This is a genomic window from Aeromonas sp. 603404, assembly GCF_049171775.1.
Classification (GTDB): Bacteria; Pseudomonadota; Gammaproteobacteria; order Enterobacterales; family Aeromonadaceae; genus Aeromonas; species Aeromonas veronii_A.
The window spans coordinates 1-94,683 of sequence record NZ_JAAKPE010000017.1; the positions used below are offsets into that span (position 1 = coordinate 1).

The 94,683-nt window shown below is 59.2% G+C and carries 85 protein-coding genes, 4 tRNA genes and 1 riboswitch; of the genes, 50 read left to right on the forward strand and 39 right to left on the reverse strand.

Annotation, left to right across the window (positions count from 1 at the left end):
- Positions 1 to 493 precede the first annotated feature (493 nt).
- Positions 494 to 2,338, reverse strand: coding sequence for a signal peptide peptidase SppA (gene sppA, locus G5306_RS18300; protein WP_421313388.1), 1,845 nt, complete (start codon positions 2,336 to 2,338; stop codon positions 494 to 496).
- Positions 2,339 to 2,546: 208 nt separating this feature from the next.
- Here sppA and G5306_RS18305 point away from each other — a divergent pair, with 208 nt between their 5' ends.
- On the forward strand, positions 2,547 to 4,574 hold the full coding sequence (locus tag G5306_RS18305) for an FAD-dependent oxidoreductase (protein WP_421313390.1): 2,028 nt from the start codon (positions 2,547 to 2,549) through the stop codon (positions 4,572 to 4,574).
- Between the two features lie 114 nt (positions 4,575 to 4,688).
- Complete coding sequence (locus G5306_RS18310) at positions 4,689 to 5,237, forward strand: NAD(P)H nitroreductase (protein WP_042080611.1); 549 nt, start codon at positions 4,689 to 4,691, stop codon at positions 5,235 to 5,237.
- 382 nt (positions 5,238 to 5,619) lie between these two features.
- Here G5306_RS18310 and G5306_RS18315 read toward each other — a convergent pair whose 3' ends face one another.
- From G5306_RS18315 to G5306_RS18330, 4 genes are all read right to left on the reverse strand, one after another.
- A complete protein-coding gene (locus G5306_RS18315; protein WP_149153512.1) occupies positions 5,620 to 6,174 on the reverse strand; it encodes a sugar O-acetyltransferase in 555 nt (184 codons plus the stop codon).
- Between the two features lie 66 nt (positions 6,175 to 6,240).
- On the reverse strand, positions 6,241 to 7,218 hold the full coding sequence (locus G5306_RS18320) for a D-2-hydroxyacid dehydrogenase family protein (RefSeq protein WP_421313393.1): 978 nt from the start codon (positions 7,216 to 7,218) through the stop codon (positions 6,241 to 6,243).
- A 201-nt stretch (positions 7,219 to 7,419) separates the two neighbouring features.
- Complete coding sequence (prmA, locus tag G5306_RS18325) at positions 7,420 to 8,298, reverse strand: 50S ribosomal protein L11 methyltransferase (RefSeq protein WP_088870043.1); 879 nt, start codon at positions 8,296 to 8,298, stop codon at positions 7,420 to 7,422.
- Positions 8,299 to 8,835: 537 nt separating this feature from the next.
- Positions 8,836 to 9,852: a zinc-binding alcohol dehydrogenase family protein gene (locus G5306_RS18330; protein WP_421313395.1), complete on the reverse strand. Its 1,017-nt coding sequence runs from the start codon at positions 9,850 to 9,852 to the stop codon at positions 8,836 to 8,838.
- A 100-nt stretch (positions 9,853 to 9,952) separates the two neighbouring features.
- Here G5306_RS18330 and G5306_RS18335 point away from each other — a divergent pair, with 100 nt between their 5' ends.
- Positions 9,953 to 10,825 carry a LysR family transcriptional regulator gene (locus G5306_RS18335; RefSeq protein WP_005338917.1) on the forward strand — a complete coding sequence of 291 codons (873 nt, stop codon included), beginning with the start codon at positions 9,953 to 9,955 and terminating at the stop codon, positions 10,823 to 10,825.
- Position 10,826: 1 nt separating this feature from the next.
- On the opposite strand, the gene G5306_RS18340 is transcribed toward G5306_RS18335, so the two are convergent.
- From G5306_RS18340 to acs, 7 genes are all read right to left on the reverse strand, one after another.
- Positions 10,827 to 12,254, reverse strand: coding sequence for a PTS transporter subunit EIIC (locus tag G5306_RS18340; protein WP_421313397.1), 1,428 nt, complete (start codon positions 12,252 to 12,254; stop codon positions 10,827 to 10,829).
- Between the two features lie 89 nt (positions 12,255 to 12,343).
- Complete coding sequence (gene panF, locus G5306_RS18345) at positions 12,344 to 13,801, reverse strand: sodium/pantothenate symporter (protein ID WP_421213166.1); 1,458 nt, start codon at positions 13,799 to 13,801, stop codon at positions 12,344 to 12,346.
- Positions 13,791 to 14,054 (reverse strand): DUF997 family protein, encoded by a 264-nt coding sequence (locus tag G5306_RS18350; protein WP_254204220.1) that lies wholly within the window; start codon positions 14,052 to 14,054, stop codon positions 13,791 to 13,793. Before G5306_RS18350 ends, panF begins: the two co-directional genes overlap by 11 nt.
- Before the next feature lie 207 nt (positions 14,055 to 14,261).
- Entirely contained in the window at positions 14,262 to 15,602 is a 1,341-nt protein-coding gene (gene accC, locus G5306_RS18355; protein WP_216951972.1) for an acetyl-CoA carboxylase biotin carboxylase subunit, read from the reverse strand.
- A gap of 15 nt (positions 15,603 to 15,617) precedes the next feature.
- On the reverse strand, positions 15,618 to 16,073 hold the full coding sequence (accB, locus tag G5306_RS18360; protein WP_216951971.1) for an acetyl-CoA carboxylase biotin carboxyl carrier protein: 456 nt from the start codon (positions 16,071 to 16,073) through the stop codon (positions 15,618 to 15,620).
- A gap of 36 nt (positions 16,074 to 16,109) precedes the next feature.
- Positions 16,110 to 16,559 carry a type II 3-dehydroquinate dehydratase gene (gene aroQ, locus G5306_RS18365; protein ID WP_139743401.1) on the reverse strand — a complete coding sequence of 150 codons (450 nt, stop codon included), beginning with the start codon at positions 16,557 to 16,559 and terminating at the stop codon, positions 16,110 to 16,112.
- A 288-nt stretch (positions 16,560 to 16,847) separates the two neighbouring features.
- On the reverse strand, positions 16,848 to 18,794 hold the full coding sequence (acs, locus tag G5306_RS18370; protein ID WP_421313399.1) for an acetate--CoA ligase: 1,947 nt from the start codon (positions 18,792 to 18,794) through the stop codon (positions 16,848 to 16,850).
- Between the two features lie 169 nt (positions 18,795 to 18,963).
- Here acs and G5306_RS18375 point away from each other — a divergent pair, with 169 nt between their 5' ends.
- Together G5306_RS18375 and G5306_RS18380 are read left to right on the forward strand one after the other, a co-directional pair.
- Positions 18,964 to 19,242: a hypothetical protein gene (locus G5306_RS18375; RefSeq protein WP_216951969.1), complete on the forward strand. Its 279-nt coding sequence runs from the start codon at positions 18,964 to 18,966 to the stop codon at positions 19,240 to 19,242.
- Positions 19,243 to 19,519: 277 nt separating this feature from the next.
- Positions 19,520 to 19,753: a hypothetical protein gene (locus G5306_RS18380; protein WP_216951968.1), complete on the forward strand. Its 234-nt coding sequence runs from the start codon at positions 19,520 to 19,522 to the stop codon at positions 19,751 to 19,753.
- On the opposite strand, the gene G5306_RS18385 is transcribed toward G5306_RS18380, so the two are convergent.
- The 6 genes from G5306_RS18385 to torC form a co-directional block, all read right to left on the reverse strand.
- Complete coding sequence (locus tag G5306_RS18385) at positions 19,743 to 20,366, reverse strand: hypothetical protein (protein ID WP_421172939.1); 624 nt, start codon at positions 20,364 to 20,366, stop codon at positions 19,743 to 19,745. The genes G5306_RS18380 and G5306_RS18385 overlap by 11 nt on opposite strands.
- Positions 20,356 to 21,495 carry a hypothetical protein gene (locus G5306_RS18390; protein ID WP_421313401.1) on the reverse strand — a complete coding sequence of 380 codons (1,140 nt, stop codon included), beginning with the start codon at positions 21,493 to 21,495 and terminating at the stop codon, positions 20,356 to 20,358. The genes G5306_RS18385 and G5306_RS18390 overlap by 11 nt, the downstream gene beginning before the upstream one ends.
- A gap of 170 nt (positions 21,496 to 21,665) precedes the next feature.
- A complete protein-coding gene (locus G5306_RS18395) occupies positions 21,666 to 22,034 on the reverse strand; it encodes a hypothetical protein (RefSeq protein WP_227341296.1) in 369 nt (122 codons plus the stop codon).
- Positions 22,035 to 22,041: 7 nt separating this feature from the next.
- Complete coding sequence (gene torD, locus G5306_RS18400) at positions 22,042 to 22,710, reverse strand: molecular chaperone TorD (RefSeq protein ID WP_058057287.1); 669 nt, start codon at positions 22,708 to 22,710, stop codon at positions 22,042 to 22,044.
- 99 nt (positions 22,711 to 22,809) lie between these two features.
- Complete coding sequence (torA, locus tag G5306_RS18405; RefSeq protein WP_421313403.1) at positions 22,810 to 25,302, reverse strand: trimethylamine-N-oxide reductase TorA; 2,493 nt, start codon at positions 25,300 to 25,302, stop codon at positions 22,810 to 22,812.
- Between the two features lie 27 nt (positions 25,303 to 25,329).
- Positions 25,330 to 26,496 (reverse strand): pentaheme c-type cytochrome TorC, encoded by a 1,167-nt coding sequence (gene torC / locus G5306_RS18410; RefSeq protein WP_421313405.1) that lies wholly within the window; start codon positions 26,494 to 26,496, stop codon positions 25,330 to 25,332.
- Positions 26,497 to 26,641: 145 nt separating this feature from the next.
- Between torC and torR the strand changes: the two genes are divergently transcribed.
- Complete coding sequence (gene torR / locus G5306_RS18415; protein WP_042080622.1) at positions 26,642 to 27,355, forward strand: two-component system response regulator TorR; 714 nt, start codon at positions 26,642 to 26,644, stop codon at positions 27,353 to 27,355.
- Positions 27,356 to 27,391: 36 nt separating this feature from the next.
- On the opposite strand, the gene G5306_RS18420 is transcribed toward torR, so the two are convergent.
- Both G5306_RS18420 and torT read right to left on the reverse strand, forming a co-directional pair.
- Complete coding sequence (locus G5306_RS18420; protein WP_421313407.1) at positions 27,392 to 27,796, reverse strand: GFA family protein; 405 nt, start codon at positions 27,794 to 27,796, stop codon at positions 27,392 to 27,394.
- Between the two features lie 37 nt (positions 27,797 to 27,833).
- Entirely contained in the window at positions 27,834 to 28,880 is a 1,047-nt protein-coding gene (gene torT, locus G5306_RS18425) for a TMAO reductase system periplasmic protein TorT (RefSeq protein ID WP_421313409.1), read from the reverse strand.
- A 70-nt stretch (positions 28,881 to 28,950) separates the two neighbouring features.
- Here torT and torS point away from each other — a divergent pair, with 70 nt between their 5' ends.
- Entirely contained in the window at positions 28,951 to 31,776 is a 2,826-nt protein-coding gene (gene torS, locus G5306_RS18430) for a TMAO reductase system sensor histidine kinase/response regulator TorS (RefSeq protein WP_421313410.1), read from the forward strand.
- Positions 31,777 to 31,827: 51 nt separating this feature from the next.
- Here torS and G5306_RS18435 read toward each other — a convergent pair whose 3' ends face one another.
- On the reverse strand, positions 31,828 to 32,112 hold the full coding sequence (locus G5306_RS18435; RefSeq protein ID WP_421313411.1) for a hypothetical protein: 285 nt from the start codon (positions 32,110 to 32,112) through the stop codon (positions 31,828 to 31,830).
- A gap of 324 nt (positions 32,113 to 32,436) precedes the next feature.
- Here G5306_RS18435 and glyA point away from each other — a divergent pair, with 324 nt between their 5' ends.
- The 13 genes from glyA to G5306_RS18500 all read left to right on the forward strand — a co-directional run bounded on the left by glyA (position 32,437) and on the right by G5306_RS18500 (position 45,934).
- Complete coding sequence (gene glyA / locus G5306_RS18440; RefSeq protein ID WP_005338884.1) at positions 32,437 to 33,690, forward strand: serine hydroxymethyltransferase; 1,254 nt, start codon at positions 32,437 to 32,439, stop codon at positions 33,688 to 33,690.
- Positions 33,691 to 33,840: 150 nt separating this feature from the next.
- Positions 33,841 to 34,290, forward strand: coding sequence for a transcriptional regulator NrdR (nrdR, locus tag G5306_RS18445; RefSeq protein ID WP_005338880.1), 450 nt, complete (start codon positions 33,841 to 33,843; stop codon positions 34,288 to 34,290).
- A 97-nt stretch (positions 34,291 to 34,387) separates the two neighbouring features.
- The gene (gene ribD / locus G5306_RS18450; protein WP_005343507.1) at positions 34,388 to 35,497 is read left to right on the forward strand and encodes a bifunctional diaminohydroxyphosphoribosylaminopyrimidine deaminase/5-amino-6-(5-phosphoribosylamino)uracil reductase RibD; all 1,110 of its coding nucleotides are present in this window, start codon (positions 34,388 to 34,390) and stop codon (positions 35,495 to 35,497) included.
- Positions 35,498 to 35,552: 55 nt separating this feature from the next.
- Positions 35,553 to 36,206 (forward strand): riboflavin synthase, encoded by a 654-nt coding sequence (locus G5306_RS18455; protein WP_005349507.1) that lies wholly within the window; start codon positions 35,553 to 35,555, stop codon positions 36,204 to 36,206.
- A gap of 149 nt (positions 36,207 to 36,355) precedes the next feature.
- A complete protein-coding gene (gene ribBA / locus G5306_RS18460) occupies positions 36,356 to 37,465 on the forward strand; it encodes a bifunctional 3,4-dihydroxy-2-butanone-4-phosphate synthase/GTP cyclohydrolase II (RefSeq protein ID WP_421313412.1) in 1,110 nt (369 codons plus the stop codon).
- 203 nt (positions 37,466 to 37,668) lie between these two features.
- Complete coding sequence (gene ribE, locus G5306_RS18465; RefSeq protein WP_005338866.1) at positions 37,669 to 38,139, forward strand: 6,7-dimethyl-8-ribityllumazine synthase; 471 nt, start codon at positions 37,669 to 37,671, stop codon at positions 38,137 to 38,139.
- 14 nt (positions 38,140 to 38,153) lie between these two features.
- Positions 38,154 to 38,567, forward strand: a complete 414-nt coding sequence (nusB, locus tag G5306_RS18470; protein ID WP_005343514.1) for a transcription antitermination factor NusB — start codon at positions 38,154 to 38,156, stop codon at positions 38,565 to 38,567.
- Positions 38,568 to 38,624: 57 nt separating this feature from the next.
- Positions 38,625 to 39,584: a thiamine-phosphate kinase gene (gene thiL, locus G5306_RS18475; RefSeq protein ID WP_026034998.1), complete on the forward strand. Its 960-nt coding sequence runs from the start codon at positions 38,625 to 38,627 to the stop codon at positions 39,582 to 39,584.
- Positions 39,581 to 40,075 carry a phosphatidylglycerophosphatase A gene (locus G5306_RS18480; RefSeq protein WP_368226847.1) on the forward strand — a complete coding sequence of 165 codons (495 nt, stop codon included), beginning with the start codon at positions 39,581 to 39,583 and terminating at the stop codon, positions 40,073 to 40,075. Before thiL ends, G5306_RS18480 begins: the two co-directional genes overlap by 4 nt.
- A gap of 487 nt (positions 40,076 to 40,562) precedes the next feature.
- The gene (locus G5306_RS18485) at positions 40,563 to 42,287 is read left to right on the forward strand and encodes a dipeptide ABC transporter ATP-binding protein (protein WP_203119592.1); all 1,725 of its coding nucleotides are present in this window, start codon (positions 40,563 to 40,565) and stop codon (positions 42,285 to 42,287) included.
- 70 nt (positions 42,288 to 42,357) lie between these two features.
- On the forward strand, positions 42,358 to 43,914 hold the full coding sequence (locus G5306_RS18490) for an ABC transporter substrate-binding protein (protein ID WP_106842304.1): 1,557 nt from the start codon (positions 42,358 to 42,360) through the stop codon (positions 43,912 to 43,914).
- A gap of 99 nt (positions 43,915 to 44,013) precedes the next feature.
- Positions 44,014 to 44,988 (forward strand): ABC transporter permease, encoded by a 975-nt coding sequence (locus G5306_RS18495; RefSeq protein ID WP_005349514.1) that lies wholly within the window; start codon positions 44,014 to 44,016, stop codon positions 44,986 to 44,988.
- A 4-nt stretch (positions 44,989 to 44,992) separates the two neighbouring features.
- Positions 44,993 to 45,934, forward strand: a complete 942-nt coding sequence (locus G5306_RS18500) for an ABC transporter permease (protein ID WP_019445927.1) — start codon at positions 44,993 to 44,995, stop codon at positions 45,932 to 45,934.
- A gap of 209 nt (positions 45,935 to 46,143) precedes the next feature.
- Here the strand turns inward: G5306_RS18500 and dxs are convergent, their stop codons facing one another.
- Genes dxs through xseB form a run of 3 tightly spaced genes read right to left on the reverse strand, consistent with a single transcriptional unit; the run spans position 46,144 to position 49,176 of the window.
- Positions 46,144 to 48,012 carry a 1-deoxy-D-xylulose-5-phosphate synthase gene (dxs, locus tag G5306_RS18505; protein ID WP_421205879.1) on the reverse strand — a complete coding sequence of 623 codons (1,869 nt, stop codon included), beginning with the start codon at positions 48,010 to 48,012 and terminating at the stop codon, positions 46,144 to 46,146.
- A 21-nt stretch (positions 48,013 to 48,033) separates the two neighbouring features.
- Positions 48,034 to 48,924, reverse strand: coding sequence for a (2E,6E)-farnesyl diphosphate synthase (ispA, locus tag G5306_RS18510; protein WP_216951956.1), 891 nt, complete (start codon positions 48,922 to 48,924; stop codon positions 48,034 to 48,036).
- Complete coding sequence (xseB, locus tag G5306_RS18515; protein ID WP_216951955.1) at positions 48,925 to 49,176, reverse strand: exodeoxyribonuclease VII small subunit; 252 nt, start codon at positions 49,174 to 49,176, stop codon at positions 48,925 to 48,927. It abuts the gene before it with no gap.
- Between the two features lie 210 nt (positions 49,177 to 49,386).
- On the opposite strand from xseB, the gene pomA reads away from it, so the two are divergent.
- The 3 genes from pomA (at position 49,387) to greA (ending at position 51,679) form a co-directional block, all read left to right on the forward strand.
- Positions 49,387 to 50,145, forward strand: a complete 759-nt coding sequence (gene pomA / locus G5306_RS18520) for a flagellar motor protein PomA (RefSeq protein ID WP_216951954.1) — start codon at positions 49,387 to 49,389, stop codon at positions 50,143 to 50,145.
- A gap of 8 nt (positions 50,146 to 50,153) precedes the next feature.
- A complete protein-coding gene (locus G5306_RS18525; RefSeq protein ID WP_216951953.1) occupies positions 50,154 to 51,047 on the forward strand; it encodes a flagellar motor protein MotB in 894 nt (297 codons plus the stop codon).
- A gap of 155 nt (positions 51,048 to 51,202) precedes the next feature.
- Entirely contained in the window at positions 51,203 to 51,679 is a 477-nt protein-coding gene (greA, locus tag G5306_RS18530) for a transcription elongation factor GreA (protein WP_216951952.1), read from the forward strand.
- A 54-nt stretch (positions 51,680 to 51,733) separates the two neighbouring features.
- Here the strand turns inward: greA and G5306_RS18535 are convergent, their stop codons facing one another.
- Together G5306_RS18535 and yhbY are read right to left on the reverse strand one after the other, a co-directional pair.
- Positions 51,734 to 52,318, reverse strand: coding sequence for a PilZ domain-containing protein (locus tag G5306_RS18535; protein WP_421258724.1), 585 nt, complete (start codon positions 52,316 to 52,318; stop codon positions 51,734 to 51,736).
- Between the two features lie 103 nt (positions 52,319 to 52,421).
- Positions 52,422 to 52,718 carry a ribosome assembly RNA-binding protein YhbY gene (gene yhbY / locus G5306_RS18540; protein WP_033114153.1) on the reverse strand — a complete coding sequence of 99 codons (297 nt, stop codon included), beginning with the start codon at positions 52,716 to 52,718 and terminating at the stop codon, positions 52,422 to 52,424.
- A 97-nt stretch (positions 52,719 to 52,815) separates the two neighbouring features.
- Between yhbY and rlmE the strand changes: the two genes are divergently transcribed.
- The 15 genes from rlmE (at position 52,816) to pnp (ending at position 68,217) form a co-directional block, all read left to right on the forward strand.
- A complete protein-coding gene (gene rlmE / locus G5306_RS18545) occupies positions 52,816 to 53,445 on the forward strand; it encodes a 23S rRNA (uridine(2552)-2'-O)-methyltransferase RlmE (protein WP_216951950.1) in 630 nt (209 codons plus the stop codon).
- A 45-nt stretch (positions 53,446 to 53,490) separates the two neighbouring features.
- Positions 53,491 to 55,437 (forward strand): ATP-dependent zinc metalloprotease FtsH, encoded by a 1,947-nt coding sequence (gene ftsH / locus G5306_RS18550; protein WP_421313414.1) that lies wholly within the window; start codon positions 53,491 to 53,493, stop codon positions 55,435 to 55,437.
- Between the two features lie 59 nt (positions 55,438 to 55,496).
- Entirely contained in the window at positions 55,497 to 56,342 is an 846-nt protein-coding gene (folP, locus tag G5306_RS18555) for a dihydropteroate synthase (RefSeq protein WP_421209897.1), read from the forward strand.
- 15 nt (positions 56,343 to 56,357) lie between these two features.
- Positions 56,358 to 57,692: a phosphoglucosamine mutase gene (glmM, locus tag G5306_RS18560; RefSeq protein WP_139434790.1), complete on the forward strand. Its 1,335-nt coding sequence runs from the start codon at positions 56,358 to 56,360 to the stop codon at positions 57,690 to 57,692.
- 131 nt (positions 57,693 to 57,823) lie between these two features.
- Positions 57,824 to 58,588 carry a triose-phosphate isomerase gene (tpiA, locus tag G5306_RS18565; protein ID WP_043822828.1) on the forward strand — a complete coding sequence of 255 codons (765 nt, stop codon included), beginning with the start codon at positions 57,824 to 57,826 and terminating at the stop codon, positions 58,586 to 58,588.
- The gene (gene secG, locus G5306_RS18570) at positions 58,589 to 58,915 is read left to right on the forward strand and encodes a preprotein translocase subunit SecG (RefSeq protein WP_421313416.1); all 327 of its coding nucleotides are present in this window, start codon (positions 58,589 to 58,591) and stop codon (positions 58,913 to 58,915) included.
- Between the two features lie 7 nt (positions 58,916 to 58,922).
- Positions 58,923 to 59,007, forward strand: a tRNA-Leu gene (locus tag G5306_RS18575).
- 92 nt (positions 59,008 to 59,099) lie between these two features.
- A tRNA-Met gene (locus tag G5306_RS18580) sits at positions 59,100 to 59,176 on the forward strand.
- A 166-nt stretch (positions 59,177 to 59,342) separates the two neighbouring features.
- Positions 59,343 to 59,801 carry a ribosome maturation factor RimP gene (gene rimP, locus G5306_RS18585; RefSeq protein WP_005338809.1) on the forward strand — a complete coding sequence of 153 codons (459 nt, stop codon included), beginning with the start codon at positions 59,343 to 59,345 and terminating at the stop codon, positions 59,799 to 59,801.
- 14 nt (positions 59,802 to 59,815) lie between these two features.
- On the forward strand, positions 59,816 to 61,315 hold the full coding sequence (nusA, locus tag G5306_RS18590) for a transcription termination factor NusA (protein WP_216979372.1): 1,500 nt from the start codon (positions 59,816 to 59,818) through the stop codon (positions 61,313 to 61,315).
- A gap of 24 nt (positions 61,316 to 61,339) precedes the next feature.
- Positions 61,340 to 64,045: a translation initiation factor IF-2 gene (gene infB / locus G5306_RS18595; protein ID WP_216951946.1), complete on the forward strand. Its 2,706-nt coding sequence runs from the start codon at positions 61,340 to 61,342 to the stop codon at positions 64,043 to 64,045.
- 55 nt (positions 64,046 to 64,100) lie between these two features.
- Complete coding sequence (gene rbfA / locus G5306_RS18600) at positions 64,101 to 64,538, forward strand: 30S ribosome-binding factor RbfA (RefSeq protein WP_005338799.1); 438 nt, start codon at positions 64,101 to 64,103, stop codon at positions 64,536 to 64,538.
- Position 64,539: 1 nt separating this feature from the next.
- Entirely contained in the window at positions 64,540 to 65,490 is a 951-nt protein-coding gene (gene truB, locus G5306_RS18605; RefSeq protein WP_245094887.1) for a tRNA pseudouridine(55) synthase TruB, read from the forward strand.
- A 146-nt stretch (positions 65,491 to 65,636) separates the two neighbouring features.
- Positions 65,637 to 65,906 (forward strand): 30S ribosomal protein S15, encoded by a 270-nt coding sequence (gene rpsO / locus G5306_RS18610; RefSeq protein WP_216979371.1) that lies wholly within the window; start codon positions 65,637 to 65,639, stop codon positions 65,904 to 65,906.
- Positions 65,907 to 66,075: 169 nt separating this feature from the next.
- Positions 66,076 to 68,217, forward strand: a complete 2,142-nt coding sequence (gene pnp, locus G5306_RS18615; protein WP_216979370.1) for a polyribonucleotide nucleotidyltransferase — start codon at positions 66,076 to 66,078, stop codon at positions 68,215 to 68,217.
- 226 nt (positions 68,218 to 68,443) lie between these two features.
- On the opposite strand, the gene G5306_RS18620 is transcribed toward pnp, so the two are convergent.
- The gene (locus tag G5306_RS18620) at positions 68,444 to 69,532 is read right to left on the reverse strand and encodes a ketoacyl-ACP synthase III (protein WP_216979369.1); all 1,089 of its coding nucleotides are present in this window, start codon (positions 69,530 to 69,532) and stop codon (positions 68,444 to 68,446) included.
- Positions 69,533 to 69,757: 225 nt separating this feature from the next.
- Between G5306_RS18620 and G5306_RS18625 the strand changes: the two genes are divergently transcribed.
- The 3 genes from G5306_RS18625 (at position 69,758) to G5306_RS18635 (ending at position 73,392) form a co-directional block, all read left to right on the forward strand.
- On the forward strand, positions 69,758 to 70,699 hold the full coding sequence (locus G5306_RS18625) for a LysR family transcriptional regulator (RefSeq protein WP_115522808.1): 942 nt from the start codon (positions 69,758 to 69,760) through the stop codon (positions 70,697 to 70,699).
- Between the two features lie 127 nt (positions 70,700 to 70,826).
- The gene (locus tag G5306_RS18630; RefSeq protein WP_058057313.1) at positions 70,827 to 71,435 is read left to right on the forward strand and encodes a LysE family translocator; all 609 of its coding nucleotides are present in this window, start codon (positions 70,827 to 70,829) and stop codon (positions 71,433 to 71,435) included.
- A 97-nt stretch (positions 71,436 to 71,532) separates the two neighbouring features.
- The gene (locus tag G5306_RS18635) at positions 71,533 to 73,392 is read left to right on the forward strand and encodes a peptidase U32 family protein (RefSeq protein WP_421313419.1); all 1,860 of its coding nucleotides are present in this window, start codon (positions 71,533 to 71,535) and stop codon (positions 73,390 to 73,392) included.
- 68 nt (positions 73,393 to 73,460) lie between these two features.
- Here the strand turns inward: G5306_RS18635 and G5306_RS18640 are convergent, their stop codons facing one another.
- Both G5306_RS18640 and G5306_RS18645 read right to left on the reverse strand, forming a co-directional pair.
- Positions 73,461 to 73,934 carry a methylated-DNA--[protein]-cysteine S-methyltransferase gene (locus tag G5306_RS18640; RefSeq protein WP_139461154.1) on the reverse strand — a complete coding sequence of 158 codons (474 nt, stop codon included), beginning with the start codon at positions 73,932 to 73,934 and terminating at the stop codon, positions 73,461 to 73,463.
- Positions 73,931 to 75,469, reverse strand: coding sequence for an AlkA N-terminal domain-containing protein (locus G5306_RS18645; protein WP_421313420.1), 1,539 nt, complete (start codon positions 75,467 to 75,469; stop codon positions 73,931 to 73,933). The genes G5306_RS18640 and G5306_RS18645 overlap by 4 nt, the downstream gene beginning before the upstream one ends.
- 401 nt (positions 75,470 to 75,870) lie before the next feature.
- Between G5306_RS18645 and G5306_RS18650 the strand changes: the two genes are divergently transcribed.
- From G5306_RS18650 to G5306_RS18675, 6 genes are all read left to right on the forward strand, one after another.
- Positions 75,871 to 76,260 (forward strand): type IV pilin protein, encoded by a 390-nt coding sequence (locus G5306_RS18650; protein WP_042054203.1) that lies wholly within the window; start codon positions 75,871 to 75,873, stop codon positions 76,258 to 76,260.
- Position 76,261: 1 nt separating this feature from the next.
- Positions 76,262 to 76,681 carry a GspH/FimT family pseudopilin gene (locus G5306_RS18655; protein ID WP_421313422.1) on the forward strand — a complete coding sequence of 140 codons (420 nt, stop codon included), beginning with the start codon at positions 76,262 to 76,264 and terminating at the stop codon, positions 76,679 to 76,681.
- A complete protein-coding gene (locus G5306_RS18660) occupies positions 76,678 to 77,070 on the forward strand; it encodes a type IV pilus modification PilV family protein (protein ID WP_005343576.1) in 393 nt (130 codons plus the stop codon). The genes G5306_RS18655 and G5306_RS18660 overlap by 4 nt, the downstream gene beginning before the upstream one ends.
- A complete protein-coding gene (locus G5306_RS18665) occupies positions 77,064 to 77,624 on the forward strand; it encodes a PilW family protein (RefSeq protein ID WP_421205892.1) in 561 nt (186 codons plus the stop codon). Before G5306_RS18660 ends, G5306_RS18665 begins: the two co-directional genes overlap by 7 nt.
- Positions 77,621 to 79,252, forward strand: coding sequence for a DUF7305 domain-containing protein (locus G5306_RS18670; protein WP_421313423.1), 1,632 nt, complete (start codon positions 77,621 to 77,623; stop codon positions 79,250 to 79,252). The genes G5306_RS18665 and G5306_RS18670 overlap by 4 nt, the downstream gene beginning before the upstream one ends.
- A 94-nt stretch (positions 79,253 to 79,346) precedes the next feature.
- Complete coding sequence (locus G5306_RS18675) at positions 79,347 to 79,748, forward strand: VOC family protein (RefSeq protein ID WP_139405739.1); 402 nt, start codon at positions 79,347 to 79,349, stop codon at positions 79,746 to 79,748.
- A gap of 131 nt (positions 79,749 to 79,879) precedes the next feature.
- On the opposite strand, the gene G5306_RS18680 is transcribed toward G5306_RS18675, so the two are convergent.
- From G5306_RS18680 to G5306_RS18695, 4 genes are all read right to left on the reverse strand, one after another.
- A complete protein-coding gene (locus G5306_RS18680; RefSeq protein ID WP_421205894.1) occupies positions 79,880 to 81,358 on the reverse strand; it encodes a carboxypeptidase M32 in 1,479 nt (492 codons plus the stop codon).
- A gap of 138 nt (positions 81,359 to 81,496) precedes the next feature.
- Positions 81,497 to 82,078 (reverse strand): DNA endonuclease SmrA, encoded by a 582-nt coding sequence (gene smrA / locus G5306_RS18685; RefSeq protein ID WP_421313426.1) that lies wholly within the window; start codon positions 82,076 to 82,078, stop codon positions 81,497 to 81,499.
- A gap of 189 nt (positions 82,079 to 82,267) precedes the next feature.
- Positions 82,268 to 82,447, reverse strand: a complete 180-nt coding sequence (locus G5306_RS18690) for a DUF3149 domain-containing protein (protein ID WP_005338733.1) — start codon at positions 82,445 to 82,447, stop codon at positions 82,268 to 82,270.
- Between the two features lie 121 nt (positions 82,448 to 82,568).
- Positions 82,569 to 83,471, reverse strand: a complete 903-nt coding sequence (locus G5306_RS18695) for a TraB/GumN family protein (RefSeq protein ID WP_421313428.1) — start codon at positions 83,469 to 83,471, stop codon at positions 82,569 to 82,571.
- An 88-nt stretch (positions 83,472 to 83,559) separates the two neighbouring features.
- On the opposite strand from G5306_RS18695, the gene G5306_RS18700 reads away from it, so the two are divergent.
- Positions 83,560 to 83,892 (forward strand): DUF1904 family protein, encoded by a 333-nt coding sequence (locus tag G5306_RS18700; RefSeq protein WP_021230350.1) that lies wholly within the window; start codon positions 83,560 to 83,562, stop codon positions 83,890 to 83,892.
- 91 nt (positions 83,893 to 83,983) lie between these two features.
- Here the strand turns inward: G5306_RS18700 and G5306_RS18705 are convergent, their stop codons facing one another.
- The 5 genes from G5306_RS18705 to G5306_RS18725 form a co-directional block, all read right to left on the reverse strand.
- Entirely contained in the window at positions 83,984 to 84,811 is an 828-nt protein-coding gene (locus G5306_RS18705; RefSeq protein ID WP_167556711.1) for an SDR family oxidoreductase, read from the reverse strand.
- Between the two features lie 141 nt (positions 84,812 to 84,952).
- Complete coding sequence (locus G5306_RS18710) at positions 84,953 to 86,401, reverse strand: OprD family outer membrane porin (protein ID WP_204481162.1); 1,449 nt, start codon at positions 86,399 to 86,401, stop codon at positions 84,953 to 84,955.
- 497 nt (positions 86,402 to 86,898) lie between these two features.
- Positions 86,899 to 88,836 carry a methyl-accepting chemotaxis protein gene (locus G5306_RS18715; protein WP_421172960.1) on the reverse strand — a complete coding sequence of 646 codons (1,938 nt, stop codon included), beginning with the start codon at positions 88,834 to 88,836 and terminating at the stop codon, positions 86,899 to 86,901.
- A gap of 105 nt (positions 88,837 to 88,941) precedes the next feature.
- Positions 88,942 to 89,826, reverse strand: coding sequence for a DMT family transporter (locus G5306_RS18720; RefSeq protein ID WP_421313430.1), 885 nt, complete (start codon positions 89,824 to 89,826; stop codon positions 88,942 to 88,944).
- 207 nt (positions 89,827 to 90,033) lie between these two features.
- Positions 90,034 to 90,110, reverse strand: a tRNA-Arg gene (locus tag G5306_RS18725).
- 456 nt (positions 90,111 to 90,566) lie between these two features.
- Positions 90,567 to 90,654, forward strand: a riboswitch (cyclic di-GMP riboswitch).
- Between the two features lie 98 nt (positions 90,655 to 90,752).
- Here G5306_RS18725 and G5306_RS18730 point away from each other — a divergent pair.
- On the forward strand, positions 90,753 to 93,350 hold the full coding sequence (locus G5306_RS18730; RefSeq protein WP_421313432.1) for a glycosyl hydrolase family 18 protein: 2,598 nt from the start codon (positions 90,753 to 90,755) through the stop codon (positions 93,348 to 93,350).
- A gap of 876 nt (positions 93,351 to 94,226) precedes the next feature.
- On the opposite strand, the gene G5306_RS18735 is transcribed toward G5306_RS18730, so the two are convergent.
- Positions 94,227 to 94,562 carry a hypothetical protein gene (locus G5306_RS18735; protein ID WP_266134150.1) on the reverse strand — a complete coding sequence of 112 codons (336 nt, stop codon included), beginning with the start codon at positions 94,560 to 94,562 and terminating at the stop codon, positions 94,227 to 94,229.
- Positions 94,563 to 94,607: 45 nt separating this feature from the next.
- Here G5306_RS18735 and G5306_RS18740 point away from each other — a divergent pair.
- Positions 94,608 to 94,683, forward strand: a tRNA-Ala gene (locus tag G5306_RS18740).

Sequence of the window (94,683 nt, forward strand, 5' to 3'; positions counted from 1 at the left end):
TGCTGGCAACTGAGCTCGCCTTTTTCAATCTGCTCGACCAGTGCCAGTTTAAAAGTCAGTGAGTAATCGCGCTGTGTCCGTTTCACACCTTGTCCCATCGGGTTCTCCATGTATTGGGGGGGAAAGGTGTAAACCATATTCAGGACGGGACACAGGAGAAAAAAGAGGGCCGCCCATGGGGTTAATGCCGATGAGTCAATGGCTGTTCGACCATTCTCGGGCTAATAGCAGGAGTGAACCTTGTCGCGGCTGAAGTAAAAAGAGAAGTAGTTATCGATGTTGAGCAGGCGGTGCTCTTGGGGGCTGAAAGAGTCAAGGGGGTCATCTCGACGTCAAGCGGCTGGAGGCTTTGCGCAAGGCGCAGTCCGTGCATTGACCATGTCGATATGAGGTCAACCCCTTGGCTTGGGCCCAGGGGCTCTCATCACGCTGAACGGCGACCATTATGGTCGCCGTTTTTCTGGGCTCGAGTCAGCGTTTTACCCAGGCAGAATCACTGCACACAGACCGGGCAGAAGGCGTAGGTGCCTTGTGGGTCGTTGAAGCGGGTGAGCGGGTCGAGACTGCGGTTCACTTCCACCAAGGCCTTGCCAAAGCCGGCTGGCAGCCAGCTTTGCAACTGGGGGGCTAGCACTTGGGCACTGCTGTCAAACAGCTGACGCAGGAACTTGTCCTTGGTGGACTCCTCCTGCTCTATGGGGGTCACCTGCCACTCTTTGAGGTTGGCCAGCTCGGCGGCGGCCTTGATGGCGTCATCCAGATTGCCGAACTCGTCCACCAGACCCAGGGCCTTGGCATCTTCGCCAGTCCAGACACGACCTTCGGCCGCTTTTTCGGCCTCTTCCGGGCTCAGACCACGGCCCTTGCTCACCAGACCGATGAAGCGCTGGTAGGTATCTTCCACGCTCAGCTGGATTGCCTGACCGACGTGATCCGGCAGGGCGCGGGTCGGGCCGACGCCGACGTAATCTGTGGTGCCAACCCCGTCGGTATGCACGCCGAACTGGGCCAACGCCTTGTCGATGGTGGCAAACATGCCGAACACCCCGATGGAGCCGGTGAGGGTGGTCGGGGAGGCGAAGATCTTGTCCGCATCGGCGGAGATCCAGTAGCCACCGGAGGCGGCATAGCTGCCCATGGAGACCACTACCGGTTTGCCTGCCTGTTTCAGGGCCAGCAGCTCGGCGCGGATCTGCTCGGCGGCGAAGGCGCTGCCGCCCGGGCTGTCGACCCGCAGGACCACTGCTTTGACCTTGTCATCGCGGCGAGCATCGGCCAGCAGGTCGGAGAGGCTATCACCGCCGATGGTGCCGGCAGGCTGGACGCCATCCATGATGGCGCCGCTGGCGACCACCAGACCCACCTCATCCTTGCCGCTCCGGGGATATTGTTCCGGAATGGCAGCCAGATACTCTTTCAGGCCGACCCCTTTCCAGCCGTGGTCGTCCGCTTCACCCACCTCTTTAATGACCGCCTGGGTCATCTCGTCGCGGGTGGCCAGCTGATCCACCAGACCGTTGTCGAGGGCGTAGTTGGCGGCATTGCCACCGGCTTTGCGCAGCAGCTCGAGGAAGCGATCCTTGCCTGGCGCGACCGCCTCGGGTTCGATCTCCCGCTGCTCGGCTACGTCAGCCACATATGATTGCCACAGCTGATCCAGCCAGCGCTGGTTTGCTTCTTTGCTCTCGGGGGACATCTCGTCGCGGGTATAGGGTTCGACGAAGGATTTGTAGGTACCGACCTTGAATACATGCGGGGTGATGTTGAGCTTCTCCAGCGCCGACTTGAAATAGGTCTGGTAGACCCCAAGCCCCTCGATCACCACGGCGCCACTCTGGTTGAGCAGCACGTGATCGGCGTGGGCCGCCAGCAGGTATTGCCCCTGAGTGTAGAAGTCGGCCATGGCGATCACCGGTTTGCCGCTCTCCCGGAAGGAGTCGATGGCACTCGCCACCTCCTGCAGTTTGGTGAAGTTGGCTCCCTGCAGTCCTTGCGGCTTGATCACCAGCGCCTTGATGCGCTCGTCATCCTTGGCACTCTTGATGGCCCACAGCAGGTCGGAGAGAACGATCTCGCTCGGCTGCTCGTCGCTGCTGTCCATCTGGCGCAGCAGTTGTACGGTGGGATCGGTCTGGGAGCGTTGCTCCACCAGCACGCCGTTGAGATTGAGGGTTAGCGCCCCTTCGATGGGCGCCTTGGGGGCCTCTTTCTGGCTGACGCTGAAGACGATGACCAGCACTACGATGAGAAACAGCAGATTGACCAGCATCAGCCGGGTGAAATTGAGCAGGCGCCACAGGCTGCGGAACAACCAACCCAGACCTTTGAAAATAGACATAGTCGCGTTATCGCCCTGTTAATGGGTAGAGAAGAGCCATTATTAACCAGTTGCGGGCGAAATTGCCATTTCCGACTGGCGGATCCCGCCTATCTTCGTTCAGGGCACGGCTGTTCGCTGAAAATTTGTCCAAACATTTGTTTGAAAAAGAATTTTCGATTCTTTACTCTAGCCTCAGTTTGATAACAAAAAATTAACTGGAGGCATCGTGAGCCGCTATCCGACCCTGCTGACCCCGCTCGACCTTGGTTTTACCCAGCTGCGCAACCGCGTCTTGATGGGCTCCATGCACACCGGCCTCGAAGAGGAGAAGGGCGGTTTTGACAAGCTGGCCGCCTTTTATGCCGAGCGCGCCCGTGGTGGCGTTGGCCTTATCGTCACCGGCGGCATTGCCCCCAATCTGCGCGGTCGGCTGGTACCTCACGGCTCTCAGTTGAGCTTCCCTTGGCAGGTGAGCAAGCACAAGAAGGTGACCAGCGCCGTGCATCAGGAGGGGGGCAAGATAGCGCTGCAGATCCTCCATGCCGGTCGCTACGCCTACCATCCGTTCAGTCTGGCGCCGAGCGCCCTCAAGGCCCCCATCTCCCCGTTCAAGCCGCGCGCCATGAGCGAGCGGCAGATCCGCGGCACCATTCGCGACTTTGCTGCCACCGCTGCGTTGGCTAAGGCGGCCGGTTATGACGGTGTCGAGGTGATGGGCTCGGAAGGCTATCTCATCAACCAGTTCATCTGCGAGCGTACCAACAAACGTAGCGATGGCTGGGGCGGCAGCAGCGAAAACCGGATGCGCTTCCCGGTGGAGATTGTCCGCGCTATCCGCGAGCGGGTCGGCACCGACTTCATCATTATCTTCCGCCTCTCCATGCTGGATCTGGTGGAGCAGGGGTCGACCCTGGAAGAGGTGATTGCCCTTGGCAAAGCGCTGGAAGCGGTGGGGGTGACCCTGATCAACACCGGCATCGGTTGGCACGAAGCGCGTATTCCTACCATCGCCACCAGCGTGCCGCGCGGCGCCTTCAGCTGGGTGACCGCCGAGCTGAAAAAACACCTCAAGGTGCCGCTTATCACCACCAACCGGATCAACACCCCGGAGGTGGCCGAGCGGATTCTGGCGGGGGGCGAGGCGGATATGGTCTCCATGGCGCGCCCCTTCCTGGCGGATCCCGAATTTGTCATCAAGGCGGCCGAGAATCGGGCGGACGAGATCAACACCTGCATCGCCTGCAACCAGGCTTGCCTTGACCATGTGTTCAAGCAGAAGCGCGCCTCCTGTCTGGTCAATCCTCGCGCCTGTTTCGAGACCGAGTTGACCTTTGGCCGCGTGCCCCAGCCCAAAAAGCTGGCGGTGGTGGGGGCGGGCCCGGCCGGGCTGGCATTTGCTTGCTACGCTGCCGAGCGCGGTCATCAGGTGTGCCTGTTCGATCAGGCCAGCGAAATCGGCGGCCAGTTCAACTTCGCCAAGCAGATCCCGGGCAAGGAGGAGTTTCACGAAACCCTGCGCTACTTCGCCAAACGGCTGGAGAAGTGCGGCGTCGAGCTCTATCTGGGCCAGCGCCAGAGTGCCGAGAGCCTGCTCAGCGGCGGTTTTGACGAGGTGATTCTCGCTACCGGTATTCGTCCGCGCACCCCCAATATTCCGGGCATCGAACATCCCAAGGTGATGAGTTATCTCGATGTATTGCGGGATCACAAACCGGTCGGCCAGAAGGTGGCGGTGATCGGCGCTGGCGGCATCGGTTTCGATGTGGCTGAGTATCTGGTAGAGAAGAAGGTGGAGATGGATGCCGATGGGCACCGTGATCACTGGCTCAAGGAGTGGGGCATCGACAAACAGCTTGGCGAGCGCGGTGGCCTCACGGCTCCTGAAATCGACGCCCCCGAGCGCCAGATCTGGCTGCTCCAGCGCAAGGAGAGCAAGGTGGGTGACGGACTTGGCAAGACCACCGGCTGGATCCACCGTACCGTGCTCAAGAACCGCAAGGTGCAGATGCTCTCCGGGGTGCAATATCTGGGGATCGATGACGAGGGCTTGCACATTCAGGTGGGCGAGACCAAGCAGTGTCTGCCGGTGGATCAGGTTATCGTCTGCGCCGGGCAGGAGCCCCTTAAAGAACTGCAGGCCGGGTTGCAGGCGGCAGGCAAGCCGGTGCATATCATCGGCGGAGCCGACGTGGCTGCCGAGCTGGATGCCAAGCGCGCCATCCGGCAAGGGGCCGAGCTGGCAGCGATCATCTAGCAAGCAGCGTCCTCTTGTCCTTTATAGTGCGATAAACCCCTGAGCCTCAGGGGTTTTCTTCATTCGGTGCTGTGCTAAGGTAGCGCCATCATTGCCCCAGAGAAGGAATTGCCCATGGATGCCCTCACCCTGTTGCTCAATCGCCACTCCTGTGGCCGTCTCGCCGATCCCGCCCCGAGCGGTGAGGTGCTCGACAATATCCTCAAGGCGGGCCTGCGTGCGCCGGATCACGGCACCCTGACCCCCTGGCAGTTCATTCTGTTTGAAGGGGAGGGGCGTGAGCGGCTGGGCAAGCTGCTGGCCGAGGCGGCCCGTGCCCGTGGCGAAGATGAAGAGAGCATCAAGAAGTGCAGCGAAGCGCCGCTGCGGGCGCCCTTGATCGTCGCCGTGGCAACCCGTTATCAGGATCACCCCAAGGTGCCGAAACTGGAGCAGGAGCTCTCTGCAGGTTGTGCCCTGATGGCGATGCAGATGGCGGCGCAGGCGCAGGGCTTCAACGGCATCTGGCGCTCCGGCTGGTTTATCTTCGATGAGCAGATCAACAAAGGATTGGGACTGGCGGCAGAGGATCAGCTGGTGGGTTTCCTCTACCTCGGCACCCCCATGCTGGAAGCGCGTAAACTGCGCGAGCTGCCGCTCGATGAGTTTGTCCGCCGTTTCTGACTTTTCGGCCACGTTGCGGTTGAGAGAAGCAAAGCCTCGAGAAATCGGGGCTTTTCTGTTTAACCGTGAATAGTAACCAGAGAAATTGGGGAAAATAAATGGCTCAAAGAGGCTTCGCGCGCCATAGCAGGTAATTATTTAAATAGTGCGATGTACCTCGCAATCCTGTGGTATTTCACTATGTAAAACGTTTGCGCATTCGCTAATATCTCCCTGCCAGTTTAGAAGGGCACTCCTTCTAATTTTTCTGCGATGAGAGTCGCAATTCCGTAGCACCTTTTAACAGCCCAACGTCTTCGTGACATTGGGCTTTATTTTTTTATGGGGTGTCGGGGCTGTTGTGAGTTGATGGCGGTATCGGCATACAACCCGGTTGGCTGCCTTATGCCCTGTTTGTGGCTGGCAGGATCCGGGCCGGGTTGCCGACTACCCGAGCACCGGCCGGTACATCTTTGGTGACTACGGCACCCGCGCCGACGATCGCCTCCCGCCCTATGGTGACGCCGGGCAGCAAGATGGCGCCGCCCCCAATCCAGACCTTGTCTTCAATGGTGACCGGCAGCGCCGTCTCTGTGCCCTGAATCCGTTCGTCGGCCTCCAGCGCATGGGCTGCGGTATAGATCTGCACGTTTGGCCCAATCATCACATGGGCGCCGATGCGAATGGGGGCATTGTCCAGCAGGGTCGCTCCCATATTGATGTAGGAGTCCTTGCCCAGGTGGATGTGGCGGCCATAGGTGCAGTAGAGGGGCGGGCAGATGAAGGCATTCTCTGCCAGTTCGCCAATCAGCTCCGCCAGTAGTGCCCGCTGCTCTGTCTCCTCTTCCGCCAGATTGAAACGGCGATAGCGCCGTGCCGCCTCCCGGCGCAACTGGGCCAGCTCGGGTGTCATGCAGTTGTACGGTTGGCTGCTAATCATCTTCTGGTATTCGCTCATGAAGGTTGCTTTCCTTTATCTGCCAGGGATTTGGATATTGGCGCCAATACGACAGAAGTAACGTGATCACCCACCCGATACGGGCAGAACCAGGTTGGCAGGTTTGCCTTCGGCAAAGGCCAGCACATTCTCGAACGCCACGCGAAAGTAGAGTTCGTAGCTGTTTTGCTCCACATAGCCGAGATGAGGCGTTGCCAATACATTGGGCAGGCGCAGCAGGGGCTCGCTTTCCTGTGTCGCCGGCTCGATGTCAAATACATCGAGCGCGGCCCGTTTTCCAGGATGGGTACTTAGCTCTGCATAGAGGGCGCCCGGCTCGATAAGTTCGGCACGGCTGGTATTGACCAGCAGAGAGTCAACTTTCATGCGGGCCAGATCTGCGCGGGTAACAGCGCCGCGGGTTGTCTCGCTCAGGCGCAGATGCAGCGTGAGGATATCGGCTTGACTGAAGAGAGCCTCCTTGCTGGAGGCGCAGGCATAGCCATCCAGCTCGGCCTGCCTGCGCGAAGCCTCACTGCCCCATATCAGTACCGACATGCCAAATGCCTTGCCATAGCGGGCGATCCGCTGGCCTATCTTGCCGTAGCCCCAGATGCCGAGCGTCAGCCCATGCAGTGTGCGTCCCAAACCGAGGTCACCAGATTGCTGCCATTGGCCTTGGCTTAACGCCTGGCTGTAAGCAGGTATATGGCGGGAGGCTGCCATGATGAGCGCCCAGCAGAGCTCGGCGGGAGCAATAGGGCTGCCGATCCCTTCTGCCACGGCAACGTCGTACTGTTGGCATAGTGCCGGGTCGATATGCTGGCTGATTTTGCCGGTCTGGCTGATGAGTTTAAGGGTGGGAAGCTGTATCAGCAGCTGTTCGTCGATGCGGGTACGCTCGCGGGTCAGCACCAGTGCTTCCATTCCTTCCAGCAGGGCGGCAAGGCGCGTTGTATCGGGTTCGCTCTGGTTGAGGATGGTGACGTCATGACCCGCCAGCAGGGCAAAGCAGGGGAGGTGGCGCACCTGATCCTGATAGTCATCCAGAATGGCAATCCGCATAAGAAATCCTTCTCGGTTGCGTTGGCTCGGACCGCTATCTTACCGGAATAAAGGTGTCTGTTGTTTTCAAACGAATACAATCAGAAGGGAGGGCGATCATGCCCATGTCCACGGACCGGGAATAGCCCGGCAGGCCAAAACAATCAGGGCCCCCGAATGGGAGCCCTGATGGCATGAGGTTGGCGTCTATGTTGCCCGCGCTTAGCCGTGCTTGCGGCCGGAGAGGCGGCACCACTCCTCCTTGACAGCGGTCGGGTCCATCTCGAACCACTGGCCGTAGATGGTTTCCAGCTCCGGTGCCTGGCTCTCCAGCACGCCAGAGAGAGCCATCAGGCTGCCCGGCTTGCCGTGGCCGGCGATAAGTGGAGCCAGTTCGCGCAGCGGGCCGGCCAGGATGTTGGCGACCACCACGTCCGCTTCGACATCTTGCGGCTGGTCGGCTGGCAGATAGAGCTCAATCTGGTCGGCGACGCCGTTGCGCGCGGCGTTGTCGCGGCTGGCCTGAATGGCTTGCGGGTCGATGTCGATGCCGATGACGCGGGCAGCACCCAGTTTCAGGGCGGCGATGCCGAGAATGCCGGAGCCGCAACCAAAGTCGACCACGGTTTTACCGCTCAGATCCAGCCCGTCCAGCCACTGCAGGCAGAGGGCGGTGGTGGGGTGGGTACCGGTACCGAAGGCCAGGCCCGGATCCAGCATCACGTTAACTGCATCGGGGTTCGGCACATCGCGCCAGCTCGGGCAGATCCAGAGGCGCTCGCCAAACTGCATGGGGTGGAAGTGATCCATCCACTCGCGCACCCAGTCCTTGTCTTCCAGCTGCTCGACCTTGTAGCCGACATTTTCGCCGAAGATCTGCTGGAAAAAGGCGATGGTGGGAGCCGGGTCGGTTTCGGCATCGAACAGCCCCATCACTTCGGTCTCGCCCCAGAGCGGGGTTTCACCGGGCATGGGTTCGTAGACGGGCACATCCTTGGCATCCATAAAGGTCACCGCCTGGGCTCCACGCCCCAGCAGCATGTTGCTCACCTTGTCTGCGGTCTTGGCAGTGGCGTTGATTCGAATTTGTATCCAGGGCATGGCGTCGACTCTTCATAAATGTGAAACCGCGAGATTCTACCATCATGGGGCAGTGCTGTCGTGGTTTGCCCATGACGTGGAGGGATTCGGGGGCTTTTGCCGGATTGGCACGGTTCCTGTATCGCTCTATGCAGGCGAAGACGACCGTTTTTCGCTGAACGCTTTGCTCAAGTTCCGTCATCTTTCACTGCCACCCTCGGGTGGCATTTTTTTATCTGCACTTGTTTGCCTGGTAAACAGTCTGCCAGACAAAAAAAGAGCAAGGTCGGCACCTTGCTCAAGGACGGGCTGACGCCGTTTTGGCGCATTCATGCTGCTGTTGGCACGCCAGATGCAAAGACTAGATTGTCCTGCATAAGGATATGTGTGTGATTGTTACCCCAATGTTCAGGTATTCAGGCCATTTCTCGCGAAATGGCCTCTTTTTTGGCTGATTGTCGGACGTTGGCCTACCACAGGCAGTCATGAGTGCCGCTGGTTGTGCCCGTTTGGGGCATCTCCTTGGTGAACTTATCCCATCATGGTGCGTTTGAGGGCTTAGTTGGCAAAGTCGCTCATGTCGATCACCAGCTTGCCAACCATACGGCCCGCTTCCACCTCGGCATGGGCCTGAGCCAGCGTGATCGGGGTCAGCGACGGGATGGTTCTGGTCAGGGTGGTCTGCAATACCCCTTCATCGACCAGTGCCGCCACCCGGCCGAGCAGGCGGTGCTGTTCGATCATGTCCGGCGTCTGGAACAGGGAGCGGGTGAACATGAACTCCTGGCTGAAGGTGACGCTCTTGCTCTTGAGCAGGGAGAGATCCCACGGCTCGCTCGATTCGGCGATGGTGCAGATATGGCCAAACGGGCGGATCAGCCCTGCCATGGTGGCCCAGTGTTCGGCGGTGGCGTTGGTGCAGAAGATGGCATCGACCTGGGTGATGCCAAGGGCGGTCAGCTCCTCCTGCAACTTGTGGTGGTTTACGACCTGATGGGCGCCCATCTCGAGGCACCACTCGCGGCTCTCGGGGCGGGAGGCGGTAGCAATCACCTCCATGTCGGTGAGCTGGCGGGCCAGCTGGATGGCGATGGAACCCACGCCACCGGCGCCGCCGATGATCAGCAGTTTGCCACGGCTCTCGCGGGTAAGAGCGAAGCGCTCGAACAGGGTCTCCCAGGCGGTGATGGCGGTGAGCGGCAGGGCGGCGGCCTCCACATCGCTCAAGCTGGTGGGGGCGATCGCGGCGATGCGCTCATCCACCAGTTGCAGGGCGCTGTTGCTGCCCGGGCGGCTGATGTCGCCGGCATACCAGACTCGGTCGCCCGCCTTGAACAGGGTGACTTCGCTGCCGGTGGCGATCACTTCCCCCACCGCATCCCAGCCCAGCACCCGGGGCGAGCTTTCAATTTTGGCCTTGGGGGAGCGCACCTTGGTATCTACCGGATTGACGGAGGTGGCAGTAACCCGGACCAGCAGATCCCGCGGACCCGGAACCGGATCTGGCAGGTTGGCTGCGATAAAGCAGTCGGGGTGGTCGCTTGGCAGATAGTGAGTCAGGGCAATGGCTTTCATGGTTTTTCCTTTCAAATCGCTGTGTTCGGGATTGCCACTCACTCTAGTCTGGTTGATTATCAAGATTAAGATGGGTAATCGGTAAAGACTGTTTGAATATATGAACAATGTCGATCTGGAGTTGATGGGACTGTTTGCCACTGTGGTGGAGCAGGGAAGCTTTACCCGGGCCGCCGAGCTGCTCGGTATGCCCAAGTCGTCGGTGAGTCAGAAGATCTCGCGGCTCGAATCCCAGCTCGGGGTGCGGCTGTTGCAGCGCACCACCCGCAGGTTGAGCCTGACCCCGCAGGGGGAACTCTATGTGGAGCACTGTCAGGGGCTGCTGGCACTGGCCCGCAGTGCCAATCTGGCGATGGCACGGCTGCGCTCGGCCCCGGCGGGGCGGGTGCGGATCACCGCCCCCGAGGCGACCGGCACCCTGCTGCTTGGCCGGATCCTCGCCGAGTTTCGCGCCCTCTATCCCGAGGTGGTGCTGGAACTGACCCTGAGCGATGAACAGCTCGATCTGGTGGGGGAAGGTTATGATTTGGCGCTGCGGGCGGCGCCGCTGAAAGACTCCAGCCTCATCTGCCGGCGTATCGGTGAGGTGGCGCGCCATCTGGTGGCGGCGCCCGCCTATCTGGCGGCCCACGGCATGCCACAACAGTTGAGCGAGCTGGGCCGTTATGCCTGTCTGGTGCACTCGGCCATGCCGGTGTGGCCATTGCAGGAGGGGGGCTGGCGGCCGCAGGGAGCCTGTGTCAGCAACAGCTTGCTGGCGCTGCGGGAGATGGCGCTTCATGACGGGGGGATTGCCCTGTTGCCCCACCATGTCTGTGAAGGGGATTTGGCGGCGGGGCGGCTGCAGAAGGTGTTGCCGGATCAGCCCATTCCGGCCAACCCGTTTTACCTTATCTATCCGAGCCGGGAGCATCTGGCCCCCGCCCTGCGCACCCTGATGGATTTCGTGGCCGAGCGGTTGCCGTTCGCCTGAGTTACCAGCTGCTCTGACTGGCCGACTCCTGATTGGGTTTGAGGCCGAGGGGGACCGACTGGCGCTCCGCCAGCATGCGGATCTGCCCTTCAATCAGGCTGGCGCTGGGGCCCAGCACCAGCACCAGCTGGTGGTCGTTGAGCTGGATCCAGGAGAAGCAGCCCAGGCCCAGCAGGCGAGATTCATCCACCAGTGAAATATCGCGCACCCGCAGGCTGAGACGGGTGATACAGACACTCATCGCCACCAGATTGTCCATCCCGCCCAGTACCTTGAGATACTGGATCGCCAGCATCTGCGGGTCTGAGGGGGCAACGCTGGCAAGGCGCGGATGCTCCACTGCGATGGGCTTGCTCGGCATGCTGAGGGGGGCGCGCTCCAGCAGTTGATAGAACAGCAGGGTGTAGGCGACGAAAAACAGGATACCGACCGGAATGAGCCAGAAGCTGTGCTCCCCAGCCTGATAGCTCAGCACCAGATCCAGCAGACCGGCGGAGAAGTAACTGCCCACCTTGATCCCCAGCCCGCTACAGACAGCGAGCGACAGCCCGGTCAGCAGGGCGTGGGCGAGAAACAGCCAGGGGGCGGTAAAGGCGAACAGAAATTCGATAGGCTCTGTGATCCCCACCAGTGCCGAGGTGAGCGCAAGGGTGAGCAGCAGCCCGCCCTGCGGCAGCCGCTGCATCCGTTGGCGGTGCAGCCAGATGGCAAAACAGGCGCCCGGCAGGCCGAACATGATGATGGGGTAGAGACCGGCCACATACCCTTCATGAAGGGGCTGGGCGGTGGCCAGCGCCTGCAGGTTGCTCTCGCCAAGGCCGATGACGCTGCCCAGCACCTGATGGAGCCCGAGCGGGATCAGCAGCCGGTTGAGGGTGCCGTAGCAGAAAGCGCCAAACGGCGTGGTAAGCAGCTCGGAGGTGAGCAGGGTCAGCCCGCGCTCCAGTGGCGGCCACAGCAGCGAGAGGGGGATGGCGATCAGCAGGCAGGCCAAGGCCGACACCAGCAGGCTGGGAAACTCCCCCCTGGCGATCTGCAGCCAGCGGGGCAGGGTTTGCTGGTGAACCCAGGGATAGATAATGGCGGTGGTGAGTCCCGCCAGCAGGCCGCAGATCATGTCGGCGTGCAGGTTGGGGGCTAGCGTATTGAAAGCTGTGCTGAGCAGCAGGAAGTTGACTGCCCCCGCCAGCGTCTGCCCGCCCAGCTCTTGCCGACTCAGGCCAAAGGCGATCGCCACCGCATAGATAAGCGGCATCTGGCTGAAGATCGCCTGACCGGTGAGGGAGAGCACCGCCAAATCGAGCACGTCGGGTTGCCCAAGCCGGTATATCAGCGCCGCCATCGGCAAGATGGAGACGGGCAGCAGCAGGGCATAACCGAGCCGCTGCAGGGCTTGAGTAACGACTTGTCGAGTGGCTTTAACGGGCATACAGCGGCTACGTTCTGTGACTTGGCGCACAGTTTAACCGGAAAACACCTATTTGGGGATAGTTTTGGAACCCCTAATTTATATTTTTATTATTTCTGCCCGAAAAGCTCGCGCACTTCCCGCGAGGGCGGTGTCGTCAGCAGGCTGACCGTGATAAAGACCACCAGTGCCAGCGTGAGGCTTGGCACGATGGCGTGCAGGCCAGCCAGCTTGATCCCCCACTGACTGAGTACCCCATAGCTGACGATGCCGCTGACCATGCTGGCCAGTGCGCCCGGGCCGTTGGCCCGTGACCAGTAGAGACCGAGCACCAGCGGCCAGAGGAACACCGCTTGCAATCCGCCGAAGGCGAGCAGGTTGAGCCAGATGATCATCTCGGGCGGTTGCAGCGCCGCCAGCAGCACCAAAGTGCCGAGGATCAGGGTGCAGAGCAGGGATAGGCGGGGGATGCGCACCTCCAGCTTCTCCTGCTTTGGACTCAGATAGTTGAGGTAGAGATCTTTCACCAGAGTGGCGGAAGCCTGGATCAGCTGGGAGTCGATGGTGGACATGATGGCCGCCATCGGCGCCGCCAGAAAGACCCCGGCCAGCCAGGGGGGCAGCACTTCCATCATCAAGGAGGGCATGATCTTGTCCGGGCTGTCCATGCCCGGCAGGATGGCGCGGCCGAGGGCGCCCGCCAGATGCATGCCAAACATCAGCAGTGCGCTGACCACGGTGCCGATCAGAATGCCGCGATGGAGCGCCTTGCTGTCGCGATAGCCAAAGCAGCGCAGCGCCGAGTGGGGCAGCCCCACCACCCCGACACAGACCAGGATCCAGAAGCTCAACATAAAGGGCTGGGTCAGCATGTCGCCTGCCCCTTGCGGGCTCACCAGCTTGGGATCGATCTCCCTTAGCTGGTGGATAAGGTTTGGCAAGCCGTCACCGGCAATCAGAATTCCTGCCAGCAGGGCGCCGGTGCCGATCAGCATGATGATCCCCTGCAGCGCATCGGTCATCACCACGGCGCGGAAGCCGCCGATGATGGTGTAGAGCAGCACACAGCTGGCAAACAGCATCAACCCCTGCTGGTAGGAGAGCCCGGTGGCGGTCTCCAGCAGGCGGGCGCCGCCGATAAATTGCACCACCATAGTCGCGATAAAGGCGAGGATGATAGTAACGGAGCCGAGGATCACCACCGCCTTGCTCTGATAGCGGGCCCACAGCATGTCGTTGATGGTCACCGCATTGACCCGGCGGGCGATGATGGCGAACTTCTTGCCAAGCACCCCCAGGGTGAGCCAGACGGTGGGCAGCTGGATCATCGCCAGCAACACCCAGCCCAGACCGATCTTGTAGGCCGCGCCCGGCCCACCGATAAAGGAGGAGGCCGAGGTGTAGGTGGCCACTAGCGTCATCGCCAGCACCAGCCCGCCCATGCTGCGGTTGCCGATGAAGTACTCCTGCACGAAGTTGCCTTGCGCGCGATGGCGGCTGGCCCAGAAACCCACCCCCAGCACCAGCACCAGATAGATGACGAGCGGCAGCATCAACTCAAGATTCATGGGATGACTCCTTGCCGGAAGGGGCGGGGGTATCGAGGGGGATATCCACAAACAGTCGATCCACCATCAAGGCACATAGTGCGATGAACAGCAGTGGCATCGCCACGCAACTGAGCAGGAACCAAAGGGGAATGTCCCAGCATTCGATCTCTTCCGGGATCAGATAAGCCGTGCCATACCAGGCAAGAAAATAGAGTAGGGTCAGCAGCAGGCAGAAAGCTGCTTCCCGGCGGGCGAGAGCAAAACGGTTCACCTTGGCCTCCGACAATTTTGAGGGGCGCAAGGATAACAAAAAAGGGCCATGTCGCCATGGCCCTTTTTCAGCAGAGGCTCCTTGCGGAGCAGACTTCCACCGGAAGTCCGGTCTCTATCAGAGATCCTTACAGACCCAACTTCTTGTGCAGATAGTGGGCGTTGGTACTGCCACCGTGCAATGTCATCGGGTCTCTATCAGCGATCCTTACAGACCTAACTTCTTGTGCAGGTAGTGGATATTAGTGCCACCGTGCTGGAAGTTTTCGTCTTTCATGATCTCTTTTTGCAGCGGTACGTTGGTCTTGATCCCTTCCACCACCAGCTCGTCCAGTGCATGGCGCATGCGGGCGATGGCAATGTCACGATTCTCGCCGTAGCAGATCAGCTTGCCGATCATCGAATCGTAGTGGGGAGGTACCTTGTAACCGGCATAAATGTGGGAGTCCCAACGCACGCCCAGACCACCCGGCGCGTGAAAGCGCTGCACCAGACCCGGAGAGGGCATGAAGGTGGCCGGATCTTCGGCGTTGATCCGGCACTCGATGGCATGGCCACGGATGCGGATATCCTGCTGGGTGATCGACAGGGGCTGACCGGCGGCGATGCGCAGCTGCTCCTTGATCAGATCGATACCGGTGACCATCTCGGTGACCGGATGCTCAACCTGGATACGGGTGTTCATTTCGATGAAATAGAACTCGCCGTTCTCGTACAGGAACTCGAAAGTACCCGCACCGCGGTAGCCGATCTCGATACAGGCGCGCACACAGCGCTCGCCGATGAACTTGCGCATTTCGGCGGTGATGCCGGGTGCCGGCGCCTCTTCCACCACTTTCTGGTGGCGACGCTGCATGGAGCAGTCACGCTCGCCCAGATAGAGGGCGTTGCCCTGGCCGTCTGCCAACACCTGAATTTCAATGTGGCGCGGGTTTTCCAGGTACTTCTCCATGTAGACCATGTCGTTCTTGAAGAACTGGCCTGCTTCGGATTTGGTTAGGGCAATGGCGGAGGCTAGCTCGGCCTCGCTGCGTACCACGCGCATGCCACGACCACCGCCGCCACCGGCAGCCTTGATGATCACCGGATAGCCGATGCGCTTGGCAATAGCGGCATTGCGCTTGGTGTCGTTGTCCACCGGACCGTCAGAGCCCGGTACACACGGTACGCCTGCCTTCTTCATCGCTTCGATGGCGGAGACTTTGTCACCCATCAGGCGGATGGTCTCGGCGCGCGGGCCGATGAAGATGAAGCCGGATTTTTCGACCACTTCGGCAAAATCGGCGTTCTCGGAAAGGAAGCCGTAACCCGGGTGGATGGCCACGGCACCGGTCACCTCGGCGGCGGCGATGATGGCCGGAACGTTGAGGTAGGAGTCGGTACTGGCTGGTTTGCCGATACAGATGGATTCGTCGGCCAGCAGCACATGTTTGAGCTCCCGGTCGGCGGTGGAGTGAACTGCCACTGTCTTGATCCCGAGCTCTTTGCAGGCGCGCAGGATCCGCAGGGCAATTTCACCGCGGTTGGCGATGACTACTTTGTCCAACATGGGTGGCGATTTCCCTTATTCGATGATGAACAGCGGCTCGTCAAATTCGACGGCCTGACCATTTTCAACCAGGATCGCTTTGATCACACCGGCCTTGTCAGACTCGATTTGGTTCATCATTTTCATGGCTTCGACGATGCACAGGGTATCGCCGACATTGACTTGCTGACCCACTTCCACGAACGGCTTGGCTTCCGGGCTGGAGGAGCGGTAGAAGGAGCCAACCATGGGAGAGCGCATCAGGTGACCGCTCGGTGCGGCATCTGCGGCCGGCGCAGCGGCAACCGGGGCGGCGGCTGGAGCGGCAACCGGAGCGGCTGCTTGCTGCATGATCATCTGCGGTGCGGCAGTGACCTGGCCTGCGAAGTTGCGGCTGATGCGAACGGACTCTTCACCTTCGGAGATCTCCAGTTCGGCGATGCCGGACTCTTCAACCAGTTCAATCAGCTTCTTGATTTTGCGGATATCCATTAGCATTCTCTTTCTTCTTTATCTGATCAGTGATTATCAAGCCGCGTGCAGATGGCGCACGGCCGCGGTTAAAGCGAATTGATAGCCATCGGCCCCCAGACCACAAATGACCCCTTTGGCGACATCAGACAGATAGGAGTGATGACGAAACGGCTCCCTGGCATGAACGTTTGACAGGTGAACCTCGATAAAGGGGATGGCGACACCCAGCAGCGCATCGCGGATGGCGACGCTGGTGTGGGTGAAGGCGGCCGGATTGATGATGATGAAATCCACCTGACCCATGGCCTGATGGATGCGGCTGACCAACTCATGTTCGGCGTTGGATTGCAGATGTTCCAGAGTGACACCGAGTTCGCTGGCGTTGAGCTTCAGATCGGCGACGATCTCATCGAGCGTCTTGCTGCCGTAGATACCCGGTTCCCGTTTGCCCAGCAGATTCAGGTTTGGACCGTTGAGCAGGAGAATTCGGCGATGTTGCGACATATTGAGTGCATCCTCGATGATCATGCTGCTATCTGTCAGCTATCTTGTGGACTACCTGAAATCTAGCCATTTTCTGCGCAAATCGGTGTGCCCTGGCACACAGATTTCGCAATTATATTGATTTCGTGAAAATTAGCAGCATTTTACTGGTCTAATCTCTACATCTGGCTATTTATTGAGCGTCACCTCCCTGTGCGCCCAGTTTCAGCCGCTCAGGCCGTTTGTACCGCTGTAGAAACAGCAAAGCCGGCACAGGGCCGGCTTTGTTGAGCAACAAACGAAGCGGGATCAGGCTGCTTCCGACTTCTCGCGGATGAGTTTGTCTACTACCCCCGGATCCGCCAGGGTGGAGATATCCCCCAGGCTGTCGGTCTCGCCGGTGGCGATCTTGCGCAAGATGCGGCGCATGATCTTGCCGGAACGGGTCTTCGGCAGCCCCTCCGCCCAGTGAATGACATCTGGCGTGGCGATGGCGCCAATCTCCTTGCGCACCCACTCCTTCACCTCTTTATGCAGCTCGCGGCTTGGCTCTTCCCCGGCGATCAGGGTGACATAGGCATAGATACCCTGACCCTTGATCTCGTGGGGCACCCCCACCACCGCCGCTTCAGCGATCTTGGGATGGGCCACCAGCGCCGATTCAATTTCGGCGGTACCCATGCGGTGGCCGGAGACGTTCAGTACATCATCCACCCGACCGGTGATCCAGTAGTAGCCGTCCTCGTCGCGACGGGCACCGTCGCCGGTGAAGTAGCGGCCCGGGAAGGTGGAGAAGTAGGTCTGCTCGAAGCGCTCGTGATCGCCGAATACGGTGCGCATCTGGCCCGGCCAGGAGTCGGTGATCACCAGGTTACCCTCGGTGGCCCCCTCCAGCGGTTCGCCCATGTTGTCCACCAGCGCCGGTTGCACCCCGAAGAAGGGACGGGTAGCAGAGCCCGGTTTCAGGTCGGTAACGCCGGGCAGCGGGCTAATCAGGATGCCGCCGGTCTCGGTCTGCCACCAGGTATCGACGATGGGGCAGCGCTCATCGCCAATGGTGCGGTAGTACCACTCCCATGCTTCCGGGTTGATGGGCTCACCTACCGAGCCCATGATGCGCAGGCTCTGGCGCGACGTGCCGGTGACCGCTTCGTTACCCTTGGCCATCAGGGCGCGGATGGCGGTGGGGGCGGTATAGAGGATGGTGACCTGGTGCTTGTCCACCACCTGACTCATGCGGTTGGTGGCCGGGTAGTTGGGCACCCCTTCGAACATGATGGTGGTGGCACCGTTGGCGAGCGGCCCGTAGACCAGATAGGAGTGACCAGTGACCCAGCCCACATCGGCGGTACACCAGTAGATATCCTCTTCGTGGTAGTCGAACACATATTTGAAGGTGAGGGTGGCGTAGACCAGATAGCCACCGGTAGTGTGCAGCACCCCTTTGGGTTTGCCGGTGGAGCCGGAGGTATAGAGGATAAAGAGCGGATCTTCGGCGTTCATCGCCTCGGGCGGGCAGTCGCTGCTGACGGCGGCGGTCGCTTCATGCCACCAGATGTCGCGGTGGTTGTGCCAGGCGACATTGCCGCCGGTGCGCTTGAGCACGATCACCTTGTTGACCTGGGTTTCCGGGTTGGTGAGCGCTTCATCCACATTCTTCTTGAGCGGCACCGGACGGCCACCGCGCAGACCCTCGTCGGCGGTGATCACGATGCGCGAGCCCGAGTCGATGATGCGGCCAGCCAGCGCTTCCGGCGAGAAGCCGCCGAATACGATGCTGTGTACCGCGCCGATGCGGGTACAGGCCAGCATGGCGATGGCGGCTTCGGGCACCATGGGCATATAGAGGCAGACCACATCGCCGCGGTGAACCCCTTGTGCTTTCAATACGTTGGCAAACTTGCACACTTCGCTGTGCAACTCGCGGTAGGTGAGTTTGCGATCTTCGGCAGGATTGTCCCCTTCCCAGATGATGGCGACCTTGTCACCCCGTTCGGCGAGATGGCGATCGAGACAGTTGGCCGAGACGTTGAGCTGGCCATCTTCAAACCATTTGATGGAGACATGGCCCGGATCGTAGGAGGTGTTTTTGACCTTGCTATAGGGTTTCATCCAGTCGAGAATTTTTCCCTGCTCTCCCCAGAAGGTATCGGGATCCTCGATGGAGGCCTGATACATGGCGGCGTAGTCGCCCTTGTCGAGCAGTGCATTGCTGCTGATGTGGGGTTTGACCGGGTAGACCTTGCTCTCGCTCATCACTCACTCCTTTGAATACATACTTTTAATAATTAAGTAACAACTTATACCTTTGGCTGATGGGGGCAATTAGACTTTTGGATAGACAGCAACATTTGGTTACAGGGTAATGGGTGACACTCAGGTGGTGAGTGGGTAAAAAGGAGGACTTTGATGGATGGAGGTAGTTATGTTCTCTCTATTGCTCTGTGCATCCCTCTGGCAGTTTGATGTGCCTGTACTGGCAGACAAGCCCCCCAAAGAGTTTGCGATTACGCATCAGGAGCCGTCACAGACCGTGCGGGATCGGGTTGCCGATCAGCTTGGCAACGCATGGCAGGCAAAAAAACCGGGGGCCAAATTTTCCCTCAGTGAGCCTGGATCCCGTTACTCTGGCGACTCACCGCTCACACGCATGCTCAATGAGCGGGATGATGGTGGTGTTCCCACCCTGACGTTTGGCAGATAGTCATATCTATCGCCAGGGGATTTTCCCCTGCGGCACCAATGACATCATCATCCTTTGATGAACGCAGTCGACCTGACGTTGCGTACCAATAGATAATCCCTTTTTCCCCTGTTAAGGGCTTCTGGGCACAGATGTTCAGCCTGAGTTGCAAGCCCTTGCTACCGTGGTCCTTTTGACATCCCGAGAGAGCGTTATGTCGCTAACAGGGGATGTTTATCATGCGCGATCAGAGCGTTAGTGCTTGAGCTGTGCGGCTTGCTGGCAAAGAGGGCTGACGATGATTGACTCTGTTGTAATGGAATTTGGCAACATGGTTGGCATGTTGCCATTTGGTCAGGAAACCTGGAGTGCGCAGCAACAGGATATCCCCCTGATTGCAGGAAGCAGTTGCATTGTAGAGCCTAATGATGCGATGGGTTTGACTGTCTGTGCGTTTTCATTTGGCTGGACCCAAGATAGGTGGGCGCTGGTAAACGTGGAAGTTGCCTGTGGTGTGAGTGTTACCAGCTGAAGCGATAGCTCAGGGTCAGGTTCACGACTGGTTGCCAATCGCAACCCTGTATGAGCCACTGCTTGGCACCCGCTTCTGCGTCGAGTTGCCACTTTTGCCAAGCCCAGCTGTGCTCCAGGGTTAGCCCCCAGTCTCGCCAACCTTCATGAGCATCATAAGCAGCCATGTGGGCCTGACTGCCCCGGGTCAGCCAGAGGTTGAGGGAGAGCCCGGCCGGCAGCGGCAGGCTGTGCTCCATGTACCAGAGCTGGCCATAACGGCCAGTGAGGTCGACGAGCTGGGACAACGTCAATTGATGGTCATCATCCAGCTGCCATCCCAGGCGCCACATAGCACTGAAACGGGTACTATCAACCACTGGCATGGATCCGACTCCCAAGGCGATAAAACTCTTTTCATAGAGAGGTAGTGCCAGCCCGGCACTGCTTCCGTTAGTGAAAAGGAGCCCAACCTGGGTCTCCCGTTCATAACCCCACCAGAGTTGGCTGTGCTGGGTTGCGTTACTACTGGCCTGGTTACTGTCCAGTTGCCAGCTGCTGCCGAGTAACAACTCCTTTGCTTGCAATGGTAGCGTTACCAGTATTAGCAGCGACAGCCAATACTTATTTGCCATATAGCCGCGCCCAGTCCCGATCCTGATGCATTCCCATCAGATGACAGATGATGCCGGAGCGCTGGAAAGCATAAATCAGCAGTACGCTGGCGGTGCAGAGCAACATGATAAGGCCAAAGCTGTTGGGCAGTATGGTGCCCTGACGGGCGGTCCACCACAGTAGCAAGGGGCCCCACAGGTGCACGAAGATGCTCTTGTGGAAGATGAAGACGGTCAGCGAGTACATGCCGATCCAGTTGAGTGGTCGCCAGCAGAGACGGATATTGTGTTGGTGTAGCCAGAGCACGGTACCGATCACCAGAAACTCCATACCCCAGATCCCGGCTCGGCCGATCATGTCCAGCGCCAGTTCGTGTTCGTTGGCGTAGATGTCGTTGAGCTCGACCGTGCTTGTCTCGCCGAACATGAGATAGATGGCCAGCGCCACCAGCGACAGCGTCAGTACCAGACGGTTGAGGCGATCTCGCCATTGTGGGCGCTGATGCCAGCACCAGCCATAGAGAAAGCCGAAACAGCCACTGGCCATGAAGAGGTCGAGACGGGCATCCAGCTCATAGTCGGGGTGAACGTGCAGCTTCATCCAGCTGTCGATATGGCCGAGCAGATCCTGTACGCCGAGTTGATCCAGTAGCAGGCTTAGAAGGGTCAGCAGGAGCATGCCGCGGATGCCGAACCAGGCATACACCATGGAGAAGAGCGCCAGCAGGCACATCCAGAGCATGACCGGGTAGAATGAGATGGCCTCGCCGAAGTTGGGGGCGATGACCAACCCTTCGACATAGAGCATCAGTATGATGCTGGTAAACAGGGCCAGCTTGCTGCCCAGCTGCGGCTTGAAGCTGGCCTGATCGCGGCGGCTCAGGTTGAATGCGGCCAAGGCCAGGTAGATCTGGCTGACCCAGGGGATTAACCAGGCTGATGCGTGTGCTGTCAGCTGATCCATGGGGAGCAGGTGTCCCGCCATTGCCTTGTGTGATACATAGAAGCTGTCCCACAAGGCATGTTCCCGATTGAAGAAATCGATGTACCAGTAGTTGAGGTAACCGGTGTAGTGCTCAAAAACGGCCATGAAGATGACAAGCCCGCGCAACAGATCGAGGCCTGTGATGCGCGCATCCTGGGGAGGCATACGATTGCTCCTGTGTAGTGTGGCGAAAGGAGCGGCACTATATCGGCTTTTGTAAAACTGAACGGGAGCTGAATGTAAGCAAATATTACGGGGTGCTGTACCGATGTGCTTGTAATCGCTGGGAAGTGCCTGACCTGGCTGTCATGATTTGCAATATTATTGGCTGTTTTTTAGCCTTTCTCTCGGCCAAATGCTTGAATACCGCGCACAAATACCAGCCAGCCGAGCAGATGGAAGGGGAGGGCGAGCAGATAGAGCAGCAGGAAGTGCGACTCGCTGCCACTGCTGTTGATGAAGTCGATCCAGGCGGCCAGCAGCGCCAGCATGCCGGCAATCTGGAAGCGGCGGCGCAACACCACCTCGACGCCGAGATTGGCAAGGTAGAGGGTGAGCAGGATGCCGGCAAAGCCGGTGAGCTGGGCGGTGCCGTAGAGCTCGCGATCCGGGTTGAACAGCAGCGCGATCAGGGGAGTAATGCCCTGATCCAGCGGGATCAGGGCCAGCAGCCAGCATGCAATCAGAAGCAGGGCTGTCTTCATCGCGGCCTCAGTCGGCAGACGGTGCCGGTTTGACCAGAGAGAGGTAGTTGGCATCCATCTTGAGGAAGACCCCCAGCAGACGGGCACTGGCGCCGTAGAAGCCAAACCGGTCGGCGGCGCGACAGGCGCTTTCGAACTTGTCAAACCAGCCCAGCAGATGACCGTGCAGCAGTGCTTCCTGCTCGTCGAGCCAGCGTTCCCGCTCGGCTGCACTCTTGGCTTCCGCCGCACGGATGATGAGATTGCCCATCAGATCCAGCTCGATGGCCAGATGATCCGCAGGCTCTTTGTATTTGTCGCTGACATTGATACCAAGGCGATCGAGGCGGGCCTGCATCTCGGCCATCGGGGCCTGCATCAGCAGCTTGGCCTCGCCGCGGTAGAGCGATTCGTAGGGCAGGGCGCCCTGTTTGGGATCCACCAGAAACAGGCCGGCGAAGTCGGCGGCCAGTTCCAGCTGGCGATCCGGGCGCACCAGCAGGCGGGCGATGGCATCGTTGAGCTCGGCCACGGCTTCGCGCATCGGATCCAGGGTGGAGAGGCTTTTCAGGAAGCTTCGCACATCATAGGTGTCATATTCGGCGATCTGCTCATCACTGAGTTCGGCGGCGAACAGGGTGGAGAACCACCAGTAGAGTTCGGCCCGGCGTTCGCTGGTAGCCATAAATTCCTGCATTTTTCCTCCGTGGATGGCAATCGGGAGCCTTGATGGCTCCCGATTCTAACGACTTTAAAAATAAAGGAAACTCAAGGGGGCGTTTTCGTCCCTCCGTGGTCAGAGTGCCGGGAACATGGGGTCGATGCCCTTGGCCGATTCAGGCGCGCCGAAGGCGGTGACAGCAGGTGCCTGTCCGCGGAATTTCTCGATCTCCACCAGCGCGGTGTGGGCCGTGGTGGCCTGCGCCAGGCTGGAGGAGCCGATGTCGGCGGTCAGCACGTTGGGATCGCCGTAGGTACAGAGAGTGCCCACCTTGCCACCCTCTTGCGGACCATACCAGGCTCCTTCCTGAATGCGCACCACGCCGGGAGCGTAATCATCGCTCACCACCAGCCCGGCCAATACCTGACCGCGTCCGTTGAACACCCGTACCAGATCGCCGTCCTTGAGGCCGCGGGATTTGGCGTCCTGCGGATTCATGTAGACAGGCTCGCGCCCCTGCACCGTGTAGGTGGCGCGGTAGTTGTCGGAGGAGCAGAGCTGGCTGTGCAGCCGCTTGTCCGGGTGGCAGGATTGCAGGTGCAGCGGGTACTGTTTGCTGCCCGGCCCGCCGTGGGAGCGCTCGTAGGGTTCAATCCAGACCGGGTGGCCCGGGCAATCCCCATAGCCGTAGTCGGCGATGGTCTTGGAGTAGATCTCGATAAGGCCGGACGGTGTACCGAGGGGTTCCAGATCCGGCTCCTGACGGAACGACTCGTGGCGCACCCAGGGTTGGCCCGCCGGGAAGGTGACGAAGCCCTCGCCGTGCCAGAACTGGCTGAAACGGGGCAGACGAATGCCGATGCCGCGACCCTGCAGGCGGGCGTCGTCATAGATGCTCTGGATCCACTCCAGCTTGCTCTTGCCGCCGGTGAACTCGGCCTCACGACCGAAGCGACGGCAAAGATCGGCGAAGATGTCGTAGTCATCGCGCGCCTCGAACAGCGGCTCTACCACCTTGTACATGGCCAGAATGCCCGCGTTGGAGTGGGAGCCCCACTGCTCGATGTCATCCCGCTCATAGGTGGTGGTGGCGGGCAGCACGATATCGGCGAAGCGGCAGCTGGCGGTCCACTGGTGATCGATGCTGACCACGGTTTCCAGCTTGCGCCAGGCCGCGACCATCTTGTTGCGATCCTGCTGGTGGTGGAACGGGTTGTTGCCGCAGAACACCGCCATCTTCATGTGGGGGTAGGTGATGGTCTGGCCGTTGAAGGCGATCTGCTTGCCCGGATTGAGGATGCAGTCGACGAAGCGGGCCACCGGAATGTATTTGGAGTAGCCCTTCCAGTCGCCGTCATGGAGTGGTTTAACGCCGGGAATGACCGAGCTGAAACCTGACATGATAGGGCCGCTGGAGGTGATGGTGCCCGCCCCGTTGTAGTGCCAGCCAAAGCCGTAACCGCCCCCCGGCAGGCCGATCTGGCCAATCATCGAGGCCAGTACCACCAGCATCCAGGCGTACTGTTCGCCGTGGTGCATGCGCTGTACACACCAGCCGCCGATAAGCTGGGTACGGCCGCTGCTCATGGTGCGGGCCAGCTCGCGGATGGTTTCGGCTGGTACGCCACAGATGGCGGCGGCCCACTCTGCGTCCTTCACCTGACCATCGCTGGTGCCCAGCAGGTAGGGCAGGAACTTGTCAAAACCGGTGGTGTAGTCTTTCAGGAACTTCTCGTCGTGGCGCTTCTCGCTGTAGAGGGTGTGGGCGATACCCAGCATTAGCGGCACGTCGGTTTGCGGATTCAGGGTCACCTGATCGCAATTGAGGTACTTCTGGGTCTTGGATTTGACCGGATCGACACTGATCACCCGGATCTCGCCCTTGGCCACCTTCTCTTTCAGCTGCGCCCAGTAGTCGTAGACGCTGTGATCCGGCACCAGCCAGCCCACCTGCAGGTTCTTGATGGGATCTGAGCCCCAGATAACGATGGTCTTGCTGTGTTCCAGCACCAGCGGCCAGGAGGTCTGCTGCTCGTACACCTCCATGGCGCCCGCCACGTGGGGCAGGATCACCTGGGCGGCACCGGTGGAGTAGTCACCGGCCTTGGCCAGATAGGTGCCGTGCAGGTTCATGGCACGCCCCAACATGGCGCCAGCAGAGTGCAGCTTGCCCACTGACTGCCAGCCGGAGTGGCCGGCATAGAGGGCGCTCGGGCCATAGGTTTTCTGCACCCGCTCCAGCTCGTGATAGAAAAAATCGAGCGCCTGAGACCAGGTGACCCGCACGAAGCGGTTCTGGCCGCGTTCGCTGGTGTTGGACTGGTGCCCCTTGCGCAGCCAGTCCAGCCGCACCATGGGGTAGCGGATGCGGGAGGGGTTGTAGACCACTTCACTCAAGGCCTTGAGCATGTCGGTGGGGTGCTTGTCGTGCTCGAACGGCAGGGTCTCGACCCAGCGGCCATCGACCACCCGGGCACGGAAGGCGCCCCAGTGGGAGCCGGACTGCACCAGTTTTTCGCCGGACTCGGCGGCCATCACGGCGCGACCGAGCAGGGAGGGGCCGATCAGGGCAGAGGCACCGCTGGCCAGCAAGCCACCCAGAAAACCACGACGGGAAATATTGATCATCTTGTTATTCCTCTTTCGAATCCGGACTTAGTGGCTGCCCTGACCACCGGTATCGGCGGCATGGTTTTGCAGGTATTTGAGCAGGGTGCGTTCCTCTTCCTTGCTCAGGCGATAGTAGGCAGACATCGCCTTGAGTCCCGAAATCCAGCCGTTGGCAGTGAAGTGAGCGGGATCCGGCGCGCCGTGGCAGGAGTTGCAGGTGGATTTGTACATCTCGCCGGCGTAATCCCAGATTGGCTTGAGCGAGGACTCAAAGCCCTTGCCATCGACCCAGGCCTGCACCTGAACCTTCTCCCACTTGATATGGGTGGTGCTGTCGGTCTCCTGTTTGAGCACTTTCTCGCTCGCTTTCAGTTCGTCACGGATGGTGGCGACGAAGACCCGCTTGCCCATGTATTCGCTCAGCACCCGGCCCTTGCCATCGCTCTCGCGCCACCCTTCGATGGTTACCTTGAGGCGATCGCCGCTGCGGTCTACGACGTCGATGCGGGAGGCGGGCAGCAGTTTGCCGACCGGGTCGCTGCTCTGTTCGCTGGCGTAGAGATCTTTTTCACCCAGGTTGTAGAGGGTCTCGGTGGCTGGCGCCTCTTGCGCGTGGTTGATCAGGGTGGCGTAAGTGGCCCGGAAGCCGCCCGCCATGTTGGGCAGTTCGTGGGCGATGCCTTTGTGGCACTCGATGCAGTTCATGTTCTTCGCCGCCGCATCTTTCATCGCCAGCGCTGCCGCCTGGGACTGCTTGGCGTGATCCATGTTGTCGTAGCTGTGGCAGGACTTGCAGGTCTTGGAGTTCTGGCTGCTCATCCGCGCCCACACCTTCTCGGCCAGATGCAGGCGCCGGTCCTCGAACTTCTCCTGGGTGTCGATGCTGTGGCCTATGTACTCCTGATAGAGGTCGTTGGCCGCCTCCATCTTGCGGGCCACCTTGCCGACGAAATCTTTCGGCTGATGACAGTCGGTACAGACCGCCTGTACCCCTGAGGCATTCTTGAAGTGGATGGACTCCTTGTACTCCGGATAGACGGTGTCTTTCATGGAGTGGCAGGAGATACAGAATTCGAGGCTGCTGGTTTTCTCAAAGCCATAGTGCAGGCCGACGGTGCCCGCGAGGGTGACGCCGACGCCCACCAGAAGCAGCGCCAGTACCGACCAGCGACGGCTGGGGGTGCGCAGGAAGTGCCACAGTTTTTTCATCATGCTCTCTCACATCACTTTTTTGATGGGAGCCATGATAGGGAGGCGTTGTGAACAGAGCTGCCGCCACAAATTAATGAAATAGGGGTATTTATGACAAAATGTGAATAGAATAATCCTCCCTTGTCGACCATCGTGAACCCTGCCCATGAGCTACCACATTCTGGTTGTTGAAGATGATGCGGTTACCCGCGAGAAGCTGACCGGCTATTTCGAGCGGGAGGGCTATCGGGTGACGGCGGTCGAAAACGGCCAGGAGATGCGCGCCGTGCTGGCGGAACAGACGGTCGATCTGGTGATGCTGGATATCAACCTGCCGGGAGAAGATGGTCTGCTGCTGACCCGTGAACTGCGGGCGCGCAGCACGGTGGGGATCATTCTGGTCACCGGCCGCAGTGATGCGGTGGACCGGATTGTCGGCCTCGAGATGGGGGCCGATGACTATGTCACCAAGCCGTTCGAGCTACGGGAGTTGCTGGTGCGGGTCAAGAATCTGCTGTGGCGGATCTCGCTGGCGGCCGCCGCGCCGAGCGAGCCTGCGGTGGCTGACGATGCGGTGCGCTTTGGCCCTTGGCGTTTTGACATCCCCCGTCGCCAGCTCAGCAAGGACGGAGTGCCGGTGCGTCTGACCAAGGCGGAATATGAAGTGCTGGTGGCCTTTGTCGCCCATGCCGGGCGGGTGCTCAGTCGGGAGCGGATCCTGACCCTTATCAGCCATCGCGGCGATGGCCCGAGCGATCGCACCATAGACGTGTTGATCCGGCGGCTGCGCGGCAAGATGGAAGCGGATCCGCGGGATCCCCAGCTGTTTGTCACCGTCCATGGTGAAGGCTATCTGTTTGCCGGCGAGATAGCCTCCTGACCCCGTTGCGGCGGCCTTGACCTGTTTGACCGGGTATCAGACCGGCGGGCGGGTATCAAATTGCGGGCAGTCGTCGCCAATTTGGTGCCAAGGCGCCTTGGAGCCGACAAAGATGTGAAACGTGGGCCGCTGGCTCGGCACATCGTCCAGTACCCCGAGGCGCAGGTTGATCTTGCCGCTGCTGCTCTTCTGGCTGAACAGGCTGGAGCCACAGTGACGACAGAAGGCCAGGGTGGTCTCTGCCGATTTGCGGTAGCGGCCGATGGCCTCTTCTCCCTTCACTATGGTGACCTGGTTGCCATCCAGTCCGCCGACCGAGGCGTAATCTCCCCCTGAAAACTTGCGGCATTCGCTGCAGTGGCAGTTTCCCATATAGTCGAACTGATCCGGCAGGGTCAGGGCGACGGCGCCGCACAGGCAGCTGGCATGTAACTCTTTCATCTCTTCTCCTTGAGTGGGCTGATCGGATTTGGAACGGCTATTCGACCCGATAGACGGGACGAAAAGCGCCATCCGAGAGGGAATCGGCGGGGTCGGCCAGCGGCGCAGACAGCGTCAGAATGGGTGGCCCCATCACCCGCGGACACTGTTCGGCACTGGCATCAGGGTGTTGCAGCAGGCAGACCGCCTGAGCGACAGCAAGGCGCCCCTGCAGCCGCATCTGATCGCTGTTGGCGGCGAGGATCTTGCCCCGGCGCAGGCCCCGCTGTACCCCGTGGCTGAAGTAGGTGCTCAGCACCTGGGGCCTGTCGAGATGGCGCTGCGCAAGCTCGTTGACCGCCACTTCGGCGGCGATGGCGCCCCCCACCAGATAGTCGAGGTCGGGATAGCGGGCCAGCGTCTGCTGCACCAGCGTGCGCTGGATTTCCCGGCTGTTGTCGCCGCGCTCGGTGGTGACCAGCTTGATGGCGCTCCCCTTGATGGCGTCGGCAAAGCCCGGCTCGACGAAGTTGTTGCCGCCACTCGCCTGCGGGCCGGGGAAGAGGGCAACCGAGACCGGTTTGCTGCCAGCGGGGTGACGCTGCGCCAGCCAGTGGCCGATTTGCCAGCCCATCTGGTACCAGGAGACCCCCACCTTGGCCTGCACCAGACCGCTGGGCAGATCGTTGACCAGACCAAAGAGCGGCAGCGGCGTGGCCTCGATGGCCTCGCGCAAGCCCTGATAGCTCACCGCGCCGAGCAAGATGGCGTCGCTCCCTTCCTGCACGCAGCGCTGCAACTGCTGGCGCTGCTCGGCGAGGGCTCCGTAACCCCCCGCTTCGTGGATCTGCAACTTGACTCCCAGCCGCTTCGCCTCGTCCACCATGCCCTGATTGACCGAAAGCCAGTAGGCGTCGCGCAGATGGGGGTAGAGGGCACAGAGGGTCAGCGGTTTGGTTGCCGCAGCGGGTTCCGGCCACTGCTGGCGCAGCGGCTGGCCGCTGAATTCGCCGCCGGGCCAGATATCGACCGCAAAGGCGAGGGCGGCGCGAGGCAGCGTGAGCAACCACATGAGCAACAACGGGGAGAGATAGACGCTTCGCATGGCCAGGGGTTTTGTTAAAGTGTTGGACCATATTATCCGGTCAAAGCCGACCACAACCAAGGGACTTCCCGTGAGAATCTTTTCCGGCCTGGGTGGCAAGTTGCTGCTGGCTTTCTCCTTGATGGCATTACTCACACTGAGTGCCTCCCTGCTGGGTTGGGTGGGGCTTAGCCATCTGCGCCAGCTGGAGCAAGGAGTGCAGCAGACTCTGGCCGATCAGGAGCTGGCCCGCACGCTCTCTCGCCTCAGCGGCGAGATCCAGAGCGCGTCGCGGCTGCTGGCCACCGCAACCAGTGAGCAGGAGCGGGAGCATCAGGGACGCTTGCTCACTCTGCAGGGACAACAGCTGCAGCAGGTGCTGGCGCAACTTGGTCGTGGGCAGGGTTCAACAAGCCTCGATCAGCTCAGTCAGAGCATCATCGGCAATCTGGGTCAGCAGGGCTGGCTGGTGGGGGAGCGGTTGACCCTGATGGCGCAGGGTGAGGCGCAGCGGGCCCGTCTGGTGGCGGCGGCCGGGCAGATCGCCGAGCTGGCGCGCAGCCAGATGGAGAACGCCGAAACCGTGATGGTGGCGGGGTTGGGTTCCCTCTACCAACAGCAAGGTGCGCAGGCGGCCCGGACGCTGGACCGCCTGCTGGAGCAGGACCTCGACTGGCTGGAGCAGATGACCGAGCTGCGCCATCGCACCCTGATGCAGCAGCAGCGCCTCGAGGAGATGTGGCGCAGTGAACGGCAGGAACAGTTGCAAACGCTATTGCAAGAGGGGCAGTGGGAGCTGGCCATCTTGCAACTGCGGGCCGGGGCTGTGACCGATCCGGCTCGCCGGCAGGCGGTGGAGCAGGCGCTGACCGTGCTGGCGCAGAGCGACAAGCTGGTGCAACTGCGCAGCGACTGGCTCGGCAAGGGGGAGGCGCTGCGGGTGCTGGCCAATGCCAACGAAGCCCTGATGAGCAGCCTCAACCAGCAGGTCGGTGAGCTGGTCAGCCGTGCCCGCGATTCGCTGGGGCAGAGCCAGCAGGCGTTAAGCCAGCGCCTCAGGCTGCTGGAGCAGGCGCTGATGGGCATTGGCCTGCTCACCCTGCTACTGCTGATGCTGCTGATGTGGCGCATGGTCTACGGCCGGATCGTCTGGCCGCTGCAACGGGCGGTGGCGGGGATGAGCCGGTTGGCGCGCGGGGATCTGGCCCCCCTTGAGCCGATCGCCAGCACCGGGCGCGATGAGCTGGCGGAGCTGGGCCGGGCCTTGCAGGTGTTTCGTGACAATGCGGTTGAGCTGGGCCGTTATCAGCGCGAGCTGGAGTCGCGGGTCGAGGAGCGCACTGGCCAGCTCAGCCACGCCAACGAGCGGCTCAATGAGGAGGTGGAGAAGCAGCGGCAGGCCCGTGCCGAGGCCGAGCAGGCCAACCGGGCCAAGTCGGTGTTTCTCGCCACCATGAGTCACGAGATCCGCACCCCCATGAACGGCATTCTCGGGGGCCTGACGCTGCTGGAAGATACCCACCTGAGCGATACCCAGCAGCGCTATCTGGCCGCCATCGAACACAGCGGCGAATCCCTGCTGGAGATCCTCAACGACATTCTCGACTACTCCAAGATCGAGGCGGGCCATGTGGAGGCGCGCCGTGAGCCCTTCCCCCTGTTCCAGCTGGTGGATGAGCTCAGCGCGTTGTTTCGGCCAAAGGCTGCGGCCAAGGGGGTCACTCTGGCGCTGGAATATGCGCCCGGGCTGGCGCCTGTGGTCGAGGGGGATCTGGGCAAGCTGCGGCAAGTGCTCGGCAACTTGCTCGGCAATGCGGTCAAGTTTACCGCCCGTGGCCAGATTACCCTGACGGTGGCGCCTCTTGCCTGCCAAGGCCCTTGCGCCGAACCCTGCATCCTGTTTGTGGTGCGCGATACCGGCCCCGGCATTCCGGCCGATGAGCAGGAGGCGGTGTTCGAGGCGTTTCGCCAGCGCAAGCGCGATATGGGCCATCAGGGCGGCACCGGGTTGGGACTGGCGATCAGCCGCAAGCTGGTGGACGCCATGGGGGGCGAGCTGATCCTTGTCAGCGAACCGGGCAAGGGGTGTGAATTCAGCTTCAGCCTGCCGTTGCAGCGCTCGAGTGCCCAGCTGCCCGCCGAGGCGCAGCCGCTGCACCTTGGCCAATCCCGCGACATCCTGCTGGTGGAGGATAACGAGATCAATCGGCTGGTGGCGCACGGCATGCTGACCCGCCTCGGTCATCGCGTCACTCTGGCGGAGGATGGTCGCAGTGCGCTGGCGCTGGTGACTGCGCGTCCCTTCGAGCTGGCGCTGCTCGATATCAATCTGCCCGATATGGACGGCATGACCCTGCGCGAGGATCTGGCCGCCATCAGCGAGGAGATGCATGAGCGGTCGCTGCCCGCCATCGCCATCTCGGCCCAGATGTATCCAGAGGATATCCGCGACTGCCTTGCCGCCGGGTTTGTCGATTTTGTCGGCAAGCCGGTGCGGCTGGCGGTGCTGGCGAACGCCATCGATCAGCTGTTTCGGCAAGAGGGCGCCTCTATCGAGCCGCAGGTGCAATTATCTGCAGCCGCGCCCTCGACTAACCAGCCCGAGTGGGCCAATCCGGTGCTGGATGCCGATCTGCCCCTGCTCGGCATGGTGCGGATTCGCCAGCTGGTCGCGCTGTTTGAGTCGCAAGGGCGGGTGTTGGTGGATGAGTTGGCTCAGGGGGAGGGAAGTGAGCAACGTCAGCTGGCGCACAAGCTCAAGGGGAGTGCGCTGGCGCTGGGGTTGACCGAATTGGCCAGCCACTGTGCGGCTCTTGAGGCGGGGGGCGGTGAGGCTGCGACAATAGGGACTCAATTTGACGCGGCGGTGAGCGGGTTGCAGCAGTGGCTGGCGGCCAACAGGGATGCGCCGTTCTGATCCCTGCTGGCGATGTACAACGTTCAGAGGGGGTGGCCAGCCCCTGCGCCGTTATTCGATCTCCCGAAACAGCACCTGCTTGCACTTGGCACAGAACCATTCCCGGCGAAAATCGGTCAGGTGCACCATGCCCACCTCCAGCAACTCGTGGTGGCCGCAGTGATAACAGAAGATGATGTCGCCATCGACTGATTCAGGGTGGACCGCCAGATATTCGGCTTTAGTGGGGAGCTGCTCCCACGAGGTGGTGGGGACATGCTTGCGTTGGCTGGTGTAGTAGACCCAGTAGAACAGAAAAAAGACAGCCAGGATCACGAATGTCAGCAGATGGTCCATCTTGAACTCCTCCGGTTAGGTGCAGCCCCTCGGATGCATGGCTGCAATCAGCTCCATCATCATTAAATTTGTTTCGAATGAATATGTTACAGGATGGATAAAGAGGGCGTTGTGATCCCCTTCGGGTTTTGCCCGCCCGCCGCGAGATGAAAAATGTGCCGTTTGGCGGAGCGACCAGGGTATTGAACGGGGAGGGCATCTTGCTTTTTACAACATAAATTCAACATTTTTTTAGGTGGTTGGACTGTCTCTTTGATCCAGCTCACGTTACAATGCCCGCGCCCACTTCACCTAACGCGCAAACGATTTTCAGGAGAGAAACGGATGTTGAAACGTGACATGACCATCGCCAATTATGATCCGCAATTGTGGCAGGCCATCACAGACGAAACCCGTCGTCAGGAAGAGCATATCGAGCTGATTGCGTCTGAGAACTACACCAGCCCCCGTGTCATGGAAGCCCAGGGCTCCCAGCTGACCAACAAGTACGCCGAAGGTTACCCCTCCAAGCGTTACTACGGTGGTTGCGAGTATGTGGATGTGGTCGAAACCCTGGCCATCGAGCGCGCCAAAGAGCTGTTCGGTGCCACCTACGCCAACGTGCAGCCGCACTCCGGCTCCCAGGCCAACAGCGCCGTTTACATGGCTCTGCTGCAGCCGGGCGACACCGTACTGGGCATGAACCTGGCCCACGGCGGTCACCTGACCCACGGCTCTCCGGTCAACTTCTCCGGCAAGCTTTACAACATCGTGCCTTACGGTATCGATGAGTCCGGCAAGATCGACTACGACGACATGGAACGTCAGGCTGTCGAGCACAAGCCGAAGATGATGATCGGCGGCTTCTCTGCCTACTCCGGCATCGTTGACTGGGCCCGCATGCGCGAAATCGCCGACAAGGTCGGTGCCTACCTGTTCGTCGACATGGCTCACGTGGCTGGTCTGATTGCCGCTGGCGTCTACCCGAACCCGGTTCCCCACGCTCACGTGGTCACCTCCACCACCCACAAGACCCTGGCCGGTCCGCGCGGTGGTCTGATCCTCTCCGCCGCTGACGACGAGGAGCTCTACAAGAAGCTCAACTCTGCCGTCTTCCCGGGTGGCCAGGGTGGCCCGCTGATGCACGTCATCGCCGGTAAAGCCGTTGCCTTCAAAGAGGCGCTGGAGCCGGAGTTCAAGACCTATCAGGCTCAGGTCGTGAAAAACGCCAAGGCGATGGCTGCGACCTTTATCGAGCGCGGTTACAAGATCGTCTCCGGCGGTACCGACAACCACCTGATGCTGGTTGATCTGATCGGCCGCGAGCTGACCGGTAAGGATGCTGACGCTGCGCTGGGTAAAGCCAACATCACCGTCAACAAGAACTCCGTGCCCAATGACCCGCGCTCCCCGTTCGTCACCTCCGGTGTGCGGATCGGTACCCCGGCCATCACCCGCCGCGGTTTCAAGGAAGCCGAGTCCATCGAGCTGACCCACTGGATCTGCGACGTACTGGACAACCACGACAACGATGCCGTGCTGGCCACCGTACGCGAGAAGGTGCTGGATATCTGCCGCCGCTTCCCGGTCTATGGCTGATAAGTCAGACCATCCGGTTTGAGACCAATGCCACCTGCGGGTGGCATTGTTTTTTCTGGCTTTTACCGGTTTTGGATGGCCGTGCTACACTGGCCGACCTAGATCCTGGCCCGCCGGGCCGGTCCCTGTTCCATTAACGCCGGAGGTCCGATGCATTGCCCATTCTGTAGTGCGGTTGATACCAAGGTGATCGATTCCCGTCTGGTGGCCGAAGGCCATCAGGTGCGCCGCCGTCGTGAGTGTCTGCTCTGTCACGAGCGTTTTACCACCTTCGAGATGGCCGAGCTGGTGATGCCCCGCGTCATCAAGTCCAACGGTTCCCGCGAGCCGTTCAATGAAGACAAGCTGCGCGCCGGCATCCTGCGGGCGCTGGAGAAGCGGCCGGTGAGCATGGAGGCCATCGAAAAGGCGGTCAACCATATCAAATCCCGCCTGCGTGCCACCGGCGAGCGTGAAGTCGCCTCCGAGCTGGTAGGCAATCTGGTGATGGATGAGCTCAAGAGTCTGGACAAGGTGGCCTATATCCGCTTTGCCTCCGTCTATCGCAGCTTCGAAGATATTCGCGAGTTCGGCGAAGAGATTGCCAAGCTGGAGAAGTAAACCGCCATTCTCACCCATGTTGCCGCGTCCGATTACGCTGCGCTAATCGAACCTACGATACTGCGTAAAGCCGAGATGTGTTGTCAAAGGAGCCCGAATGTTTAGTCAAGATGATTACCAATGGATGAGTCGGGCCCTCGAACTGGCCCGCCGCGGCCGCTACACCACGGCCCCCAACCCCTGCGTCGGCGCCGTGCTGGTCAAAGATGGCGTGGTGGTTGGCGAAGGGTGGCATCAGAAGGCGGGCGAGCCCCATGCCGAGGTTTACGCCCTGCGCGCCGCCGGTGACAACGCCCGTGGCGCTACCGCCTATGTAACCCTCGAACCCTGCTCCCATCACGGTCGTACTCCCCCCTGCGCCGAGGCGCTGATCAACGCCGGCGTGGCCCGGGTGGTGGCGGCCATGGTCGATCCCAATCCCCAGGTGGGCGGACGTGGCCTGCGGATGCTCTCCGAAGCGGGGATCAAGACAGATTTCGGCCTGCTGGCGAGCGAAGCCGAGGCGCTCAACCCGGGCTTTTTCAAGCGGATGCGTACCGCCTTCCCGCGGGTGACCGTCAAGCTGGGGGCCAGCCTCGATGGCCGCACCGCCATGGCGAGCGGCGAGAGTCAGTGGATCACCTCCCCGGATGCGCGCCGTGACGTGCAGCGGCTGCGGGCCCGCCACGATGCGGTGCTCTCCAGCGCCGAAACCGTGCTGGCCGATGGCGCTTCCCTGACCGTGCGCTGGGACGAGCTGCCCCCCTCGGTCAAGGCGAGCTACCCCAAAGAGACCCTGCGCCAGCCGCTGCGGGTCATCGTCGATTCGCAAAACCGCCTCACACCCGACTTGCCGCTGTTCCAGAGCGAGAGCCCGGTGCTGCTGGCCCGTCACAAGGCGTCCGGCGAGTGGCCCGAGTGGGTGCAGCAGTTGGAGCTGCCGCTGCTGGATGGCAAGCTGGATCTGGTCAGCCTGTTCATGTTGCTGGCCAAACAGAACGTCAACTCGGTGCTGGTCGAGGCGGGCCCGCGGCTCTGCGGCGCTCTGCTGGAAAAAGGGCTGGTGGATGAGCTGGTGCTCTATCAGGCTCCCAAACTGATGGGTGACGAAGGGCGCGGCCTGTTCCATCTGCCGGGTCTGACCCGGCTGTTCCAGGCCCCCAAGCTTGCCATCAAGGATGTGCGCATGGTGGGGCCGGATATTCGCATTACCGCCAAAATAGCCTGATTTATCAATGTTCAAGGGGGCATAATCAGTCCCCGTCATCAGCAAGGTGATCTGCATGTTTACCGGAATTATCGAAGCGGTGGGAACCCTGGCCGAGCTGCGCCGTCAGGGCGATGACATGGCCCTCACCGTCCACGCACCAGGTCTGGATTTTAGCGACGTCAAACTGGGCGACTCCATCGCCACCAACGGCGTCTGCCTCACCGTGGTGGCGCTGGGCGACAAGAGTTATACCGCCGACGTGTCGCTGGAAACCCTCTCCCGTACCGGTTTTGCCGCCGCCAGAGTGGGCGATCGGGTCAACCTCGAGAAGGCGCTGATGCCCACCTCCCGCCTCGGCGGCCATCTGGTCTCCGGCCATGTGGATGGGGTAGGGGAGGTGAAAAGCGTCTCCAGCAGCGGCCGCGCCATCGAGTACTGGATCAAGGCGCCGGGGGAACTCTCCCGCTATATCGCCGAGAAGGGCTCCATTGCGGTGGATGGCATCAGCCTCACCGTCAACGCGGTGCAGGGGGACCTTTTCCGCCTGACGATCGTGCCCCACACCGCGCAGGAGACCACTATTGCCAGCTGGAAGCCGGGTCACAAGGTCAACCTCGAGGTCGATCAGATCGCCCGTTATCTGGAGCGGCTGATGATGGGAAAAAGTCAGGAGAGCAGCGCCTCGACCCTGACCATGGAGACGCTGGCCAAGGCCGGTTTTCTCTGACGGTGTGCGCTGAGTCTGGCCACCAAAACGATTTTCTGTGATCCCGCTCTGATTGAAATGGAGCCGCTAGCCCCAATCTAGAGCAACATACACACGCATTTGCGTTGAGCCTGCGGGCTCAACCCCCAAGCACACTGATGGAGTAGCCCATGGCGCTGAGCACAACCCAGGAAATCATTGCCGATATCAAGGCTGGCAAGATGGTGATCCTGATGGATGACGAAGACAGGGAGAACGAAGGGGACCTCATCATGGCCGCCTCCTGCGTCCGTCCGGAGGATATCAACTTCATGGCCCGCTACGGCCGTGGCCTCATCTGCCTGACATTGACCCGGGATCGCTGCAAGCAATTGGCGCTGCCGCTGATGGTGGATCGCAACAATGCCCAGTTCTCCACCGCTTTTACCGTCTCCATCGAGGCGGCGGAAGGGGTGACCACTGGTATCTCAGCCGCCGATCGTGCGGTGACCGTGCAGGCGGCAGTGGCGCCCAATGCCAAGGCAGCCGATCTGGTGCAGCCGGGCCACATCTTCCCGCTGATGGCGCAGGATGGCGGCGTGCTGACCCGTGCCGGCCACACCGAAGCGGGCTGCGATCTGGCCCGTCTGGCCGGTTTCGAGCCTGCCGCCGTCATCGTCGAGATCCTCAACGAAGATGGCACCATGGCGCGCCGTCCGGATCTGGAGCTGTTCGCCGAGGAGCACGGCATCAAGCTTGGCACCATCGCCGACCTTATCGAGTACCGCAACCAGCACGAGACCACGGTCGAGAAGGTGGCCGAGTGCAAGCTGCCCACCGAGTTTGGCGAGTTTGACCTCATCACCTTCCGCGACACCATCGACAATCAGGTTCACTTCGCCCTGAAAAAGGGTGAGGTGCAGGCTGATCAGCCGACCCTGGTGCGCGTCCACCTGCACGATGTGCTGAGCGATCTGCTGCTGACCGACCGCCATGCAGCACGCAGCTGGCCGCTGCCTAAATCCATGGCCCGCATCGCTGACGAAGGCGGCGTGCTGGTGATCTTGGGAGCGGAAGCACACGGCGCCGAGCTGCTGGCCCGGGTCAAGGGCTTTGAAGCCGCTGACAAGGGACTGGCACCGGAAGGGGCCAGATGGCAGGGCACCTCGCGCCGGGTGGGTGTCGGTTCCCAGATCCTCAAGGCGCTCGGCGTGAGCAAGATGCGCCTGTTGAGCTCGCCGAAGAAGTACCATGCCCTCGGCGGTTTCGGTCTGGAAGTGGTTGAGTACGTCGGCGAGTAAAGCTCTACCAGAGAAGAACCATCCCCTTCCGGGTGGCTTCGGTCTGGAAGTCGTGGAATTTACCGGCGAGTAAGTGCGCCGGACTGGTTAAATCGCGATCATGGCCGTCTATTGCGGCCATGGTTTTTGTCGTGGGTCTGTTGTGCTAGAATGTGCGCACTTTTGACTCCGGCCCTTTTGATTGCACAGATACAGGATTTCCAATGAAGGTTATCGAAGGAAATATCGCCGCTCCTGAGGCGCGCGTTGCTATTGTTGTTGCCCGTTTCAACAGCTTCATCAACGACAGTCTGGTGAACGGTGCGGTGGACGTACTGAAGCGTCAAGGTCAAGTGCAGGACAGCAACCTGACACTGGTAAAAGTGCCGGGCGCGGTTGAAATGCCATTGGTCATCAAGAAGCTGGCCAAGAGTGGTCAATACGACGCCATCGTGGCGGTCGGTACTGTCATCCGTGGCGGCACCTATCACTTCGACCTGGTGGCAAACGAGAACAGCAAGGGCATGGCCCAGGTAATGATGGAATATGAAATTCCCGTTGCCTTCGGTGTGTTGACCACTGAAAACATTGAACAAGCCATCGAGCGTGCAGGTACCAAGGCGGGTAACAAGGGTGCAGAGGCTGCACTGGCAGCGCTCGAAATGATCAACGTCCTGAAAGAACTGGACGTGTAACGAGGAGAAGTACATTGAAACCGTCTGAGCGCCGTAAAGCCCGCCATTGCGCCACCCAGGCCATCTACCAGTGGCAGATGACCAAGGCTAACGTGGGTGACATCGAAGAGCAGTTCAAGATCGATCAGGACACCAAGGGTGTAGACCTGAACTATTTCCGCGATCTGCTGTTCGGGGTAGCCCTCCACTGCAGCGAGCTGGACAAGGTGTTTGCACCTTTCCTCTCCCGTCCGCTGGAAGAAGTGGACATGGTGGACAAGGCGATCCTGCGTCTGGCGACCTACGAGCTGACCCGTCGTGATGATGTACCGCCGCGCGTGGTCATCAACGAAGCGATCGAGCTGGCCAAAGCTTTTGCTGCCGATGACAGCCACAAGTTTGTCAACGGTGTACTGGACAAGGTGATCAAATCGCTGAACAAGCGTTGATCCTGCTGTCCGTCAGCATCTAAGAGAGGAGCCAGCTTATTGCTGGCTTTTTACTGTATGGGTGAATTTGAGCTGATTGATAAGTACTTCAAGGTTCCCCACGCCCGCAAGGACGTGGTGATGGGCCCTGGAGATGACTGTGCCCTGCTGACCCTGCCCCCCGATACCCAGCTGGCGGTGAGCACCGACACTCTGGTGAGCGGCGTACACTTCTTTCCCGACATGGATCCGGTGGATCTCGGCTACAAGGCGCTGGCGGTCAATCTCTCCGATCTCGCCGCCATGGGTGCCGAGCCACGCTGGGTGTCGCTGGCGCTGACCCTGCCTGCCATCAACGAAGGTTGGGTTGCCGGTTTTGCCGAAGGGTTTCTGGAGCTGGCCGAGTACTACAACGTGGCGCTGGTGGGCGGAGACATGACCCGCGGGCCGCTCTCCATCACCATCTCGGTGAAGGGGTCGGTGCCTGCCGGTCGCGCCCTGATGCGCAGCGGCGCCAAAGCCGGTGACGGCATCTATGTGACCGGCACTTTGGGAGATGCCGCGCTGGCGCTTTCCCACCTGCTGGGCAAACGCACCCTCAACGAGAACCAGCTGGCAGCTGTGCTGCCACGGCTCGACCACCCCCATCCCCGCATTCTGGCCGGTCAGGCGCTGCGCGGGCTGGCGGGTAGTGCGCTGGATCTCTCCGACGGTCTGGCATCAGATCTCGGCCATATCCTCAAGGCCTCCGGCGTGCGTGCCCAGATCGATCTCGATCTGCTGCCGCTCTCGCCGGTGTTGCAGGATGCGGTGAGCGAGCAGGAGGCGTGGCAACTGGCGCTGGCCGGTGGCGATGACTACGAGCTCTGCTTCACCGTACCGGAGGAGCACCGCGGCGCGCTCGATACGGCGCTGGCCCACAGCGGGGTCAAGTTCAGCCGCATCGGCCGCATCGTGGCGGGCGAGCCGGGCATCGACTACCTGCGTGGCGACCAAGCGGTCGAGCTGCAACTGAAAGGGTGGGATCACTTCGCATGAGTTTGTTCAGGATAAAGCCCGAGCTGACACGACTGGATCTGAAAAATCCGCTTCATTTTTTGGCGGTGGGGTTTGGTTCCGGCCTCAGCCCCAAGGCGCCGGGCACCATGGGCACCCTGGCGGCCATTCCGCTCTACCTGCTGGTGAGTGGGCTGCCGACCTATTGGTTTATCGCCTTGCTGGCGGTGGGTTTTGTTGTGGGGATCCGTATCTGCCAGAGCGCCACCGATGCCATCGGCGTGCCGGATCACGGCGCCATCGTCTGGGACGAGGTGATCGGCTTTGGCGTTACCATGATCGCAGCGCCAGCCGGTTGGGAGTGGGTGGTGGCGGGCTTTGCGCTGTTCCGGTTGTTTGATGTGCTCAAGCCCTGGCCCATCTCCTGGTTTGATCGCCGGATCCACGGTGGCCTGGGCATCATGCTGGACGATCTGATCGCCGGCCTGTTCGCTCTGTTTTGTATGCAATTACTGGCATTCTGGCTCGGTTGAGAGCCATCTTCCGGGGGATGACCGTTCTGGCATCCCCCGATTTATATCTGCTTAATTTTCATTCATCGGCATATGCTGCCGTTTATCATCCATTTCACATAAATATTCACTACTCATTCGGGGCTGGTGATTGTTTTGGAAATAGTGATAAATGCTGCTTGTTGCGTTGTTGTTGAAATTAAAGTAATGATACCAATAGATGTACGGACGCACCGGCCATTTGTGTGATGAAAATCATCATTTATCTCTGCCGAATTGGTGGTTATCTGCACAAAACATTGCGGAATTGTATAACTCAATCATTTACACCCGTGGTCAAACCGTCTAAGTTACTCGCGGGTTATTCCAAAAAAATGCAAAAAACCCGCCCGGATCGCTGGTTTCGCTGCCTCATGGATTGAGCAAATATTGCCCAAGGTAACAACCGGCATCTGCGGCTGATTTACGGACGAATTATTTGGGACGGATGTCCCCCGCAGAGGTAAACATGTCCTTGCTCGAAGTAAAGAACTTGCGGATCGAGTACCCCTCCCGCTACGGGGTGCTGGCCGCGGTGAAGGATCTCTCTTTCTCTATCGAAAAGGGTGAGATTGTCGGGGTGGTCGGTGAATCCGGCGCCGGCAAGTCCACCATCGGCAACGCCGTTATCGACCTCCTGAGCCCGCCGGGTCGCATCGCCCGTGGCGATATCTATCTCAATGGCGAGCTCATCTCCGGCAAGAGCCAGAACGAGATGCGGGCCATCCGTGGCTCCCGTATCGGGTTCATCTTCCAGGACCCCATGACCTCCCTCAACCCGCTGTTCACCGTTGAGCATCAGTTGGTGGAGACCATTCTGGCCAATACCGATCTCTCTCGCGAGGCCGCTTTTGCCAAGGCGCTGGAGCTGATGGGGGCGGTGGGTATTCCGCAGCCGGAGCTGCGCATCAAACAGTATCCGCACCAGTTCTCCGGTGGCATGCGTCAGCGGGTGGTTATCGCCATCGCGCTCTCCTGCGATCCGGAGCTGATCATCGCCGATGAGCCGACTACGGCGCTGGATGTCTCCATTCAGGATCAGATCCTCCAGCTTATCCGCGCCCTCTGCAAAGAGCGTCAGGTGGGCTGCATGCTGGTGACCCACGACATGGGCGTGGTCTCCAACGTTACCGACAAGGTGGCGGTGATGTATCGCGGCGATCTGGTGGAGTTCGGCCTGACCGAACAGGTGTTGGGCAGCCCCAATCACCCCTATACCCGCAGCCTCATCTCGGCGGTCCCCCGTTCCGATGTGAAGCTGGTGCGCTTCCCGCTGGTCTCCTATATCGAGGATGCCAGTGCGCCGGATACCAATATCGACCTCAAGACTCACTGGCTCGGCCAGAGTCAGGACGAGCGAGCCTATGAAGGGGCGCTGTTGCGGGTGGAGAACGTCGATCTGAAGTTCGTCACCAAGGACTCCATCTTCCCGAGCCGCCGCCAGTATGTACGCGCCTGCAACAACATCAGCTTCGAGATCTTCGAAGGGGAGACCTTCGGTCTGGTGGGGGAGTCCGGCTCCGGCAAATCGACCATTGCCCGCGCCATCACCGGTCTCTATCCGCCTGATACCGGCAAGATTTTCTTCGAGGGGATCGATCTGACCGCTCTCAAGAGCGAGCGCGAACGTCGCCCGCTGCGTCGCCAGATGCAGATGGTGTTCCAGAACCCCTATTCGTCGATGAACCCGCGGATGAAGGTGCGCGACATCATTGCCGAGCCGATCCGCTTCCATCAGCTGGCGAGCAGCGAGAGCCAGATCGAGGGGATTGTCGGCGATCTGCTGGATCACGTGGGTCTTGGCCGTGGTGCTGGCCTCAAGTATCCCCACGAGTTCTCCGGCGGTCAGCGCCAGCGTATCTCCATTGCCCGCGCATTGGCCACTCGCCCGCGCTTCCTTATCTGTGACGAGCCGACCTCGGCGCTGGATGTGTCGGTGCAGGCCCAGATCCTCAACCTGCTCAAGGATCTGCAGCAGGAGCTCAAGCTCACCATGCTGTTTATCAGCCACGATCTGCCGGTGATCCGCCAGATGTGCGACCGCATCGGGGTGATGCAGCACGGTAATCTGGTGGAGGTGGCCGAGACCGAGAAACTCTTTACCAATGCCGAGCATGAGTACAGCCGCAAGCTGATCTCCCTCATGCCGGAGTTCAAGGGAATGTCCCGCGAGGGGCTGGAAATCGCAAGCTAGGAGAGCGCCGGTGCGCCGGTCTGCTTGTCAAAAAAAGTGTCATAAGAAAGCCAAAAGCATGGAGAACAAGATGAAGAAAGGATTGTCCAAGATTGCCCTGGCGCTGTTTGCCGCCGGTTTCGCCTTCAGTGTCTCAGCCGCTGATATCAAGGTGGGTGTCGCCTCTGACGCCACTTCGCTGGATCCGCAGGAGCAGCTCTCCGGTCAGACCCTGGAGATGTCGCACCTGGTATTCGATCCCCTGATGCGTTACACCCAGGACCTGCAGTTCGAGCCCCGTCTGGCCGAGAAGTATGAGCGTATTGACGACAAGACCGTCCGCTTCCACCTGCGCAAAGGGGTCAAGTTCCACTCCGGTAACGACTTCACCGCAGACGACGTGGTGTGGACCGTCAACCGCCTGAAATCCTCCGTCGACTTCAAGGCGATCTTCGATCCCATCAGCGAAGTGAAGAAAGTCGATGACTACACCGTCGATCTGATTACCGCCAAGCCGTTCCCGCTGGTGCTGCAGACCGTCACCTACATCTTCCCGATGGACTCCAAGTTCTACACCGGCAAAACCGAAGCGGGCAAAGACAAGGCCGAGATCGTCAAAAACGGCGACTCCTATGCCTCTACCCACGTCTCCGGTACTGGCCCGTTCACCGTCAAGTTCCGCGAGCAGGGCGTGAAGCTGGATTATGCCCGCAACGCCAACTACTGGGATAAAGCTTCCAAGGGTAACGTCGAGAACCTGACCGTGGTGCCGATCAAGGAAGATGCGACCCGTGTTGCAGCCCTGTTGGGTGGCGACGTGGACATGATCTATCCGGTTGCGCCGAACGATCTGGAGCGTGTGAAGAATGGCAAGGACTCCCAGCTGGTCACCCTGTCCGGTACCCGTGCCATCATCATCGAGCTGAACCAGAACACCAACCCGGCGCTGAAAGACAAGCGCGTGCGTCAGGCGATCAACTACGCCATCAACCAGGTGGGCATCGTCGAGAAGATTAACAAGGGCTTCGGTACCCCTGCTGGTCAGCTGAGCCCGAAAGGCTATGCCGGTCATAACGAGGCGCTGGTGCCCCAGTATGATCTGGCCAAGGCCAAGGAGCTGATGAAAGAGGCCGGTTACGAGAAAGGCTTCAAGATGACCTTCATCTCCCCGGCTGCCCGCTACGTCAACGACGTCAAGATTGCCCAAGCTGTTTCCGCCATGCTGGCCAAGATCAACATCAAGGTGGATCTGAAGACCATGCCGGTGGCCCAGTACTGGCCGGAGTTTGACAAGTGCGCCGCTGACATGCAGCTGATTGGCTGGCACTCCGATACTGAAGATACCGCGAACTTCTTCGAGTTCCTGACCTTCACCAAGGATGCCAAGACCGGTATGGGCCAGTACAACTGCGCCGGTTATGCCAACGCCGAAGCTGACAAGATGGTGATGGATGCCAATGCCGAGACCGATCCGGCCAAGCGTGCCGAGATGCTGAAGAAGGTCGAAGCCATGCTGATCGAAGATGCTGCCTATGTGCCGTTGCACTGGGAAGATCTGGCCTATGGCGCCAAGAAGAACGTCGACATCAAGCCGGTGGTCAACGTGATGAACTTCCCTTACCTGGGTGACCTGGTGGTCAGCAAGTAAGAGAACGTCGCAAGGAAGGACGGGGCGGGGTGGTCAGCTGGCCACTCCGCCCACTAACAGAAGCCTGTGCCACGACACAGGCCACGTAGAAGGACAAGCATGTTTACATTCCTGCTGAAACGGTTCTATCAGGCCGTGATAGTGATGTTCGTCATCAGCCTGGTCGCCTTCTCCATCCAGGATAACCTGGGTGACCCGTTGCGCGAGCTGGTGGGACAATCCGTCTCCGAAGCCCAGCGTCACGAGTTGCGCGAGAAGATGGGCCTTAACGATCCCTTCCTCATCAAATACAGCCGCTTTCTGAAAAATGCGGTGCATGGGGATTTGGGCACCTCCTATTTCTTCAAGCGACCCGCTCTCGAGGTGATCCTCGACAAGCTGGTGGCTACCCTTGAGCTGGTGTTTGCCGCCGCGCTCATCATCGTGGTGGTCTCCATTCCACTCGGTGTCTATTCGGCGATCCGCCCGCGCAGCATTCCCACCAAGATCATCATGGCGGGGAGCAGTATCGGCATTTCGATCCCGGTGTTCCTGACCGCCATCATGCTGATGTATCTCTTCTCCATCCAGCTGGGCTGGCTGCCGGCCTATGGCCGCGGCGAGACCCGTAACCTGCTGGGCTGGGAGTCGGGCTTCTTCACCTGGGATGGCATCCTGCACCTGATCCTGCCGGCGGTGTCGCTCTCTTCCATCATGCTGCCGCTGTTTATCCGGCTGGTGCGCTCCGAGATGCTGGAGCAGCTCTCCTCCGAGTACGTCAAATTCGCCCGCGCCAAAGGGCTGGATAACAACAAGGTCTACTATCAGCACGCCCTCAAAAACACCATGCTGCCGGTCATTACCGTCGGCGGGGTGCAGATCGGCACTATGGTGGCCTACACCATTCTGACCGAGAGTGTGTTCCAGTGGCCGGGTACCGGCTTCCTGTTTCTTGAAGCGATCCACAGGGTCGATACCCCGCTGATCACCGCCTACGTCATCTTCGTGGGATTGATCTTCGTGGTGACCAATACCCTGGTCGACCTGCTCTACGGGTTGATCAACCCGACCGTTAACCTGACTGCCAAGGGGTAAGCGCATGACTAATGCTGTAACTGCAAGCCCAAGCCGTTGGGCACGATTCAAGAACTCTGACATCGTCTACTACTTCCTGCGGGACAAGGTAGCCATGTTCAGCTTTGCGGTGTTTGTGGTGTTCGTGCTGGCGGCGCTGCTGGCGCCCTGGCTCGCTCCGCACAACGTCTATGACCAGACCAGTTTTGATCTGATGGATGCCGAGTTGCCCCCCTCCTGGCTCGAAGGCGGCGAGGAGCGCTTCTGGCTCGGTACCGACAACCAGGGGCGGGATATCTGGAGCACCATCCTCTATGGCGCCCGTATCTCCCTCACTATCGGTCTGTTTGCGGTGGCGCTGCAGCTGGTGCTCGGTATCGTCATCGGTCTGATTGCCGGTTACTTCGGTGGCCGCATCGACAACCTGCTGATGCGCTTTGCCGATGTGCAGTTGTCGTTCTCCACCATGATGGTGGCGATCATCATCTCCGCCATCTTTCAGGCAACCTTTGGCTCCGAGTTCTACTCGAAGTTCGCCATCATGATGCTGGTGGTGATCATCGGTATCGCCGAGTGGCCGCAGTATGCCCGTACCGTGCGCGCCTCTGTGCTGGCGGAGAAGAAGAAGGAGTATGTGGAAGCAGCCAAGGTGATGGGATTCCGCGCCCCGCGCATCATGTTCCGCCACATTCTGCCCAACTGTTTGTCGCCCATTCTGGTGATCTCCACCGTGCAGGTGGCCAACGCCATCATGAGCGAGGCGGCACTCTCCTTCCTCGGTCTGGGAATGCCGGTTGATCAGCCCTCGCTCGGTTCGCTTATCAGCGTCGGCTTCAACTACATCTTCTCCGGTTCCTGGTGGATCACCGCCTTCCCGGGAATCTGTCTGGTGGTGCTGGTGCTGGTCATCAATCTGCTGGGTGACTGGCTGCGGGATGTGTTTAACCCCAAGATCTACAAAGGTTGATAACCTGCGCAAGAACTTACTGCGAGGCCGTGATCAAGGCTCATGTGCTGCTCGGAATCCTCATGTATTCACATATACTCCGGTTCCTGCGCTGCTCTTTACCTTGTTGACGGACTTCTCGCAACAGTTCTTGAACAGGTTCTAGATTATGAAGAACAAGAAGGGCGCCAGTGAGGCGCCCTTCTTTTGCTTGATAGCTTTAAGCGTTATCAGGCTTTCAGCCAGCTTTCGATACTGCGCTGGATGCCTGCATCGTCCAGACCAAGTAGGGCATAGATCTCCTGCTGGGTACCCTGTTCCACGAAGCGATCCGGCAAGCCGAGGTTGAGTACCGGCTTGCACTGTTTATTGCGCATCAGCAGCTCGTTCACCGCCGAACCGGCGCCGCCCATGATAGCGTTGTCTTCGATGGTGACGAAGTGATCGTGGCTGGCCGCCAGCGACAGCACCAGCGCCTCATCCATCGGTTTGACAAAGCGCATGTCCACCAGGGTGGCATCCAGCGCTTCGGCGGCCGTTTTCGCGTGGTGCAGCAGGGTGCCAAAGGCCAGAATAGCGGTACCCTTGCCCTCTCGCAGGATACGTCCCTTGCCGAGCTCCAGTGCCTGCATCTCTGACGAGATGGGGGAATCGCTCAGACTGCTGCCGCGGGGGTAACGCACGGCGACAGGGCCTTGCTGAAGATAGCCGGTATAGAGCATCTGGCGGCACTCGTTCTCGTCAGATGGCGTCATCACCACCATGTTGGGCACGGTGCGCAGGAAGCTGATGTCGAACGCTCCCTGATGGGTCGGGCCGTCGGCGCCCACCAGACCGGCCCGGTCGATGGCGAATAGCACCGGCAGATCTTGCAGCGCCACGTCGTGGATCACCTGATCGTAGGCGCGCTGCAGAAAGCTCGAATAGATGGCCACCACTGGCTTCTTGTCGGCGATGGCAAGACCGGCAGCGAACGTGACTGCATGTTGCTCGGCAATGGCCACATCGAAGTAGCGATCCGGATACTGCTGGCTGAATTTCACCAGACCGGAGCCTTCGCGCATGGCAGGGGTGATGCCGACCAGCTTCTCGTCTTTGGCGGCCATGTCGCACAGCCATTGGCCAAAGATGGCGGAGAAGGTGGGTTTGGCGGCGCTCGCTTTCGGCAGGGAACACTCGTCAGGATTGAACTTGGGCACAGCGTGATAACCGATGGGGTCTTTCTCCGCCGGCTCGTAACCCTTGCCCTTCTTGGTTTTGACGTGCAGCAACTGCGGACCCTTGAGATTGCGCATGTTGCGCAGGGTCTCGACCAGCGCTTCTATATCGTGACCGTCGATGGGGCCGATGTAGTTGAAGCCGAACTCCTCGAACAGGGTGCCGGGCACCACCATCCCCTTGAGGTGCTCTTCGGCCCGCTTGGCCAGCTCCTTGACCGGCGGCAGACCGGCCAGCACCTTCTTGCCGCCTTCGCGGATGGTGGTGTAGAGCTTGCCGGACATGACCCGGGCCAGATGGTTGTTGAGCGCCCCGACATTCTCGGAGATGGACATCTCGTTGTCGTTGAGGATCACCAGCATGTCTTTATGGACATCGCCGGCGTGGTTGAGCGCTTCAAAGGCCATCCCTGCGGTAATGGCACCATCACCAATTACCGCTACCACCTTGCGACCCAGCCCTTCACTCTCGGCGGCGACCGCCATACCGAGCGCCGCACCAATGGAGGTGCTGGAGTGGCCGACGGAGAGCACGTCGTACTCGCTCTCGCCGCGCCAGGGGAAGGGGTGCAGGCCATCTTTCTGCCGGATGGTGTGGATCTGGTCACGGCGCCCGGTCAGGATCTTGTGGGGATAGGCCTGATGGCCCACATCCCAGATCAGCCGATCGAACGGGGTGTTGTAGACGTAGTGCAGGGCCACGGTCAGTTCGACCGTGCCGAGACCGGAGGCAAAGTGTCCGCTGGAGCGGCTGACAGAGCGCAGCAGATATTCGCGCAGCTCGTTGCACAGCACCGGCAGCCGATCTTTGGGCAAGGAACGCAGCTCGACCGGAGTGTCCGCGAGGGCCAGGTTGGGGAAATTGCTAATATCAACGCTCATATTGTTACTGTTATCCAGCGTTTAGTGGGTTCGCTCGATGATGTAATCGGCAAACGCTTCCAGAATGTCGGTATTGTAGGGCAAGGATTGCAGGGCTGTTAAGGCTTTCCCATGCAGTTCGCGAGCCAGCTCACGGGCATTTTCGAGTCCGAGCAGGGCCGGATAGGTACTTTTCTCCAGCGCCAGGTCAGAACCTTGCGGCTTGCCCAGGGTGGCGGTATCACCTGTGATGTCGAGGATGTCATCCTGCACCTGAAAGGCGAGGCCAATCGCGGCGGCATAGGTTTGCAGGGCAATCAGGGTTGCGTCATCGACATCGGCTTTGCACAGGGCGCCGAGCGCCACGGCGCACTCAATCAGCGCACCGGTCTTGTGGCGGTGTACCTGCTCCAGTTCGGCAAGCGTGATCTGGCGCCCTTCAGCCTGCAGGTCCAGTGCCTGACCACCACACATACCCAGATAGCCGGAGGCGCGGGCGAGGGTACTCAGCATCCGCACCCGGTTGGCCATCAAGGAGTCGGGCATGGGGTGATCGGCCAGAATGGAGAACGCCAGCGTCTGCAGCGCATCACCGGCCAGAATGGCGGTGCCTTCATCGAATGCCTTGTGAACGGTCGGCTGGCCGCGACGCAAGTCGTCGTCATCCATGGCGGGCAGATCGTCGTGCAGCAGTGAGTAGGCATGGATGCACTCCACGGCAGCCGCAGGGCCGTCCAGCAGGTCGCTCTTTACGCCCAGCATTTCGCCGACCGCGTAGACCAGAAACGGGCGAACCCGCTTGCCGCCCAGCAGCAGGCCATATTTCATGGCATCACGCAGACGAGGCGCCATGGGTGGCAAAGCTTCAAGTTTTGCCAACAGGCAGTCATCAATACGCTGGCGATGCTGACGGGAAAAATGGACCAGTGCCACTCACTCGTCTCCTTGTTCTGGCTGGAAGGGGGTCAGCTGATCACTGCCATCGGCCTTGCTCAGCAGGATCTGGATCTTCTGCTCGGCTTGCTCCAGCTTTTGTTGGCCAGCCCGCACCAGATGGATTCCCTGCTCGAACTGTTTGAGGGCCTCCTCCAGCGGTAGGGAACCTTGCTCCAGCTGATGAACGATGGTTTCCAGCTCTTCGAGAGTGGCGTCAAAACTCAGACGGTCGATTTTTTTACTGGCCATGTCCATCCTCGGGAATTGAAAAAACGGCTTATATTAACATCGACCGCCCACCGGGGGGAGGCTGAAAAACGCTGCCTCCTCAAACTCTCGATAAACTGGCCGATAATGAACCATGATTCTCAGTGGATGCATGCTTGCCGCTTGGGTCGCAATAGCAGAAAATTCAACAAACTATAATTGGGCATAAGAACCGGTGACAGGAGTAGGGACGTGGATCTAGGCAGTCTGATAGGGATAGTGCTGGGTTTCGGGGTGGTGGTGTACGGCATGCTGCTGGGGGGCCCCATGAGCATGTACGTCGACATGCCATCGGTCTACATCACCGTATTGGGCTCCATCTTCATCGCCATGATGAAGTTCAACCTAGGCCAGTTTCTGATGGCGTTTAAGGTCGCTGGTAAAGCTTTTATGTACAAGGGCGACAAGCTGGAAGACCTCATAGTTAAAGCCGTTGAGCTTGCCGATGCCGCCCGTAAAGGCGGATTTCTGGCGCTTGAAGCGGCCGAGATTCCCAATCCCTTCATGAAAAAAGGGATCGATATGCTGGTGGATGGCCATGATGCCGATGTAGTGCGCGCAGTGATGGAAAAGGATATCGAGTTGACTGCCGAACGTCACGTCATTGCGATCAAGGTGTTCCGTACCCTTGGGGATCTTGGCCCGGCGATGGGGATGATCGGTACGCTGGTGGGTCTGGTGGCCATGTTGGCCAATATGAGTGATCCCAAATCTATCGGTCCTGCCATGGCTGTAGCCCTCTTGACCACTCTGTATGGTGCGATCGAAGCCAACATGCTGGCCATCCCGATAGCCGACAAGCTGGAACTGCGAAGCGGCGAAGAGCGACTTAGCCGTTCGCTGATCCTCGATGCCATCATGGGGATCCAGGATGGCCAAAACCCGCGGGTGATCCAGTCCATGCTGCAGAACTATCTGAACCAGTCCAAACGCAACAACGGCAGTGAGTAGGGAGCCCTATGTCTGATTGCAAATGCCCGCCTCCCGGCCTGCCCGGTTATATGGGGACCTTCGCCGACCTCATGTCGCTGCTGATGTGCTTTTTCGTGTTGTTGCTCTCCTTTGCCGAGATGGATGTGCAGAAGTTCAAGCAGATTGCGGGGTCCATGGAGAAGGCATTCGGGGTCCAGAATATCCTTGAGGTGAAAGATATTCCGAAGGGAACTTCTGTCATTGCCCAGGAGTTCCGTCCTGGCCGCCCAGAGCCAACCCCGATTGATACCGTGATGCAGCAGACCATGGACATGACCCAGACCGAGCTGGATTTTTTGCCCGGTGAGGCCGAGCAGGCAGGTGGTCAGGACAAGAGTGATGGCAAGCAGACGGGGGGGGACACAGCTCAGGATGCTCAGAAGGCGCAGCAGCAGTCCAATACCCTGGCAAAGGCGCTGGCCGAGCAGATGAAAGATCAGATCCAGGATGGTGCCATCGAAATCGAGGCGTTGGGACAGCAGATTATTATCCGGATCAGGGAAAAAGCCTCCTTCCCGGCTGGCTCGGCGTTTCTGCAACCCCAGTTCTGGCCGGTTATTCGCAAGGTCGCGACCCTGCTCAAGGATGTACCGGGTGAAATCACCATATCCGGCCACACCGACAACGTGGCGACCGAGGACGAGCTGTTTCAGTCCAACTGGGAGCTTTCGTCCCAGCGAGCAGTGGCTGTGGCACACCAGATGATCAAGGTCCCAGGATTTGATCAGGGACGCTTGATTGTGCAGGGGATGGCCGATTCCCAACCATTGGTGCCCAACAATACTCCCGAGAATCGCCGGATGAACCGACGGGTAGAGATCGCTATCATGCAGGGCAAACCGACCATTTCCTCTCCTATTTCGGTACCGGAAGGAAAGTAATATTTCTTGGAGCAACAGATAAAGCGGGATCTGCATCAGGGGGCCGACATGGATTTTGTGTTGGCTTCATATTAAGATGCGCCATCCGAACCGAGTGCTGCGGCGTCCTGACAGATAGCCGCAGCTTCTATTTTCAAGCAACCCAGGTTTCGACTATGAATCATACTCCGATGACTGTTCGCGGCGCTGAGAAGCTGCGCGAAGAGCTCGAATATCTCAAGACCGAGCTTCGTCCCCAGATTATCGAAGCGATTGCTGAAGCCCGTGAGCACGGTGATCTGAAAGAGAATGCCGAATACCATGCCGCCCGTGAGCAGCAGGGGTTCTGTGAAGGCCGCATTCAGGAAATTGAAGCCAAGCTCTCCAATGCCCAGGTGATCGATGTCACCAAGATGACCAACAATGGTCGCATCATCTTTGGTGCCACCGTGACCCTGCTCAAGAGCGAAACAGAGGAAGAGGTTATCTACCGCATCGTGGGTGACGATGAGGCTGACATCAAGCAGAACCTTATCTCTGTCAACTCTCCGATTGCCCGCGCTCTGATTGGCAAGGAAGTGGACGATGTGGCGCTCGTCAAGACGCCCGCAGGTGATGTGGAGTACGAAATCCTGGACGTTGCCTACATCTGATGTAGTTAATGCGGGATGAGACGGGGGAGCACTTGCTCCCCTGTTTGTTGCGCTTCAGGCTGGTTGGTAAGCGTCGTTGAAGGTGTCCTGATGGCGCTGAAACAGCCAGTGACGAAGTCGCTCTATGTTTGCCTCGCTCATCTGGAAACTGAGTGCCCAAGTTGCACGGTCTGCATTAGATTTGACCCGTCTCACCAGCCTGGCCTGCAAGGGAAATGGCGCCTCTGTGGCGATCTGCAGAGTTCCCTGCAAGGTAGTATCCGCCATCATATCTGTGGGCAGATCTTCCACGATGAGGCCATTGAGCGAAAGGCTCAGCACTTGGAGTACTCCATGAGCTGTTTGCAGTGTCGCTTTCTGGGCAAGTCTCCAAGCTCTTGGCTGGGCAAACCCCAGCTCCCGGATCACTGGCGCAGCGAGCCGAGGCTCGACAAAGCCATCTTCTCTCTGGATAAAGGTGAGGGGGAATCGCAACTGATGGCCTGCATAGCGGGCTTCCAATACCAGCTGTTCGGCTTTTTGCAGCAAGCCAAGCATGGGGTTGTCGAGATGTCCGCTCAGAAGGTGGGTCGCCTCCGAGCATCCCAGCTCCCGCAACATGGTCAGTTCATCGTCGGTCAGAATAGGATGGTGAGCCATGGCGCGTGTCCGAAACTATTCATCGCAGGTTAAGGGCTTGGCGACTACTGTGGCAAGCGACTCGGGAAGAAGTGAAATAAGGAAAGAGCAATGCTCTTTCCTTTTACTTGCGAGGCAGCTGGATTTTGGGTTCGTTGGCCTGACGATAGATGGTCAGCACATGACCCATGCTCTGTACTTTTACAGAGCCTGTTTCACGGACGATGGCATCCATAACCAGTTGTTTCATCTCGCGATCTTCAGAGGCAACCTTAACCTTGATCAGCTCGTGATGGTTCAGCGCCAGATCGATCTCCGCCAGTACACCTTCGGTCAGACCGTGCTGACCCAGCAGGACGACAGGCTTGAGGCTGTGGGCAAGGCCCTTGAGGTACTGTTTCTGTTTATTGTTGAGAATCATCGCAATTTCTTCATAAGTCAGGGTTGAAAGGGGCGTATTCTACCCCCACTTAGCCCTTAATACTAATAACCCTTGTGGTTTTTTAAAGCCGATTATCATGACCCAGAAAAAACGTTCCGCCAGCTCCACCCGCTGGTTAAAAGAACATTTCGACGATCAATACGTCAAAAAAGCCCAGAAATTGGGGCTGCGTTCCCGTGCTGTTTTCAAGATCGACGAGATCCAGGGCAAAGACCGCCTGTTGAAAAATGGCATGACGGTAGTGGATTTGGGGGCTGCCCCCGGCGGCTGGTCCCAATTCGCGGTCGAGCAGGTTGGCGAATCGGGTCGGGTCATCGCCTGCGATATTCTGCCTATGGATCCCATTGCCGGTGTCGATTTCCTGCAGGGGGACTTTCGGGAGGAAACTGTACTCGGTGCCTTGCTGGAGCGAGTCGGACCCGACAAGGTCGATGTCGTGATGTCCGACATGGCCCCCAACATGAGCGGCACCCAGCAGGTGGATCAGGCTCGTGCCATGTATCTGGTCGAGTTGGCTCTGGACATGTGTCATCAGGTATTGCGCAGTGACGGCAGTTTTGTGGTGAAGGTGTTTCAGGGGGAGGGCTTTGATGCCTATCTGAATGAAATTCGGAAACTTTTCTCCGCCGTTAAAATTCGTAAACCAGACTCATCCCGCGCCAGATCACGGGAAGTCTACATTGTGGCTACCGGTTTTAAACTGTAGTACCCTAACCTTCATCGTTAACTGTCAGTCTGCGAGGTTACTGATTTGAGTGACATGGCGAAAAACTTAATCCTGTGGCTGGTCATCGCCGTCGTATTGATGTCGGTGTTCAATAGCTTCAGCCCCAGCGATACCATCAGTCGCCAGCTGGACTATTCCAGCTTCGTTAAAGAGGTGACCCAAGATCAGATCCGTGAAGTGCGGATGGACGGTAAGGTCATTAATGGCGTCAAGCGTACTGGTGAACGATTCACCACCATCATCCCGGCGCCGGATCCCCAGCTGCTCAACGATATGCTCAATCACAACGTCAAGGTGATGGGCGAGAAGCCGGAAGAGCCGTCTTTGCTGACCTCTATCTTCATCTCCTGGTTCCCGATGTTGCTGCTGATCGGTGTCTGGGTCTTCTTCATGCGTCAGATGCAGGGCGGCGGTGGCAAAGGCGCCATGTCGTTTGGCAAGAGCAAGGCTCGCCTGATGAGTGAAGATCAGATCAAGACTACCTTTGCCGATGTAGCTGGTTGCGATGAAGCCAAGGAAGAGGTGAAGGAGCTGGTCGACTATCTGCGCGACCCGAGCAAATTCCAGAAACTGGGTGGCAAGATCCCGACTGGCGTACTGCTGGTAGGTCCTCCCGGTACCGGTAAAACCCTGCTGGCCAAGGCCATTGCGGGTGAGGCCAAGGTGCCCTTCTTCACCATCTCGGGTTCTGATTTCGTGGAGATGTTCGTGGGTGTCGGTGCCTCCCGGGTACGTGACATGTTCGAGCAGGCCAAGAAATCCTCCCCCTGCATCATCTTCATCGATGAAATTGATGCGGTCGGTCGCCAGCGTGGCGCCGGTCTGGGCGGTGGTCACGATGAGCGTGAGCAGACCCTTAACCAGATGCTGGTCGAGATGGATGGCTTTGAAGGCAATGAAGGCATCATCGTCATCGCTGCCACCAACCGTCCTGACGTACTGGATCCGGCACTACTGCGTCCGGGCCGTTTCGACCGTCAGGTTGTGGTCGGTCTGCCGGATGTCCGTGGTCGCGAGCAGATCCTGAAAGTGCACATGCGCAAAGTTCCGTTGGCGGATGACGTCAATCCGGCGCTGATTGCCCGTGGTACACCCGGTTTCTCCGGTGCGGATTTGGCCAACCTGGTCAACGAAGCTGCCCTCTTCTCTGCTCGCGAAAGTCGCCGAGTAGTCTCCATGGCTGAGTTCGAAAAGGCCAAGGACAAGATCATGATGGGTGCGGAACGTCGCTCCATGGTGATGAAAGAGTCCGAGAAGGAGATGACTGCGTATCATGAAGCCGGTCACGCCATTATCGGTCGCGTGGTTCCGGATCATGATCCCGTTTACAAGGTCTCCATTATTCCGCGTGGCCGTGCGCTGGGTGTGACCATGTACCTGCCTGAGCAGGATCGCTGGAGCCACTCCAAGCAGCATCTGGAGTCGATGATCTCCAGCCTGTATGGCGGTCGTCTGGCGGAAGAGTTGATCTACGGTGCCGAGAAGGTCTCGACCGGCGCGTCCAACGACATCGAGCGAGCCACCGAGATTGCACGCAAGATGGTGACCCAGTGGGGTATGTCCGAGCGTCTCGGCCCGATGCTTTATGCGGAAGAAGATGGCGAGGTGTTCCTCGGTCGCAGCATGGCCAAGGCCAAGCACATGTCCGACGACACTGCGCGCATCATCGATGCTGAGGTGAAGCAGGTCATTGATCGCAACTACGACCGCGCCAAGCAGATCCTGCTGGATAACATGGATGTACTGCACAGCATGAAAGATGCGTTGATGAAGTATGAAACCATCGACGCCAAACAGATCGATGATCTGATGGCGCGTCGCGAGGTTCGTGCTCCGAGCAACTGGCATGACGAGCACGGTGATACCCCGCAAGGCGGTTCCACCGTGGCTGCCGAGGCCAAGCCTGCCGATGAGGCTGCACCGGTGGCGGATGTCACTATCGACAAAGCCAACGACGCTCCGGCCAAATAATCGTGACTCTCCAAACCCCGGGCTTGCCCGGGGTTTTTCTTTATCAGATGGACGTGAAAATGCAGTTAACCAGCAAGGGGCTTAGCCTCTCTCTCGATCGTCCCCATGTGATGGGGATCCTCAATGTGACGCCCGACTCCTTCTCCGATGGCGGTAATTTCAACCAGTTTGAACGGGCAATGGCTCATGCGCGCCAGATGGTCTCTGACGGTGCGACCCTCATTGACATCGGTGGCGAGTCAACCCGCCCTGGTGCGCCCGATGTGAGCGAGCAGGAGGAGCTGGACAGGGTCATTCCTGTCGTGGAGCAGATGGCCCGTGAGCTGGATGTGATGATCTCCCTCGATACCTCCAAAGCGGCTGTGATGCGGGAGGGTTGCAAGGCGGGAGCCCATCTGATCAACGATGTGCGGGCACTGCAAGAACCTGGAGCACTGCAAGCCGCGGCCGAAGCGCGGGTTCCGGTCTGTCTGATGCATATGCAGGGGCAGCCGCGAACGATGCAGGTCGAGCCGCACTATGACGACCTGATCGGGGAGGTACGCGCCTTCTTTGATGAGCGTATTGCGGCTTGTCTGGCGGTCGGGATCCGTCGTGAAGAGCTGTTGCTGGATCCGGGATATGGCTTTGGCAAGACCCTTGCACACAACTATCGGTTGTTGGCGGCTCAAAAGGAACTACTTGATTATGACCTGCCGCTATTGGTGGGGATGTCGCGAAAGTCTATGATAGGCAACTTGCTGGGCCGTCCGGTGGATGAGCGTCTGGCGGGCAGTCTGGCATGCGCCCTTATCGGTATGCAGCATGGGGCTCGCATCATCAGGGTACACGATGTAAGGGAGACCATGGACGCATTGCGCGTCGGTTGGCTGGCAATGACGGGACAAGATTTTATTTCCAGATAATAAAGAGAACAGACAATGGCAAGAAAGTATTTCGGTACCGATGGTGTGCGCGGCAAGGTTGGCGAATACCCGATCACCCCTGATTTTGTAATGAAATTGGGTTGGGCTGCCGGCAAGGTGCTCTCCAAGAAGGGCACCAAAAAGGTGCTGATTGGCAAAGATACCCGCATCTCCGGTTACATGCTGGAATCCGCGCTGGAAGCGGGGCTCTCCGCGGCAGGCCTTAAAGCCATTCTGATGGGGCCCATGCCCACGCCGGCGGTTGCCTACCTGACTCGCACTTTCCGTGCCGAGGCCGGCATCGTCATCAGCGCTTCCCACAACCCCTTCTACGACAACGGCATCAAGTTCTTCTCCGCCGATGGCACCAAGCTGCCCGATGATGTCGAGCTGGCTATCGAAGCCGAGCTGGATCACGAGCTCAAGTGTGTCGAGTCTGCCGAACTTGGCAAAGCGGTGCGCATTGATGATGCTGCCGGTCGCTATATCGAATTTTGCAAGAGCACCTTCCCCTCCCACATGAATCTGGATGGGGTGAAAATGGTGGTCGACTGTGGCCACGGCGCTACTTACCACATTGCGCCGTCGGTTTTCCGCGAGCTGGGTGCTGAAGTGATCACAATGGGCTGTGCCCCGGATGGTCTCAACATCAACGATGGTGTCGGCTCGACTGCGCCTGACGCACTGGTTGCCAAGGTGCTGGAGTGCAAGGCCGATCTGGGGGTTGCCTTTGATGGCGATGGTGACCGTCTGATCATGGTCGACCATACCGGCTATCTCATCGACGGTGATGAAGTGCTCTATATCATCGCGCGCGATGCTCTGCGCAATGGTCGCCTCAAAGGCGGTGTCGTCGGCACTCTGATGGCCAACATGGGTCTGGAGCTGGCGCTGCAAACCCTGGGCATTCCGTTTGCCCGTGCCAAGGTGGGTGACCGCTATGTGCTGGAGATGATGGAAGAGAAGGGCTGGCGCATCGGTGGCGAGAACTCCGGCCACATTATCTGTCTTGATCAAACCACTACGGGTGATGGCATCGTAGCCGCTTTGCAGGTGCTCACTGCCATGCGCAGTGCCGAGATGCCGCTTGCCAAGCTGCGCTCCGGCATGAACAAGTTCCCGCAGGTACTGGTGAATGTTCGTTTTGCCGAAGGCAAGGATCCGCTGGCCGCTGATGCTGTCATGGCTGAGGTTGCCAAGGTGGAACAGGAGCTGGCTGGTCGTGGTCGCGTACTGTTGCGTAAATCAGGTACCGAACCGCTGATCCGGGTCATGGTCGAAGGGGAGCATGAACAGCAGGTGCGTGACATGGCTCAGCGCATCGCCAAGCAGGTTGAATCGGCGTTTTAATGAACAACCAGGGCGGCTTTTTAGCCGCCCTGGTTGTATCTTGTTCAAACGATTCAAAAATTTAAAAATAGCACTTGTCAGCTGAGCATCCTCTGGATATTATCAGCCCCGCTTTCGCAAGGGAGTTGCCGATGGGACATCGCAAGCCGTTTGTAGCAGCCAACTGGAAGTTGCACGGTAGTAGGTCGCAGTTAGAGCAGTTTACGAGTCAATGCCTAAACGGCGTTGACGGAAAAGTAGATGTGGTTCTCTGTCCTTCCCATGTGCATCTCGACTTTAGCGCTTCACTGCTCAACGAGCAGAAAGTAATAAAGTTGGGGGCTCAGAATGTGAGTCAGCACGCTACTGGCGCTTACACTGGAGAAATCTCGTGTCAGATGCTGGTTGAGGCAGGGTGTCGTTACGTATTGGTAGGGCACTCCGAGCGCAGGCGTCTCTTTGGTGAGACCAGTTTTATCGTCGCAGAGAAATTTGCGGCAGCCAGAGCGGCAGGCTTGATTCCCATCCTCTGTTTAGGTGAATCAGGTGCGGCTAGGCAGGCGAGAAGAGCCTTCGAGGTGATCGCTGAAGAGCTGGATATCGTCATAGAGAAAAATGGCGCGATGGCTTTCGATAATGCTATCATCGCCTACGAGCCGATTTGGGCTGTAGGTACAGGTAAATGCGCCACACCCGAGCAGGCACAAGAGGTTCATTCCTTTATACGTGGTCGCTTGGCGGAGGATACTCCGGTAATAGGTGAGAAAGTTAGAATCATCTATGGTGGGAGCGTAACGCCGAGCAACGCGAGAGATTTGTTTGCACAGCCCGACATTGATGGCGGACTGATTGGCGGAGCAAGCCTCGATAGCGATGCGTTTTTAGGAATTGTTGAAGCGGCAAAGGGTGCAAGTTAAATGTACGAGATTCTTTTAGTCGTTTATCTGCTGGTTTCACTGGCTCTGATTGGTCTGGTGATGATTCAGCAAGGTAAAGGGGCTGATATGGGCGCCTCCTTCGGCGCAGGGGCATCGAACACAGTATTCGGCTCCGGTGGTTCAGGCAGTTTCCTGACCCGAACAACAGCAATCTTGGCTACTCTGTTTTTCGTTATCAGCCTAGTGCTCGGATCTATGTCCAGCAACAAGGTCAAGCAGGGTAGTGAGTGGGAGAATCTGCAACAAACCCAACAGGTTGAGCAGACCAAATTGCCAGTGAAGAAAGATACTGACGTTCCCGAGTAAGAGTTTTGCCGTGGTGGTGGAATTGGTAGACACGCTATCTTGAGGGGGTAGTGCTCTAGGGTGTGCGGGTTCGAGTCCCGCCCACGGCACCAATTAAGCAGTGAGCTCGGGAAACCGAGTTTATTATAGCCAGTCAGTCTTGTATCGAGAGAGTGAAGTGGCTATAATCTCGCACGATTTCGGACGCGGGGTGGAGCAGCATGGTAGCTCGTCGGGCTCATAACCCGAAGGTCGTCGGTTCAAATCCGGCCCCCGCAACCAAATTTCACGCATTTCCTACGCTCAGGAAGGCGGTCGCTGCGAGGCGACAATCAGGGTAAAGCGCCAAGCCCCGATTTGACATCGGGGCTTTTTGTTATGTGCAATTTACTCTGAATCGATATCTATCTGGGCTTTATGCCCTTTTTTTGTTTTTCGGAGGGTGACTTTGGCTACGTTGGAACAACGTTTGACCGATCTGCTCGAGGCTCCGGTCGTTGCCTTGGGTTTTGAACTTTGGGGTATTGAGTTTATCCGCGCGGGTAAACACTCCACCTTGCGTGTCTATATCGACGGCGAGCAGGGTGTGACTGTCGAGAACTGTGCTGAGGTCAGCCATCAGGTTGGCGCCATCATGGACGTCGAAGATCCCATCACCGAGGAGTACTACCTCGAGGTATCCTCCCCAGGCCTGGATCGTCCCCTGTTCAAGGTTGCCCATTTCGAAAAATACGTTGGCCAAGAGGCGGCGGTAACGCTTCGGATGGCAACAAACAACCGCCGCAAGTTCAAAGGCGTAATCAAAGCTGTGCAAGGCGACATGATCACCCTGACAGTAGATGGTAAGGACGACGTGTTGGCTTTCACCAATATCCAAAAAGCGAACATAGTGCCGAACTTTGGTTAACGAGGCTATCGGATATGAATAAAGAGATTTTGCTGGTCGTTGACGCAGTATCCAACGAGAAAGCGGTACCCCGCGAGAAGATCTTCCAGGCTCTGGAAACCGCGCTGGCGACTGCGACCAAGAAGAAATATGAAGGCGAGATTGAAGTTCGGGTCGAAATCGATCGCAAGACCGGTGACTACGACACTTATCGCCGCTGGCTGGTAATCGCAGATCAAGCCGCGATGGAGAACCCTTACGCCGAGATTACCCTGGAAGCTGCTCAGATTGATCAGCCGGATATCCAGGTCGGTGAATATGTTGAAGACCAGATCGACTCTGTCACCTTCGACCGTATCACTACCCAGACCGCCAAGCAGGTTATCGTGCAGAAAGTGCGCGAAGCGGAGCGTTCACAAGTAGTTGATCAGTTTAAAGATAAAGAAGGCACCATCATCAGTGGTGTGGTCAAGAAGAGCAACCGCGACAACGTCATTCTGGATCTGGGCAGCAATGCTGAAGCCGTGATCTTCCGTGATGACATGCTGCCGCGTGAAACCTTCCGCCCGGGCGACCGTGTCCGTGGCCTGCTCTACGCAGTACGTCCAGAAGCCCGTGGTTCCCAGCTGTTTGTCAGCCGTTCCAGCCCGGACTTCCTGAAAGAGCTGTTCCGTATCGAAGTACCGGAGATCGGCGAAGAGATGATCGAAATCATGGGCGCTGCCCGTGACCCGGGTTCCCGCGCCAAGATTGCGGTGAAGACCAACGATCGTCGTATCGACCCGATCGGTGCCTGTATCGGTATGCGTGGTGCCCGTGTGCAAGCTGTCTCCGCAGAGCTGAGCGGTGAGCGTGCAGACATCGTGCTGTACGATGACAACCCGGCCCAGTACGTGATCAATGCCATGGCACCTGCCGATGTGGCCTCCATCATAGTTGATGAAGACAACCACACCATGGATATCGCCGTGGAAGCTGCCAACCTGGCCCAGGCCATCGGTCGCAATGGTCAGAACGTGCGTCTGGCCTCCCAGCTGACCGGTTGGGAGCTGAACGTGATGACCGTTGAGGACATGCGTGCCAAGCACCAGGCCGAGAACGACCGCATCATGAACCTGTTCACCAGCACCCTGGATATCGATGACGATTTCGCCGGTCTGCTGATGGAAGAGGGCTTCTCGACCCTGGAAGAGATCGCCTTCGTACCGGTCAACGAGTTGCTGGCTATCGACGGTCTGGATGAAGACATGGTCGAAGAGCTGCGCAAGCGTGCCAAAGATGCCCTGACTACCCAGGCGCTGGCCAAAGAGGAGTCCTTTGATGGCGTCGAGCCGTCCGAAGAGCTGCTCAATCTGAACGGTCTGAGTCGTGAACTGGCATACGCTCTGGCGGGCCGCGGCGTGGGCACCCTGGAAGATTTGGCTGAGCAAGGTATTGATGACCTTGCTGGTATTGAAGGGCTGACTGCCGAGAAGGCGGGTGAGCTCATTATGGCTGCTCGCAATATCTGTTGGTTCGGAGAAGAGCAGTCTTAAGTAAGATCAAACGGAGGAAAATGAATGGCAGAAGTATCAGTCAAACAACTTGCCACTGACATCGACACACCGGTTGATCGTCTTCTCCAGCAGTTTGTCGATGCCGGTATCAGCAAGAGCAAGGCCGACGACATGGTCAGCGAGTCTGAAAAGCAGACTCTGCTGGCACACCTGAAGAAACAGCATGGAGGTGACGAGGTCGCCGCTCCTGCCCGCATGACTTTGCAGCGCAAGACCAAGAGCACCATCAGTGTTCAGGGAACCGGCGGCAAGAACAAAGAAGTGCAGGTGGAAGTTCGCAAATCTCGCACCTATGTAAGACGCTCGGCGCTGGAAGAAGAACAGCGTCAGGCGGAAGCCGAGGAAAAAGCGCGTTTGGAAGCAGAAGAAAAAGCTCGTCGCGAAGCCGAAGAGAAGGCTCGCCTCGACGCTGAAGAGAAGGCTCGCCGTGAGGCTGAGCAGGCTCGTCGTGAAGCTGAGGAAAAGGCGCGGATCGAGGCACAACAAAAGGCTCGACAGGCTCAACAGCCCGCCAAAGCAGCCAGTAGCACAGCTCAGCAAGAGGCAGAAAAGATGGCCAAGCGCGAAGCAGAAGAACTGAAGCGCCAACAGGAACAGACAGCTTTGAAAAAAGCTGAAGAACTCGCCGCGAAGAAAGCCGAAGAGGCTCGCATCATGGCGGAACAGAACGCAGCCCGCTGGGCTGAAGAAGAAGCCGCTCGTGCAAAAGAGAGCAGCGATTATCACCTGACTACCAACAAGCATGCGCAAGCTGCAGAAGACGAGCTGGATCGCAAAGAAGAGACCAGCCGCCGTACTGCCGCCGCCGCTGTCAAGGCCCCGAAAAAGGCGGGTCGTCGCGATGATGATCGCAATGATCGCAATTCCCGTGATCCGCGTGCCCGTAAAGGCAAACGTGGCAAGGTCGCTACCCCGAACGCCATGAAGCATGGCTTCAACAAGCCGGCTGCCGTGGTGAACCGCGACGTTGTCATCGGCGAGACCATCACAGTGGCCGAGCTGGCCAACAAGATGGCCGTCAAGGGAGTTGAAGTCATCAAGGCGATGATGAAGATGGGTGCCATGGCCACCATCAACCAGGTGATTGACCAGGAGACCGCTCAGCTGGTCGCCGAGGAGATGGGTCACAAGGTTGTGCTGCGTCGTGAGAACGAGCTGGAAGAGGCGGTACTGTCCGATCGTGACGAGACCTCCGAAGCCAAGCCCCGTGCACCGGTCGTGACCATCATGGGTCACGTTGACCACGGCAAGACCTCGCTGCTGGACTACATTCGTAAAGCCAAGGTTGCTGCTGGCGAGGCCGGTGGTATTACCCAGCATATCGGTGCTTACCACGTTCAGACAGATAGCGGCATGATCACCTTCCTGGATACTCCGGGTCACGCGGCGTTTACCTCCATGCGTGCTCGCGGTGCCAAGGCGACCGACATCGTTGTTCTGGTCGTTGCTGCTGACGACGGCGTGATGCCGCAAACCATCGAAGCTATCCAGCACGCCAAGGCTGCCGGTGTGCCGCTGGTTGTGGCAGTCAACAAGATCGACAAGCCGGAAGCGGATCCGGATCGCGTCAAGACCGAGTTGGCTCGTTACAACGTCATGTCCGAAGATTGGGGTGGAGACTGCCAGTTCGTGCACGTATCTGCCAAGTCCGGTCAGGGTATCGACGATCTGCTGGAAGCCATCCTGATCCAGGCTGAAGTACTGGAGCTGAAAGCGGTGGTTGACGGTATGGCCAACGGCGTCGTGATCGAATCCTTCCTGGATAAAGGTCGTGGTCCGGTTGCTACCGTACTGGTACAAGAAGGTACCCTGCGTCAGGGCGACATCGTTCTGTGTGGTCTCGAGTACGGCCGTGTTCGCGCCATGCGTGACGAACTGGGTCGCGAGATCAAGGAAGCGGGTCCGTCCCTGCCTGTGGAAATCCTGGGTCTCTCCGGCGTTCCCTCTGCCGGTGACGAAGCCACCGTTGTCCGTGACGAGAAGAAAGCCCGTGAAGTGGCGCTCTACCGTCAAGGCAAGTTCCGTGAAGTCAAGCTGGCTCGCCAGCAGAAGGCCAAGCTGGAAAACATGTTCGCTAACATGACCGAGGGCGAAGTGTCCGAAGTGAACGTGGTGATCAAGGCCGACGTACAAGGTTCTGTGGAAGCGATCTGCGATGCGCTGGTCAAACTCTCCACCGACGAAGTGAAGGTGAAGATCGTGGGTTCCGGCGTAGGTGGTATCACCGAAACCGACGCGACCCTGGCTGCCGCTTCCAGCGCCATCCTGGTTGGTTTCAACGTCCGTGCCGACGCGTCTGCGCGCAAGGTTATCGAATCCGAGAGCCTGGATCTGCGTTACTACTCCGTCATCTATGACCTGATCGACGAAGTGAAGCAGGCCATGAGCGGCAAGCTGGCCCCAGAGTATCGTCAGGAGATCATCGGTCTGGCTGAAGTGCGTAGCGTCTTCAAGTCTCCGAAGTTCGGCGCCGTTGCCGGCTGTATGGTTACCGAAGGTGTGGTCAAGCGTTCCAACCGTATCCGCGTTCTGCGTGACAACGTGGTTATCTATGAAGGCGAGCTGGAATCCCTGCGCCGCTTCAAGGATGACGTCAACGAAGTTCGCAACGGCTACGAGTGTGGTATCGCGGTCAAGAACTACAACGACGTGCGCGAAGGCGACCAGATCGAAGTTTACGAGACTGTTGAAATCCAACGGACTCTGTAAGCCGAGAGTTAGACAAAATAGGGGGCCGCGGCCCCCTTTTATCGCAGGATAGAATATGGCCAGAGAATTCAGCCGGACCCGTCGGGTCGGACAGCAGATCCAGCGTGAAATCGCGCTGATCCTGCAGCGCGAGGTGAAAGACCCGCGCATCGGCATGGTGACCGTTTCCGATGTGGAAGTGTCCCGTGACCTCAACTATGCCAAAATTTACGTCACCTTCTTGCAGCTGGAAAATGATGCCGAGCGCATCAAGGAAGGCTTGCAGGGTCTGACCGAAGCAGCCGGATATATCCGTAGTCTGCTGGGCAGTGCCATGCGTCTGCGCGTGGTGCCCGAGCTGCGTTTCTACTACGACCAGACCCTGGTCGAGGGGATGCGTCTCTCCAACCTGGTGACCAACACTGTGCGTGAAGACAAGCGCCGCATGGCCGAATCCGGCCGTGACGAAGAAGCTGAATCCGCACCGGATGACACGACTGAGGATAAAGCCTGAGATGACCCGAAGACGTCGTTTCAAGGGCCGTGATGTGCACGGCATTCTGCTGCTGGACAAGCCGACCGGCCTGACCTCCAACGATGTGTTGCAGAAGGTCAAGCGGATTTACAACGCTGCCAAGGCCGGTCATACCGGGGCGCTGGATCCGCTGGCGACCGGCATGCTGCCGATTTGCCTCGGTGAGGCCACCAAGTTCTCCCAGTATCTGCTGGAAGCGGACAAGCGCTATGAGGTGACCGCCAAACTGGGCGAGCGCACCAACACCAGCGACTCCGATGGTGAGGTGGTCTCCACCCGTCCGGTGAACGTGGCTGTCGGTACCCTGATTGAGGCGCTGGACCAGTTCCGCGGCCCCATCATGCAGGTGCCGTCCATGTACTCCGCGCTCAAGCACAACGGCCGTCCGCTCTACGAATATGCCCGCGAAGGTATCGAGATTGAGCGTGAAGCCCGTCCCATCACCGTATTCGAGCTCAAACTGCTGAGTTTCGAAGGTGATGAAGTGCGCCTTGAAGTGCACTGCAGCAAGGGCACCTATATCCGCTCTCTGGTGGATGATCTGGGTGAAGTGCTGGGTTGTGGCGCCCACGTGACCCAGTTGCGCCGTACCCAGGTGGCCAGCTATCCGTACGAGCGGATGCTGACTCTGGAGCAGCTCGAGTGTATTTTCGAGCAGGCCAAGGCCGAGAGCATCCCGCCGCGCGAGCAGCTGGATCCCCTGTTGCTGCCGATGGATACTGCCGTGGCAAGCTTGCCCGAGGTGAACATGCTGGCTGTTGTGGCTGCCTATGTGAATCAGGGCCAGGCCGTGCAGGTGGCGGGTGCGCCGCACAGCGGTCAGGTTCGTATGACGGTCGGCCCGGAGCGCGAGTTCATCGGGGTTGGCGAGATTGATGATGATGGCCGCGTCGCCCCCAAGCGACTGGTACGTTATCACGACGAGGAGTGATCCTCAGGCGGTATCGGCGTGCTCTTTCCCTCTCTCGCTTCTTTCTCGTTGCGAAAATGGGCAGGGACGATTATCATACCGCCCTCATTTCACGGCTGAATTAGAGATTGGCTGTGAACCTTTAAACACTCTACTGGAGTAATACCATGTCTCTAAATGCTGAGATCAAAGCTCAAATCGTTGCCGAGCACGCTCGTGGCGCCAACGACACCGGTTCCCCCGAAGTGCAAGTTGCCCTGCTGACTGCCCAGATCAACCATCTGCAAGGTCACTTCAAAGAGCACTCCAAGGACCACCACGGTCGTCGCGGTCTGCTGCGCATGGTTTCCCAGCGTCGTAAGCTGCTGGACTACCTGAAGCGTAAAGATTCCGAGCGTTATGCTGCTCTGATCGCCAAGCTGGGTCTGCGTCGTTAATCGACCATCAGATTTCGCGAAAAGGGGAACCTCCGGGTTCCCCTTTTTTATTGCTCTTTAGCGGCTTGTTGCCATCCTCACAGAATTTGTGTCGCCGCTTACCTTTTGCATCGAATCAAGTATACTTGTGCGCGAATTTAAAGAGCCAAATTGTAAAAAGGAAATTCACGTGAATCCTATTGTTAAGTCATTCCAGTACGGTCAACACACCGTCACACTGGAAACCGGTGTGATGGCCCGTCAAGCCACTGCGGCCGTTATGGTCAGCATGGACGATACCTGTGTATTTGTGACCGTCGTAGGCAAGAAAGAGGCCGATCACGGCCGTGATTTCTTCCCGCTGACCGTCAACTACCAGGAGCGTACCTATGCTGCTGGTCGTATCCCGGGTGGTTTCTTCCGTCGTGAAGGCCGTCCGAGCGAAGGCGAGACCCTCATCTCCCGTCTGATCGACCGTCCAATTCGTCCGTTGTTCCCGGAAGGCTTCTTCAATGAGGTTCAGGTGGTTGCCACCGTCATGTCCGTGAATCCGGCAGTCTCCCCCGATATCGTTGCCATGATCGGCGCCTCTGCTGCGCTGGCCATCTCCGGCATTCCGTTTGGCGGCCCGATCGGTGCTGCTCGCGTGGGTTACATGAACGGTCAGTATGTGCTGAACCCGACCACCACCGAACTGCCACAGAGCGATCTGGATCTGGTTGTTGCCGGTACTGCCAACGCCGTACTGATGGTTGAGTCCGAAGCGGCCATCCTCTCCGAAGAGGTGATGCTGGGCGCCGTGGTATACGGTCACGAGCAGATGCAGACCGTTATCAACGCCATCAACGAATTTGCCGCTGCCGTCGGCACCAAGCCGTGGGACTGGACTCCGCCTGTCGTCAACGAAGCGCTGAAAGCCAAGGTTGCCGAGCTGGCGAGCGCCGAGCTGGGTGAAGCCTACCGCATCACCGAGAAGGCTGTTCGTTACGAAACCATCGCGGCCATCAAGGGTCGTGTGGTTGAGCAAGTTATCGCTTCCGGCGTGGAAGAAGATGCCAAGAAGATCGGCGAAGAGTTCCACAGCCTGGAAAGCCGCATCGTTCGTGGCCGCGTAGTGCGTGGTGAGCCGCGTATCGATGGTCGCGATCCGGAAATGATCCGTGCCCTGTCTGTCGCTACCGGCGTATTGCCCCGTGCTCACGGTTCTGCCCTGTTCACTCGTGGTGAAACCCAGGCTATGGTCGTTGCGACCCTGGGTACCGAGCGTGACGCCCAGAACATCGACGAGCTGACCGGCAACCGTGCCGATCGCTTCATGCTACACTACAACTTCCCGCCATACTGCGTCGGTGAGACCGGCATGATGGGTAGCCCGAAGCGTCGTGAAATCGGTCACGGCCGTCTGGCCAAGCGCGGCGTTGCTGCCGTGATGCCGAGTGCTGCTGAGTTCCCGTACGTGGTGCGCGTGGTGTCTGAAATCACTGAATCCAACGGCTCCTCCTCCATGGCGTCTGTCTGTGGTTCCTCTCTGGCGCTGATGGATGCCGGTGTGCCGATCAAGGCTTCCGTCGCCGGTATCGCCATGGGTCTGGTGAAGGAAGAAGAAGGTTTCGTCGTGCTGTCCGACATTCTGGGTGACGAAGATCACCTGGGCGACATGGACTTCAAAGTAGCCGGTACCACCGAAGGTGTGACCGCGCTGCAAATGGACATCAAGATCGAAGGCATCACCAAAGAGATCATGGAGATTGCGCTGAAGCAAGCTCGTGGTGCTCGTCTGCACATCCTGAAAGTGATGGATGAAGCAATCCAGGCTCCCCGTGCCCAGATCTCCGATTTCGCACCGCGTATCCACACCATCAAGATCAATCCTGAGAAGATCAAGGACGTGATCGGTAAGGGTGGTTCCGTGATCCGTGCGCTGACCGAAGAGACCGGCACCAACATCGAGTTGGATGATGACGGTACTGTACGTATCTCCGCTGTGGCCAACGAAGCTGCCATGGAAGCGATCCGTCGCATTGAGGCCATCACCGCCGAGATCGAAGTGAACCGCATCTATGAAGGTAAAGTTGTCCGTCTGGCCGATTTCGGTGCATTCGTCAACATCCTGCCGGGCAAAGATGGTCTGGTACACATCTCCCAGATCACCGATGCTCGCGTTCAGAACGTGGCTGACCACCTGACTATCGGTGACGTGGTCAAGGTGAAGGTACTGGAAGTGGACCGTCAGGGCCGCGTACGTCTCTCCATCAAGGAAGCGAACGCTCCGACTGATGCAGCCCCGGCTGCTGATGCTCCGGTTGCTGCCGAAGCGCCTGCCGCAGAGTAATCTGTCCTCCTGAACCGGATTCTCCGGTTGCAGTAAAAAGTCCGGCGCCCTTTGGGGCGCCGGACTTTTTTATGCGCTCAGGCTCATCACGCCGAAGTTGGCTCTCTGCTCAGGATGTGGTGGGCATTGCCGGAGCCTCAAGAGGTCAGGTTAGAAAAGTGTTGCGAAGGGGGAGGGAGAACGGTGTGGGAGAAAGGAGCCTGAGGATTCAGGCTCCTGATAAGGATCAGGCCTCGTTGGCGTGGGCCTTCTGACACCCTTCGACGGCGTGAGCAATCAGTTCCAGTGCGCTCTGGTCGCACGGTGGCAACTCGGCCTCGCACTTGTTGATAGGGGTAACACGATCGCCCCACTTGATGATGGCTGCGCCCCAGGTCAGGCCGGCACCGAAGGCGGCAGTCAGCAGATAGGAATTCGGCTTGACGCGCCCCTGCTCCAGCGCTTCGCACAGGGCGATAGGTACGGTAGCGGCGGAGGTGTTGCCGTAGTTTTCGATGTTGACCATCACCTTCTCCATCGGCGCATTCATCCGTTTGGCGAGGGTCTCGATGATGCGGATATTGGCCTGGTGCGGCACGATCAGGTCGACCTGCTCCGGCGCAATACCGGCCTGCGCCAGCACAGTGCTGGTGGCCTCACCCATGCCGCGCACAGCACGTTTGAAGATCTCCGGCCCTTCGAAGTTGAAGGTGAACAGGCCATCGATATCGGCAAAACGCACCCGGTCGGTACCGAAGTTCGGTACATGCAGGATCTCCCGCGCTTCGCTGTCGCAACCCAGCTTGTTGGCGATCAGGCCACACTCCTGCTCGCTTGCCTCTATCACCACGGCACCGGCACCATCGCCAAACAGTACGGCGGTATCGCGGCGTGCCCAGTCCAGCAGGTAGGTGAGGCGCTCGGCGCCAATCACCAGCACCTTCTTCATCATGCCAGCCTGCACCAGCGAGGTAGCGACGGAGAGGGAGTAGACGAAACCGGTGCAGGCCGCGTTGAGGTCAAACACGGCGGCGTTGACGGCGCCCAGCTTCTTTTGCACCGCAGAGGCGGCACTTGGCAGCAGGTTGTCCGGGGTGGCGGTGGCCAGGATGATGCCATCGAGATCGCTGGCTTCCAGACCGGCGCAGGCCAGTGCGCGGCGACCGGCCAGGGTGGCGAGATCCGAGGTGCTGACATGGGAGATCCGGCGGGCCTTGATGCCGGTGCGCGGATAGATCCACTCGTCTGATGTATCCATGATGGTGCTGAGGTCGTCGTTGGTCAGCACGGAGGGAGGCAGGCATTTGCCCCAGCCGGTGATATTGGCGTATTTCATCTTGTTACCGCTTCTCAAGTGGATCGCCCGCGGGCGGAAAATCGTGCAATTATGCCGTACGAGACAACCACTGTCATCTTGTGGTCATGGTTATGTGCAGGGGGCTCAGCTGTGCCATCTGGTCGCAAAGGGCTGCAACGCGCGGAACATGGCTGGAAATTTTGCTTAAAACGCGGGACTCATCTGCCCTAAGATAGGCGTTTCACCACCGATGAGGGTATCTCCTTGCTCAGAGCCAATCTCAACTTGTTGCCGACCCTCAAGGTGCTGCTGGAGACCCGCAATATCAGCCGCGCCGCCGAGCTGTTGCACCTGAGTCAGCCCTCCATCAGCAAGCAGCTTGCCCAGTTGCGCAGCGAGTTTGATGACGAGTTGCTGGTGCGGGAGGGGCAACGCTGGCTGCTGACGCCACGGGCCGAACTGTTGGCCGCCCAGCTGGCGGATTCTCTCGGTGCGCTGGAGCGGCTCTACGAGGCGCCCGGATTTGACCCGAGCCGCTGCGAGCGGGTATTTCGGCTCGCCTCCTCCGATTATGTGGCCCAGCATATCCTGCCCGATATCTGTGCCGCGCTCGCCAAAGAGGCGCCGTTGGCGGCGCTGGAGTACAGCCTGTGGGACAAGCGTCAGCTGCCGCAGTTGTGGCAGTCCGAGCTGGATCTGGTCTCCACCATCACCGAGCAGGTACCGGATCAGATCCGTGGTCTGCATCAGGGGGAAGATCGGCTGGCGGTGTTGATGGGACGTCACCACCCGCTGGCGGGCAAGGCGCTGAGTCTCGATGACTATCTCGCCTGGCCTCACCTGCAGGTGAGCGGGGGAGGCGACAAGGACAGCCCGGTGGAGCAGGTGTTGGCGCCGCAGGGACTGAGTCGGCGCTGGTTTGCCAGAGTTCCCTTCTTTCAGGCGGCAGTGGAGGTGTTGCTGCGCACCGATTGCCTGATGACCACCCCGGCCCATATCGCCTGGCAGCTCTCCTGTGGCCATGAGCTCACCTTTGTCGATCTGCCCTTTGCTACCCGCGACCAGCAGTATCATCTGCTGTGGCATCAGCGCCACCATCAGGATCCAGCCCACCGCTGGTTTCGCGAGCTGGCCTACCCCTTCCTGCGGGATCATCTGCAACGCACCGTTGGCGAGAGTCGCAAGCTGCTCGATCTCGGCGGTTAGCCGCAGTCGGTTGTGTGGCGTTATAGCCATTGGTTATGGAATCTATTCATAACTTTCACTACTGGCATAATGGCTCAGCCCGTACCCTGAGTGCAGGTCATCATATCGAGCACAAAAGAGGAAAAGCATGGAACTGACGAGTTGGCTGGCACTGGCCGCAATCTGCGTGATGGGGGCCATCAGCCCGGGGCCGAGTCTGGCGCTGATCATCCGCAACACGGTGCAGGGCGGGCAGGGGCATGGCGTCGCTACTGCGCTTGGCCACGGCCTCGGGGTTGGTATCTATGCGCTGGTCACGGCGCTCGGCCTTTCCATTTTGATCACCCAGACACCGATCCTGTTTGATCTGATCCGCTACGGCGGCGCCGCGTTTCTTGCCTGGCTCGGGGTGAAAGCCCTGCTGGCAAAACCAGCCAGTGACGAAGGGAATGAAGAGGTACATCAGTTGCGCGGTCGGCAAGGGGCCTTTGAAGGTTTTATGGTTGCCTTCCTTAACCCCCAGCTGGCGGTTTTCTTCATCGCCCTGTTCAGCCAGTTTGTGCGGGCCGATACCGGCTGGAGCGAAGGGGGCATCATGATGCTCACCGCGGGCGGGATCGATGCCGTCTGGTACGTGCTGGTGGCGCTGGTGCTCTCCCGCGGGCCGGTGCTGGCGTGGCTTAAAGCCAAATCCTTTGTGATCGATAAGGTGAGCGGCCTGGTGCTGCTCGGGCTGGCACTCAAGGTGGTTATCTAATCCTGCATTTTGCGGATACCTTAAGCGGGATCAAGGCACGCAGGCGGTGAATGGGCTAGAGTAGCGCCCATTTGCTGTCCGCCCTGATCCCGAGACCATGCACCAGAACAAGCACCCGTTAAGCCACAACAACCGGTTGGAGCTTCTGGCTCCGGCCAAGAACCTCGCCTACGGCATCGAAGCCATCAACCATGGTGCCGATGCCGTCTACATGGGCGGCCCTGCCTTTGGCGCCCGCAGCGCGGCGGGCAACACCATCGAAGATATCGAAGCGCTGGCGCGCCACGCCCACCGTTTCGGCGCCCAGGTCTTTGTCGCCTTCAACACCCTGCTGCACGATCATGAGCTGGAGCAGGCCCGGCGGCTGACCCACCAAATCTATGAAGCAGGAGCAGATGCGCTCATCGTGCAGGATATGGGGCTGCTGGCGTTGGATTTGCCACCCATCGCGCTTCATGCCAGTACCCAGACCGACAACCGCACGCCGGAGAAGGTGAAGTTTCTGCAGGATGTGGGTTTCTCTCAGGTGGTGCTGGCGCGCGAACTGTCTCTTGCGCAGATCCGCGAGATCAGCGCGGCGACCAATGTGCAGCTGGAGTTCTTTATCCACGGCGCGCTCTGTGTCTCCTACAGCGGCCAGTGCAATATCAGCCATGCCCGTACCGGCCGCAGCGCCAACCGTGGCGAGTGTGCCCAGCTCTGCCGTCTGCCCTGCTCGCTGCAAAAGCCGGACGGTGAAGTGCTGGTGGCCGACAGCCACCTGCTGTCCCTCAAGGATATGGATCAGACAGACAACCTGGAGGCCTTGATCGAGGCGGGGATCCGCTCCTTCAAGATTGAAGGGCGACTCAAGGGGCTCGACTACGTCAAAAACGTTACCGCCTGGTATCGCCAGAAGCTGGACGCCATTCTCGATAGTCGCTCCGATCTGGTGGCTGCCTCTGCTGGCCGTTGCAGCTACAGCTTCACGCCTGACCCCAAAAAGAGCTTCAACCGCGGCAGCACCGATTACTTCCTCCATGGTCGCCAGCAGGGGATCGACTCCACCAAAAGCCCGAAATATGTGGGCGAACCGCTGGGGCGTGTCACCAAGGTGACCCGTGACGGCATCGAGATTGATGGCAAACAGGTCACCCTCAACAACGGCGACGGTTTGGGCTTCTTCAAGCCGAATAACGAGCTGGTGGGGATGCGTCTCAACAAAGTCGAAGGTAAGCAGTTACTCCTGTCAGAACGCATGCCGGGGCTGAAGGTGGGGACAGAAATCTACCGCAACCACGATCAGGCGTTCAGCAAGATGCTGGAGAAGGCGAGCGCGGATCGCCGTATCCGGGTCGATATGGTGCTGGCAGAGTGCGATGAGGGCGTGAGCCTCACGCTCACCGACGAGCAGGGCATCAGTGCCGTGGTGACGCTTCCCTGTGACAAACAACCTGCCGACAATCCGGAGCGGGCGCTGCAACAGGCGCGGGATCAACTTGGCAAGCTCGGCAATACCCTGTTTGTGGCGCGCAAGATTGAGTTGGCATTCACTCACCCGCTATTTATCGCCGCATCACAGCTCAATGGCTTGCGCCGGGATGGCATCGCTGCGCTGGAGGCCGCACGCGTGGCCAGCTACCAGCGCCCCGAGCGACGTATCGCCCTGCGGGATATCAACTATCCCCAGCACCGTCTCTCCTACCTTGGCAATGTGCTAAACAGCGCGGCCGAGCAGTTCTTCCGCGAACACGGGGTGGAGCGGATTGCTCCCGCCTATGAGGCGAACAAGGAGGAGCGGGAAGTGGTGCTGATGATCACCAAGCACTGCATCCGCTACAGCCAGAACCTCTGTCCGAACGAGGTGCCAGGTCTCAAGGCCGAGCCGCTGGAACTCAAGATGGGTAAAGACTCCTTCCGCCTGCGTTTTGACTGTAACCGCTGCGAAATGCATGTGATGGGCAGCCTGAAACGCTGATCAATGAGCCCCTTTCTCCATCTGGAAAAGGGGCAATTTTTTATCGCAGGTGCTCTACTCAGACTCCTTTAATTGCCCCTCTCCAGCGCCAGCAGTGCTTTTTTAATCTCCAATCCCCCCGCATAGCCGGTCAGGCTGCCGTTTTGGCCGATCACCCGATGGCAGGGGACGATGATCGAGAGCGGATTGCGGCCATTCGCCGCGCCCACTGCCCGCACCGCATCGGGTTTGCCGATGGTGCGAGCGATATCGCTGTAGCTGCGGGTCTCGCCGTAGGGGATGTCGCACAACGCTTGCCATACCGCCTGCTGAAAGGCGGTGCCACGGGCGGCAAGGGGCAGGGAGAAGCGCTGCAAGCGACCGGCAAAATAGGCGTCAAATTCGGCGAGGAAGGGAGCCAGCGCTTCGTGATCTTGCTGCCAGCCACTCATATCGGGCAGTGCCCGCAGGCCCGCCACAAAGTCCACGTGCACCAGACCGGATTCATTGATGGCGACCAGCAGATCGCCGCAGCGGGTCGGCAGAATATCGTAGCGGATCATGGTGTTATCTCCTGTTGTTGGGTATCTGGCTGTTGTTCGTTGCCAGTGGCACGGAGCAGCAAATCGGGCGCTTCGCTCATGGCGTGCCACAGCCAGCTGGCCGCATAGCTGCGCCACGGTTGCCAGGCGGCGCTTTGCGCCAACACCTCTTTCACCGGCAGCTTGGCCCCGCCTCCGAGCGCCTTTTGCAGCACCAGATCGGAGGTGGGGAAGGCATCGGTATCTAGCCCGCAGCGCAGCCGCCAGTAAGAGACCGTCCAGGGGCCTATGCCCGGCAGCGCCAGCAACTGCTCGTCACTGGCTGTCGTGAGGGTCAGCTCGCCACTGGCCAGCGCCTGTGCCACGCCGCGCAGGGTGCGAATGCGACTGCCGGGCATGCCGATGCCGTCGAGATCGAGTTCGCACAACTGGGCGGGGGTCGGTAGTTGCGCCACCCCGAATTGCGCCTCGGTGCGGGCCACCAGTCGCCCGAGTATGGTGATGGCTCCCTTGACCGACACCTGCTGGCCGACGATGGCGCGCAGCATCACCTCGTATTCGTCCCAGCCACCCGGCAGCCGTACACCGGGCCAGCGCGCCTGCAAGCGGGCGAGCAGCGGGTCCTGACCGAGCAGATCACCGATCCGCTGCATGTCGGCATCGAGATCCCACATCCGGCGCACCCGATAGAGCAGATCGGGCAGTGCTGCGAGCGGCAGATCATGGACGGTAAGCTGCAGGCTATGCCCCTTGCCCTGCGCGATACGCACCAACGCGACCTGATCACCGACCCGGTAGCGCCGCTCATACACCTCACCATCCACCTGCTCCAGCCCGGGGATCGCCCGGAGCCGATAGAACGCCAGCATGGCCGCCACGTCATATGGGGGGTGGTAGGGCAGTTGCAGTGTCAGGGTTGCGCCGCGCGGCTGCGCGCTCATGTGCTCTGGCGCATGATCCTCTTGTTGGCGCAGGTTTCGCGGGGCCAGTCCGTAGGCGTTGAGCCAGGCGTCATTGAAGCGGCGGATGCTGGCAAATCCGGCGGCAAACGCGATGTCTGTGATGGGGAGCCGGGTTTCGGTCAGCAGCCGTTTCGCGAGCAGCAGGCGGCGCGTCTGCTCCACCTGTTTTGGTGAGGCGCCGAGATGTTGCTCGAACTGGCGGCGTAGCGTGCGTTCGCTGATCCCGGCCTCAGTGGCGAGTTCAGCGAGCGTGCCCTCCGCCAGCTCGCCGCGATCGATGCGTGCCAGCAGATGTGCCAGTTCAACCGGCAGATCGCCACGGGCGGCGGGGGCCAGCTCAGGGCGGCAGCGCAGGCAGGGTCGCAGCCCATACTGCTCGGCGGCCGCGGCGCTTTGGAAGTAGCGCACATTGTGCTCGTGCGGTGGCCGTGCCGGGCAGACAGGCCGGCAGTAGATGCCGGTCGAGAGCACGCCGGTAAAGAAGCGGCCATCGAAGCGAGCATCGCGGGCGAGCCGTGCGGCGTGACACTGCTCGCGGCTGAGGGTGTTGATCACCTCATCCGGTGACGACTCAGGGCTGTGCTTTGCATTCATGGTGTTGGCAGCTTTGCTGGAATAGATGGCAAGAGAGTAAGGGGGCGCGGAGGCCGTTACTAGCCAGAAACGGACAGGGATAGCAAAAATTGGCCAAAGGTTTTTTTGCTCTTTTATTGCACGGTTGGGTTTCACTCTTCGCTCCGTTGTTGTCCATATGTCGCGGCTCGATAGAAGGGGGCATAACGGATGTCGATTGGCCTAGCTTTATTTGCTTGGCGAGATTAGTGGCGGTGAAAACTGCTTAAAAATTAATAACAGATCACATAACTATCTTTTTTACATTGAGTGTGGTGATTTTGTGTTGTTCAATCGAGTCAGTTAATTTTTGATGATTATTAAGTCATCACATCTGCGGCCTTAGGCCGACCAATAACAACAACACTTGCCAAGGATGATAAGTGAACGACTGTAAGGCATGGCGCCATTGCCGGGGCTTTAGTCTGATCGAGTTGTTGATCGCCATGACGGTTGTCAGCATTCTCGCGGCCATCGCGTTGCCAGCGTATCAGGGTTATCTGCAACAGGGACGTCGTTACGAAGCGCAGCAGCAATTGCTGGAGCAGGCGCTCGCCCTCGAACGTATCTATACCCAACAGGGCCGTTATCCCGACACGTTTGCCACCCCTTCCAACACGGATTTCTACCAGTTCAGCTACAGCCAGCAAGATGCTGGCGACTACCTGCTCAAAGCCATTCCAACGACGCGACAACAGGATGAGTGCGGCACTCTGACCCTCGATCAGACCGGTTATCGCGCGGCCAATCGCCATGACTGCTGGGGATCATAAGATGAACGTGCGCGGATTTACTCTGATTGAGTTGATGATCACGGTCGGCATCGCCGCCATCTTGCTATTGGTCGGGTTGCCCTCCATGAGTCAGCGCCTCGCGGCCGAACGGCTCGATCGCAGCGCGACCGAGCTCGCGTCTGCCTACCGCTTTGCCCGCAGCGAAGCGGTCAAGCTGACCCTGCCGGTGGTACTGCAGGGCACCGAGAACGGTGGCTGGGAGGTGATGGCCGACAGCCAGCGGTTGCGTCAGGCATCGGCTCCCGGTGGCGGCGTGGTGATCAAGCCGTTTGAGCCGATCCAGATCGCGCCAACCGGCAGCAGCAGCCACGCCGAGATCATTCTGGCCAATCGCCTCGGTGAGCAGCGGGTCCTTTGCGTGGCCCCGAGCGGCCAGCTGCTGCAAGGGAGCTGCTCATGAGATACGCCGCACTTGCCCGCCAGCAGGGCTTCAATCTGGTGGAGATCATGGTTTCCATGGTGTTGGCGGTGATGGTGTTTCTCGGTCTCGCCAAGGGGCAGGTGGTCTCGTTGCAGCAGGCGCATTACAGCTTGCAGAGCACGCTGGCCACGATCGAGGCGAGCAACAGCGTGGAGCAGATCTGGAGTTCGCTGTGTGAAGTGCAGCGCAAGCCCGAGCGGTTCACCCAGGCCGATTTTCTTGCACGCTTCACCCTGCACGAGGGTCATCGGCTGGTGCTACCGAACCGTTATAGCGACAACTTTGTGGTCGCTATCGAGTGGCAGGATGAGCGGGTCTCCGGCGCCAAGCGGGTGGAGCTGAACGCAGGATTTCCGCCTTTATGCTGAGCATCCCCTCCCGGCAACTAGGTGTCAGTCTTGTCGAGCTGATGATCTCCATGGTGCTCGGTCTGATGTTGATGCTGGCGATTTTTGCCGGTTACGCCCCAATCAAGAGCACGGTCGAGCAGAGCAAGGCGCTGGAGCAGGCGAACGAAGTGCTGCGCTTTGCCACTCTCACCTTTACCAACAGCATCAAGCAGGCGGATCAGCTAATTGCGGTCACTCCTGATCGCCTGACGCTGGCTTTCAAGGTAGAGGGGGGCAGTCAGGTGCTCTCCTGCCTTGGCAACCAGAAAACCGCCGATTTTACCGAGCAGTACCGCTTCACGCCGCCGGTACTCAGTTGCGATGACGGAGATGGCCCGCGCCTGTTGCTGGCCCATCTTCAGGATCTTGAATTCGGCCAGCAGGGTGCACTGGTCAATATCCGCATCTTGCCCGAAGGGCTGCCCAGCTATCTGGCACCCGGAGTAGAGGTGCAGGTGGCCCGCCGCAAGGCGGTCTGGGCGGCAGCGTTGGCCACATCCGGTGCCAACGCCACAGCAGGGGGAGCGGGATGAACAAGGGATTGCAGGGGCAGCGGGGAGCCGTACTGCTGGTGGTGCTGGTGGTGAGCCTGCTGTCGAGTCTGCTGGTGTTTACCAGCATTCAGGAGAACCAGTTGCAAACTCGCCTGAGCGGCAATTTTCACAAGAAGATCAATGCGCAGCTCAGTGCCGAGCAGGGGATGAACGAGAGTTATCGTGCCCTGCATCAGGCCCTTGGCGCCGAACCGCGGATAGAGTGGGCTCAGCTGGTGCAGAAGGTGCCAAGCAAGGGCGAAGGGGCCATGGCGGGTAGCCGCTTTAGCATCGAACAGCTGGATGCCTCCGCCGGCAGCAAGCTGGCGTTGCAGAGCCATGGCCGCTATCTGGAGGGTAATGCCAGCCTCAACGCCCTGTTTGCCCTTAAGCGCGAGCCCGGCAATCTCATCTTTCAGGATTCAGTGGTGGCGTGTGAAGGGTTGAGCCTCTCCGGTAGCGGTTTTATCGACAGCTACGACTCGCGCAAGGGGGCGTACAAGGAGTCTGTTTCCGGGACTCTTAATCAAGGGCAAAACGCCAAGGTGGCGACCGTCAGCGACAAGGCCAATGTAGTGCTCGCCGGGCACTCCCCCATCTGGGGTGATGTGCGGGCGACCGGCTCGGTGACCTTGAACGGCTCTTCACCTGTTGCGGGTAATGTACTTGCTGGCGGCGATATCACCATTTCTCCCTCTGATGGGGTCGTCAGGGTTGAGGGCAGCGTGAACGGGAGTGGAAATTTTGCCTTGCAAGGGGGGCATATTGCCGGAGCTGTTGCGATCAATGGTGATGTCTCTATGGGTCATGGCACAAGCATTGCTGGCGACAAGTTGAACTATGGTGGGAAGGGGGCATTCCTTGATGCCAAGCATCAGAAGTATCTGGATCCCCAATACCGCACTCACCCCAAGCTGCCACCGGTAGCCGGGCAGGTGTGTGACCCGCTCAATGTGGCCGCGTTGCCCAAATCGTTTCCCCCTGCAACATTGCCCATCAATGGCCCCCTGACGCTCGGGGCCACCCAGCAGATGGTGCTGACCACGGATCCCTCCACTGGCTCGGTCACCAGCAGCAACCAGCATAAGCCCGGGCTGCCGTTCCCCGGCAAGGGGGAGCTGTTTGGCAAGGAACAGACTATTTACAAGCTCGACAGCCTCAATATGGGGGCCGATGCCAGTCTCACCATCAAGGGGGATGTGGTGCTGCTGATCGACAAGGATTTCACCATGACTGGCAGCAACAAGTTGACGGTGAGCGAGGGGAGCAGTCTGACCCTGATCGTCAGCGGCAAGGTCGATCTCGGGGCCGGTGCCGAGGTGACGGCAGCCAAGCAGGGGCTGACCGCTGGCGGTACGCCCGCTATATCCATCTATTCCGCGTATAGCGGCAAGGATGGGGTCAAGCTGTCGGGCAATACGCCGCTCTATGCTGCTCTCTATGCCCCGCTGACCGAGATGAAGATCAGCGGAAGTGGCGGTCTGTACGGGGCGGTGCGGGCAAAACACTTGACCGAGAGTGGCGCGGGCGGTGTGCACTATGACGAGGCGCTGGGCATGGCGGATATGGGCGAAGATCAGGGGCCGCCTCCGACGCTGGCACTGCGACAGTGGCACTTTGTGCAGTGAGGCTGGTGAGCCGCTAAAAAGGATCGAATGGGGCACGCAACTGTGAGAAGGTGGAGATCTGTCCACCCAGCCGTTCACTGTTGAGGAGAGCTCCATGCCAGGCCCCGCTCGCGCCGGTGCCCTGATCTATGCCAAGGATCCGGGCTTGCTGACCCACTTTTACCGTACATTGCTGCAGATGGTGGTCTGCAATCAGGATGAGCAGCTGGTAGTGCTGGAAAACAGCGATATCCAGCTGCTGATCCATGCCATTCCTGAGCCTTATGCCGGGCAAGTCGTTATCAAGCGGCCGCCAGCACTGCGGGAAGAGGGGGCCATCAAGCTGTTCTTCACCGTCTCCAGCCTCGCCTGGGCGGAAGCGAAGGCGGCGGATCTCGGCGGCGGCCTGCTGCCACAGCAGTGGACAGGGCCTGGCTTTGTGGTGCGCAACGCCTTCGACCCGGAGGGCAATATCCTGCAACTGCGCGAGTTGCTGGGCTCTCCTGATCCTCTCTGAATTTTCTCTTTTTACAGCATGGTGGTGGCGTGCTGTGCCATGCACCGCCATAAAAATGAACCGCCATAAAAACGGGGCCCTGTAGTGGTCAACTAAAAAGGCCCCGTTCTGCTGTTAGCTTACTGCGCTCATTACTTCAGGTAGCGCTGTTCCAGATGCTGGCGCAGCCAGTGCGGGTTGAGCGCTTCACCGGTGGCACGGCGCACCAGCTCGTCGGTGCTGTGCAGGCTCCCCTGTGACCAGATGTTGCGTCCGAGCCAGCCGAAGATCTCCGGCAGGCGGCCCGCCGCGATCACCTCACCCATGCTGCCCAGCTCTTTCTCGAGGGCAAAGCGCAGCTGGGCGGCATACATGGCACCCAGGGTGTAACTCGGGAAGTAGCCGAACGAGCCGTCGGTCCAGTGAATATCCTGCATGCAGCCATTGCGGTAGTTGCCCTTGGTGGAGAGCCCCAGCCACTGCTGCATCTTGGCATCCCACAGCTCGGGGATGTGGGCCACCTCGATCTTCCCTTCCACCAGATCGCGCTCCAGCTCGTAGCGCAGGATAACGTGGGCCGGATAGGTCACCTCGTCCGCATCGACCCGGATAAAGCCCGGCTCGACCCGGCTGTAGAGCTTGGCCAGATTGTCCGGCGCAAACGCCGCCTGTTCGCCGAAGTGGTGACGAATGCGTGGTGCCAGCAGCGCGAGGAAGGCCGGATGATGCCCCAGCTGCATCTCGCAAAACAGGCTCTGACTCTCGTGGATCGCCATGGAGCGCGCCTCGGCCACCGGCTGACCCAGCAGATGGCGCGGCAGCCCCTGCTCGTAACGGGCGTGACCGGTCTCGTGCACTATGCCCATCAGGCTGGAGACAAACTCCTGCTCGTTATAGCGGGTGGTGATCCGCACGTCGGTCGGCACGCCGCCACAGAAGGGGTGACTGCTCACATCGAGGCGGCCGTGTGCGAAATCAAAGCCGAGCAGCCCCATTACCTCCTGGCCGAGTGCCTGTTGGGTCGGGATGGGGAAGGGGCCTTGCGGCAGCAGCAGGGCATCGCCCTTCTGCTGTTCACTCACGGTCTGGATAAGAGCCGGCAGCCAGCTGGCGAGATCGCCGAAGATCTGATCGAGCCGTGCGCTGGTCATGCCCGGCTCATAGAGCGCCAGCATGGCATCGTAGGGGCGCACGCCAAGCGCATCGGCCCGCAGCTGCGCTACTTCACGGGAGAGTTTCACCACCTCCTCGAGATTGGGAGCAAAGCCGGCCCAGTCGTTGTTCTTGCGCTGGCTGCGCCAGGCGTGCTCGCACTTGCTGCCGGCGAGTGACAGCGCTTCGACCAGCTCACCGGGCAGCAGGCTGGCATCTTGCCACTGGCGCTTGATCTCGCTGAGGTTGGCCCGTTGCACTTCATCGAGCGGCTCACTCTCGGCCTTGGCAATCCAGTCGCCCAGCTCGGGAGCGGTGCGCTTCTGGTGGATCAGCAGACCGAGTTCGGCCATTGCTTCGGCGCGAGCATCGTTGCCCCCTTCCGGCATCATGGCTGCCTGATCCCAGCCGCAGATAGCGGCGAGGTGGCTAAAGCGGTAGATCTGTTGCTGATGTTGTTCAAGCTTTTGATATGACATGGGATTGTCCTTGTTATCGTCCCTGATGGTATGCCGCCCCGTACCTGGCATGATCGGGGCCGTTCGATGCTAACACCGCCGCTCTATAGTTGACCACCATCATGCAGGCGAGCCAAAGGTGTGGTGGCGAGACGCGGATTAGCCGAGCCGCTTCTGGTGCCGTTCGCGGTTTTCCGCTTTTTTGCGTTCGCTTTTGCGCAGCAGCACGTATAGAGCACCGCTGCCGCCGTGGCGACGCTCGGCGCTGTGGATCGCCATGACGGCGGGCAGTTGCGGCAACCAGGCGCTCACATAGCTTTTCAGCAGGGCACGCGGGGTGCTGCGCTCCCCCTTGCCGTGCAGGATAAGCAGGCAGCGGATATCCCGGACTTCACAATCCGCAATGAACTGCACCAGCGTCTGGCGCGCCTCATTGAGGGTTTTCTGGTGCAAGTCCAGGCTGGCTTGCAGCTCGTATTTGCCGAGCCGCAGCTTCTTGTAGACCCCCTCCTGCACCCCATCACGCTTGAAGCCGACGATTTCGTGCGGATCGCGCATCTCGATGGCCTCCATGGTGAGGTGGTCGAGGGCGAGTTGTTCGGCAGTGGCAGCCTGGCGGCGAGCGAGCTGCGCCTCGGTCGGGGCGGATTTGGCCGCATGGGGATGGATGCTGTCGCTGCGAATGGGCCGCACGTCGGCCACTTCATTCATAAATAGCGAGAGTTCGTCGTTATGAGACACGGCAGGCTCCCCATAAGAAAAAGTGGGGGCCATTATAACGGCCGCAACCGGCACAGAAAACGGGGAAAGGGGCAGGGGGGATAAGGGAGGGCCAGCATGGACACTGGTGCATCCTGTCCCGGGAATCACAGTCGCGAACTATAAAACAGCACAGGCGGTCAGTGTGAGCTGCCGCCTGTGGTCAGAGGATTATTTGCCCTCTTTGGGTTGTTGAGAATGGGGTTGCTGTGAATGAGGCGGTTGCGAGTGCATCACCTTGTAGATGAAGTAGGCCGCGTAAGAGCTGATGAGCAAGAAGGTGCCGATAATCACCAGCATCGACATCAATCCCACGCTGTTGCCAAACATCAGGTCCAGCCAAAAGTCCATTTTATTGCTCCTGTCACCCGGTTGATGACAGGCATGATAAATACCTCTTTGCCCCGTCCGGGATGATCCCGATCAACTCCCTTGCAGGTTGTTTAATAACCAGTGCGATCTGTGATCGTTCTCACTGGACTCCTTGCGACCGAGCCTGCACCGGACCTGGAGTGGTGAGCGGGGTAATGCGCCACCCTTGCTGCTCCAGCAACGCCAGCAACCCCTGTTCGCCGTAAAGGTGCAGGGCGCCTACCACGATAAAGCTCTCGTTGGGCAGGGTGGACCATTTTTTCAGCCAGTTATGGTTGCGCTCGGCCAGCAGGGTCTGCTCCATCCAGCTTTGTAGCGCGGGGGGAGCCATCTCCTCCTTGAGCAGATTGATCAGCGTCGCCTCATCTCCCTGCTGCCACGCTTTCATTACGGCGGCGAAACCTGTCTCCAGCATCGGCAGCTCATCCAAGGTGCTGGCGAGCATCAGGGTCTGGTTGTCACCCACGCTGGCCAGATAACCGAGCTGCTCCAGCAGGGTTTCAAAACCCACTACCGGTTTGCCCTCTCTGGCGGCCCGGACGGCAAAGTGCTGGTCTATCCCGAGTTCACTCTTGAAGTCGGAGCGGGCCATGGCGGCCTGGGTCAGGGTAATGGCGGCAAACCATGGGCGCAGGGTGGCGAGGGTAGCTTCGTCGATGCCATAGCGGGCACCTGCCATCAGGGTGCGTTGATAGAGTTCGGCAGGCAGATGATCCTTGAGCGGCTTGCCATCCACCAGTCGGGTGAGGGAGCCGGTCTGTTGCCACTGATCCTGCGTGATGCTGTTCATGTCCACCTCCATCACCAGTGCGCGACTCTGCAGCCAGGCACGCTCCACCGGCTCGGGCAGAGGATAGAGGGAAGGTTTGCCCGCATGGATGGAGCCCAGCAGCCAGTGTTGCTGGTTGCCCTTGCTCACCCGATAGAACGCGGGATCGGCAAAGGCGTGCAGTGGTAGCAGCAGGCAGATCAGGAAGGCAAAGAGGGTGCGATGAAATCTCATGGGGATCCTTAATGTGCGCCGGGTGACTTCTCTTGCTGACAATAACTCCTATGATAAGTCCTCATTTCAGATAACCAAGAGGTTTGCCATGCCCCATCTTCGTTTTCGCGCCGTGGCGCTCGAGACCCTGCAACAGGTGAGCGGCCCGCTGCTGGCCGAGCTTTGCGAGTTGACCGGCGGCAAGCCGGAGTTTGTCACCATGGAGCGGGTGGAGAGCTGCTGGATCCGCAACGGCGAGCCAGAGGCGGGATTTCCGTTTGTCGAGCTGCACTGGTTCGAACGGCCGCAGGAGATGCAGGACGCCGCCGCGCGCCTTATCACGCGCCATTTGAAACGGGTGCTGGGGGAGCAGACCTATGTGGTGGTGCAGGTAGTCCCCTTGGTCAAGAGCGCCTACTACAGCAATGGCGAGCACTATTGAAAAGAGGGACCAACCTGGTTGGCGGGGCGGGTGACGCCGCTATACAGCTAACTCAATCCGGGCGGCAGGATGCTTGTCGCCCATCACGGGATCAGGCCGATTTGGCCAGCAGTATATCGAGCCAGCGAGTGGGCAATACCCGTCGCAAGAAGGCAAACAGCCGGGTCGGAGTAGTCACTGGATAGCGCGCTTTGGGATGGGCGTGGGTCAGCGCATGGAGCAGCGGCGGGATGCAGGCTTCGCTGGAGAGGGTAAAGCCGCTGGTGGCCCCCTCTTTTTCCAGCCGCGTCAGGGTCTGGCGGTAGGCCGACTGATGACGGCTCTGGGCCGGGTCGATGTGGCGCAAGAAGGCGCTGCGGGCATTGGCACGAAAACGGGTATCGATGGGGCCCGGTTCAATCAGGCTGATATGTACCCCGCTACCCGCCAGTTCGAGGCGCAGAGTGTCGCTATAACCTTCCAGTGCAAATTTGCTGGCGTTATAGGCGCCGCGATACTTCATGGCAACCAGCCCCAGAACCGAGCTGTTCTGCACTATCCGTCCCTCTTTGGCCTCCAGCATCGGCGGCAGCACCTGACGGATCAGATGGTGCCAGCCAAACAGGTTGGTATTGAACTGCTCCCTGAGCGCTTCGGTGGGCAGATCTTCCAGCGCCCCGGGTTGGCCATAAGCGCCATTGTTGAACAGGCCATAGAGGCGCCCGCCTGCCAGATGGAGCGCCGCACTGGCACCCAGCTCGATGGAGGCAGAATCCGCCAGATCCAGCTGTACTGCCAGCAATCCCTGTTGCTGCAGACGGGCCACATCTTCCGCCTTGCGCGCCGAGGCGATCACGGTAAAACCGTGCTGCCCGAGCGCCTGTGCGGCGGCGAGGCCAATACCGCTGGAACAACCGGTGATCAAAACAAAACGGGGCATGATGGCGTCCTTGTGACTGCTGACAAAAGCGTGAGGGCTGGTGAGTGGATAAAATCCCTATCCGGCTCGCATGTTAGCCTGTCAACCGGCAAAAAGAAAACCGGGCCAAGTGGCCCGGTTTGCTGACATCGTATTGCCTGATTACATGAAGGTAAGCGGCATGATGATGTGGAACTTGACGTCGTGCTCGGAGGCGAAGATGTTGGGGTAATCGGTCCAACCGCCGCCCTGGCTGATGTCGTTGTTGTAGTCGGTGTAGTGCAGTTTGAACAGGGTGCCTTTCAGCTTGCCATCCTGCACGGTATAGCTGACATCGAAGTTGACGGCCCACTCGGTATCCTCGCCGTTGGCTGCTTTCTTGCCTTGGCCATTTTCGATATCCCAACCGTAGGCGCCGGATACACCGACAGCCCAGCCCGGCGCACCAACCAGATCATCCAGAGAACGGGTCACGCCGAAGAACAGTGCTTTTTCGTTGTTGGCGTTCCAGTCAGAGCGGGAATCCCACCAAATTTCGTTGGCGCCCTGGGAGTTGGCGTAGCCACGGGTCAGACGGGGCAGGTAGTTGCCTTCCGCACCTTCAGCCTTGGTCCACAGACCTTCCAGACGGAAGCCGTATTGGGCGTAGTTCCAGGCAGCAGTCAGTGCTTGTTGCCATGCCAGGCCGTCGTAAGTTTCAATCTGGGAGCCGCCCTTGGTGTAGGTCTCGGTCTCGGAACCGTAGAACTGGTAGCTGGTGGCGAGGCCGCCCAGTACGTCAAACTTGTGAGCCAGTTTGAAGTGGTAGCTGTCCATGTAGCCTTCGGACTGACCGAAAGAACCGGTCACGGCAGTGCCATTTTCAAAGGTGTAACGAGCCGCGATACCGTGGATATAGTCGATGACGTTTTCATCAGCGAACGGATCCATCCACGCTTTGGCGCGAGAGAAGACCTGAGTCTCTTTGTACCAGGGGGCCTTGTACTCGTCAGCGATGGCGTAGGTCAGGTAGAGACCGCCAAAGTTGCCTTCGACTTGACCACCACGATAGGTACCCGGCTGATAGGACCAGTTAACACCGATTTGGCCAGGGACATACAGCTGGGTGTAACCACCCTTGGCAGTCACACCGCCGTCCAGGAATTTCAGCTTCAGAGCTGCGTTGGAGAGGCTGAAGCCACCCTCGGGAGAGCCATCTTTGTAGTTGTTGCCCCAGGAGTTGCCTGCAAAGGAGAATTCGTTCTCCTGGTTGACCGGATGGTTTTCGGTAACGGCCAGGTCATAGGCACCGAAGCCGCCCAGATCCAGACCAACAGTGTCCCAGGCATAACCGGAGTTGAAGTTGAGAGCTGCCTGGACGGTGGAATGGCTCAGGTTGGACTGGTACTTGCCTTCTTTCTTGGCGGCAGTCGGGTCACCATCGATGCGCTGACGATCACGCTGGAAGTAGAACAGGCCACCGGTCAGTTTGGAGTCTTTTACGAAGGTTTCATAGGACTGGCCATATTCCGGGCTCATCATATCCTGGGCTGCCAACGCCATGCCGGGGGCGACCAGAGCGGCTACCACAGCGGCACTCAAAGCGGCGCGCTTGAAGATCACTTTTTCCATTTTTATTGCTCCTGATTTTATGGACTTAGCTTTTTTCCGGCAGCTGGCATCGGGCCTACCGCTCGGTATTGGCATTGCAATCAAAACCCCGAAGGGCAAAAAATCTTCTCTTGGTTATCTGCAAACCCGGATGTCTTGGCACATCTGTAGTTGGCAGTCCTGATCATCACATGTTGTTTTTTTTGTTCCGATTCTTGGCTATCGGACAACTCCAAGAGTACGTTCGCGGTGCGAAATATCAATGAAAAGTTCCCTCAACGTTTCAAAAGTATGACCGAGTGCAAATAATCATGGGCAAGGTCGTAAACAGCCTCATGGCCGGTATCACGGTAATGAGAGCGTTTTCTTGGAGGTGTGGCCAGCGCCGGTGCGGGTTTTCATCAGATACGGGGGAAGGGAAGCTGTTAACCTGCAGGCAACATATAATTTTGTGCTACAAAAAAACTTTCCCTCTGGTCGAGGGAAAGTGAATTGGTGGGGATGTGGGGCGAATAGGGTCAGCCTTGCTGGCCGAGGATGCGGGGGATCTGTTGCGCCTGATGGTGGATATGGGACGAGACCTGCACCGAGAGTTGGCTTACCTGACAGGCCTGCTGACGAATACGGGCGATCAAATCGGCAAAACTGGCCAGCTTGTGCTCCTGACTTTTGGCATTGTCGGCGCCCTGCAGGGCGATCACTGCGGTGTTGCGGGCGATCTCCCGCACCGCCTGGGTGGTCTGGCGCAACTGCTCGGCTTGTGCCCGTTGGCGGCTTGACTCGCTGGTGATCCGGTTCAGCACGGTGCCAAGCTGTTCACCAGATTGGGTCAGACGCCGCAGAATCTCGGTGATCTGGTTGAGGGATTGCTGGGTATTGGCCGAGAGGTGGCGCACCTCATCGGCGACCACGGCAAAGCCGCGCCCCTGTTCCCCTGCACGGGCCGCTTCGATGGCGGCGTTGAGGGCCAGCAAGTTGGTCTGCTGGGCGATATGACTGATGACATCGACAATGTCCGTCACATCGGCAACCGAGCGGGTGAGGGCTTCCAGCGCCTCATCGCTCTCGTCAATTGCCAGCCCGGTCTGACGAGTAGCGTGCAGCATGCTGCCCACCAGATCTTCGCTCTGGCTCATCGCCTGTTCGTTATGGTGGGCATGCCGGGCGATGTCGGCGGCGACCTGATGGACCTCTCCGGCCAGCTGGTTCAGCTCATCCATCATCTGACCGCTCTCGTCGACTACCAGCTCGGTGGTGCGGGTGCTGTGGTGGATCTCGTCAACCTGGCTGACCATTCCTTTCAGACTGAGGGATACCGCAGACAGCTGCCCCTCTTTCTGTTGTTGATCCTGCTGCAGGCGACCGATCAGCCGATTGTAGCTGGCAACGATATCGGCCAGCTCGTTGCGATCACGCCCGGCAGATAACGGCTCGGCCTGCCCAGTCTGATCGAGCTGCAGAAAGGCTCCGCGCAGTCGCAACAAGGGAGCGAGCAGCCAGCGTCGTTGCACCAGTGCAAACAGCAGGGCGACTACCACCAGACAGAGCGCCAGCGTGCCGAGGATGGTGGCCAGCTCCTGATTGACGGCTTGCCGCTCGTGGGCAAGTTGTTCCCCCATCTGTCTGGTCGCTTGCAACATGGCCATGATGTCTTGCTGCACGGTCTGGCGGCCAGCCTGTTGCTGTTGTAGCGCCGTGCGGCTGTTGGCCAGCTCCTGCGGATAGCGGCCCAGCAGCGAGCGTAATTCGCTGCGCGGTTGATCTCCCAGCTCCTTGCGTACCGGCTCCCCCAGGGTGAACTCATCGGCGGGCACCTCTTCATACAGGCCGAGCAGCGGCAAGGCTTGCAGCGCTTGGGCCTGTTTTTGCAGTGCCTCCAGCTCGAAGCGGATCCCTTCGAGCAGCTTCTCATTGCCCTGTTCCATATAGCTTTGGCGCAAATGGGCGAGGCGCGGCAGGCCCGCCAGGATCTCGGTTGCACCGCGGCGATATTGCTGTGCTGCGGCAGATTGTTCCGTGCTGGCACCTTGCTCCCCATAGCGGATCAGCGCCATAGCCTGGCTGCCCAGCTCACTCTCCGCATTTTGCAGCAGCAGTTGGCTGTTGCCCGAGAGCTTGCCTGCGGCCTGATAGTCGTGCGCGATGCGCTGCGCCATCTGTTTGAGTTGCTGTCTGAGCGGGGCCGCCACGGCATCATCCTGAGCGGCCAGCGAGGAGAGCGCTTGCTGGCGGATCTTCTCTGCCGCGGTCAGTTGCTGTGGATCGCCGCTGTTGAGGTAGTCACGCAGGCTGTTTTGCAGGGTCACCGTCACCAGTTGTTGCAGCGTCTCGTGCTGATGCTGGGCCTGATTGGCATGGGCAAGCTGTTGCCAGCCGTGGTAGAGGGCCAGCGCCTGTCCTCCCGCAACCAGTAACAAAACAAGGGAGGATAGGGTGGCGTAATGGGCGATTTTCACGGGGTAATTCCTGTCAGCACAGACCATGGGGGAGCGTGGCCCGAGCCTAAACAGGGATGATGGCGTTTTTATGACAGCATGGTCAGGTGGCCCTATTTTACCGACTTAACTGGCTGGGGATGCCTGCGCGCTGTTGCGTTGGCCCAGCATACCGAGCAGGGCGCCTCCCATGATAAGTGCACCGGCCAGCAGATGGCGCGAGGTCAGCTCTTCTCCGTTCAATGCCACTAACAGCAAAGTACTCAGCAGCGGTGTCAGGTAGGCAAGGGCACCGATCCGGCGTGGATCGCCGTCTCGCAGTGCCAGATACCAGGTCACAAAGGCCGCCCCCATGGGGCCCAGCGCCAGCCCGATGATCAGCCACCAGTCACTGGTGGGGATCTGCGCGAGCGGCAGGGGCCCCTCCAGCAGACGGGCGAGCAGCAGAGCCAGCAAACCAGCGGGCAGGCAGGCTGCCGCAGTGACCACGGCAGGTGCCGGTGGCAGACGGCGTGACAGCACCGAATAGGCCCCCCAGACGACAGCTGCACCGAGCGCCAACAGGTATCCCGGCAGATAGGTCTGTTGCAGTTGCAGCTCGCCATTGACCATCACCAGCATGGAGCCCGCCAGACCAAAGGCGCCAGCCAGCAGATGACGGGCATGGAGTGGATGGCCGGGCAACAACAGCGGGGTGAACAGAATGATGCAGAGCGGCCAGAGGTAGTTGATGAGGTTGGCCTCCAGCACCGGGGCATGGCGAAAACTCATAAAGAGCAGCAGATGGTAGAGCAGCAATGCCGTAACCGTCACCAGCCAGGTAATAGGACGAGCGCGCCATTGGCGCCAAAACGGCAAGGCCCCGACCCCGCAGAAAAACAGCACCAGCCCGACCAGCACCAGTGGTGACACGCTGGTGACCCGTGACGTCAGCGCCGCCAGTGAGGCCCACAGCACAATGGTCAGCAGTGCAAAACCGGTGGATCTATCCCACCAGGAACATCCGGACATCCAACACTCCTTTGCAAGATGAAGCTGCTGGCTTTGCCGTAGGGCTCAGCCAAAAAAAGCAGTCTATCAGAGAGAGGAGAGATGCCGAATGCCGCGTGAATACAATTACTTGTGACTTGGTGAGAATTTTGATGGTGCAAGCAGAGTGCTGCTGGACGTCGAACGAATCGCCAAAGAGATGAGTGAATGCGAAAAGGGGATGATGGGTGGCGTCCCAGGCAGGATTCGAACCTGCGACCTCGCCCTTAGGAGGGGCGCGCGCTATCCAGCTGTGCCACTGGGACGTGCGGGCATTATATAAAAATGCCAATAAAAATAAACAACTGCGTATGTCTGTTTATCCAGTTGCTTACATTCTGGCCGGATTGTACGTTTGTGCTCTGGGGGGCAGATAAACAAGTTTGTGGTGTCTGAATAAGAAGGGGTGGGGGGAGGAAGATACTGGTATGCAATAAATTGACTTTTAATTCACTTGTTGCCGTGAGGTATGGCTACCTCTTGTTGTGTTGTGCCACAGGTATTGAGCTTTTGTCGTTTTATTTTGTTTTAGTGAAATATTTAGCTTAATCAGTTTGGTAGCTATTAATCATGGCCAATGCTCCCTTGTATTTTAAAGATGAATCATGAAGCTATGGCTCAGCGTCAGGTACGGCCAGTAGCGGGTTTGGAATGGTCTTGTTTGCTTAGTTATATAAATTGCCATAGAGTTAATTCGCGATTAGTTATCGCCGAAAATAAAGTTGTGACAAGGGCAAACCGATTGAAAAGTCGGGACGCAAAGCCTCCGGTCTAAAGGCGTTGTTGAGCTGGGATAGCGGGGCCACCACAGTGTTATGCTGGCTGCCTTTGCCAAGGGGTAGTCGTGTTTGTGTTGCCTGTCGTGTTGTGTTGCCCTTTCGTTTGTCCATAACGTAAAGGAAAACAATATGCTAAGTCCAAAACCCGCATTGCTGGCCATGATGGTCGGCTCCCTGCTTGCCTCATCTGCCGTTTATGCGGCTGCGCCGGGCAAGCCCACCATCGGCTGGGGTCCCATCAAGTTCGCCATTGTTGAAGTGGATCAGGCGGCAACCTCCTACAACAATCTGGTCAAGGTCAAGGATGCCGCCGATGTGGAGGTGAGCTGGAACCTCTGGAGCGGTGACGTCGGCCAGACTGCCAAGGTACTGCTTGATGGCAAGGAGGTGTGGTCTGGCCCCTCTGCTGCTGCAGGCACGGCCAAATTCAAGGTGAACAAAGGTGGGCGCTACCAGATGCAGGTGGCCCTCTGCAATGCCGATGGCTGTACTCTCTCTGATGCCAAGGAGATCGTGGTCGCCGATACCGATGGCAGCCACCTGGCGCCGCTAAAGGCTGCGTTGCAGGAGAACAACAAGCCCTACGCCAACAAGTCCGGCAAGGTGGTCGGTACCTACTACGTGGAGTGGGGCGTCTATGGTCGCAAGTTCACAGTGGACAAGATCCCGGCCCAGAACCTGACCCATATCCTCTATGGTTTCACCCCCATCTGTGGCGGGGATGGCCTCAACGATAGCCTCAAGGAGATCGAAGGGAGCTTCCAGGCGTTGCAACGTGCGTGTGCCGGTCGTGCCGACTTCAAGGTTGCGATCCACGATCCTTGGGCCGCCGTTCAGATGCCGCAAAGTGGCCTGACTGCCTATGACGAGCCTTACAAGGGTAACTTCGGTGCCCTGATGGCGCTCAAACAGGCTTACCCTGACCTCAAGATCCTCCCCTCCGTCGGCGGCTGGACCCTTTCCGACCCCTTCTACTTCCTCGGTGACAAAACCAAGCGCGATACCTTCGTCGCCTCGGTCAAAGAGTTCCTGCAGACCTGGAAATTCTTCGATGGCGTGGACATTGACTGGGAGTATCCGGGCGGACAGGGTGCCAACCCGAAGCTGGGTAGCCCGAGTGATGGTGCCACCTACGTGGCCCTGATGAAGGAGCTGCGCGCCATGCTCGACGAGCTGGAGTCGCAGACTGGTCGCCAGTATGAGCTGACGTCGGCTATCGGGGCCGGGGGGGACAAGATCCAGGATGTGGACTACAGGGCGGCCCAACCCTACATGGACCACATCTTTATGATGACCTACGACTACAACGGCGCCTGGAGCAACACCGAGTTGGGTCACCAGACCAACCTCTACGCGGCGAGCTGGGATCCCGATACCAAGTACACCACCGACAAGGCAGTCAACCTGATGCTGGCGCAAGGGGTTGACCCCGGCAAGCTGGTGGTCGGTGCCGCCATGTATGGCCGTGGCTGGACTGGCGTGAGCGGCTATCAGGGCAACAACCCCTTCACCGGCAAGGCGACCGGCAAGGTGAAAGGCACCTGGGAAGATGGCGTGGTCGATTACCGCGACATCGTCAACAACCGGATGGGAGCTGGCTGGGAGAAGAGCTACGACGAGGTGGCCGAGGCTCCCTATCTGTTCAAGGCTTCGACCGGCGATCTCATCACCTATGACAACGACCGCTCGGTCAAGGCCAAGGGGCAGTATGTGCTAGCCAACAAGCTGGGCGGCCTCTTCTCCTGGGAGATCGACGCCGACAACGGCGACATCCTCAATGCCATGCACGAGGGGTTGGGTCACGGCGAGGGAACCACTCCGCCAGCCAACAAGCCGCCGGTGGCCAACGCGGGCAGCGATCTGAGTGTCACTGGCCCGACCGAGGTGACGCTGAATGGTTCCGCGTCCCACGACCCGGAAAATGGCGCCCTCACCTATAGCTGGAAGCAGGTATCCGGCCCGCAGGTCACCCTGTTTGATGCCACTCAGGCCAATGCCCGCGTTGTACTCGATGCCGTGTCCACCGACATCAATCTGGTGTTCGAGCTGACAGTGACCGATGACCAGCAGTTGAGTGCCAAGGATCAGGTGGTGGTCACCAACAAGGCGCCGCAGGCCAATCTGGCGCCGGTGGTGAGTGTACCTGCCACGGCCTCTGTGGAGGCGGGCAAGCAGGTGACCATCAAGGCGACCGCCTCTGATCCGAACGGTGATCCGTTGACCTATCAGTGGAGCGTGCCGGCAGGCATCACCGCAACGGGTCAGAACAGCGCCACCCTGGTGGTGACTGGCCCGAACGTCACCATCGACACCGGCTATGACCTGAGCGCCACCGTCTCCGACGGTGGGTTGGATGCCAGCGCGGCAACCCGTCTGACGGTCAAGCCGGTCAGCGGTGGTGGCGGTTGCTCGGCCATCGATCCGGATGCGGCCAACTGGCCTGCCTGGCAGGCGAGCAAGGTCTACAACGGCGGTGACAAGGTGAGTCACAACCAGCTGGTGTGGCAGGCCAAGTATTGGACTCAGGGCAACGAGCCGAGCCGTACCGCGGATCAGTGGTTGCTGGTGAGCAAGGTGCAACTGGGTTGGGATGCCAATGTGGCCTACAACGGTGGCGAGATCACCACCCATAATGGCCGTCAATGGAAAGCGCAATACTGGACCAAGGGCAACGAGCCCGGCAAACACGACGTCTGGCAGGATGTGGGGGCCGCCAGCTGTAAATAAGGCTTGAGTTGTGGCGGGGCATGCTGGTCATGCCCCGCTTTTGCAACCCGCGGCGCTGAACATTGGTTGCTCTGCCAATCCCTCTTTTTCTGCTCTGTCTTGTATCCGGTCAGGCCGACTTGTGGTGCCGGCATGAAGGCTCTCCCCAAGTGATGGCTGCACTGCTCTCTGATAAGGTGTGAACCTGATTCGTGGCAACCTTTCCGTTGTTGTAATTACACTGCTGGAAAGTCTGCGGCCGAATATTTTCAGGTTGCCCAAGAGGCGAGCATCCCGCTGTTGGCGAGACAGGCCAGCGGGTCGGTATCGCTAGGATGAGGGCTTGCTCAACTTCGCTTGCTCTTTTTAAATCTCTGTCCGTCGTCATGCTGTCCCTTCATGCAGTACCTAATCGACGGCATTTGGCTGTTGAACAAGGATGGAAAGCATCATAGCCAGCTTCCCGGATGCTGGTGTTATCCAAGCCAGCGCTCCCGGCAAGGGGATTTCATGGTGTCATACCTGGATCAGGCCGAGATCCTGCAATGAGCCGATGCAATAAAAGATGGGGCCTGCGGGCCCCATTCTTGTTTGGTGGAGTTCAGGTTTGGCCGTGGAACATCTGGCCCAGACAGGACAGCGCCTCGAAAGGGCTGTGTGATGATGTGTGTTGTTTTTTTATTACATTTTCCGTGAAAGGCTTTCAGCAATTACTTGCCGTAGCGGAAGTAGTATTCACGGGTGGAGGGGGCATAGGCATCTTTCTCTACAACGCCGTTCTTGGTAGTTGCACCGCGCAGGTGGAACAGGACTGCCAGATTCTCAAACATGGTTTACCTCATCGCTCTGTCATTTATGGTTATGGTGTGTGACGTGGGTCACGGTTTGATCCTATGGTCATTTGTGAGCCAGATCAACTTTCTGTGTTGTAAATTTACAAAAATCATGGAAAGGGTTTTCAAATGCAATGCCCTTTATGGAAAGGCTTTCCCGAGGTGACGGGGGAGAAGCTGATGATCGGCCAGCAAAAGAGGCCTGATAGCGGGGGCGTTGCAAGGGGAAAGAGGCTCGCTGCACGGCCTCTCCTTTATAGGTGCTTGAGCCGATTTGTGACATAAAACAGAGAGATAGCACGCGTCTTGCTGGTAAAAACAGCGAACTGCTGCAATTTTGACTAAACGAATCAGTCGCGGTTATTTTAGGGTTGACAGCAAAGCGGGTGATGCCTATCATGCGCCTCCGTTGCCGGAGATAACTTCGGTGGCGCCGAGGTGAGTTGGGGTTATAGCTCAGCTGGGAGAGCGCTTGCATGGCATGCAAGAGGTCCGCGGTTCGATCCCGCGTAGCTCCACCA

Excerpts from the sequence above, each read along its gene's own strand:
- G5306_RS18455 (WP_005349507.1), top strand. The coding sequence starts at position 35,553 with ATGTTTACCGGAATTATCGAAGCGGTGGGAACCCTGGCCGAGCTGCGC.
- G5306_RS18420 (WP_421313407.1), bottom strand. The coding sequence starts at position 27,796 with ATGAAAGAGTTACATGCCAGCTGCCTGTGCGGCGCCGTCGCCCTGACC.
- secG (WP_421313416.1), top strand. The coding sequence starts at position 58,589 with ATGTACGAGATTCTTTTAGTCGTTTATCTGCTGGTTTCACTGGCTCTG.
- G5306_RS18380 (WP_216951968.1), top strand. The coding sequence starts at position 19,520 with ATGATTGACTCTGTTGTAATGGAATTTGGCAACATGGTTGGCATGTTG.
- accB (WP_216951971.1), bottom strand. The coding sequence starts at position 16,073 with ATGGATATCCGCAAAATCAAGAAGCTGATTGAACTGGTTGAAGAGTCC.
- G5306_RS18390 (WP_421313401.1), bottom strand. The coding sequence starts at position 21,495 with ATGCCTCCCCAGGATGCGCGCATCACAGGCCTCGATCTGTTGCGCGGG.
- G5306_RS18695 (WP_421313428.1), bottom strand. The coding sequence starts at position 83,471 with ATGAGATTTCATCGCACCCTCTTTGCCTTCCTGATCTGCCTGCTGCTA.
- G5306_RS18720 (WP_421313430.1), bottom strand. The coding sequence starts at position 89,826 with ATGTCCGGATGTTCCTGGTGGGATAGATCCACCGGTTTTGCACTGCTG.
- G5306_RS18335 (WP_005338917.1), top strand. The coding sequence starts at position 9,953 with ATGAACAATGTCGATCTGGAGTTGATGGGACTGTTTGCCACTGTGGTG.
- G5306_RS18700 (WP_021230350.1), top strand. The coding sequence starts at position 83,560 with ATGCCCCATCTTCGTTTTCGCGCCGTGGCGCTCGAGACCCTGCAACAG.
- ribE (WP_005338866.1), top strand. The coding sequence starts at position 37,669 with ATGAAGGTTATCGAAGGAAATATCGCCGCTCCTGAGGCGCGCGTTGCT.
- glyA (WP_005338884.1), top strand. The coding sequence starts at position 32,437 with ATGTTGAAACGTGACATGACCATCGCCAATTATGATCCGCAATTGTGG.
- G5306_RS18485 (WP_203119592.1), top strand. The coding sequence starts at position 40,563 with ATGTCCTTGCTCGAAGTAAAGAACTTGCGGATCGAGTACCCCTCCCGC.
- G5306_RS18735 (WP_266134150.1), bottom strand. The coding sequence starts at position 94,562 with ATGATAGGCATCACCCGCTTTGCTGTCAACCCTAAAATAACCGCGACT.
- G5306_RS18655 (WP_421313422.1), top strand. The coding sequence starts at position 76,262 with ATGAACGTGCGCGGATTTACTCTGATTGAGTTGATGATCACGGTCGGC.
- G5306_RS18315 (WP_149153512.1), bottom strand. The coding sequence starts at position 6,174 with ATGAGCGAATACCAGAAGATGATTAGCAGCCAACCGTACAACTGCATG.
- greA (WP_216951952.1), top strand. The coding sequence starts at position 51,203 with ATGAATCATACTCCGATGACTGTTCGCGGCGCTGAGAAGCTGCGCGAA.
- ribBA (WP_421313412.1), top strand. The coding sequence starts at position 36,356 with ATGGCGCTGAGCACAACCCAGGAAATCATTGCCGATATCAAGGCTGGC.
- G5306_RS18480 (WP_368226847.1), top strand. The coding sequence starts at position 39,581 with ATGAGTTTGTTCAGGATAAAGCCCGAGCTGACACGACTGGATCTGAAA.
- rpsO (WP_216979371.1), top strand. The coding sequence starts at position 65,637 with ATGTCTCTAAATGCTGAGATCAAAGCTCAAATCGTTGCCGAGCACGCT.
- G5306_RS18705 (WP_167556711.1), bottom strand. The coding sequence starts at position 84,811 with ATGCCCCGTTTTGTTTTGATCACCGGTTGTTCCAGCGGTATTGGCCTC.
- G5306_RS18500 (WP_019445927.1), top strand. The coding sequence starts at position 44,993 with ATGACTAATGCTGTAACTGCAAGCCCAAGCCGTTGGGCACGATTCAAG.
- G5306_RS18660 (WP_005343576.1), top strand. The coding sequence starts at position 76,678 with ATGAGATACGCCGCACTTGCCCGCCAGCAGGGCTTCAATCTGGTGGAG.
- G5306_RS18690 (WP_005338733.1), bottom strand. The coding sequence starts at position 82,447 with ATGGACTTTTGGCTGGACCTGATGTTTGGCAACAGCGTGGGATTGATG.
- G5306_RS18340 (WP_421313397.1), bottom strand. The coding sequence starts at position 12,254 with ATGCCCGTTAAAGCCACTCGACAAGTCGTTACTCAAGCCCTGCAGCGG.
- G5306_RS18730 (WP_421313432.1), top strand. The coding sequence starts at position 90,753 with ATGCTAAGTCCAAAACCCGCATTGCTGGCCATGATGGTCGGCTCCCTG.
- nrdR (WP_005338880.1), top strand. The coding sequence starts at position 33,841 with ATGCATTGCCCATTCTGTAGTGCGGTTGATACCAAGGTGATCGATTCC.
- sppA (WP_421313388.1), bottom strand. The coding sequence starts at position 2,338 with ATGTCTATTTTCAAAGGTCTGGGTTGGTTGTTCCGCAGCCTGTGGCGC.
- G5306_RS18665 (WP_421205892.1), top strand. The coding sequence starts at position 77,064 with ATGCTGAGCATCCCCTCCCGGCAACTAGGTGTCAGTCTTGTCGAGCTG.
- ribD (WP_005343507.1), top strand. The coding sequence starts at position 34,388 with ATGTTTAGTCAAGATGATTACCAATGGATGAGTCGGGCCCTCGAACTG.
- G5306_RS18435 (WP_421313411.1), bottom strand. The coding sequence starts at position 32,112 with ATGGACCATCTGCTGACATTCGTGATCCTGGCTGTCTTTTTTCTGTTC.
- G5306_RS18630 (WP_058057313.1), top strand. The coding sequence starts at position 70,827 with ATGGAACTGACGAGTTGGCTGGCACTGGCCGCAATCTGCGTGATGGGG.
- xseB (WP_216951955.1), bottom strand. The coding sequence starts at position 49,176 with ATGGCCAGTAAAAAAATCGACCGTCTGAGTTTTGACGCCACTCTCGAA.
- accC (WP_216951972.1), bottom strand. The coding sequence starts at position 15,602 with ATGTTGGACAAAGTAGTCATCGCCAACCGCGGTGAAATTGCCCTGCGG.
- G5306_RS18620 (WP_216979369.1), bottom strand. The coding sequence starts at position 69,532 with ATGAAATACGCCAATATCACCGGCTGGGGCAAATGCCTGCCTCCCTCC.
- rlmE (WP_216951950.1), top strand. The coding sequence starts at position 52,816 with ATGACCCAGAAAAAACGTTCCGCCAGCTCCACCCGCTGGTTAAAAGAA.
- G5306_RS18640 (WP_139461154.1), bottom strand. The coding sequence starts at position 73,934 with ATGATCCGCTACGATATTCTGCCGACCCGCTGCGGCGATCTGCTGGTC.
- torA (WP_421313403.1), bottom strand. The coding sequence starts at position 25,302 with ATGATCAATATTTCCCGTCGTGGTTTTCTGGGTGGCTTGCTGGCCAGC.
- torC (WP_421313405.1), bottom strand. The coding sequence starts at position 26,496 with ATGATGAAAAAACTGTGGCACTTCCTGCGCACCCCCAGCCGTCGCTGG.
- G5306_RS18395 (WP_227341296.1), bottom strand. The coding sequence starts at position 22,034 with ATGAAGACAGCCCTGCTTCTGATTGCATGCTGGCTGCTGGCCCTGATC.
- prmA (WP_088870043.1), bottom strand. The coding sequence starts at position 8,298 with ATGCCCTGGATACAAATTCGAATCAACGCCACTGCCAAGACCGCAGAC.
- G5306_RS18490 (WP_106842304.1), top strand. The coding sequence starts at position 42,358 with ATGAAGAAAGGATTGTCCAAGATTGCCCTGGCGCTGTTTGCCGCCGGT.
- nusA (WP_216979372.1), top strand. The coding sequence starts at position 59,816 with ATGAATAAAGAGATTTTGCTGGTCGTTGACGCAGTATCCAACGAGAAA.
- G5306_RS18675 (WP_139405739.1), top strand. The coding sequence starts at position 79,347 with ATGCCAGGCCCCGCTCGCGCCGGTGCCCTGATCTATGCCAAGGATCCG.
- dxs (WP_421205879.1), bottom strand. The coding sequence starts at position 48,012 with ATGAGCGTTGATATTAGCAATTTCCCCAACCTGGCCCTCGCGGACACT.
- yhbY (WP_033114153.1), bottom strand. The coding sequence starts at position 52,718 with ATGATTCTCAACAATAAACAGAAACAGTACCTCAAGGGCCTTGCCCAC.
- G5306_RS18635 (WP_421313419.1), top strand. The coding sequence starts at position 71,533 with ATGCACCAGAACAAGCACCCGTTAAGCCACAACAACCGGTTGGAGCTT.
- G5306_RS18495 (WP_005349514.1), top strand. The coding sequence starts at position 44,014 with ATGTTTACATTCCTGCTGAAACGGTTCTATCAGGCCGTGATAGTGATG.
- G5306_RS18680 (WP_421205894.1), bottom strand. The coding sequence starts at position 81,358 with ATGTCATATCAAAAGCTTGAACAACATCAGCAACAGATCTACCGCTTT.
- G5306_RS18525 (WP_216951953.1), top strand. The coding sequence starts at position 50,154 with ATGTCTGATTGCAAATGCCCGCCTCCCGGCCTGCCCGGTTATATGGGG.
- aroQ (WP_139743401.1), bottom strand. The coding sequence starts at position 16,559 with ATGTCGCAACATCGCCGAATTCTCCTGCTCAACGGTCCAAACCTGAAT.
- G5306_RS18385 (WP_421172939.1), bottom strand. The coding sequence starts at position 20,366 with ATGGCAAATAAGTATTGGCTGTCGCTGCTAATACTGGTAACGCTACCA.
- torT (WP_421313409.1), bottom strand. The coding sequence starts at position 28,880 with ATGCGAAGCGTCTATCTCTCCCCGTTGTTGCTCATGTGGTTGCTCACG.
- glmM (WP_139434790.1), top strand. The coding sequence starts at position 56,358 with ATGGCAAGAAAGTATTTCGGTACCGATGGTGTGCGCGGCAAGGTTGGC.
- G5306_RS18310 (WP_042080611.1), top strand. The coding sequence starts at position 4,689 with ATGGATGCCCTCACCCTGTTGCTCAATCGCCACTCCTGTGGCCGTCTC.
- acs (WP_421313399.1), bottom strand. The coding sequence starts at position 18,794 with ATGAGCGAGAGCAAGGTCTACCCGGTCAAACCCCACATCAGCAGCAAT.
- G5306_RS18320 (WP_421313393.1), bottom strand. The coding sequence starts at position 7,218 with ATGCGGATTGCCATTCTGGATGACTATCAGGATCAGGTGCGCCACCTC.
- G5306_RS18375 (WP_216951969.1), top strand. The coding sequence starts at position 18,964 with ATGTTCTCTCTATTGCTCTGTGCATCCCTCTGGCAGTTTGATGTGCCT.
- G5306_RS18645 (WP_421313420.1), bottom strand. The coding sequence starts at position 75,469 with ATGAATGCAAAGCACAGCCCTGAGTCGTCACCGGATGAGGTGATCAAC.
- torR (WP_042080622.1), top strand. The coding sequence starts at position 26,642 with ATGAGCTACCACATTCTGGTTGTTGAAGATGATGCGGTTACCCGCGAG.
- truB (WP_245094887.1), top strand. The coding sequence starts at position 64,540 with ATGACCCGAAGACGTCGTTTCAAGGGCCGTGATGTGCACGGCATTCTG.
- panF (WP_421213166.1), bottom strand. The coding sequence starts at position 13,801 with ATGAATCTTGAGTTGATGCTGCCGCTCGTCATCTATCTGGTGCTGGTG.
- torD (WP_058057287.1), bottom strand. The coding sequence starts at position 22,710 with ATGCAGGAATTTATGGCTACCAGCGAACGCCGGGCCGAACTCTACTGG.
- G5306_RS18330 (WP_421313395.1), bottom strand. The coding sequence starts at position 9,852 with ATGAAAGCCATTGCCCTGACTCACTATCTGCCAAGCGACCACCCCGAC.
- infB (WP_216951946.1), top strand. The coding sequence starts at position 61,340 with ATGGCAGAAGTATCAGTCAAACAACTTGCCACTGACATCGACACACCG.
- rbfA (WP_005338799.1), top strand. The coding sequence starts at position 64,101 with ATGGCCAGAGAATTCAGCCGGACCCGTCGGGTCGGACAGCAGATCCAG.
- tpiA (WP_043822828.1), top strand. The coding sequence starts at position 57,824 with ATGGGACATCGCAAGCCGTTTGTAGCAGCCAACTGGAAGTTGCACGGT.
- G5306_RS18670 (WP_421313423.1), top strand. The coding sequence starts at position 77,621 with ATGAACAAGGGATTGCAGGGGCAGCGGGGAGCCGTACTGCTGGTGGTG.
- thiL (WP_026034998.1), top strand. The coding sequence starts at position 38,625 with ATGGGTGAATTTGAGCTGATTGATAAGTACTTCAAGGTTCCCCACGCC.
- folP (WP_421209897.1), top strand. The coding sequence starts at position 55,497 with ATGCAGTTAACCAGCAAGGGGCTTAGCCTCTCTCTCGATCGTCCCCAT.
- G5306_RS18710 (WP_204481162.1), bottom strand. The coding sequence starts at position 86,401 with ATGGAAAAAGTGATCTTCAAGCGCGCCGCTTTGAGTGCCGCTGTGGTA.
- G5306_RS18535 (WP_421258724.1), bottom strand. The coding sequence starts at position 52,318 with ATGGCTCACCATCCTATTCTGACCGACGATGAACTGACCATGTTGCGG.